104 protein-coding genes, 1 pseudogene and 1 riboswitch (2 of these 106 running past the window's edge) are annotated in these 115,343 nt (G+C 71.8%); of the genes and pseudogenes, 52 read left to right on the forward strand and 53 right to left on the reverse strand.

All coding sequences use genetic code 11. From position 1 onward, the window contains the following. The 3 genes from F4554_RS21225 to F4554_RS21235 all read right to left on the reverse strand — a co-directional run. Positions 1-356: the start of a glycosyltransferase family 2 protein gene (locus F4554_RS21225; protein ID WP_179789193.1), read on the reverse strand. It extends 2,971 nt beyond the left edge of the window; 356 of the gene's 3,327 nt are visible here — the first part of the coding sequence; its start codon is at positions 354-356; its stop codon lies off the left edge, out of view. Positions 357-564: 208 nt separating this feature from the next. Continuing rightward, complete coding sequence (locus tag F4554_RS21230; RefSeq protein ID WP_179789194.1) at positions 565-822, reverse strand: WhiB family transcriptional regulator; 258 nt, start codon at positions 820-822, stop codon at positions 565-567. 417 nt (positions 823-1,239) lie between these two features. Further along, positions 1,240-2,766: a hypothetical protein gene (locus F4554_RS21235; protein WP_179789195.1), complete on the reverse strand. Its 1,527-nt coding sequence runs from the start codon at positions 2,764-2,766 to the stop codon at positions 1,240-1,242. Positions 2,767-2,990: 224 nt separating this feature from the next. On the opposite strand from F4554_RS21235, the gene cofD reads away from it, so the two are divergent. Continuing rightward, positions 2,991-3,968, forward strand: a complete 978-nt coding sequence (cofD, locus tag F4554_RS21240; protein ID WP_179789196.1) for a 2-phospho-L-lactate transferase — start codon at positions 2,991-2,993, stop codon at positions 3,966-3,968. Then, on the forward strand, positions 3,965-5,194 hold the full coding sequence (locus F4554_RS21245; protein WP_337796142.1) for a coenzyme F420-0:L-glutamate ligase: 1,230 nt from the start codon (positions 3,965-3,967) through the stop codon (positions 5,192-5,194). The genes cofD and F4554_RS21245 overlap by 4 nt, the downstream gene beginning before the upstream one ends. Here the strand turns inward: F4554_RS21245 and F4554_RS21250 are convergent. Continuing rightward, positions 5,179-6,105 (reverse strand): DNA-3-methyladenine glycosylase family protein, encoded by a 927-nt coding sequence (locus F4554_RS21250; protein ID WP_179789197.1) that lies wholly within the window; start codon positions 6,103-6,105, stop codon positions 5,179-5,181. The two genes, F4554_RS21245 and F4554_RS21250, sit on opposite strands and share 16 nt — an antisense overlap. Positions 6,106-6,243: 138 nt before the next feature. Between F4554_RS21250 and F4554_RS21255 the strand changes: the two genes are divergently transcribed. Beyond that, entirely contained in the window at positions 6,244-6,954 is a 711-nt protein-coding gene (locus F4554_RS21255; RefSeq protein WP_179789198.1) for a DUF3105 domain-containing protein, read from the forward strand. A gap of 31 nt (positions 6,955-6,985) precedes the next feature. Here the strand turns inward: F4554_RS21255 and F4554_RS21260 are convergent, their stop codons facing one another. Next, complete coding sequence (locus F4554_RS21260) at positions 6,986-8,107, reverse strand: mannose-1-phosphate guanylyltransferase (RefSeq protein ID WP_179789199.1); 1,122 nt, start codon at positions 8,105-8,107, stop codon at positions 6,986-6,988. 169 nt (positions 8,108-8,276) lie between these two features. Between F4554_RS21260 and F4554_RS21265 the strand changes: the two genes are divergently transcribed. Beyond that, entirely contained in the window at positions 8,277-9,050 is a 774-nt protein-coding gene (locus F4554_RS21265; protein ID WP_179789200.1) for a TIGR03089 family protein, read from the forward strand. A gap of 70 nt (positions 9,051-9,120) precedes the next feature. On the opposite strand, the gene F4554_RS21270 is transcribed toward F4554_RS21265, so the two are convergent. The 3 genes from F4554_RS21270 to F4554_RS21280 form a co-directional block, all read right to left on the reverse strand. Further along, positions 9,121-11,136 carry an acetoacetate--CoA ligase gene (locus tag F4554_RS21270; RefSeq protein ID WP_179789201.1) on the reverse strand — a complete coding sequence of 672 codons (2,016 nt, stop codon included), beginning with the start codon at positions 11,134-11,136 and terminating at the stop codon, positions 9,121-9,123. A gap of 7 nt (positions 11,137-11,143) precedes the next feature. Next, positions 11,144-12,181, reverse strand: coding sequence for a UDP-glucose 4-epimerase GalE (galE, locus tag F4554_RS21275; protein WP_179789202.1), 1,038 nt, complete (start codon positions 12,179-12,181; stop codon positions 11,144-11,146). Between the two features lie 260 nt (positions 12,182-12,441). Next, positions 12,442-12,825 (reverse strand): hypothetical protein, encoded by a 384-nt coding sequence (locus F4554_RS21280; RefSeq protein ID WP_179789203.1) that lies wholly within the window; start codon positions 12,823-12,825, stop codon positions 12,442-12,444. 496 nt (positions 12,826-13,321) lie between these two features. On the opposite strand from F4554_RS21280, the gene F4554_RS21285 reads away from it, so the two are divergent. The 7 genes from F4554_RS21285 to F4554_RS21315 all read left to right on the forward strand — a co-directional run bounded on the left by F4554_RS21285 (position 13,322) and on the right by F4554_RS21315 (position 20,614). After that, positions 13,322-15,268 (forward strand): DUF5941 domain-containing protein, encoded by a 1,947-nt coding sequence (locus F4554_RS21285; RefSeq protein ID WP_179789204.1) that lies wholly within the window; start codon positions 13,322-13,324, stop codon positions 15,266-15,268. Then, the gene (locus F4554_RS21290; protein ID WP_179789205.1) at positions 15,265-16,104 is read left to right on the forward strand and encodes a phosphocholine cytidylyltransferase family protein; all 840 of its coding nucleotides are present in this window, start codon (positions 15,265-15,267) and stop codon (positions 16,102-16,104) included. Before F4554_RS21285 ends, F4554_RS21290 begins: the two co-directional genes overlap by 4 nt. 17 nt (positions 16,105-16,121) lie before the next feature. After that, the gene (locus tag F4554_RS21295; protein ID WP_202889403.1) at positions 16,122-17,186 is read left to right on the forward strand and encodes an iron-containing alcohol dehydrogenase family protein; all 1,065 of its coding nucleotides are present in this window, start codon (positions 16,122-16,124) and stop codon (positions 17,184-17,186) included. Between the two features lie 16 nt (positions 17,187-17,202). After that, the gene (locus tag F4554_RS21300; protein WP_179789207.1) at positions 17,203-17,970 is read left to right on the forward strand and encodes a CDP-alcohol phosphatidyltransferase family protein; all 768 of its coding nucleotides are present in this window, start codon (positions 17,203-17,205) and stop codon (positions 17,968-17,970) included. Continuing rightward, positions 17,967-18,854, forward strand: coding sequence for a glycosyltransferase family 2 protein (locus tag F4554_RS21305; RefSeq protein WP_337796143.1), 888 nt, complete (start codon positions 17,967-17,969; stop codon positions 18,852-18,854). The genes F4554_RS21300 and F4554_RS21305 overlap by 4 nt, the downstream gene beginning before the upstream one ends. Before the next feature lie 79 nt (positions 18,855-18,933). Next, positions 18,934-19,800: an ABC transporter permease gene (locus F4554_RS21310; protein WP_337796144.1), complete on the forward strand. Its 867-nt coding sequence runs from the start codon at positions 18,934-18,936 to the stop codon at positions 19,798-19,800. Next, complete coding sequence (locus tag F4554_RS21315; protein WP_337796145.1) at positions 19,793-20,614, forward strand: ABC transporter ATP-binding protein; 822 nt, start codon at positions 19,793-19,795, stop codon at positions 20,612-20,614. The genes F4554_RS21310 and F4554_RS21315 overlap by 8 nt, the downstream gene beginning before the upstream one ends. Before the next feature lie 84 nt (positions 20,615-20,698). Here F4554_RS21315 and F4554_RS21320 read toward each other — a convergent pair whose 3' ends face one another. Next, on the reverse strand, positions 20,699-21,745 hold the full coding sequence (locus F4554_RS21320; protein WP_337796146.1) for a glycosyltransferase family 2 protein: 1,047 nt from the start codon (positions 21,743-21,745) through the stop codon (positions 20,699-20,701). A 179-nt stretch (positions 21,746-21,924) separates the two neighbouring features. Next, a complete protein-coding gene (locus tag F4554_RS21325; RefSeq protein WP_179789209.1) occupies positions 21,925-23,334 on the reverse strand; it encodes an LCP family protein in 1,410 nt (469 codons plus the stop codon). A 375-nt stretch (positions 23,335-23,709) separates the two neighbouring features. On the opposite strand from F4554_RS21325, the gene F4554_RS21330 reads away from it, so the two are divergent. Next, positions 23,710-25,113 (forward strand): LCP family protein, encoded by a 1,404-nt coding sequence (locus tag F4554_RS21330; RefSeq protein WP_238341374.1) that lies wholly within the window; start codon positions 23,710-23,712, stop codon positions 25,111-25,113. Between the two features lie 197 nt (positions 25,114-25,310). Further along, the gene (locus F4554_RS21335) at positions 25,311-25,601 is read left to right on the forward strand and encodes a hypothetical protein (protein WP_179789210.1); all 291 of its coding nucleotides are present in this window, start codon (positions 25,311-25,313) and stop codon (positions 25,599-25,601) included. 17 nt (positions 25,602-25,618) lie between these two features. Here F4554_RS21335 and F4554_RS21340 read toward each other — a convergent pair whose 3' ends face one another. Next, positions 25,619-26,770, reverse strand: a complete 1,152-nt coding sequence (locus tag F4554_RS21340; protein WP_337796147.1) for an acyl-CoA dehydrogenase family protein — start codon at positions 26,768-26,770, stop codon at positions 25,619-25,621. Positions 26,771-27,105: 335 nt separating this feature from the next. Between F4554_RS21340 and F4554_RS21345 the strand changes: the two genes are divergently transcribed. The 4 genes from F4554_RS21345 to F4554_RS21360 all read left to right on the forward strand — a co-directional run bounded on the left by F4554_RS21345 (position 27,106) and on the right by F4554_RS21360 (position 29,740). Further along, complete coding sequence (locus F4554_RS21345; protein ID WP_179789212.1) at positions 27,106-28,422, forward strand: nucleotide sugar dehydrogenase; 1,317 nt, start codon at positions 27,106-27,108, stop codon at positions 28,420-28,422. Positions 28,423-28,535: 113 nt separating this feature from the next. Beyond that, the gene (locus F4554_RS21350; protein ID WP_337796148.1) at positions 28,536-28,970 is read left to right on the forward strand and encodes a CoA-binding protein; all 435 of its coding nucleotides are present in this window, start codon (positions 28,536-28,538) and stop codon (positions 28,968-28,970) included. Continuing rightward, the gene (locus tag F4554_RS21355; RefSeq protein ID WP_179789214.1) at positions 28,967-29,392 is read left to right on the forward strand and encodes a TIGR03667 family PPOX class F420-dependent oxidoreductase; all 426 of its coding nucleotides are present in this window, start codon (positions 28,967-28,969) and stop codon (positions 29,390-29,392) included. Before F4554_RS21350 ends, F4554_RS21355 begins: the two co-directional genes overlap by 4 nt. Positions 29,393-29,395: 3 nt before the next feature. After that, positions 29,396-29,740, forward strand: a complete 345-nt coding sequence (locus F4554_RS21360; protein WP_179789215.1) for a hypothetical protein — start codon at positions 29,396-29,398, stop codon at positions 29,738-29,740. A gap of 53 nt (positions 29,741-29,793) precedes the next feature. Here F4554_RS21360 and F4554_RS21365 read toward each other — a convergent pair whose 3' ends face one another. From F4554_RS21365 to F4554_RS21380, 4 genes are all read right to left on the reverse strand, one after another. Further along, the gene (locus F4554_RS21365; protein WP_179789216.1) at positions 29,794-30,984 is read right to left on the reverse strand and encodes a mandelate racemase/muconate lactonizing enzyme family protein; all 1,191 of its coding nucleotides are present in this window, start codon (positions 30,982-30,984) and stop codon (positions 29,794-29,796) included. Continuing rightward, entirely contained in the window at positions 30,981-32,978 is a 1,998-nt protein-coding gene (locus F4554_RS21370; protein WP_179789217.1) for an alpha-galactosidase, read from the reverse strand. Before F4554_RS21370 ends, F4554_RS21365 begins: the two co-directional genes overlap by 4 nt. Before the next feature lie 61 nt (positions 32,979-33,039). After that, on the reverse strand, positions 33,040-33,615 hold the full coding sequence (purE, locus tag F4554_RS21375; RefSeq protein ID WP_179789218.1) for a 5-(carboxyamino)imidazole ribonucleotide mutase: 576 nt from the start codon (positions 33,613-33,615) through the stop codon (positions 33,040-33,042). Then, positions 33,608-34,732 carry a 5-(carboxyamino)imidazole ribonucleotide synthase gene (locus tag F4554_RS21380; RefSeq protein ID WP_202890094.1) on the reverse strand — a complete coding sequence of 375 codons (1,125 nt, stop codon included), beginning with the start codon at positions 34,730-34,732 and terminating at the stop codon, positions 33,608-33,610. Before F4554_RS21380 ends, purE begins: the two co-directional genes overlap by 8 nt. Positions 34,733-34,882: 150 nt before the next feature. Between F4554_RS21380 and F4554_RS21385 the strand changes: the two genes are divergently transcribed. Continuing rightward, positions 34,883-35,383: a GtrA family protein gene (locus F4554_RS21385; protein ID WP_179789219.1), complete on the forward strand. Its 501-nt coding sequence runs from the start codon at positions 34,883-34,885 to the stop codon at positions 35,381-35,383. On the opposite strand, the gene F4554_RS21390 is transcribed toward F4554_RS21385, so the two are convergent. From F4554_RS21390 to F4554_RS21400, 3 genes are all read right to left on the reverse strand, one after another. Beyond that, complete coding sequence (locus F4554_RS21390) at positions 35,302-36,405, reverse strand: HAMP domain-containing sensor histidine kinase (RefSeq protein ID WP_179789220.1); 1,104 nt, start codon at positions 36,403-36,405, stop codon at positions 35,302-35,304. The genes F4554_RS21385 and F4554_RS21390 overlap by 82 nt on opposite strands. Before the next feature lie 29 nt (positions 36,406-36,434). Next, positions 36,435-37,256, reverse strand: coding sequence for a response regulator transcription factor (locus F4554_RS21395; protein ID WP_179789221.1), 822 nt, complete (start codon positions 37,254-37,256; stop codon positions 36,435-36,437). A gap of 307 nt (positions 37,257-37,563) precedes the next feature. After that, positions 37,564-37,791, reverse strand: a complete 228-nt coding sequence (locus F4554_RS21400) for a hypothetical protein (protein ID WP_179789222.1) — start codon at positions 37,789-37,791, stop codon at positions 37,564-37,566. Position 37,792: 1 nt separating this feature from the next. On the opposite strand from F4554_RS21400, the gene F4554_RS21405 reads away from it, so the two are divergent. Further along, the gene (locus F4554_RS21405; RefSeq protein WP_179789223.1) at positions 37,793-38,218 is read left to right on the forward strand and encodes a COG4315 family predicted lipoprotein; all 426 of its coding nucleotides are present in this window, start codon (positions 37,793-37,795) and stop codon (positions 38,216-38,218) included. 29 nt (positions 38,219-38,247) lie between these two features. On the opposite strand, the gene F4554_RS21410 is transcribed toward F4554_RS21405, so the two are convergent. The 7 genes from F4554_RS21410 to F4554_RS21440 all read right to left on the reverse strand — a co-directional run bounded on the left by F4554_RS21410 (position 38,248) and on the right by F4554_RS21440 (position 46,947). Next, positions 38,248-39,183, reverse strand: a complete 936-nt coding sequence (locus F4554_RS21410; RefSeq protein ID WP_179789224.1) for a hydroxymethylglutaryl-CoA lyase — start codon at positions 39,181-39,183, stop codon at positions 38,248-38,250. A gap of 84 nt (positions 39,184-39,267) precedes the next feature. Then, on the reverse strand, positions 39,268-40,437 hold the full coding sequence (locus F4554_RS21415) for an HD domain-containing protein (protein WP_179789225.1): 1,170 nt from the start codon (positions 40,435-40,437) through the stop codon (positions 39,268-39,270). Positions 40,438-40,464: 27 nt separating this feature from the next. Next, entirely contained in the window at positions 40,465-41,262 is a 798-nt protein-coding gene (locus tag F4554_RS21420; protein ID WP_179789226.1) for an enoyl-CoA hydratase/isomerase family protein, read from the reverse strand. A 74-nt stretch (positions 41,263-41,336) separates the two neighbouring features. Beyond that, a complete protein-coding gene (locus F4554_RS21425) occupies positions 41,337-41,906 on the reverse strand; it encodes a PH domain-containing protein (protein ID WP_179789227.1) in 570 nt (189 codons plus the stop codon). A gap of 141 nt (positions 41,907-42,047) precedes the next feature. Further along, entirely contained in the window at positions 42,048-42,878 is an 831-nt protein-coding gene (locus F4554_RS21430) for a biotin--[acetyl-CoA-carboxylase] ligase (protein WP_179789228.1), read from the reverse strand. Between the two features lie 51 nt (positions 42,879-42,929). Next, positions 42,930-44,213 (reverse strand): alpha-L-fucosidase, encoded by a 1,284-nt coding sequence (locus F4554_RS21435; RefSeq protein ID WP_179789229.1) that lies wholly within the window; start codon positions 44,211-44,213, stop codon positions 42,930-42,932. A 127-nt stretch (positions 44,214-44,340) separates the two neighbouring features. Continuing rightward, complete coding sequence (locus F4554_RS21440; protein ID WP_238341375.1) at positions 44,341-46,947, reverse strand: phosphoenolpyruvate carboxylase; 2,607 nt, start codon at positions 46,945-46,947, stop codon at positions 44,341-44,343. 335 nt (positions 46,948-47,282) lie between these two features. On the opposite strand from F4554_RS21440, the gene F4554_RS21445 reads away from it, so the two are divergent. From F4554_RS21445 to F4554_RS21455, 3 genes are all read left to right on the forward strand, one after another. Further along, entirely contained in the window at positions 47,283-48,929 is a 1,647-nt protein-coding gene (locus F4554_RS21445; RefSeq protein WP_179789231.1) for an acyl-CoA carboxylase subunit beta, read from the forward strand. Positions 48,930-49,006: 77 nt separating this feature from the next. Continuing rightward, the gene (locus F4554_RS21450; protein ID WP_238341376.1) at positions 49,007-49,300 is read left to right on the forward strand and encodes an acyl-CoA carboxylase subunit epsilon; all 294 of its coding nucleotides are present in this window, start codon (positions 49,007-49,009) and stop codon (positions 49,298-49,300) included. A gap of 118 nt (positions 49,301-49,418) precedes the next feature. Then, on the forward strand, positions 49,419-51,104 hold the full coding sequence (locus F4554_RS21455) for a DUF885 domain-containing protein (protein ID WP_179789232.1): 1,686 nt from the start codon (positions 49,419-49,421) through the stop codon (positions 51,102-51,104). A gap of 106 nt (positions 51,105-51,210) precedes the next feature. Here the strand turns inward: F4554_RS21455 and F4554_RS21460 are convergent, their stop codons facing one another. Next, entirely contained in the window at positions 51,211-51,639 is a 429-nt protein-coding gene (locus F4554_RS21460; protein WP_179789233.1) for a hypothetical protein, read from the reverse strand. A gap of 243 nt (positions 51,640-51,882) precedes the next feature. Between F4554_RS21460 and F4554_RS21465 the strand changes: the two genes are divergently transcribed. Genes F4554_RS21465 through F4554_RS21475 form a run of 3 tightly spaced genes read left to right on the forward strand, consistent with a single transcriptional unit; the run spans position 51,883 to position 53,360 of the window. Beyond that, positions 51,883-52,197: a type VII secretion target gene (locus F4554_RS21465; protein ID WP_179789234.1), complete on the forward strand. Its 315-nt coding sequence runs from the start codon at positions 51,883-51,885 to the stop codon at positions 52,195-52,197. A gap of 9 nt (positions 52,198-52,206) precedes the next feature. After that, entirely contained in the window at positions 52,207-52,977 is a 771-nt protein-coding gene (locus F4554_RS21470; protein WP_179789235.1) for a hypothetical protein, read from the forward strand. An 11-nt stretch (positions 52,978-52,988) separates the two neighbouring features. Then, positions 52,989-53,360, forward strand: a complete 372-nt coding sequence (locus F4554_RS21475) for a hypothetical protein (protein ID WP_179789236.1) — start codon at positions 52,989-52,991, stop codon at positions 53,358-53,360. Between the two features lie 20 nt (positions 53,361-53,380). Here F4554_RS21475 and dgoD read toward each other — a convergent pair whose 3' ends face one another. Continuing rightward, positions 53,381-54,526, reverse strand: a complete 1,146-nt coding sequence (gene dgoD, locus F4554_RS21480; RefSeq protein ID WP_179789237.1) for a galactonate dehydratase — start codon at positions 54,524-54,526, stop codon at positions 53,381-53,383. Positions 54,527-54,709: 183 nt separating this feature from the next. Beyond that, positions 54,710-54,941, forward strand: a riboswitch (cobalamin riboswitch). Between the two features lie 125 nt (positions 54,942-55,066). Between dgoD and metE the strand changes: the two genes are divergently transcribed. Together metE and F4554_RS21490 are read left to right on the forward strand one after the other, a co-directional pair. Then, the gene (gene metE / locus F4554_RS21485; RefSeq protein ID WP_179789238.1) at positions 55,067-57,346 is read left to right on the forward strand and encodes a 5-methyltetrahydropteroyltriglutamate--homocysteine S-methyltransferase; all 2,280 of its coding nucleotides are present in this window, start codon (positions 55,067-55,069) and stop codon (positions 57,344-57,346) included. An 87-nt stretch (positions 57,347-57,433) separates the two neighbouring features. After that, entirely contained in the window at positions 57,434-58,303 is an 870-nt protein-coding gene (locus F4554_RS21490; protein ID WP_179789239.1) for a helix-turn-helix domain-containing protein, read from the forward strand. 15 nt (positions 58,304-58,318) lie between these two features. On the opposite strand, the gene F4554_RS21495 is transcribed toward F4554_RS21490, so the two are convergent. After that, the gene (locus F4554_RS21495; protein WP_202889406.1) at positions 58,319-59,659 is read right to left on the reverse strand and encodes an ADP-ribosylglycohydrolase family protein; all 1,341 of its coding nucleotides are present in this window, start codon (positions 59,657-59,659) and stop codon (positions 58,319-58,321) included. 102 nt (positions 59,660-59,761) lie between these two features. Between F4554_RS21495 and F4554_RS21500 the strand changes: the two genes are divergently transcribed. Then, on the forward strand, positions 59,762-60,430 hold the full coding sequence (locus tag F4554_RS21500) for a Maf family protein (RefSeq protein WP_179789240.1): 669 nt from the start codon (positions 59,762-59,764) through the stop codon (positions 60,428-60,430). A 106-nt stretch (positions 60,431-60,536) separates the two neighbouring features. Here the strand turns inward: F4554_RS21500 and F4554_RS21505 are convergent, their stop codons facing one another. From F4554_RS21505 to F4554_RS21525, 5 genes are all read right to left on the reverse strand, one after another. Next, entirely contained in the window at positions 60,537-61,289 is a 753-nt protein-coding gene (locus tag F4554_RS21505) for an SDR family NAD(P)-dependent oxidoreductase (protein WP_179789241.1), read from the reverse strand. Positions 61,290-61,319: 30 nt separating this feature from the next. After that, on the reverse strand, positions 61,320-62,180 hold the full coding sequence (locus tag F4554_RS21510; protein WP_179789242.1) for a fumarylacetoacetate hydrolase family protein: 861 nt from the start codon (positions 62,178-62,180) through the stop codon (positions 61,320-61,322). Positions 62,181-62,345: 165 nt separating this feature from the next. Beyond that, a complete protein-coding gene (locus F4554_RS21515) occupies positions 62,346-63,158 on the reverse strand; it encodes a sugar phosphate isomerase/epimerase family protein (RefSeq protein ID WP_179789243.1) in 813 nt (270 codons plus the stop codon). Between the two features lie 231 nt (positions 63,159-63,389). Beyond that, positions 63,390-64,991, reverse strand: a complete 1,602-nt coding sequence (locus F4554_RS21520) for an acyl-CoA carboxylase subunit beta (protein WP_337796150.1) — start codon at positions 64,989-64,991, stop codon at positions 63,390-63,392. Positions 64,992-65,091: 100 nt separating this feature from the next. Continuing rightward, positions 65,092-66,258, reverse strand: a complete 1,167-nt coding sequence (locus F4554_RS21525) for an acyl-CoA dehydrogenase family protein (RefSeq protein ID WP_179789244.1) — start codon at positions 66,256-66,258, stop codon at positions 65,092-65,094. An 81-nt stretch (positions 66,259-66,339) separates the two neighbouring features. Between F4554_RS21525 and F4554_RS21530 the strand changes: the two genes are divergently transcribed. From F4554_RS21530 to F4554_RS21555, 6 genes are all read left to right on the forward strand, one after another. Continuing rightward, positions 66,340-66,735 carry a MerR family transcriptional regulator gene (locus tag F4554_RS21530; protein WP_179789245.1) on the forward strand — a complete coding sequence of 132 codons (396 nt, stop codon included), beginning with the start codon at positions 66,340-66,342 and terminating at the stop codon, positions 66,733-66,735. A gap of 483 nt (positions 66,736-67,218) precedes the next feature. After that, a complete protein-coding gene (locus F4554_RS21535) occupies positions 67,219-69,399 on the forward strand; it encodes a heavy metal translocating P-type ATPase (protein ID WP_179789246.1) in 2,181 nt (726 codons plus the stop codon). Between the two features lie 70 nt (positions 69,400-69,469). Beyond that, positions 69,470-70,177 (forward strand): class I SAM-dependent methyltransferase, encoded by a 708-nt coding sequence (locus F4554_RS21540; RefSeq protein ID WP_337796151.1) that lies wholly within the window; start codon positions 69,470-69,472, stop codon positions 70,175-70,177. Positions 70,178-70,310: 133 nt separating this feature from the next. Continuing rightward, positions 70,311-72,074, forward strand: coding sequence for an acetyl/propionyl/methylcrotonyl-CoA carboxylase subunit alpha (locus F4554_RS21545; RefSeq protein WP_337796152.1), 1,764 nt, complete (start codon positions 70,311-70,313; stop codon positions 72,072-72,074). A gap of 133 nt (positions 72,075-72,207) precedes the next feature. Further along, complete coding sequence (locus F4554_RS21550) at positions 72,208-73,062, forward strand: hypothetical protein (RefSeq protein ID WP_179789248.1); 855 nt, start codon at positions 72,208-72,210, stop codon at positions 73,060-73,062. Positions 73,063-73,181: 119 nt separating this feature from the next. Beyond that, positions 73,182-73,619 (forward strand): SPW repeat protein, encoded by a 438-nt coding sequence (locus tag F4554_RS21555; RefSeq protein ID WP_179789249.1) that lies wholly within the window; start codon positions 73,182-73,184, stop codon positions 73,617-73,619. Positions 73,620-73,810: 191 nt separating this feature from the next. Here the strand turns inward: F4554_RS21555 and F4554_RS21560 are convergent, their stop codons facing one another. Next, positions 73,811-75,238, reverse strand: coding sequence for an NAD(P)H-quinone dehydrogenase (locus F4554_RS21560; protein ID WP_179789250.1), 1,428 nt, complete (start codon positions 75,236-75,238; stop codon positions 73,811-73,813). Between the two features lie 52 nt (positions 75,239-75,290). On the opposite strand from F4554_RS21560, the gene F4554_RS21565 reads away from it, so the two are divergent. Next, on the forward strand, positions 75,291-75,743 hold the full coding sequence (locus tag F4554_RS21565; RefSeq protein WP_179789251.1) for a gamma-glutamylcyclotransferase: 453 nt from the start codon (positions 75,291-75,293) through the stop codon (positions 75,741-75,743). Positions 75,744-75,767: 24 nt separating this feature from the next. After that, positions 75,768-76,601, forward strand: a complete 834-nt coding sequence (locus tag F4554_RS21570) for a purine-nucleoside phosphorylase (protein ID WP_179789252.1) — start codon at positions 75,768-75,770, stop codon at positions 76,599-76,601. Between the two features lie 9 nt (positions 76,602-76,610). Here the strand turns inward: F4554_RS21570 and F4554_RS21575 are convergent, their stop codons facing one another. After that, positions 76,611-77,630, reverse strand: a complete 1,020-nt coding sequence (locus F4554_RS21575) for an aldo/keto reductase (RefSeq protein ID WP_179789253.1) — start codon at positions 77,628-77,630, stop codon at positions 76,611-76,613. Between the two features lie 195 nt (positions 77,631-77,825). Between F4554_RS21575 and F4554_RS21580 the strand changes: the two genes are divergently transcribed. Both F4554_RS21580 and F4554_RS21585 read left to right on the forward strand, forming a co-directional pair. Continuing rightward, positions 77,826-78,782, forward strand: a complete 957-nt coding sequence (locus tag F4554_RS21580; protein ID WP_179789254.1) for a LysR family transcriptional regulator — start codon at positions 77,826-77,828, stop codon at positions 78,780-78,782. A 92-nt stretch (positions 78,783-78,874) separates the two neighbouring features. After that, a complete protein-coding gene (locus tag F4554_RS21585) occupies positions 78,875-80,542 on the forward strand; it encodes a phospho-sugar mutase (protein ID WP_179789255.1) in 1,668 nt (555 codons plus the stop codon). 46 nt (positions 80,543-80,588) lie between these two features. Here the strand turns inward: F4554_RS21585 and F4554_RS21590 are convergent, their stop codons facing one another. Next, positions 80,589-81,197: a hypothetical protein gene (locus tag F4554_RS21590; protein WP_179789256.1), complete on the reverse strand. Its 609-nt coding sequence runs from the start codon at positions 81,195-81,197 to the stop codon at positions 80,589-80,591. Positions 81,198-81,368: 171 nt separating this feature from the next. Between F4554_RS21590 and deoC the strand changes: the two genes are divergently transcribed. The 5 genes from deoC (at position 81,369) to F4554_RS21615 (ending at position 86,296) form a co-directional block, all read left to right on the forward strand. Continuing rightward, entirely contained in the window at positions 81,369-82,379 is a 1,011-nt protein-coding gene (gene deoC, locus F4554_RS21595; protein ID WP_425546717.1) for a deoxyribose-phosphate aldolase, read from the forward strand. 8 nt (positions 82,380-82,387) lie between these two features. Beyond that, positions 82,388-83,872: an aldehyde dehydrogenase family protein gene (locus F4554_RS21600; protein WP_179789257.1), complete on the forward strand. Its 1,485-nt coding sequence runs from the start codon at positions 82,388-82,390 to the stop codon at positions 83,870-83,872. Beyond that, positions 83,869-84,753: an aldehyde dehydrogenase family protein gene (locus tag F4554_RS21605; RefSeq protein ID WP_179789258.1), complete on the forward strand. Its 885-nt coding sequence runs from the start codon at positions 83,869-83,871 to the stop codon at positions 84,751-84,753. The genes F4554_RS21600 and F4554_RS21605 overlap by 4 nt, the downstream gene beginning before the upstream one ends. A gap of 3 nt (positions 84,754-84,756) precedes the next feature. Then, a complete protein-coding gene (locus tag F4554_RS21610) occupies positions 84,757-86,004 on the forward strand; it encodes a hypothetical protein (RefSeq protein WP_179789259.1) in 1,248 nt (415 codons plus the stop codon). A gap of 106 nt (positions 86,005-86,110) precedes the next feature. Next, positions 86,111-86,296 carry a PspC domain-containing protein gene (locus F4554_RS21615; protein WP_179789260.1) on the forward strand — a complete coding sequence of 62 codons (186 nt, stop codon included), beginning with the start codon at positions 86,111-86,113 and terminating at the stop codon, positions 86,294-86,296. Positions 86,297-86,330: 34 nt separating this feature from the next. On the opposite strand, the gene F4554_RS21620 is transcribed toward F4554_RS21615, so the two are convergent. The 11 genes from F4554_RS21620 to F4554_RS21670 form a co-directional block, all read right to left on the reverse strand. After that, positions 86,331-86,726 carry a hypothetical protein gene (locus F4554_RS21620; protein ID WP_179789261.1) on the reverse strand — a complete coding sequence of 132 codons (396 nt, stop codon included), beginning with the start codon at positions 86,724-86,726 and terminating at the stop codon, positions 86,331-86,333. 93 nt (positions 86,727-86,819) lie between these two features. Continuing rightward, the gene (locus F4554_RS21625) at positions 86,820-87,932 is read right to left on the reverse strand and encodes an adenosine deaminase (protein WP_179789262.1); all 1,113 of its coding nucleotides are present in this window, start codon (positions 87,930-87,932) and stop codon (positions 86,820-86,822) included. Positions 87,933-88,112: 180 nt separating this feature from the next. After that, positions 88,113-89,402, reverse strand: a complete 1,290-nt coding sequence (locus tag F4554_RS21630) for a thymidine phosphorylase (protein ID WP_179789263.1) — start codon at positions 89,400-89,402, stop codon at positions 88,113-88,115. Next, the gene (locus F4554_RS21635) at positions 89,399-89,848 is read right to left on the reverse strand and encodes a cytidine deaminase (protein WP_337796153.1); all 450 of its coding nucleotides are present in this window, start codon (positions 89,846-89,848) and stop codon (positions 89,399-89,401) included. Before F4554_RS21635 ends, F4554_RS21630 begins: the two co-directional genes overlap by 4 nt. Positions 89,849-89,979: 131 nt before the next feature. Continuing rightward, entirely contained in the window at positions 89,980-91,260 is a 1,281-nt protein-coding gene (locus F4554_RS21640) for an ABC transporter permease (protein ID WP_179789264.1), read from the reverse strand. Between the two features lie 19 nt (positions 91,261-91,279). Beyond that, positions 91,280-92,419 carry an ABC transporter permease subunit gene (locus F4554_RS21645; protein WP_179789265.1) on the reverse strand — a complete coding sequence of 380 codons (1,140 nt, stop codon included), beginning with the start codon at positions 92,417-92,419 and terminating at the stop codon, positions 91,280-91,282. Beyond that, positions 92,416-93,978: an ABC transporter ATP-binding protein gene (locus tag F4554_RS21650; RefSeq protein WP_179789266.1), complete on the reverse strand. Its 1,563-nt coding sequence runs from the start codon at positions 93,976-93,978 to the stop codon at positions 92,416-92,418. The genes F4554_RS21645 and F4554_RS21650 overlap by 4 nt, the downstream gene beginning before the upstream one ends. A gap of 95 nt (positions 93,979-94,073) precedes the next feature. Then, positions 94,074-95,204: a BMP family ABC transporter substrate-binding protein gene (locus tag F4554_RS21655; RefSeq protein ID WP_179789267.1), complete on the reverse strand. Its 1,131-nt coding sequence runs from the start codon at positions 95,202-95,204 to the stop codon at positions 94,074-94,076. Positions 95,205-95,540: 336 nt separating this feature from the next. Then, positions 95,541-96,755 (reverse strand): amidohydrolase, encoded by a 1,215-nt coding sequence (locus tag F4554_RS21660; protein WP_179789268.1) that lies wholly within the window; start codon positions 96,753-96,755, stop codon positions 95,541-95,543. A gap of 198 nt (positions 96,756-96,953) precedes the next feature. Continuing rightward, positions 96,954-98,573, reverse strand: coding sequence for an acyl-CoA mutase large subunit family protein (locus F4554_RS21665; protein ID WP_179789269.1), 1,620 nt, complete (start codon positions 98,571-98,573; stop codon positions 96,954-96,956). Next, the gene (locus tag F4554_RS21670) at positions 98,570-99,634 is read right to left on the reverse strand and encodes an XRE family transcriptional regulator (RefSeq protein ID WP_179789270.1); all 1,065 of its coding nucleotides are present in this window, start codon (positions 99,632-99,634) and stop codon (positions 98,570-98,572) included. Before F4554_RS21670 ends, F4554_RS21665 begins: the two co-directional genes overlap by 4 nt. Positions 99,635-99,975: 341 nt before the next feature. Here F4554_RS21670 and F4554_RS21675 point away from each other — a divergent pair, with 341 nt between their 5' ends. From F4554_RS21675 to F4554_RS21685, 3 genes are all read left to right on the forward strand, one after another. Then, positions 99,976-100,284, forward strand: coding sequence for a hypothetical protein (locus tag F4554_RS21675; protein ID WP_179789271.1), 309 nt, complete (start codon positions 99,976-99,978; stop codon positions 100,282-100,284). Positions 100,285-100,335: 51 nt separating this feature from the next. Further along, positions 100,336-100,602 (forward strand): SCO4848 family membrane protein, encoded by a 267-nt coding sequence (locus F4554_RS21680; RefSeq protein WP_179789272.1) that lies wholly within the window; start codon positions 100,336-100,338, stop codon positions 100,600-100,602. A gap of 106 nt (positions 100,603-100,708) precedes the next feature. Then, complete coding sequence (locus F4554_RS21685) at positions 100,709-102,097, forward strand: D-alanyl-D-alanine carboxypeptidase family protein (RefSeq protein WP_179789273.1); 1,389 nt, start codon at positions 100,709-100,711, stop codon at positions 102,095-102,097. Here F4554_RS21685 and F4554_RS21690 read toward each other — a convergent pair. From F4554_RS21690 to F4554_RS21705, 4 genes and pseudogenes are all read right to left on the reverse strand, one after another. Beyond that, entirely contained in the window at positions 102,076-103,215 is a 1,140-nt protein-coding gene (locus F4554_RS21690) for a YihY/virulence factor BrkB family protein (RefSeq protein WP_179789274.1), read from the reverse strand. The genes F4554_RS21685 and F4554_RS21690 overlap by 22 nt on opposite strands. A 197-nt stretch (positions 103,216-103,412) precedes the next feature. Further along, complete coding sequence (locus F4554_RS21695) at positions 103,413-103,982, reverse strand: 2'-5' RNA ligase family protein (RefSeq protein ID WP_179789275.1); 570 nt, start codon at positions 103,980-103,982, stop codon at positions 103,413-103,415. Positions 103,983-103,994: 12 nt separating this feature from the next. Then, positions 103,995-105,002: a tryptophan--tRNA ligase gene (gene trpS, locus F4554_RS21700; protein ID WP_179789276.1), complete on the reverse strand. Its 1,008-nt coding sequence runs from the start codon at positions 105,000-105,002 to the stop codon at positions 103,995-103,997. 261 nt (positions 105,003-105,263) lie between these two features. Continuing rightward, positions 105,264-106,616, reverse strand: a pseudogene (locus F4554_RS21705) (hemolysin family protein); the annotation flags it as partial. Positions 106,617-106,974: 358 nt separating this feature from the next. On the opposite strand from F4554_RS21705, the gene galT reads away from it, so the two are divergent. The 6 genes from galT to F4554_RS21735 all read left to right on the forward strand — a co-directional run bounded on the left by galT (position 106,975) and on the right by F4554_RS21735 (position 113,504). Next, positions 106,975-108,126 (forward strand): galactose-1-phosphate uridylyltransferase, encoded by a 1,152-nt coding sequence (galT, locus tag F4554_RS21710; RefSeq protein ID WP_179789278.1) that lies wholly within the window; start codon positions 106,975-106,977, stop codon positions 108,124-108,126. Further along, positions 108,123-109,079 (forward strand): UDP-glucose 4-epimerase GalE, encoded by a 957-nt coding sequence (galE, locus tag F4554_RS21715; RefSeq protein ID WP_179789279.1) that lies wholly within the window; start codon positions 108,123-108,125, stop codon positions 109,077-109,079. Before galT ends, galE (F4554_RS21715) begins: the two co-directional genes overlap by 4 nt. A gap of 57 nt (positions 109,080-109,136) precedes the next feature. Further along, positions 109,137-110,282 (forward strand): galactokinase, encoded by a 1,146-nt coding sequence (galK, locus tag F4554_RS21720; RefSeq protein ID WP_179789280.1) that lies wholly within the window; start codon positions 109,137-109,139, stop codon positions 110,280-110,282. An 11-nt stretch (positions 110,283-110,293) separates the two neighbouring features. Next, positions 110,294-111,298: a formylglycine-generating enzyme family protein gene (locus F4554_RS21725; RefSeq protein ID WP_179789281.1), complete on the forward strand. Its 1,005-nt coding sequence runs from the start codon at positions 110,294-110,296 to the stop codon at positions 111,296-111,298. Positions 111,299-111,360: 62 nt separating this feature from the next. After that, complete coding sequence (locus tag F4554_RS21730; RefSeq protein ID WP_179789282.1) at positions 111,361-112,251, forward strand: alkaline phosphatase family protein; 891 nt, start codon at positions 111,361-111,363, stop codon at positions 112,249-112,251. A 161-nt stretch (positions 112,252-112,412) separates the two neighbouring features. Beyond that, entirely contained in the window at positions 112,413-113,504 is a 1,092-nt protein-coding gene (locus F4554_RS21735; RefSeq protein WP_179789283.1) for a mandelate racemase/muconate lactonizing enzyme family protein, read from the forward strand. 198 nt (positions 113,505-113,702) lie between these two features. Here F4554_RS21735 and F4554_RS21740 read toward each other — a convergent pair whose 3' ends face one another. Next, positions 113,703-114,923: an NADP-dependent isocitrate dehydrogenase gene (locus F4554_RS21740; RefSeq protein WP_179789284.1), complete on the reverse strand. Its 1,221-nt coding sequence runs from the start codon at positions 114,921-114,923 to the stop codon at positions 113,703-113,705. A 72-nt stretch (positions 114,924-114,995) separates the two neighbouring features. Beyond that, positions 114,996-115,343, reverse strand: partial view of a malate dehydrogenase gene (locus F4554_RS21745; RefSeq protein ID WP_179789285.1) — the final stretch only. It continues 621 nt past the right edge of the window; 348 of the gene's 969 nt are visible here — the last part of the coding sequence; the start codon falls outside the window, past its right edge; the stop codon is at positions 114,996-114,998.

Here is a 115,343-nt window from a genome sequence, read left to right on the forward strand (position 1 = left end):
TCGGCCTGGCGCAGCAGCGCCTCCAGTGCCCCTGGGTCAGGTGCGCAGTCGTCGTGCAGCAGCCACAGCCACTCGCCCGGCAAGGCCGGAGGAAGTGCCCGAACGGCGCGCTCGACGGCGGCACCGAAGCCGGTGCGTGCGGGGGCATCGATCACCGGGCCGCCGAGCTTGCCGACCAGCAGCTCGCGGGAGTCGTCCAGGCTGCCGGTGTCGACGGCCACGACGCGGTCCGGCGGGCGGGTCTGTGCCTGGATCCCCGCGATCAGCTCATGCAGCCACGGCGCGCCGTTGTGGGACACGACGACGGCGGTGACGGTCGGGCGCGACGACGCCTCGGCTCCTGAACGCTCGCTCATGCGGAAAGCGGAACCTCACAGGTGGGGGGCTCGGTGCAAGCCCACACACTACGCGACGCTTCCGACGAACGGCCGCAGGCTGGGACAGGCCGGGCAACCGCCTCCGAGCGGGCGCCTCGGATCCGTGTGTCCTCAGGCAGGGTTCCGAAGGCGCGGGACCGCGGGCACGTGGGCCCGCGGTCCCGGCCGGACGGCCTGTGGCTGTCGCTCAGACCGCGCGTTTCTTCATCCGACGGCGCTCCCGCTCGGAGAGGCCGCCCCAGATACCGAAGCGTTCATCGTGCTCCAGTGCGTAGGTCAGGCACGCAGATCTGACCTCGCACACCATGCACACCCGCTTGGCTTCGCGGGTGGATCCACCTTTTTCCGGAAAGAACGCCTCCGGGTCGGTCTGCGCGCACAGCGCGCGTTCCTGCCAGCTGAGTTCTTCCTCGGCGCCGCCGTGCAGCAGGCTGGGCTCTGCCACGGTCCTCGCCTCCTCGACCCACGTCCCCGTGAGAAACAATCCCCGTTGCCGACCAGTTACTCGGGTTACTCGCAGCGCAGACCGGGTCGACGTCGCCGTCCGTCCTCGCACCAAAACTCCGAGCAGTGCTTCCGTGTCACACCGTTCTGGTACTTCCCCGGAACGGCGGGAATGACACAGCTGAAATTACATGCCGGAAATCCCGCTACGTCAACTTGAGGTCTGCTATAAGCGGACATAGCCACCCGGAGCAGGGCGCAAACCTCAACCGGGCAAGGCGTTCGGAGCCGTGGAGGGGAGAAAATCCCAACCACACAAGGGATCCGGATCGCCGACAACGCGATCGGGCCCGGCCAGAAGCTGGGTTCTGGCCGGGCCCGATCGTCTCGCCCGCGGTGGCGCCTCGCGGTTCACGCCTCAGCGTGGCGGCTGCGACCACCAGTTCTGCTGTTCCTCGCGTGCCCGGCCCTGGTCGCCGCGGCCGTGGTCACCGCGGTCCTGGCCCGGCTGCTCCGCGGCGGGCTCCGGCTCACCGTCGGGTCCGTCGAGGTTTCCCAGCCGGACGACCCGGGTGTGGTCGTCGTCCTCGTCGTCCACCTCGGCCGGCCGGGCAGCCTGCTCGGCCGGCCGGCTCTCCGCCGCGTCCGGCTCGGGGTAGGCGCGGCCGAAGAACTGCGTGCTGTCCGGATCGCGCCGGCCAGCGCCGCCCACGGGTCGGTCGTAGTCGGGCCGGCCCTGCTCGTGCTGCTGGTCGCGGGCGTCGTGCTGCTCCCCAGCCGCGTTCGCCCCGGAGTCGCGGCCGGCGTCCGGACCGAACGACGAGTAGGAGTCGTACTGCTGCCCGGCGTCACCCTGGCCGTACTCCTGCCGGCCGTACTCGCCCTGGCCGTACTGCCCCTGCTGCTGGTCGTAACCCTGCTGGTCGTACTGGTGGTCCTGCTGACCGTAGGGGTTCCGCTGGTCGTACTGGCCCTGGTCGTACTGACCGTACTGCCCCTGGTCGGGCTGGGCGTACTGAGCGGGCTGACCGTACTGCCCCTGGTCGTGCCGGCCGTACTGCTGCTGGTCGTACTGCTGCTGGTCGTAACCCTGCTGGCCGTAATCGCCGTACTGACCCTGCTGGTCGTAACCCTGCTGACCCTGCTGACCCTGCTGGCCGTACTGGTCGTAACCCTGCTGGCCGTACTGGCCCTGGTCATATCCCTGCTGGGCGTACTGGCCCTGGTCGTAACCCTGCTGGGCGTACTGGCCCTGGTCATAACCCTGCTGGCCGTACTGGCCCTGGTCGTAACCCTGCTGGGGGTACTGGCCGTACTGGTCGTAACCCTGCTGGGCGTACTGACCCTGCTGCTGCTCGTCACGCTGGTCGTAACCGCCGTGCTGCCCGCCGCCGAACCGGCCGAGGAGGGCACCGGACTTGACCTGCGCGCGCTTGTCCTTCCGGCTCTCCCGCTTGCCGCCGCCCAGGCCGCCGGTCAGGCTGCTCACCGGCTGCGGCAGCGCCTTCAGCGTGGTGAAGACGAAGAAAAGGGCGCCGCCGGCGATCGCGAGGTAGGCGAGCTGCTGCACCGCGGTGGCCAGCTTGCCGTCGATGCCGAAGGCACCCACGCCGTTGGGCAGGCGAACGTCGGCGGCCATGCCGCCGAGCCAGGTCACCAGCCCGAGCAGGGTCAGGATCGTCAGCACCGCCAGCGCGACCAGGGTGATGACGCGCGCCTTCGGCGTGGGCTCGCCGAGGTGGGTCACGAGGACCACCGCGAGCACGAGGAGGGCCACGAGCACCGGCTGTACGAACCGGCCCTGGTAGGCGAAGGCAGTCAGCGCGAAGCCGGAGCCGCTGTCGATGCCGAGTCGCGACACCGCCACCAGTCCGACCAGGATGCCGGCGCCCAGCAGCACCCACGCGAACAGCTCACGCTGCGGCTTGGTCGTCTCGGTAACCACGTGGTACCCCCAAATCTGGGTGTGAAGTCGGGCTGCAGCCTCCCACACGATGGCCCGCCGTGGGGACCCACGTGGTGGGCCCATGGTCGATCCGTTGGGCGGCTGGTCGCAGCGTGCCCCCCGGCGACCGGCACCACTATGGCGCAATTCGGCAGATCCGTCCCCACCGGCCTGTGGACAGACGCGGCGACGACCCGGCCAGACGCAGGGGGCACACTGGTGGCGTGCGGATCACGGTTCTCGCCGGCGGGATCGGCGCCGCGCGCTTCCTGCGCGGCCTGCTCGCCCACTCCCCCGACGCCGAAGTCACGGTCATCGGCAACACCGGTGACGACCTCACCCTCTACGGCCTGCGCGTCTCGCCCGACCTGGACACGGTCATGTACACCCTGGGCGGCGGCAACGACGACGCCCGGGGCTGGGGCCGCGCGGACGAGTCCTGGAACGCCCTGGAGGAGATTCGGGCGTACGACTCGGTGCCGTCGTGGTTCGGGCTCGGTGACCGCGACATCGGGACCCACCTTGTCCGTACGGCGATGCTGGCCGAGGGCCGGACCCTCTCCGAGGCGACCGCCGCGCTCACCGCCCGCTGGCGGCTGCCGGTACGCCTGATCCCGATGACCGACGACCGGGTGGAGACCCATGTCGTCGTGGAGGACCCGGACTCCCCCGACGGCCGGCGCCGGCTGCACTTCCAGGAGTACTGGGTACGTCACCACGCGTCGCTGCCCGTGGTCACCGTCGACGTCGAGGGGGTCCGCGACGCCACCCCCGCCCCCGGCGTACTCGAGGCGATCGCCGGCGCCGACCTGCTCCTGCTGCCCCCGTCCAACCCGGTGGTGAGCGTCGGGCCGATCCTCGCGGTGCCCGGTGTCCGCGAGGCCGTCCGCTCCGCCTCCGCGCCGGTGGTCGGGCTGTCCCCGATCGTGGGCGGCGCGCCGGTACGCGGGATGGCGGACAAGCTTCTCCCGTCCATCGGGGTCGACACCTCCGCGGCCGGCGTCGCGCTGCACTTCGGCGCCCGCGCCGGCGGCGGGCTGCTGGACGGCTGGCTGGTCGACGAACGCGACGCCGGGTCGGTGGACCGGATCCGGGAGGCGGGCATCGCCGCGCGCGCCGTGCCGTTGATGATGACCGACGTCGCGGCCACCGCAGCGATGGCCGACGTCGCCCTGCGACTCGCCGAGGAGGTTCGCCGGTGAGCGACGACCCGCGTACCGGCTCGATCCTCGTCTCCCCCGTCCTCGGGATGCCCGAGGTCGGGGAAGGTGACGATCTCGCCGCCCTGGTGGCCGAGCACGTCACCGACGTCCGCGACGGCGACCTGCTGGTGGTGTCCAGCAAGATCGTCAGCAAGTCCGAGGGGCGCGTGGTCGCCGGCGACGACCGGTTCGCCGCGATCCGCTCCGAGACCGTGCGGGTGGTCGCCGAACGCGGGCCCACCCAGATCGTCCAGACCCGACACGGGTTCGTGATGGCCGCCGCCGGCGTGGACGCGTCCAACGTCGAGCCCGGCCGGCTGCTGCTGCTCCCGGTGGACTCCGACGACTCGGCGCGCCGGCTGCGGCGCGGGCTGACCGAGCGCCTCGGCGTACGCATCGGCGTCGTGATCACGGACACCTTCGGCCGGCCGTGGCGGCTCGGCCAGACCGACCTCGCCATCGGTGCTGCCGGCGTACGCGTGGTCGACGAGCACCGCGGCCGGGTCGACGCGTACGGCAACGAACTCGTCGTCACCGCCCCCGCGCACGCGGACGAGATCGCCGGCGCGGCCGAACTCGTCAAGGGAAAGAGCGCGCAGGTCCCGGTGGCGGTCGTGCGCGGACTCGCCGCTCTCGTCACCGACGAGGACGGGCCGGGCGTGCGCGCGCTGGTCCGGTCCGCCGAGGACGACATGTTCCGGCTCGGTGCACGGGAGGCCAGGCGGGAGGCACTCCGGCTACCGGTCGAGACCGGTCCGCTCGCCGACGTGGCGGTGGACGCCGACCAGGTGGGCCGGGCACTGGCCGGGCTCTCCGGGCCGGCCGGTACGACGAGCGGGCCGAGCCAGCCGTCCCAACCGACCGAGCCGGGAACCCACGGGCGCTGGGGTGCGGTCGAGGTGACCGAGGCACGAGTTCTCAAGCCGATCCTGGACGCGCTCGGCCTGCCCTCCTCCGTGCCTGTCCTCGTCGTCGTCCACGTCCGCGCCGACGGCGAGGCGGGGCGCACCGACGCGCTGCTCGGGGCCGGTGGACTGCGCGAACGGCTGGTGCGTTCCTGCGTGGTCGAGGGGCTCGCCTGCCAGTGGGTGCCCGCCGAGGTCGCCGCGGACGTGGTACGTCAGGCGCTCCCGCCGGACGCCGAACCCGTCGGGGCGCTGGCGATCGGCGCCGCCCAGAACACAGCCCAGACCACCGCCCAGAGAACTGCTCAGAACGCCCGGTAGTCGCGCGGGGAGAACCGCGGGCCGCGCCGCGGCGCGGTGATCCCGGCGAGTTCGATCAGCCGGGTGACGCGGTACCGGTGACCTCGCCAGCGTTCCAGCACCGCCAGCATGGTCTCGTCGTCGTAGCGTTGGCCGGCCAGCGCCCAGCCGACCGACTTGGCGACGTGGAAGTCGCCCACCGACACCGCGTCGGCGTTCCCGTGCGCCCGCTGCATCACCTCGGCCGCGGTCCACACCCCGACGCCGGGAACGCTGCGCAGCCGGCGTTCGACCTCGGCGAAGTCCAGCCCGACCGTCCGCTCCAGCGCGGTGGCCAGCCGGGCACAGCGGACGAGGGTCTGTGCCCGCTGAGGGCCGACCCCCGCGCGGTGCCACTCCCACGACGGCAGGCCGGCGAGCGTGCGGGCGTCCGGCTGCACCCACAGCGGGAACGGTGCCGGGCCGGGCGCGCGCTCACCGAACCGCCACACGAGTTCACGCCACGACCGCCACGCCTCGGTGGAGGTGACCTTCTGCTCCAGGATCGCGGGTGTCAGGGACTCCATCACCAGGTCGGTACGGCACACCCGCCACCCGGCGAACCGGCGGTGCAGGCGTTCCAGCAGCGCGAGGCCGGGTTCGAACCCGGCCGGGTCGTCCTCCGCGCCCACCAGCCCGGGCAGGTGGTCGAGGACCCAGTCCGCGCCGGGACCCCACGCACGTCCCTCGATCGCGCCGTCGGCGGGCCGGGCCCAGATAGCGACGGTGGCCACGCCGTCGGGGGTTCGGGTGCCGCGCCAGATCGCGCCGTCCGGGCCGGTGCGGTGCACGGGGTCGCCGCCACCGCGCCGCAGGCCGCGCAAGGTCAAGACCGGGTCGACCGGAGTCTCGGTCACCACTGTGCGGGTGCGTTCGACGGTCGGCGCGGACATGGGTCCAGTCTGCTGGACCCCCGGCCTCGACGGCGTACCGGCCGCACCGGAACGTCCGGTCCGTTTCTCGACGATCTTTCGTACACTCCCAGGACGATTGGAGCGCCACGCGACCAGGCGCACGAGTGAGGGACGGCCGTGGCGAAGAAGAAGCAGGACACGACGAGACGGCGGCAGATCGAGCAGGCGCGTCAGGAACACGAGCGCGCCGAGCGCCGCAGGAGGCTCACCCTCGTCGCGGTCTGCGTGCTGGTCGGCCTGGTCGTCGCCGGGGCCGCGGCCTGGATACCCGTCGGCAACTGGATGCACCGCCGGGACGCCGAGCGGTTTCCAGCGCTCGGGGTCCCCGCCGCGCAGGCCGGGCTGAGTGCCGTCGAGAACGACAGCGCCGCCGGCATCAACGACCACCGGCCGACCGGCGAGGTGATCGCCTACCGCACGATTCCTCCGTCCGCCGGACCGCACTGGGCGCAGCCGGCGAGCTTCTCGCGGAAGTTCTACGACACGAAGGACCGCCCCGACATCGAGACGCTCGTGCACAACCTCGAACACGGCTACACGGTCGTGTGGTACGACGACACGATCACGCACGACTCCGCGCAGCTGGCCGCCCTGCGCACCATCGCCAAGGGGTACGAGTCCAACGAGTTCGACAACGCCAAGAAGCTCATCGTCGCCCCGTGGAAGAAGGGCGAGGGCGCGTTTCCCGCCGGCAAGCACGTCGCCCTCACCCACTGGTCGACGGCCGCGGGACGACGTCAGTACGCGGCGAAGGTGAGTGGGCAGGCGATCGCGCGGTTCATGAAGAAGTTCCCCGCTACCGACTCTCCCGAGCCCCAGGGTCCCTGAGCAGCTGAGCCGCCGTCAGGCCTGTCGGCGGTCAGGCGTACCGGTCGCCGTGGGTCTGGCGGACCCGGGCCACGAGGTCCTTCACCCGCTCGGCGTCGTTCTTCGGGCACACCATCGTGACGTCCGGGGTGTGCACGACGATCGTGTCGCGCAGCCCGACCGTCGCCACCAGGTGCTCGGGGTCGTCGCTGACCACGATGTTGCCCTCGGAGTCGACCAGCACCGTGACGGCGTTGCTGGCGTTGTGCGCCGGGTCGTTGGCGAGGGTGCGCGCCAGGGCCGGCCAGGCGCCGACGTCGATCCAGTCGACCGCCATCGGGACCACCACGACGCGGGCGTCGTCCTCGCCCCGCGCCGCCGGCTCCATCACGGCGTAGTCGATGCTGATCTTGGGCAGCTCGGCGTAGGCCTTCTCCGCCACGGTCGTCCGCTCGGCGGTGTCCCACGCCTTGGCGATCCGGGTCACGCCGTCGTAGGCGCCCGGAAGGTGCCGGTGGAGCTGGGTGAGCAGGGTGTCGGCCCGCCACACGAACATGCCGGAGTTCCACAGGTGACGCCCGCCGGCGACATAGGCCTGCGCGGTCGCCGCGTCCGGTTTCTCGGTGAACGCCGAGACGCCGAACACCGCGGGCCCGCCGCCCGGACCGGCTCTGTTGGGCGCGTCCGGCAGCGGCTCCGCGCGTTCGATGTAACCGAGGCCGGTGTGTGCCGACGTGGGCGGGACGCCGAACGTCGCCAGCATCTGAGGGTGCGCCTCGACGGTGTCGAACGCGGTGCCCAGCGCCTCGCGGAACGACTCCACGGGTTCGATCACGTGGTCGGCCGTGACGAAGGCGGCCACCGCCTCCGGGTCACGCTCGACGATCACCGCGCATGCCAGGCCGATCGCGTTGGCGGTGTCGCGGGCGACCGGCTCACCGAGGAAGTTCTCCTCCGGAAGCTCCGGCAGGTGCTCCATGATCACCTGCTGGTGCGTGGTGCCGGCGCAGACGAAGATCCGCTCGTCGGGGACGAATCCCTCCAGCCGCTCGTAGGCGAGCCGGAGCAGGCTCTTGCCGCCCCGGACGCTCAGCAGTTGCTTCGGGAAGCTTGCGCGCGAGAGCGGCCACAACCTTGTGCCCGCGCCCCCCGCGTTGATGACCGCGTACCGCATGACCGCGAGCCTACGGGACACACATGCCCACCGTGGCGGATCACGCCGCCCGGCGTGGCGGATTGGTCGCGAAGCGTGGCGGCGCATGATCCGTGGACTCCGCGATCGTCCGGCCCGGGCCGCCCAGTGGATCAGGCAGGACCCGCGCGGCATGCCCTAGGCTCGGCGGGTGGCGACCCCGAACACTCCCGCACGCGTGCTGGCCGCGGCCCTGGCGGCCGACCCGGCGACGCCGTTCCTCACCTTCTACGACGACGCCACCGGCGAACGCGTCGAGCTGTCGCTCGCGACGCTGGACAACTGGGTCGCCAAGACCGCGAACCTCCTTCAGGACGGCCTGGGCACCGATCCGGGCGCCCGGGTGGCGATCATGCTGCCACCGCACTGGCAGAGCGCGGTGTGGATGCTCGCCGCGTGGTCGGCCGGGCTCACCGTCACGGTGGACGAGGGAGCCGCCGATGAAGCCGACGTCGTGGTCACCGGCCCGGACCGGCTGGCCGAGGTGGCCGGCGGATCCGCCGCCGGTGCCCGCGACACGGTGGCGCTCGCGCTGCGCCCGCTGGGCGGGCCGTTCACCGAGCCACTGCCCGCAGGGGTGCTGGACTACGGCGCGGAGGTGCCGGGGTACGCCGACCAGTTCACGGCGTACGTCCCGGTCGATCCGCACGCACCCGCCCTGGTCACGCCCGACGCCACCCTCACCGGCGAGGAACTCGTCGCGGCCGCCGGCCGGCGCGCGGAGGAGATCGGCCTGGAGCCGGGCGGGCGACTGCTCACCGACGCCAACCCCGCCGATCCGTACGGCTGCCTGGACGCGCTGCTGGCCCCGCTGACCCAGCGGGGCTCGGTGATCCTGGTCCGCAACCCCGACCTCGCGCAGGTCGACCGGCGCTGCGAGGTGGAGAAGGTCACCGTCACCCGGCTCCGCGCGGCCGGTCGGTGACGAGCCCACGTCGGTGACCGCGCTCGCGTAAGTGACCAGCTCGCGTAAGTGACCGGCCGGCTTCGGTGACCTACTCGGGGGCTCGGTGGCGGTTCCGGGCGTACGCCTCGAACGCCGCGAGCGCACCCGGGTCGGACAACGCACCCGTGCTGGCGGCCTCCTCCACCGGCCGGCCCTCCAGGATCCGCTTGACCGGCACCTCCAGCTTCTTGCCGGACAGCGTCCGCGGGATCGCGCGCACCGCGACGATCTCGTCCGGCACGTGCCGGGGCGACAGCTGGCGGCGCAGGTCGGCGGCCAACCGGCGGCGCAGGTCCTCGTCCAGCTCGGTCCCCTCGGCGAGGACGACGAACAGCAGGAGTTCCTCGCCCGCGTCCGCGCCGGTGCCGCCGGGCCGGACGTTCTCCAGGTGGACGACCAGGCTGTCGGCGATCTCGGGGAACCCGTCGACCACGGAGTAGAACTCCGCGGTGCCCATGCGTACCCCACCGCGCTTCAGCGTCGCGTCGGAGCGGCCGGTGATCACGCAGGTGCCGCGCGGCGTGATCTCCACCCAGTCGCCGTGCCGCCACACGCCGGGGAAGTCGGCGAAGTACGCGGCGCGGTAGCGGGAGCCGTCCCGGTCACCCCAGAAGCCCACCGGCATGGACGGCATCGGCTGCTCCAGCACCAGCTCGCCGAGCCGGCCGACGACCGGGTGGCCGGCCGGGTCGTAGGCCGCGACGGCCGCGCCCAGGCACGCGCAGGACAGCTCTCCCGCGTAGACCGGAAGCAGCGGCGAGCCGCCCACGAACCCCGTGCACAGGTCTGTACCACCGGAGAACGACTGCAGCAGCAGGTCGGGGTTGACGTTCTCGTACACCCACCCGAAACCCTCGGGCGGCAGCGGCGCACCCGTCGACCCCAGGCCGCGGATCCGGGACAGGTCGGCCACCTCGGCCGGCCGCAGCCCCGCCCGGCGGCAGCTCATCAGGAACGGCGCGCTCGTCCCGAAGAACGTCACGCCGCACTCGTCGGCCAGCCGCCACAGGTGGCCGAGGTCGGGCTGGGCGGGGTTGCCGTCGACCAGGACGACGGTGGCGCCGACGAGCAGGCCGGACACCAGGACGTTCCACATCATCCAGCCGGTGGTGGAGAACCAGAAGAACCGGTCGCCCGGTCCGAGGTCGAAGTGCAGGGCGAGGGTCTTCAGGTGTTCGAGCAGGATGCCGCCGTGCCCGTGCACGATCGGCTTGGGCAGCCCGGTGGTGCCCGAGGAGTACAGCAGGTAGAGCGGATGGTCGAACGCCACCGGCTCGAACTCCGGCTCACCCGGATCGGGTCCGGCCAGCAGGTCCGCCCAGGCGGACGCCTCGGGTACCCGCCGCGCGGCGTCCTCGGAAAGGTAGGGCACCACGACCACGTGCTCCAGCGAGGGCAGCGCCGCGCGGATGGCGGCCAGCTCGTCGGTCCGGTCGATGTCCTTGGCGCCGTAGCGGTAGCCGTCCACCGCCACCAGCACCTTCGGCTCGATCTGGCTCCACCGGTCGACCACGCTGCGGGTGCCGAACTCCGGAGCGCAGGAGGAGAACACCGCGCCCAGGCTCGCGGTGGCCAGCAGCAGGACGAGGGTCTCCGGGATGTTCGGGAGGTACGCCGCCACCCGGTCGCCGGGTCCGACGCCGAGCCGTACGAGCCCGGCCCTCGACCGGGCCACCTCCGCCCGCAGCTGCGCCGCGGTGAGCTCGACCGGCTCCCGGGTCTGCGACCGCGCCACCACCACCGGCCCCTCGGCGGGGAGGTTCGCCAGCATCTGCTCGGCGTAGTTGATCCGGGCACCGGGGAACCACCGCGCACCGGGCATGGCGTCGTCGGTGAGGACGGTGTCGCCGCGCCGACCGCGCACCTGGAAGTAGTCCCAGACGCTGGCCCAGAACGCCGGCAGGTCGTCCACCGTCCACCGCCACAGGGACGCGTAGTCGGCGAACCGCAGCGAGCGTTCGCGTTCGAGCCACCGCAGGTAGTCGCCGATCCTGGTCCGGTCGAGGACGTCGGCCGGCGGCCTCCACAGGACCCGCCCCTGCTCGCTCCTTCCGGCCTCACTCATCCCGGCCTCACTCATCCCGGGTCCCCGGTGACGCACCCCCGGCCGGCGCGGTCCCGTCGTCGCGGCGGGCCTCCGGATGGTGGAAGAGCCACCCCTCCCAGGCCGCCGTGACCGTGGACCGCATGTCGTGTTCGGCCGACCAGCCGAGCACCTCGCGGATCCGGTCGGCACCGGCGATCGACACCGCCGGGTCGCCGGGCCGGCGGGCGAGCACCTCGGGCTTGAGGTCGGTGTAGCCGGACACGTCGAGGATGGTCTCCACGATCTCGCGGGTGGACGACCCCTGCCCGGTGCCGACGTTGAGGACCTCGCGCGCCTCGCGGCCGGCGGTGAGGTGCCGGGCCGCGGCGACGTGCGCCGAGGCGATGTCGCCGACGTGGATGTAGTCGCGGATGGTGGTGCCGTCCGGAGTCTGGTAGTCGTCGCCGAAGATCTTCGGCGGCAGGCCTGCGGTCAGGCGTTCGAACACCATCGGGATGAGGTTGAACGCGCCGGTGTCCGCGAGTTCGGGGGCGGCGGCGCCGGCGGCGTTGAAGTAGCGCAGGCTGACGTGCCGCAGTCCGGTGCTCCGGGCCACGTCGGCGATCAGCCACTCCCCCACGAGCTTGGTCTCGCCGTACGGAGAAACCGGCCGGCAGGTCGCGTCCTCGGTCAGGACGTCGGTGTCCTGGTCGCCGTAGGTCGAGGCGCTGGAGGAGAAGACCAGGGCATCCACGCCGACGTCGGTCATCGCCCGCAGCAGCGACTCGAGCCCGCCGACGTTCTCGCGGTAGTAGAGCAGCGGGTTGTCGACGGACTCACCCGGTTGCTTCTTGGCGGCGACGTGCACGACGCCGCTGATCTCGTACTCCCGCAACAACTTGGCGACCAGGCTGGTCGCCTGCACCGAACCCCGGACGAGCGGAACGTCGTCGAGGTCGGCGATCCGGGCGGGCACCCCGGTGGACAGATCGTCGAGCACCACGATCTGTTCTCCCGCGGCGTGAAGTGCGTGGACGACGTGCGCGCCGATGAAGCCGGCGCCTCCGGTGACGAGCCAGGTCATGGCTGCACCCTAGTGGGCGCGCCACGGCGCAGTGCACGATCCGGAACCGCCCGGAGCCACCCCTTCGCCCCCCACAGGCGACCCGGACGATCCCGTCGTCCTCGGGTGATGCGGCTTTCGTGAAACGGTTCAGGGTCAGGTCAGGTGAGTTCAGGTGATGCGGCCTGTCGTGCAGGCTTGCTTGGTGCGGCCTCGTTGGCGTGGTCCTGCTTGGTGCGGCCTCGTTGGCGCGGTCCGGACGAGCCCTGGTTCGCAGGGGGTCAGGCGGGGTGGTCCCAGACGATGCGGCGGCCGGCCCCGACGCCGCTCACCCGAGGCGGCCCGGGCGCACGGTGTCTGCCGCCGCGTTCGCGCTGGTGACGCCACAGGCGTCCGAACGGCGACAACCAGGAACTGGCCCAGGCGGCCTCGGCACAGGTCCACTCCTGGGCGCAGTAGAGGCAACGCGGTCCGTCCACCCGGCGGGAACCCACCAGGCGGAGCTTCGTCCATGTCTGGTCGGGTTGGTGCAGCAACAGCAGGTACCTGGCCTGGGCGTCGAGGAGTTCCTTCGACCATTCCACCCATCCGTAGCCGGGTACGAAAACCGGTGCCTCGCTCCGTTGCGCGGACACCGCCGTCGACGCCACGAATGACGTCGCCATCGACATCGACCTCCCTCTTCTGCTCCTTCGCAGCGGGTCTGCGTGGACCCGCTGCGTGTCGATGGATCGTGGAGGCGGCCCGCCCGGCCCGGGCAACCACCTGCCATCTCGGTTCGTGCTGGAGATCGTACGGACTGTCACGTCTCGGTGACAGCAACTCTGCAGATTTTCTGTGCAAATTTTCCCTCTCATGATCGCTTTCCAATGAACGGCGGACCGGCGGTCGAGAGGGCGCACCGACCTGCGGGAACGATCTGCGCGCCCCACCCGTACGCACGGCAACAACCGGTGACCGGCAGCGTGGCGGTGCCGCGGGAGCGGGTGGTGGGTGGTGCGCGATCCCGCCGGGACGGCTACCGTCAGGGCGCCGCGCCCCACGGCGGGAGCGGCGGGCCGGAGCCGGGCGCACCTGCCGACCAGTGGGCCGCCAGTGCTCCAGCCCCGCGCGCCCGCGTGCACCCACGGGCACGCTGCCGGCCGACGCACACGCTCTAGGATGAGCCGACTCCACCAGACAGGGGTGATCCCGCTGCCGACCGCGTTCCTCGTCGGACCCGTCGTCTCCGCCGGACCGGGGCCCCTACCCGTCGCCCGCCAGCTGCGTGCGCTGGGTTACGACGTGGTCGAGGTGGACGCGCTCGCGCATCTGCCGGCAGCGGTCGCCTCGGCGCCACCCGGACGGGTCGCCCTCGTCGACGGCCGGTTCGTGGGCCACCTGCACGCACTGCGACGAGCCGTGTGCGACTCGCGGCCGGAAGCGATCGCCGGGCCCGGAACCCTCGCCGTGGCACCCTCGGCCCGGCCCCACCTGCTCGACGCCCTGACCGCCGTCACCGCGGCGACCGCCCCCACGGCGACGGCGGCACCGCGTACCGACTCCCCGTCCGTGAAGTCCCCGAGGCTCTCGAAGTCCTCGCCCCCGGACGAGTCGGCCGTGGACATCGAGTCGGCCGTGGACATCGGCCGGGTCGCCGACGCGCTCTCCGAAAGCGTCACCGTGGCCAGGACCGACCCGGCCCCGCTGGTGGCCGGCATCGCCGAGTCCCCGCAGGAGCGGGCGGCGCTGGAGGCCCGGGCCCGCGCTGTCGACGAGGAGGCGTACCGGCTGAAGAGCGCGGTCAAGGCCGAGGACACCGCGTTCACCACGTTCTTCGTCCGCAGCTACTCCGGGTACGCCGCCCGGTGGTTCGCCCGGCTCGGGCTCGGGCCCAACCACGTCACGATCCTGTCGCTGATCGTCGCCCTCGGCGCCGCGGCGACGGTCGCCACCGGCACCCGGTCCGGCTACGTGCTGGGCGCACTGCTGTTCCACGCGGCGTTCTCGCTGGACTGCATCGACGGCGATCTTGCCCGCTACACCGTCTCGTTCAGCAAGCTCGGCGCCCGGATGGACCTCACTTTCGACCGGGTGAAGGAGTACGCCCTGTTCGCCGGGCTGGCGTTCGGGGCCACCCGCGACGGCGACCCACACATCTGGTGGCTGGCCGCGGCCGCGATGGCGTTCCAGACCGTCCGGCACCAGATGCACGCGGCGTACGAGGAGGTCAGCGCGGGACCCGCCGAGGACGCGCCGGCGCTGGCCGACCAGGTGCAGGCGCGCATCGGCGGAAGCCGGTGGAAGGTCTGGCTGCGCCGCGCGATCGTCCTTCCCCAGGGCGAGCGGTCGGCGCTGATCTGCCTGCTGGTCGCGTTCACCAACCCGCGGGTGGTGTTCGTGGTGCTGCTCGCGGTGGGCGTGATCGCCGCGGCGTACGCCTTCCTCGGCCGGATCCTGCGCAGCCTGCGGCGGGTCCGCCGGCCCTGGTCGAAGTCGGCCGGGCTGTCCCTGGGCGCGCTGGTCGACGTCGGGCCGGTCGGCTGGATCGTGCACTCCTCCCTGCCCGGTCGCTCACTGCCAGCACCCCTGACCGCGCTCGTCGCCCTGTTGGCGCTGGTGTTCTCCCTGGCGGTGATCCCGGCGGTCGGCGTGGGCTGGGTGCTGCTCGGCGTACTGTGGTACGTCCTGATCGTGGGGTTCGCCAGCCGGCAGCCGCTCAACGGCTGGGCCGACTGGGTGCTTCCGCCGACGTTCCGCGCCGCGGAGTACTCCCTGGCCATCGTCCTCACCGCCGCGCTCGCCCCGGCCGCGCTGCCGGCGGCGTTCGGCTACGTCGCGGCGTGCGCCTTCCACCACTACGACACCATCTACCGCCTGAGCGAGGACGGCACGCATCCCCGCCGCTGGCTCACCATCGCCACCGGCGGGCACGACGGCCGGATGCTGGTCCTCGCGCTGCTCGCCCTGGGCGGGGCGACGGTGTTCAGTGTGGGGCTGACCGTCCTCGCGATCGCGCTCGCGGTGGTGTTCGTCGCCGAGAGCGTCACCGCCACGGCGGCGCGGATCCGAGACCGTGACGCGACCGGGGTCCCGGCCGCCCGAGCCACCGCTGGAGCCACCCGATGATCGGCCTGGTCCTCGCCGCCGGCACCGGCCGGCGACTGCGTCCGTACACCGACACCCTTCCCAAGGCCCTGGTGCCGCTGGCGGGTGAGCACCGGCCGGAGGCCGGCTACCCGCTCACTCCGCTGGACACGATCCTCGCCAACTTCGCCCGCGTCGGGGTGACCGACGTGGCGGTGGTGGTCGGCTACGCCGCGCAGGCCGTCCACGAGCGCCGGGAGCATCTCGAACGCACCCACGGCGTGACGCTGGACCTCATCCACAACGACCGGGCCACCACCTGGAACAACTGCTACTCCCTGTGGTGCGCGCGCCACCTCTTCCCGCAGGGCTGCCTGCTCGCCAACGGGGACACGGTGCACCCGGTCCAGGTCGAACACGCCCTGCTCGCGGCGGCGAGCTCGGTCGGGAGCGGAGCTACCGGTGGCGCCCCCGACCTGCTGCTCGCCCTGGACACGGTGAAGCCGCTGGCCGAGGAGGAGATGAAGGTGATCTGGTCGCCCGACCGCGGCGTCACCCGGATCACCAAGGAACTCGACCCGGCATCGGCGACCGGCGAGTACATCGGGGTGAGCCTGATCGGGCCGGGCGCGGCCGAGCCGCTCACCGCCGCGCTCGAGGAGACGTGGCGCAAGGACCCGACCCTCTACTACGAGGACGGCTACCAGGCGGCCGTCGACGCGGGCTTCCGGGTCGACGTCGCCCCGATCGGCGACCTGCCGTGGGTCGAGATCGACGACCACGCCGACCTGGCCCGGTCGGCGGGGGTGCTCGCGGCCATCGCCGAAACCACCGTCGACACCATCGACACCACGGCCGAGCCCGGGCTGGAGCGGTAGTGCCCCTGCTCGCCCGGATGATCCCCACGCCGGTCGTCGTCGACGTACGCCGGGGCGCCATCGCCGACCTCGCCGGTCTGCTCGCCGACCAGCGCATCTCGGCGGCGGGCCGGGTGGCCATCGCCGTCGGCCCGCGCTCGGGTGAGGCGCTGGCCGCCCAGGTCCGCCCGTACCTCAGCGAGGCCGAGTTCTTCCCCGTCGCCGACGGCACCGTCGACGCCGCGCTGGACCTCGCCTCCCGGGTCCGCGGCGGGTCCTACGACGCGATCGTCGGGATCGGCGGCGGCAAGGTGCTGGACGCCACGAAGTTCGCCGCGACCCGGGTCGGCCTGCCCATGGTCGCGGTGGCGACCAACCTCGCCCACGACGGCATCGGCTCGCCGGTCAGCATCCTGGACAACGACGCCGGGCGCGGCTCCTACGGCGTGGCCGCGCCGCTGGCGGTGGTGGTGGACCTGGACGTCGTACGCCGGGCACCGGCGCGCTCGGTCCGGGCCGGGATCGGCGAGGTGGCCTCCAACCTGTCCGCGATCGCCGACTGGGAGCTCGCCCAGGAGGTGCACGGCGAGCCGCTGGACGGGCTGGCGGTGGCGCTGGCCCGTACGTCCGCCGAGGCGGTCCTGCACCACCCCGGCACGCTGACCGACGACGACTTCCTCCGCGTCCTGGCCGAGGGCCTGGTGCTGTCCGGCGTGGCGATGGTGGTCGCGGGGTCCACCCGGCCCTGCAGCGGGGCCTGCCACGAGATCTCCCACGCCATCGACCTGCTCTTTCCGGACCGCTCGGGCGCGCACGGTGAGCAGGTCGGCGTCGGCGCGGCCTTCGCGTCCACCCTGTGGGACGATCCCGACGGCCGGGCCCGGGGCGAGCTGATCACCCGGTGCCTGGTGCGGCACGGCCTGCCGGTCGACCCGGCCGGGCTGGGCTTCACCTGGGAGGAGTTCACCGCGGCGGTGGCCCGGGCGCCGGAGACCCGCCCAGGTAGGTTCACCATCCTGGAACACCGCGACCTCGACCAAGCAGGGGTGGCGGCCGCCGTGCGGGAGTTCGCCCGGCAACTGCGCGAAAGCCGCGAAGGTTGAGGAGAGCGACGTACCCATGACCAGCCTGCCGACGATCGCCGAGCTGCGCGCCAAGGCGCAACCGCCGGGCCTGCTCGAACGCCGCAGCGGCGAGCACTGGGCCGGCCGGCTCTACATGCGCCGGATCTCGCTGTACGCCACCCGCGGGTTCCTCGCCACCGACCTGTCCCCCAACCAGCTCACCGGCCTGATGATCGTGGCCGGCATCGCGGCCGGCTTCGCGCTGCTGATCCCCGGCCTGGCGGGCGCGATCCTCGCGGCATTGCTGGTGCAGCTGTACCTCCTGCTCGACTGCAGCGACGGCGAGGTCGCCCGCTACACCGGGCGCACCAGCACCACTGGCGTCTACCTCGACCGGGTGGGCCACTACATGTGCGAGGCGGCGCTCCTCGTCGGGCTGGGCTTCCGGGCGGCGCAGGTGCACCCCACCGGGTACGCCGTACTCGGCCTGGTGGCTGCCCTCGGCGCGGTCCTGATCAAGGCCGAGACCGACCTCGTCGACATCGCCCGCGCCCGCAGGGGCCAGGAGACGGTGACCGAGGAGGCCGTGGAGCCACGCGGGTCGGCGCTGGCCAAGGCCCGGCGGGTGGCCCTCGTCCTCAAGTTCTACCGGCTGATCCTGGCCATCGAGCTGTCCCTGGTGATCGTGGTGGCCGCGATCGTCGACGTCGTGCTCGGCAACCTCCTCGCCACCCATGTGCTCACGGTGGCGGTCGCGGTGATCGCGGGCGTCCAGGTGGTGCTGCACCTGGTGAGCATCCTGGTGTCCCGGCGGCTCGCGTGAGTGACACACCACCGAGCGGCACGCCACTGCGGGTCGCGGCCGTCTTCCTCACCATGGGCGACCGTCCGGCCGAACTCGACCGGGCGATCCGCAGCGTCACCGACCAGCTCGGCGATCCGGTGGAGATCGTGGTGGTCGCCAACGGCGTGCCCGCCCCGGACGTTCCGGACGGGGTCAGGGTCGTGACGTTGCCGACCAACGCGGGCATTCCGGGCGGCCGCAACGCCGGCCTGGCCGCGGCGAATGCCGACGTCGTGATGTTCGTCGACGACGACGGGTGGCTGCCCCGGCCGACCACGGCCGAGCGGGTGCGCGAACTCTTCGCCGAGGATCCCCGGCTGGGCATCGTGTCGTTCCGCATCGCCGACCCCGATTCCGGGCTGACTCAACGCCGGCACGTGCCGCGGGTGCGCGTCGGCGACCCGAACGAGTCCTCCGAGGTCACGACGTTCCTGGGTGGCGCCGCGGCAATCCGGCAGGCGGTCTTCGACGACGTGGGAACGTTCCCGGCGGCGTTCTTCTACGCCCACGAGGAGACCGACCTCGCCTGGCGGGCGCTGGACGCCGGCTGGCGGATCCGCTACGACGCCGACTGTGTTCTTGCTCACCCCACGACGTCACCGACCCGCCACCCGACGTACTTCCGGCTGAACGCCCGCAACCGCGTCTGGCTGGCCAAGCGCAACCTCCCCAAACCGGTCGCGGTCGCCTATCTGGGCACCTGGGTGGCACTGACCCTGGCTCGGACGCGTACCATCTCGGGGCTGAGCGCCTGGTCGACCGGCTTGCTGGAAGGCCTCCGCACCCCGTGCGGCCGGCGCAAACCGATCGCCTGGCGCACCGTGTGGCGCATGACCCGCCTGGGAAGGCCTCCACTGGTATGACGATCTGGCAGAACCCGGCCGACCGCCGGGCATGTCGTACTCTCGACGGCATGCGTTCGGTGCATTCCGGGAGGCATCGGTGACCACCACCACGACCCCCGCCTCTCCGTCCGAACTCGCGGCCCAGTACGGCCTGGCGCCGAGTTCGGCCCGCCCGCCGCTGGGTGACTACATCCGGCAGCTGTGGCAGCGGCGGCACTTCATCACCTCCTTCGCGACCTCGCGGACCGTGACGATGTACTCCGGCGCCCGTCTCGGGCAGCTCTGGCAGGTCCTCACGCCGCTGATGAACGCCGCGGTCTACTACCTGATCTTCGGCGTGCTGTTCAACACCAAGCACAACATCGACAACTTCACCGCGTTCCTGGTGACCGGCGTCTTCGTGATGTCGTACTGCACTCGCTCGGTCACGTCCGGGGCCCGGGCGATCTCCGGCAACCTCGCCATGATCCGGGCGCTGCACTTCCCGCGGGCGACGCTGCCGTTCTCCTCCACGATCGTCGAGCTGCAGCAGATGCTGGTGTCGATGGTCGTGCTGTGCCTGATCGTGCTGGCCACCGGCGAGCCGCTCACCTGGTCGTGGCTGCTGGTCGTTCCCGCGCTGGCGCTGCAGACGATGTTCAACGTCGGGCTGAGCCTGGCCATGGCCCGGATCGGTGCCACGATCCCCGACATCAGCCAGCTGCTGCCGTTCATCACGCGCGTCTGGCTCTATTTCTCCGGCGTGTTCTTCCTGATCCCACAGCGGGTGCACAACCCGCACATGAAAGAGATCATGATGGCCAACCCGGCGTCGGTCTACATCGAGCTGGTCCGGGACGCGTTCATCGAACGGCACGACGCACCGCACCACGCCTGGCAGCTCGCCGTCGCCTGGGCGGTCGTCGGGTTCGTGGTCGGGTTCTGGTATTTCTGGGGAGCCGAGGAGAAGTACGGCCGTGGCTGAGCACCTGACCGGCGACATGACGGACGCACACGGCCGGCCCGTGCGCCGCGAGCCCACCTCGCGGGACGCGGCGCCGACCGTGATCGTCGACGACCTGCACATCACCTACCGCGTCTACGGCGCGACCGCGGGCAAGGGCAACGCCCCCGCGGCGTTCAAGCGGATCCTCAACCGTGAGAACTCCCCGGCGCTGCGCGAGGTGAAGGCCATCCGCGGGGTGACGTTCACCGTGCGCCGCGGTGAGTCCGTCGGGCTGATCGGACGCAACGGTTCCGGCAAGAGCACCCTGCTCCGCGCCATCGCAGGGCTGCTGCCGCCGACGAAGGGCGCGGTCTTCACCGACGGGCAGCCCACGCTGCTCGGCGTCAACGCTGCCCTGATGACCGGCCTGAGCGGTGAGCGCAACGTCATCCTGGGCTGCCTGGCCATGGGCCTCACGCCCGAGCAGGCGAGAGAGCGCTACGACGACATCGTGGAGTTCGCGGGCATCGGCGAGTTCATCGACCTGCCGATGCAGACGTACTCCTCGGGCATGCAGCAGCGGCTGCGGTTCGCGATCGCGGCGGTGAAGAGCCACGATGTGCTGATGATCGACGAGGCGCTGGCCACCGGTGACGCGGAGTTCCGCAAGCGCAGCGAGGACCGCATCCGCGAGCTGCGCGACGAGGCCGGGTCGGTGTTCCTGGTCAGCCACAGCCTGGACGTCGTGACCGACACCTGCACCCGGGTCATCTGGCTGGACAAGGGCCAGATCAAGATGGACGGCGACGCGGAGACGGTGGTCAAGGCTTACAGCTCGGCCACCAGCCGCTGACCCCGGCGGCCCCGGACCAGACCCCGAGCCGGGATACCGCCTTCGTACCCTCTCGGATCCCCTCGAACGGCCCCTCGGAACGCCTCAGGTCCTCGCCGGTTCCGGTGTACGCCGGCCGAGCGAACGCGGGCTGACCAGGAAGCCGGCCCCCCACGTCATGTGCATCGTGGCCACCACCACGGGCAGCCACAGCCGCCCGCGCAGGGACATCCCCCGCCCCTCCACCAGGGTCGCGGCGACCACGAGGAGCAGGTAGCCGACGGGGAGTACGAAGCCGAGCAGCAGCCACGGCAGGCCGGCGAGCAGACCGACCAGGCCGAGCACGAGCCCCAGCGCGCAGCCGAGGACGGCCAGCGGCGGGGCGAGGTAGCGCAGGCTGAACGTACCGGGGTGCGTACGCCCGATCGCGCGGCGCCACTTGCCGGTGAGGTAGAACTGCCGCACCAGGTCGGACAGCCTGGACCGCGGATGGTAGGTCACCCGCAGCTCGGGGCTGAACCACACCGTCCCGCCGGCCTGCCGGATCCGGTGGTTGAGCTCCCAGTCCTGGGCCCGGACGAAGGTGTCGTCGAAGCCGCCGAGCCGCTCGAGGGTCTCCCGGCGGAAGACGCCGAGGTAGACCGACTCGACCGGGCCGGCCTGGCCGCCGACGTGGAAGCGGGCGCCGCCGAGCCCGATCGGGCTGACGTACGCCCGGGCCGCCGCCTCCTCGAAGCCGGGCTCGCCCTCGGCCGCCATCACCCCGCCCACGTTGTCCGCCCCGGTCTCGGCGAGGAGTTCGACCGCCCGCCGGATGTAGCCAGGCGACAGGATGCCGTGCCCGTCGACGCGTACGACGATCTCGTAGGTCGTCTCCCTGATCGCGGCGTTCAGCCCGCTCGGCGTGACGCCGGCGGGATTCTGCACCAGCCGGACGCGGGAGTCGCCGGCGACGATCTCCTCCGCGATCTGCTGGGTGCGGTCGCGGGACGGGGCGATGGCGATCACCAGCTCCAGCCGGCCGTCGTAGTCCTGGGCCAGGACCTGCGCCACCGCGGTCCGCAGGTGGCGCTCCTCGTTGTAGACCGGCATCACCACCGAGACGCCCGGCCAGGCGGTGTCGGCGGGTACGGGCTGGGGTGTTCCCGTCACGGCGGCCCTTTCGAAACGAAGACGGTGGAGACGGTGCGGACGGTGGGGATGGTGAGGTGGCCGCCCAGCCCGAAGCTCCGAGGCGGACTGGCGGGGGACCAACTTACCGAGCCGCCGAGCCGCCGCCGTCCTGGGGCGGCACGCCCCACGCGGCCCGCTCTCCCGTGGTCACGCCTCGCTCAGCCCGCGGAACAGACCTCGCCGAGCTCGTGCACCGCCTGCCGGCTCTCGCCGCTCGACCCGCCGCCGGAGCCGGAGCTACGGGAGCCACTAGTACCGCCGGAGTCGCCGCCCGAGCCCGAACCCGACGCCTGGTCCGTCCTGGGCCTGCCCGCGGCCTTCGCCGTCGGGCTCGCGCTGAGCGTCTGCCTGGACGCTTCGATCGCGGCGTCCACGTTCTTCCTGATCACCGAGAAGTCCGGGCGCGCGGTCCTGATCAGCGGCGGCACGAACTGCACCGACACGATCTTCTGCCGCTTCGCCTTCAGCGCGAGGTCGACCATGGTGCCCAGCTCGCTGGCCGGAATGTCGGTGGAGACGATCTGCTCGCCCGCCTCGGCGATCTTCTGGAACTTCAGCAGCACGGTGGCGGGGTCGAGCTGGTGCAGCATGGCGGCCATCACACAGCGCTGCCGGGCCATCCGGTCGTAGTCGCTGGTGGTCGCCCGCGATCGGGAGTACCACAACGCGTGGTAGCCATCCAGTCGCTGGTCACCCGCCTTGATGACGCCGCGTACGGCGCCGTCCCGGCCGGTGATCGGTACGTCCGCCCTGACGTTCACCCGTACGCCGCCGACGGCGTCGACCAGTTGCTCGAACCCGCCCATGTCGATCAGCGCGTAGTAGTTGACCCGCAGCCCGGTCAGCTGCCGGATCGCGTCCTCTGTGGCGGTGATTCCGGGGTTCGCGTCGCCGGGGAACAGCTGCTTGTGGTCGGTGGCCCAGGTGTAGACGGCGTTCAGCAGGCACTCGTCACCGCAGTCGAAGCCGTTCGGGAACTGCTTGTGCATCACCGAGCCGGGCGGGAACGGCACCCGCTGGAGGTTGCGGGGGAAGCTGAACATCGCGGCCCGTCCGGTCCGCTCGTCGATCGACACCAGCGTCATGCTGTCCGGGCGCAGGCCCACCCGGTCCTTGCCGGCGTCGGCCCCGAGCAGCAGGAGGTTGTACCGCCCGGCGGTCGGGTCGGTCGTCGTGGTGCCCGCGAAGATCCGGGAGATGGAGTCGCGAGCCACCCCGATGTAGTGGGCGGAGGTGAGCACCAGGCTCACCGCGAGTACGGACGCCGCCACCATCGTGACGGTCGAGGTCAGCCGCTGCTTCTGCCGCATCCGGAGCGGCCGTCCGAGCCGCCACGCGTCCACGAACAGCGCCAGCCAGCCGACGGCCACGACGAGCAGCACGATCTGGCCGAAGCGGAGCACGCCGGGGTCGGAGATCAGGGACACCAGGATCCGCGGGGAGACCAGCCCGACCAGGGCCAGGAGTACGGCGACGGAGAGTACGGCCGCCGCCACCCGCAGCGCGAACTTCCCGACCACGCGGTTGCCCGCCACCAACTGCGCCGATCCGGGCGCGCCCAGCGTCATCAGCAGCAGGCAGACCGCCCGCCGGAACCATCGGCTGCTCTCGGCGCTTCGCTGCGGGTCCTCGCGCCGCGGCCGGCCGGAGGATGCGGGGCGTGGCCCGGCGGAGACACCGGACGAGGCGGTGCCGCGGGGGGACGCAGGGGTACCAGAGTGCGCGATCGTACGGGAGGACGCGGGGGTACGGGTGGAAGGACGTCGCCGCCCCGCACCTTGCTGCTGGCCGCGGACATCCCCCGAGCGCGGCCCACACCGCTGGTCCCACCCCGTCATGGCGGCATACCAGCACATCGCGTGGCGTGATCATCACCGCCACGCCGAACCGGACGGCATTCGACTGGATGTGCCGGATCCAGGCCGAACGGGTACGGTGCCTCCATGCCGAACGGCGGCCGCTCGCAACGACCTCGTCAACCCGACGACGAAGGTCGCGACTCCCCACAGTACGGCTGGCTCTACCAAGGAGCCGGCCGGGAGCGATCCGCGCGCGAAAACCGCTCCCGGGCCCGCCGGGGCGAGGCGCCGCCGCCGGAGTCCACCCAGGCGATGCCCACCCGTTCCGGTCCCGACCGCGGCCGGGGGCAGCGCCCCCAGTACCCACCGCCCGGCTCACAGCGCGGCGGTGGCCGCGGCGAGTACGCCGGGTATTCCAACGACTACGGCAACGACTACGGGGACGAGTACTCCGACCCGAGGGACGACCGCGGCCGTTCGAACCCGCGGGACCCGTCCGGGCGTTCCCGCGGCGGAGGCCGCGCCGCCCCGCCGGCCAGGGGTCCGGGTGGCCGGCTGCTCCCCGAACCCAGGCAACGACGCCGCCGGTCGGGTTTCCGGCTGCGGCGGATTCTGCTCCTCGTGCTCGTCGCCTGGCTGATCGTCCTGATCGGCGTACCCATCATCGCCTGGAGCCGGGTCACCAAGGTGCCGTACGAGCCGGCCGGCGAACGCCCCGTGAGCAGTGCGGGCACCAACTTCCTGCTGGTCGGCTCCGACAGCCGGCAGGGCCTCACCGCCGAGCAGCGCAACGCCCTGGGCACCGGGCGCGCGGCCGGTCAGCGCACGGACACGATCATGATCCTGCACGTGCCGAGCCTCGGCGGGTCGCCGACGCTGGTGTCGCTGCCCCGCGACTCCTACGTTCCGGTCCCCGGGCACGGCCGGAACAAGATCAACGCCGCCTTCTCCATCGGCGGTCCCAAGCTCCTCACCGCGACTGTGGAGAACGCCACCGGCCTGCGGATGGACAACTACGTCGAGATCGGCTTCGGCGGCTTCGTCGGCGTGGTCGAGGGACTCGGCGGGGTCAACATGTGCCTGCCCAAGGCGATCAAGGACGAGAAGGCGCACATCGACCTGCCGTCCGGCTGCCAGGATCTGAACGGCCCGAACGCGCTGGGCTACGTCCGTGCCCGCTACTTCGACCCGAAGGGCGACCTCGGCCGGGTGGAGCGGCAGCGGCAGTTCCTGTCCGCGGTGGTGAAGAAGACCGCGAGCCCCGGCACGATCATCAACCCGGTTCGCTACACCCGGGTCGGGCTGTCGGCGGGCGACGCGCTGACCGTCGGCGAGGGCACGACAGTGGTCGACATGGCGCGGTTCGGGCTGGCGATGCGGTCGCTGTCGTCCGGCAGCGGCACGACACTCACCGTGCCGGTCTCCACCACCTCGCTGAGCACGCCGGTCGGCAGCGCGGTCCGCTGGGACCGCCAGCGGGCGCTCAACCTCTTCCACGCACTGCGCGACGGCGGACCGATCCCGCCCAGCCTGATCCCCCACAACTGACCGTCCCGGCGGCTGACCGTCCTGGCGGCTGACCGTTCCGGCGGCGGGATCCGTGAGGTCCCTGCAGGCCCTCGCCTCGTCCCCCGCAGGTCCGTCGTGGACCCTCGCCTGGTCCGCTCTCCCGCCGACATGCTCGGGAACCTCGCTCCGGAATATCCCGGAGCGGGCTCACCCAAGCCGCTCGTGGAGGACGTCCCATGGCCCCGCGGACACCTCAGTTGTCCCCGCGTTCCCTCATCCGTTCGGTCACCCTCGCCAGTGAGTACGGCTCGGAGTGGGTCGAGGTCCTGGCCCGGGAGATCGAACGCAACCACCGGCCCGACCGGTCCCGGCTCGCCGTTCGCTGGGTCTGGCGGGTGCTGCCGGTCCCGCACCTGCGGCAGGCGCGGTGCGTCGTATGCGCCGAACGCTGGATCTGCCCGGACGTCGTCTGGGCGGAGGGGCTGATGTCCTCCGGCCGCCGCGCCCTCGACCGGCTCGACCGCTGACCAGCTGAGCCGGAGGGCTACTTCAGCACCTGGCGGGCGAGGACCACCCGCTGGATCTGGTTGGTGCCCTCGTAGATCTGGGTGATCTTCGCGTCGCGCATCATCCGCTCGACCGGGTAGTCCTGCACGTAGCCGTAGCCACCGAGCAGTTGGACCGCGTCGGTGGTGACCTCCATGGCCATGTCGGAGGCGAAGCACTTGGCGGCGGCGCCGAAGAACGTCAGGTCCGGGTCGGAGCGCTCCGAGCGCGCGGCGGCGGCGTAGGTCAGCTGCCGGGCGGCCTCCAGCTTCGTCGCCATGTCGGCGAGCATGAACTGCACACCCTGGAAGTCCGCGACCGCCTGCCCGAACTGCCGGCGCTCCTTGACGTAGCCGACCGCGTAGTCGAGCGCTCCCTGCGCGATCCCCACGGCCTGCGCGGCGATCGTCACCCGGGTGTGGTCCAGCGTGCGCAGGGCCAGCTTGAACCCCTCCCCCTCGACACCGACGAGCCGGCTCGCCGGCAGGCGTACGTCGTCGAGATAGACCTCACACGTGGGCGAGCCCTTGATCCCGAGCTTCTTCTCCGGTGTGCCGAAGGTCACCCCGGGGTCGGTCTTCTCCACCACGAACGCGGAGATGCCGCGGGCGCCGCGGTCGGGGTCGGTGCTGGCGAACACGGTGTAGTAGTCGGACACGCCCGCGTTGGTGATCCAGCGCTTGACGCCGTTCAGCCGCCAGCCGTCCCCGTCGCGGACCGCGCGGGTGCGCATCGCCGCCGCATCGCTGCCGGCCTCGGGTTCGGACAGGCAGTACGAGAACATCGCCTCGCCCGCGGCGACCGGGGTGAGGTAGCGCTTGTTCAGTTCCTCCGACCCGGCGAGGAGCAGCGGCATCGTCCCGAGCTTGTTCACCGCCGGGATCAGCGAACTCGACGCGCAGGCCCGGGCCACCTCCTCGATCACGATGGCGGTGGCCAGCGCGTCGGCGCCGACGCCGCCGAAGGTCTCCGGGATGTGCGGTGCGTGGAAGTCCGCGGCCCGCAGCGCGTCGTAGGCCGCCTCGGGGAAGGTCGCGTTCCGGTCCACGTCGGCCGCGTGCGGTGCCACCTTGTCGCGGCAGAGATCCCGGCAGGCGGCGCGGACGGCCTTGTGCTCGTCGGTGGGGGCGAAGAGCGGGACGTCGTTCACGGGTACCTCCTCGGCGGTCACCGGGCGGGGCTCTGGCGGCGTTCGGCGATCCGCGTGCGCGCGATTCCACATTCTTGCCGACGGCGACACTACTGCCAGGTAACTTACGCCCGGCGGCCGGGGACTACCAGCGGGCGCCCCAGGGTCAGACCGCTGTGCGACGACTTCGTTACCAATCGCAGCCGACGATGGGGCGGGGTACGGTAGCCTGCCGGTCGCGGGTTCGTGGTCGCCGACACCGGCAACCGCCGGACCCGGCCAACACCGGCCGCAACACCGGCCATCATCCCGGCATCGACCATCGCCGGGAAGTCCGCACGCTGGAGGCTCGACTCGTGTCCTATCGCATCACCGTTCTCGGTACCGGCTACCTCGGCGCCACCCACGCCGCCTGCATGGCCGAGCTGGGCTACGAAGTCCTCGGCGTCGACCTCGAGCCGGCGAAGGTGGCCTCGCTCAACGAAGGGCACGTGCCGTTCTTCGAGCCGGAGCTGGAGCCGCTGCTGCGCAAGCACGTCGAGTCCGGCCGGCTGCGGTTCACCACCTCCTACGAGGAGGCGGCGGAGTTCGGCGACGTGCACTTCCTGTGCGTGGGTACGCCGCAGCGTGACGGCGAGTACGCCGCCGACATGTCCTACGTCGACTCGGCCGTCGAGAGCCTGGTGCCGCTGCTGACCCGGCCCGCACTGATCGTCGGCAAGTCCACCGTCCCGGTGGGCACCGCGAGCCGGCTGTCCGACCGGATCGCCGAGCTGGCGCCGCCGGTTTCCGTCGAGCTGGCCTGGAGCCCGGAGTTCACTCGCGAGGGCCTGGCCGTCGAGGACACCCTGCGCCCCAACCGCCTGGTGTTCGGCGTCCGGTCCGAGTACGCGGAGAAGCTGCTGCGGGAGGTGTTCGCACCGGTCATCGACGCTGGGTCCCCGGTCGTCGTCTGCGACTACGCCACCGCAGAGCTGGTCAAGGTCGGCGCCAACTCCTTCCTGGCCACCAAGATCTCCTACATCAACGCCATGGCCGAGCTGTGCGACACCACCGGTGCCGACGTGACGCTGCTCGCCGACGCGCTCGGCCACGACGACCGGATCGGGCGGCAGTTCCTCAACGCCGGCCTCGGCTACGGCGGCGGCTGTCTGCCCAAGGACCTGCGCGCCTTCATGGCCCGGGCCGGTGAGCTCGGCGCGGAGGAGGCACTGACCTTCCTGCGTGAGGTGGACGCGATCAACATGCGCCGCCGGCAGAAGGTCGTCGACGTGACCGCCGACGTGCTCGGCAACCAGTGGATCGGCAAGCGGGTCGCGGTGCTCGGTGCGGCGTTCAAGCCCAACACCGACGACATCCGCGACTCCCCCGCGCTCAACGTCGCCGGCCGGATCCACCTGCACGGTGCCGCGGTCAGCGTCTACGACCCGAAGGCGATGCACAACGCCCGCCGGTCGTTCCCGACCCTGCGCTACGCCGAGTCGGTGATGGACGCCTGCCAGGGCGCACACGTCGTCCTGCACCTGACCGCCTGGCAGGAGTTCCGGGAGCTCGACCCGGCCGTGCTGGCGAAGACGGTCGCCACCCCCAACGTGATCGACGGGCAGAACTGCCTGGACCGCCCGACCTGGCGCCGCGCCGGGTGGAGGTACCGCGGTCTCGGCCGCTCCTGACCGGGAGTTCACGTCCGGAGGATCACCTGACCTCCGGACGGGCGGTGTTCACCGGGGAAGCCGTTCGGGCAGGTCGCGTGCCGTAGCGGCCGCGACCGGGCATGATCGGATGCGTGACCCGACCCTGGACCGATCCGCAGATCATCGACGAGATCCTCACCGAGTGTGAGACCTGGGCCGTCGTCGGCCTGTCCACCAACGCAGAACGCGCCGCCTTCCGCGTCGCCCAGACCCTGCAGAAGCACGGCAAGCGCATCGTCCCGGTGCATCCGCGCGCGGAGACGGTGCACGGCGAACAGGGCTACGCCAAGCTCGCCGACATTCCGTTCCCGGTCGACTGCGTCGAGGTGTTCGTACGATCCGAGCTCGCCGGCCCGGTCGCCGACGAGGCGATCGCGATCGGCGCCAAGGCGGTGTGGTTCCAGCTCGGCATCCTCGACGAGGATGCCTACAACCGCGCCACCGCGACGGGAACGGTCATGGTGATGGACCGCTGCGCGGCGGTCGAGCTTTCCCGTCGCGACGGGAAGAACGGGAGATCCTCATGACGGTGGTCGACACCTCCACGGAGTTCGGAGCGCACGTCGCCGAGCGACTCGAACGGGACGAGCTGATCTGGCTCACCACGGTGAGTGCCGACGGCACGCCCGTTCCGACCCTGGTGTGGTTCCTGTGGACCAACGGAGAGTTCCTCATCCACAGCCAGCCGGACAAGCCGAAGCTGCGGCACATCGCCCGCAACCCCCGGGTCGGCCTGCACCTGGACAGCAACGCCGCGGGCAACGACGTCGTGGTGCTGACCGGCGAGGCTCGGGCCCCGGCGGAGCCGACGACCGAGGAGGAGGCGGACCGCTACTTTCGCAAGTACGCCAAGGGCATCGAGGCGATCGGCATGACCCCGGAGTCGCTCGCGCGGGAGTTCTCCGTGCCGATCCGGGTCACTCCACAGCGACTTCGGGGATGGGTGTGAGTCATGGCAAACGACTACTCGTACGAGATCGCACTGCACGCCGGTGACGCGTGGCGGATCACCGACACCGGTGACCTCGCCCAGATCCCCGACCGCGACCCGAAGGAGACCGCCCGCGGCCTGCTGCAGGACTGGGTCCTCGACCACCCCCGCGACCTGGTGGGCGGTCAGCGGCTGGAGGTCTTCGGCGACGACCCCGGCACCTATCCGCCCGAGCGCCAGACGGGTGCACGGGTGTGGGTCTTCCGCGGCCGCCGGGTGGCACACGAGCAGCTACCGACCGCGGCCGCCTACCTCGTGACCGAACTCGAGGATCTGGGCGAGACCGAACTCGACATCAGGATCTGAGCCAGGGCCGCGACGACGACAACGCAGCCGACCGCGATGCGGGGAGTCACGAGTCAGGCGGTGAGGTCCGGCGTCCGGTAGAGCGTCGTGCCGTCGACGGTGATCTCCACGTCGCGCAGATACGGCCGCAGGTCGTCCGGGCTGACCTCCAGGCCGAGCCCGGGGCCGTCCGGCAGGTGCAACTGCCCTTCGGCGTCGGGCACCATCGGCGTCGTCGTGGCGGCCCGGGCCAGTGGCGACGCCTCGACCGGAAACTCGCACAGCAGGTGGTCGGGGAGCCCGGCGTACGGCTGCAGTGACGCCGACAGCGCCAGCGGCGAGGTGAAGGTGTGGTTGACGAACGTCACCCCGGCCTCCACGGCGTAGGCCGCGACCTCGCGGGCGGGGCCGATGCCGCCGATCCGGCCGGTGTCGATCTGGACGAACCCGATCCCGCCGTAGTCGATCAGATGCTGGGCGAGGTGCGGGTGGTGCGCGCCCTCCCCGCCCGCGAGCCGCACGCCGCGGCATCGCCGGGCGAGTTCGGCGTACGCCCGCAGCGCGCCGGTCTCGAACGGCTCCTCCAGCCAGGTGACGTCGCACTCCTCCAGCGCGGGCAGCCGAGCGGCGGCGGCCTCGACGTCCTCTCCCCACACCGTGCCGGCGTCCACCAGCAGGTGCCGGTCGGGGCCGAGGCCGGCGCGGGCGGCGCGTACCTGCTCGGCGTCCGCGGCCACCTCGCCGCGCCCGTAGGGTCCCCAGCCGAACTTCGCCGCCCGGAAACCGTCCGCGCGTACCTTCGCCGCCTTGGCCTCGGTCTGCGCCGGGGTGTCGCCGAACAGCGCCGAGGCGTACGCCGTCTTCGGGTACGCCCGCGGGTAGCCGAGCAGGGTGTGGACGGGCACCTCCAGCCGCCGCCCGAGCAGGTCCCACAGCGCGATCTCGATGCCGGACAGCACGTGCGCGGCCTGCAGCAGGTCGAGGCTGTTGGCGCGGACGTCCCGGCTGATCCGGGCGATGTCGGCCGGGTCGGCCAGCCGCTGCCCGAGCACGGAGGCGGCGACCGGCTTGCACGCGCTGTGCGACATCGGGCAGACCAGGCCGGCAATGGTCGGCAGCGGCGCAGCCTCGCACTCACCCCAGCCGGTGTGGTCGCCGGCGCGCACCCGGACCAGCAGCATGTCCTGGCTGCCGTCGCCGATGTCCTCGATCCGCGGCATCGAAAGGTAGAAGAAGTCGATCGCCTCGACCACCGGAGGCGTCATCGGCTGCCGTCCCCCTCGGCCGGGACCCGGCGCAGGACGACCACGGCCGACCCCTCCTCGGGCAGCGACACGGTCCAGCCGGACGCCAGCAGGTCCGCGCCCGTACGCCGGTCGGCGCTGTCGGCGCTGTCGGTGGTGCCCGCGTTGGCGCCGACGCCGGCCGGAGCGGTCCACTCCACGGCGTACTCCGCTTCCGGGTCCAGTGCCAGTGGCCGGATGAGGCGCGTCGGCTCCCCGCCGGACAGCCGGAACAGCAGCAGCAGGTGGTCGCCGGAGCCCTCACCGGGCGCACTCGCGGCCACCTCGCCGGTCAGGTCGCCGGTCACGTCGGCGGGCCCGTCGGGGGGCACGGGCAGGGTGTACTGGAACCCGGCCCACCGCTGCCCGCCGCCGAAGCGTTGCGGTTGCCCGGTGAGCCGGCGCAGCTCCCCACAGGCGACGAACGGCGCTACCGTCTCGCGGTACTCCCCGTGCAGCGCCCGCAGCCGCTCGCGCACGGGCTCGGGCACCTCGGGCAGTTTCCAGGACAGGCCGTACCCACCGACCATGGCGATCCGGCGGTAGTAGTCGAGCTGGTCGCCGGTCAGCGCGGGGTCGGCCGGCTCGAAGTTCTGGTGCGGGTGGTCGGACTTCCACCACTGCGACCAGCCCCAGTGCAGCATCCGGGACGGGTGCAGCATGGTGGACCCGCCCCACAGCAGCTGCAGGCCGTGCTCGGGCCAGTCCGGGTCGCTCAGGAACGTCAGGTGGGTCTGGCGGGCCAGTCCGAGGTCGATGCGCAGGCCGCCGGAGGAGCAGTTCTCCAGGACCACCTCGGGGTGCCCGGCCCGCACCCGCTCCAGCACCGCGTAGTAGCCGGTGTAGTGCTCGAACAGGCCGTCGCCGTCGCCGTGGCCGTGGTCGGTGCGGTCGCAGCCGAGGCCAGGGTCGAGGTTGAAGTCGAACTTGATCCAGTCGGCGCCGTGTTCTGCGACCAGCCGGTTGAGAGTGTCGTACGCCCAGTCCTGCGCGGCGGGACTGCCGAGACAGACGTACCCCAGCGGATTCCCCTCGCGCCGGGCCACCAGCTCCGGACGCTCCTTCGCCAGCGAAGCCTTCGGGCCGAGCGCCTCGATCTCACACCACAACCCGAACCGCATGCCCTTGCCGTGCACGTGGTCGGCGAGCGCCCGTAGACCGGACGGGAACCGCCGGGCGTTGACCAGGTGCCAGTCGCCGCGGTAGTCCTCCCAGTGGGTGTCAGGGTCGGACGGCCCGAACCACCCGGCGTCCAGCGTGGCGATGTCGAACCCGAGTTCGGCGGCCACGTCGACGTTGGCGCGGAAGACGTCCTCGTCGATGCTGTGGTCCTCATAGCTCCACCAGTGGTTCCACTCCAGCGGCAGCGACTCGGCGAACTCGTTGCGTGGGTACCACTGCACCCGGCCCACCTCGGCGAGCTGGACCGAGGCGTCGTCGAGGTCGGCGCCGGTGGCCACGACCACCCGGGGGCCGCGCACGCTCTGCCCGGGCGCGAGCGTCTTGGCGAAGCCGGTGTCGTGCAGCCCGCCGGTGATCCGCACGCCGCCGTCGGCTCCCTCGTCGAACCGCAGGACCCAGTTGCCCGACCAGGCGACGCTCACCACGACCACCCCGTCCGGGGCGTGCAGCGCACACCAGGGGTGGGTGGTGGCCGAGGAGCGCCCCGCCACGGACTCGAGCACCCGCGGAGTGCGCAACGGCTCGTTGACAGGGCTGAACTCCTGGCCCCAGCCGCTGGTGTAGTAGCTCAGCACGTATCCGCCCGCGGACGGCTCGGGCAGGTCGAGCGTCACCGAGTCCAGCCGGTCGACCACGACGTCGCGGTCGCCGCCGTTGGTGACCTCCACCCAGGCCTCGGTCACGCCGGTGCCCTCGTGGTGCAGCGTGTGAGCACGGACCCGCAGCCCCTCGGCCGGCCCGTCGGTGCGGACGCCCTCGCCGAGCGTCACGGGGGTCAGCGAACTCAGCGACATGTGGGACTCCTCCGGCGGGGGTGCAGGGGGCGGTCGGTCTGTCGGTTGGCCTGGCGGTCGGTCAGCGGAAGCCGACGGTGCGGCCGCGCCGGGACTTCAGCGCCGCGCCCTTGGCCCGTGCCTGGTCGGCGAGGTCGACCTGGAACGCCTTCATCTGCTCCAGCAGGTCCGGGTCGGCGGCGGCCAGGATCCGGACGGCGAGCAACCCGGCGTTGCGGGCGTTGCCCACCGCGACCGTGGCCACCGGCACCCCGCCGGGCATCTGCACGATCGACAGCAGGGAGTCCAGCCCGTCCAGGTGCTTCAACGCGACCGGTACGCCGATCACCGGCAGCGGCGTCACGCTGGCCAGCATCCCCGGCAGGTGCGCCGCACCGCCGGCACCGGCGATCAGCACCCGCAGACCTCGGTCGGCGGCCCGCTCGCCGTAGTCGATCATCTCCCGCGCCATCCGGTGCGCGGAGACCACGTCGACCTCGTACGCGACGCCGAACTCCTCCAGCGCCTTGGTGGCCGCCTCCATCGTGGGCCAGTCGGAGTCCGAGCCCATGACGACCCCGACCACGGGTCCTCCCTCGGCCGGGCCCGGCCGGCCGGCCGCAGCGGCTGCGGCGGCCGCGGGCGTTCCCTCACTCATCGATGTCTCCCGTGAGATAGGCGGCCGCGTGCCGGGCACGGGCGCGTACGTCGTCCAGGTCGTCCCCGAAGGTCGTCACGTGGCCGATCTTGCGGCCCGGACGTACCTCCTTGCCGTACAGATGCACACGCAGTGCGGGGTCGCGGGCCTGGCAGTGCAGCAGGCCCCGGTGCATGTCGGGGTAGTCGCCGCCCAGGATGTTGACCATCACGGTCCAGGGGGCCCGGGCCTGCGGGGAGCCGAGCGGCAGGTCGAGCACGGCGCGCAGGTGGTTCTCGAACTGGCTGGTGACCGCGCCCTCGATGCTCCAGTGGCCGGTGTTGTGCGGGCGCATGGCCAGCTCGTTGACGAGGATGCGGCCGTCGCGGGTCTCGAACAGCTCCACCGCGAGCAGGCCCACCACGTCCAGCTCGCCCGCGATCCGCAGCGCGATCCCCTGGGCGCGTACGGCGAGCTCCTCCGACAGGCCCGGCGCGGGCGCGATCACCTCGTGGCAGATGCCGTCGCGCTGCACCGACTCGACCACGGGGTAGGCGATCGCCTGCCCGGACGGGGACCGCGCGACGAGCGCGGACAGCTCCCGGGCGTAGTCGACGCGTTCCTCGGCGAGAACGGGGATGCCGGCGTCGAAGACGCCCGTCTCCTCCGCGGCGCGCAGGTCCTCGACCATCCATACGCCCTTGCCGTCGTACCCGCCGCGGGTCGTCTTCAGCACCAGCGGCCAGCCGCCGAGCTCATCGGCGGTGTCCGCGAGGTCCGACAGCCCCTTGAGCGCGGCGTGGCGGGGACAGGGCACGCCGAGCGCGGTCAGGCGTTCGCGCATCGCGCCCTTGTCCTGCGCGTAGAGCAACGCGTGCGGTCCCGGGCGTACCGCCACCCCGGCGTCCACCAGCTGGTGCAGGTGGTCGGTGGGTACATGCTCGTGGTCGAAGGTCACCGCGTCGCAGCCGGCCGCGAAGTCCCGAAGGGTACGCAGGTCGCGATAGTCGCCGACCGTGACGTGCCGGGCAACCTGGGCGGCGGACACCTCCGGGCCCTCCGCGAGCACCCGGAACGTCACCCCCAGCGCGATCCCGGCCTGGTGCGTCATCCGGGCCAGCTGGCCGCCGCCGATCATCCCTACGGTCGGGACACCCACGAGGTTGGACACGTCCGCGAGGCTACCGGGCGGCACCGGGCGTGCCCGGACCGGGCGGGCGGTGTGGATGCCGGTAGGCTCCCCCGGTCCGTGCAAGCTTCCGTACCCGTCCCGTCCACGCGAGGTCTCGTGAAACCCCTCGACGCGTTCCAGTCCCGGGTTCGCCGACTCGCCGACGAGCTGGCGAAGTTCGGCGCGGTCGGCGCGGTCGCGTTCGTCGTCGACCTGGGCGGGTTCAACCTGCTGCGCTACGGCCTGGACCACCACGGCCCGCTGGAGCACAAGCCGCTGACCGCCCGGACGATCTCGGTGGTCCTCGCCACCCTGGTGGCGTACTTCGGCAACCGGCACTGGACCTGGAAGGACCGTCCGCGCCGGGCCGTGCACCACGAGTACGCGTTGTTCTTCCTGCTGAACTTCGCCGCGCTCGTGGTCAACCTGGCGATTCTCGGAGTCGCCAACTACGTGCTCGGCCTGCACGACCCGCTGTCCAACCTGGTCGCCAACCTGGTGGGAATCGGCCTCGGCACGCTGATGAGGTTCTGGTCCTACCGCCGCTTCGTCTTCCGCGCACCGGTCGAGGTGAGCGCGGACGGCGAGCCCGACCCGCGGCTGTCCTCGCCGGTCTGAGCGCCGGTCCGCCTGCCGGTCTGGGTGCCGGTCTGGTCCGAGCCGCCGCGCGGCAGGAAGACCGCGAACACCGCGGGGCTGCGGGAGATCATCTCCAGTCGCCCGCCGCCGGCCTCGGCGAGGTCGCGGGCCAGGGCGAGACCGAGGCCGGTCCCGCTGCGGCCGCTGACCGCCCGTTCGAAGACCCGTTGACCAAGCTGCGCGGGTACGCCGGGCCCGGCGTCGGACACCTCGACCACCACCGAGCCGCTGGGCGGAAGGCCGGTGGTGCGGCGCAGGACCACGACCGTGCCGCCGCCGTGGTGCAGGGCGTTCTCCAGCAACGTCGCCAGCACGTGTCCGAGCGTCCCGGGCGTGGCGTTCACCGTCAGGCCCGGCTCGCCGGTCACGTCTATCCGCCGGCCGACCCGGTCGAACGCCGGCCGCCACTCCGCCACCTGCTGGCGTACGACATGGTCGACGTCGACCAGCGTCCGCTGCGCGACGTGGGTGTCCCTGCTCTGTGACAGCAGCCGGTCGACCACGTGGGACAGGCGTTCGACCTGCCCGAGCGCGATGCCGGCTTCCTCGCGGACCACCTCGGGGTCCTTGGTGGCGAGGATCTCCTCCAGCCGCATCGACAGCGCGGTCAGCGGCGAGCGCAGCTGGTGGGAGGCGTCCTGGGACAGCTGGCGTTCGGCGGCCAGCAGGTCGGTGATCCGGATGGCGCTCTTCTCCAGCGCGCCGGCCACCCGGTCGAGTTCGGGCAGGCCGTACCGATGGCGGTGCGGACGCGGGTCACCAGAGCCCAGGCGTTCGGCCGCGGCGGCGAGCTCTTCCAGCGAACGCGAGATGCCGCGCGCCTGCCAGACCCCGATGCCGATCGCGACCAGCACGGCGATCGCCCCGAAGGCGACCAGGGTCAGACGTTCGGTCCAGCCGGCACCGAAGTAGTGGCCCCTGAACGCGGCGATCGGCAACGCGAACAACGTCGCCGTGACCACGGCGATAACCACCGTGGTGACGACCAACCGGCGACGCATCCGACCTGCCCCCTGCCCTGCTCAGCCGCTCAGCCACGCTCGAAGCGGAAGCCGACGCCGCGCACCGTGGTGATGAACTTCGGGTCCGACGCGTCGTCGCCCAGCTTCCTGCGCAGCCAGGAGATGTGCATGTCCAGTGTCTTGGTCGACGACCACCAGGTGGTCTCCCAGACCTCGCGCATCAGCTGGTCCCGGGTCACCACCCGGCCCGTCTCGCGGACCAGGACGCGCAGCAGGTCGAACTCCTTGGCGGTCAGGTGGAGTTCCTCACCCGCGAGCCAGGCACGGCGGGACTCGGCGTCGATGCGTACGCCGGCGCCCTCCTCCGCGGGTCCGTCCGACCAGCCCTCCGGCTTGCCCCGCCGCAGCAGTGCGCGCACGCGCGCGAGCAGCTCGGCCAGCCGGAACGGCTTGGTCACGTAGTCGTCGGCGCCGGCGTCCAGGCCGACCACCGTGTCCACCTCGTCGGCACGGGCGGTGAGCACGAGAACGGGGACGCGGTTGCCGTCGACCCGCAGCCGCCGGCAGACCTCCAGGCCGTCGACGTCGGGCAGGCCGAGGTCGAGGACCACGAGGTCGAACGAGCCGCCCGACAGGATCGCCAGCGCCGGCTCGCCCGCCGCGGTGACCTCCACGTCGTACCCCTCCCGGCGCAGTGCCCGGGCCAGCGGGTCGGAGATCGCCGGATCGTCCTCGGCGAGCAGGATCTGGTGCCCGTGCCGGCCGGTCTGGTCGTTCACCAGGGTGCCGCTCACGCCGGGGAGCTCGTTGTCGGCGCAGGACTCACCCGGTGGCCGGTTGAGGGTGCGCCGCCCACTCTGCTCGCCCACCACAGACGCGCTTCGTGTCATGGGGCCGATCGTACGACCGTGACCACGGCGGGTCGCCGCTCACCCGCCAGCGGACGGCGGCCGACCGTGGTCCGCCCGGGGTCCGACCGGGGTCCGACCGGGCCTGTTCCGGGTGGAGCGTTCCGAGTAGGGCGTTCTCGAGTACGCCGTCGGGTCCGGGAGGGATGTCCGATCTGCCCGGTAGTTCCCCCGGGCAAGGGTCGTGCCCCGGCCGTTCGGACGGTCCCTCCCGGACCTGCCCGTGTGCCCGGTTAGCGGGCAGAGGTGCCTGGGTAGGTCGTCACCGGCGCGACCTGGCGGGCCCCGCCTACGGAGCGCCCGGGTGGCAGGGGGTCTGCGTGATGGGGTCGACGCCTCTCACCGCGCGTGGCCGCTCCCGGTCCGTGCCGGCCTGGGGAAAGGCCGCCGCGACGACCGCGGCGGCGATGGTGACGCTGACCGCCTCGGCGCTCGTCGGCGGGTGCCAGGGTTCCTCGCCCTCGCCGGACAACTCCTCGTCCTCACCGGCCGCCACTCCCGTGCCCACGATCGGCACGATGGAAGCGGACGGGGTGGGCGCGTCCGGCGTCAGTGACGTGGTGGTGGGACCCGGCCGCCGCCCGCTCTACCGGAACTCCGTGGACACCGCCGCCAGGATCCGCTGCGTCGATGCGTGTGCCCGCGCCTGGCCGCCGGTGCTCGTTCCCGCGGGGGTGACCGTCCCCGCCAAGGTGGCCGGGGTGAACGGCACGTTCGGCGTGGTCCTCCGGCCTGACCGGACCCGGCAGCTCGCGCTGGACGGCAGGCCGCTCTACCGCTACAACGCCGACCGGGTGGACGGGTCGGTCGGCGGCAACGGGTCGCAGGTCGACTTCGGCGGCCGGAAGTACACCTGGTGGGTGGTCACCACGCTCGGCACGGTGGCCTCGCAGACGCCGACACCGACGAGCACGCCGGGGACCTCTCAGTACCAGGGGTACTGAGAGGTCCCCGGCGGGCGTACTTCTCGGCTCTACCGCGCGGGCCGGAGGTTCGCCGGCGTGGGGACGGTACGACTGCGCGGACCCGCCCGCAGCACCTGCGAGGGCACCTGGTGGCCGACCAGCCGCTCCGCGGTCGCGGCGACGTCCAGCAGCAGGTCGAGATCGACGCCGGTCTCCACGCCCATGTCCGCCAGCATGTGCACGACCTCCTCGGTGGCGATGTTGCCGCTCGCCCCCGGCGCGTACGGGCAGCCGCCCAGGCCGCCGACACTGGCGTCGAAGTCGGTCACGCCGAGCCGCAGCGCGGTCAGCAGGTTGGCCAGGCCGGTGCCGCGGGTGTTGTGGAAGTGCAGGGCGAGCGACGTGTCCGGGAACGCCTCCCGGGTGCGGCCCACGAGATCCTCGACCCGGGTGGGCGTGGCCATGCCGGTGGTGTCGCCGTACGCCAGGGAGTCCGCTCCCGCCGCGAGCGCCGCGCGGGCCACGCCGACGGTCTGCCCGACCGGGATGTCCCCTTCGTACGGACAACCCCACGATGTCGCGACGATGACCTGGCACCGGGCGCCCTGGCCGTGGGCGTACTCGACCAGCGGACCGAGCTCGGCGAGCGACTCCGCGGTGGTGCGGTTGAGGTTCGCGCGGTTGTGGGTGTCGGAGGCGGAGACCACCACCTCCAGTTCGGTGAAGCCGGCCTCGACCGCCCGCCGGGCACCGACCAGGTTGGGCACCAGCGCGGAGTAGGTGACGTGGGGGCTCTTCGCCGCGGCCGCCCACACCTTCGCCGCGTCACCCATCTGCGGAATGGCCTTCGGGTGGACGAAACTGACCGCCTCGATCCGGCTCAGGCCGGTCTTCGACAGCGCGTCGAGGAGCTCGATCTTTCCCGCGGTGGGTACGGGGGGTTCGTTCTGCAGCCCGTCGCGCGGACCGACCTCCCGCAACCAGACCCGGCTCGGCACCTGCATCGTGGCCACCTCCCCCACCAGTGTGGCGCACGGGCGCGAAGCCGCTGCTGCGGATCGTGTCTCCGCCGGCGGTCACCGGTCGGCTCAGGCCTCCGGCGCCGACTCGGGGATGACCGAGGCCGCCTCGTCGGAGTCGGCTGCGCCTTCCGCCTCGCCCGAGTTCGCCTCGCCCGAGTTCGTCCCGCCCGGCTCCGCCTCACCGCGGCTCTGCCGGGGCACCCCCACGGACCTGGGCGGCCGGTCGGCGTCCGAGGTGGGGTCCGACGCGGCGTTCGGAGTGGTCTCGGCGCTGGGCGTGGGTACGGGGCCGGCCACCACCCACGTGGGTCCGGGTCCGTTCGCGCGGTCCAGCAGCGCCAGCGCGTAGGCGTATCGCCGGCGCACGGCCTCCTGGGCGGACTCGTCGAGGCGGGCCAGCCGCGCGGCGCTGAGGTTGTGCCGGATGTCGGCGCGCTTGACCAGAATGGCGGGCGGTGTCTCCACCAGCCGGTCGAGGTGATCCTCGTACGACTCCCCCGGTCGGCGGGTGAGCGCGTCCACCATGTCCACCACGTCCGAGGGGACACCCAGGTCGATCAGCTGGGCCAGGCTGAGCTCGGTGTCCTCCACGCAGTCGTGCAGGAGCGCCGCGAGCTGCTGTTCGGGCGTACCGCCGCCGTCGCGGGTGAGCCGGGCCACCGCGCGGGTGTGCTCCACCGCGGGCCGGCCGGAGGGGTCGAACCGGTCGTGGTGCACCACCGCGACCAACTGCTGCGCCGCGCCGAGGTGGTCCACCGGCTGGCGGAGATAGGCGAACGCGTGCTGCCAGGAGGAGAACAACTCGTCGAAGACCGGCTCGGTGGCCACCGCCAGCGGGATGAACCGCTCACAGGTCTCGTGGTAGATCTCCCGCTGGGACTCCACCGTCGGGTAGGTGTGCAGCCGCTGCACCAGGGCGTACCTCCCGGCCAGCCGCACCATCGGGGAATCCACGAGTCCGGCGACCCGCGTACCGAAGCGTTCCTCGATGTGCTCCATCGTGCAGGGATAGTCCTCGGACAGGTGGTGCAGAAGCCCGGCGGTGAGCAGGCCGAGTTCGGTGACACCGAACTCCCGGACCAGCAGCTCCGCCACCTCGTAGCGAGTGGCGCGGCCGCCCCAGTGGTCGGCGAACCGGACGGCTCGCCGAAGGTGCGGCGTGGTTCCGGTCGGGAGGTAGCGCGACAGAACGCGGGACGCCTCCGCCCAGGTATCCCAGCCCCGATAGACCTTCATGCCATCCCCATTCCCCCGGTGCCCCTCTCATTCCCCAGGCCAGACCGGCGGACGCTTCTCGTTGAACGCCGCGATGCCCTCCTTCCGGTCCGGTGAGAACGCGGTGGCCCGCCAGGCGGCGTCCTCGATCGCCAGCCCGGCGGCGAGGTCGGCGTCGGCGCCGAGGCGCAGGGCCTGCTTCGCCTGCCGGACACCGACGGGTGAGTTGGCGGCGATCTGGGTGGCGAGGTCCACAGCCGTCTGCCGCGCCCGGCCCGGAGCCACCAGCCGGTCCACCACGCCGAGCCGGTCCGCCTCGGCCGCCTCGACCCGGCGGCCGGTGAGGATCAGGTCGCCCGCCCGGGACCGGCCGACCCGGCGCGCCAGCAGCTGGGTACCCCCGCCGCCGGGGACCAGGCCGACCGAGACCTCCGGCAGCCCGAACACCGCGGTCTCGTCGGCGACGATCAGGTCGCAGGACAGGGCCAGCTCGAAGCCGCCGCCCAGGGCGTACCGGTGCACCGCGGCGATCACCGGCATCGGCAGGTCGAGGATGCTCCCGAACAGCCGGCGGATCACCGGCCGCTGGCGCCACAGATCCTGGTCGTCGAACGTGTTGCGCTCCTTGAGGTCGGCACCCACGCAGAACGCCTTCTCGCAGGCGCTGGAGAGTACGACCGCACGGACCCGCTGGTCGGCCGCGAGCGACGTGGCGGCCCGGATGATCGCCTCGGCCTGGGCGGTGGACACGGCGTTCAGCGCCTCGGGGCGATCGAGGGACAACTCGGCCACGTGGCCCGCGTCGTCGACCCGGCGGACCTGGACACCCTTGGACGTCGCAGACATGCCGGCAAGCCTAGGGTCTGTCCTGGGGCGCGAGCCCGGGATTCTTCCGCGGTGCGAGGCCCGGGCCGGGCCGGTCAGTACGGCTCGTAGTCGGTGCGGGTCCTGGGTCCGTCATAACGCGAGCGCTGCCGGCGGGTGGGGGTCTCGTCATCGTCGTCCTCGCGGGCGAAGACGAGTTCGGACAGCGTCCGCTGGACCGTTTCCACGTTCGGCACGTCGGGCAGGGTGACCCGGCCCTGTTCCCCCGCCGACCACACGATGAGGGTGCCGCAGCCGAGGATCCGGTCGGTGAGGCCGCGTTCGCTGGCCACGTCGTTGATCCGGGTGAGCGGGATGTCGCGGCCGCTCCGGGTGACGACGCCGGTACGGGTGATCAGCCGCCGGTCGGTGACGGCGTAGGTGGAGGACATCCAGTTGAGGGCCGGCCAGACGGCGTAGACGAGTACGCCCACCACGGCCGCGGCGACGATGAACAACTGGACCCACCTCTGGTAGGCACCCGAGGGCACCAGCGAGATCAGCACCAGGGCCGCGCCGAGAGTGAGGAAGAACAACACGACCGGCCCGATCATGATCTTCCAGTGCGTACGCATGCTGAGGTAGACCTGCTCGCCGTCGCCCAGCATCTTCGACGGGATGCCCATCACCGCTCCTCACTCACCGACCTGCCGGACGTAACCGGGCCTGCCGGCCGTCCAGCCGGTCGGAATCACCGGACTCGGGCCAGGACCCACCGGATCGCACCGATTGGTTCCTGACCTCCGATCATGCCCGACCGATACCGGTCAGCGCACGTGCACCACGTCACCGGCACCGAGCGCGTGGTCACCGTCGGTGGTACGCACCACGAGCCGGCCCCCCTCGTCCACGTCCACGGCCCGTCCCTCGAGCCAGCGGTCGGGTGCGAGCTGGACCCGCACGTCCCGGCCCACCGTCGCACACCGGGCGCGGTAGGCGGCCCGGAGTCCGCCCGAGAAGTCGTCACCGGTGCCGCCGCCCGCCCGCCATGCCGCGTAGAGCGCTTCCAGCACCCGGACCACCGCGACCAGCAGGGTGGCCCGGTCGGTGGTGGCCGCTCCCGCGAGGCGCAGCGAGGTGGCGTGGGGGCCGGGAAGCTCGGCGGCGGTCGTGCTGGCGTTCAGCCCGACACCGACCACCGCGGCCGGGCCGGTGGAAGTCTCCACGCGTTCGAGCAGGATGCCGCACAGCTTGCGGTCGTCCAGGAGTACGTCGTTGGGCCACTTCAACCGGGACCGGACGTCGGCCACCGACTCCACCGCCTCGACCACGGCGCATCCGGTGAGCAGCGGCAGCCACGGCCAGTGCTGGGCCGGCACCTCGGCCGGGCGCAGCAGCAGCGAGAACATCAGCCCGGACCGGGGCGGCGAGGTCCACTCACGAAGGAGCCGGCCGCGGCCCGCGCTCTGGTAGTCGGTGGCGACCAGCGTCCCCTCGGGCGCGCCGGCGACGGCGAGCGCCCGGACGTCGGCGTTGGTGGACCCGGTCTCGGCGACCACCCGCAGGTCGGTGACCAGCCGGCCGGGATGCACGAGCGTCGACCGCAGACCGGCCGCCGCGAGGGGCGGCCGGTCCAGGTCGACGTACGGGGACGACATCCCGCCAGCCTAGGCGGCCGGGCGAGGCGGGATGAGGGGACCCGCGCCCGCCTACTTGAGGAAGATCTCCACCACGGGGACGAGCTGGTCGGGCCGCTGCACCGGAAGCTCCAGCGTCACCGTCCCGTGCGGCACGCCCTTCACGCCGATGTTGGAGTCGACTTCCTCCCCGGCGTACTCCCGGAACTTCACCTCCGACGCGTCGTGCAGCAGCTGGGCGTACTTGATCCGGCCGCCGAGCCCGGGCAGGTGTGCGTGCCGGAACGGCCAGCCGAACAGGTGGAGGTAGAGCCGGTCACCGCGCTGGGTGTAGCGGCCGTCCGCCGGCGGGGTGAACTCGGACGGTCCGGCGCCGTAGATCGACCGGCCGTGCCGGCGGGTCCAGCGGCCGATCTCCGACAGCGTCGCGAGGGCCCGCTCGTCGAACTCGCCGCGCCCGGTGGGCCCGACGTTCAGCAGCAGGTTGCCGTCCTTGGACACCGAGTCGACCAGCATCCGCACCAGCAGGTCGGGCGACTTCCAGTCCAGGTTGTCCCGGTCGTAACCCCAGCTGCCGTTGAGAGTCTGGCAGGCCTCCCACGGGACCTCGCGGCCGTCGATGGTGGGCGGGGTGTGCGGCTGGAACTGCTCCGGCGTGGTGAAGTCGCCGGGGAAGTCGAGCCGGTTGTTGATCAGGATGTCCGGCTGCAGGCCGCGCACCAGCTTGACCAGCGCCTCGGAGTCCCAGTCGTCGTGGCCCTTCCCGGGCAGGTCGTACGCCGACATGCCGGGGTAGGAGAAGTCGAACCACATCACGTCGATGTCGCCGTAGCGGGTGAGGAGTTCCTCGACCTGGCCGTGGAGGTAGCGACGGTACTTCTCGATGTCGCGCCTGCCCGCCTGCGAGGCGCGGAAGTCGGCGTCGTCGACACGGGGGTGCAGCGCGTCCACGGGGTACTCGGGGTGGTGCCAGTCGATCAGCGAGTGGTAGAAGCCGACCCCGAGGTCCTCGGCGCGGAACGCGTCCACGAACGGCCGCACCAGGTCACGGGCGGCGGGGGTGTTGGTCGCCTTGTAGTCGGTGAGGCCGGAGTCCCACAGGGAGAAGCCCTCGTGGTGCTTGGTGGTGAGGACGGTGTACTTCATCCCGGCCTCGGCGGCCGCCTTCGCCCACACCCGTGGGTCGTAGAGGTCGGGGTCGAAGTGCTCGAAGTACGGCTGGTACTGCTCGTCGGTGAGCTTCTCGCGCTTCTTCACCCACTCGTGCCGCGCGGGCAGGGCGTAGAGACCCCAGTGCACGAAGAGCCCGAACCGGCGGGCCCGGAGCTTGTCAACTGATGCTTGCGGTGCCGGCATGGCGCAGCCTTCCTGCGACGACGGGCGGGCGGTCGATAGGTCTGATGTCTACCAACCCACCCGCCGGCCGAACAAGCACTCGCCCTGACCGAAACCTGGCACGCTCGCTGCGTGCCCGGTCAGTGACTCAGCCGGTGTTCTGCAGGCCGGCCGCCACGCCGTTCACGGTGAGCAGCACCAGGCGGCGCAGTCGCTCGGTCTCGCCCTCGGAGAGTTTCTGCGTACGCAGGGCCCGGAACGCCCGCAACTGCAGGTAGGACAACGCGTCCACGTAGGGATTGCGCAGCTCCACCGCGCGGCCGAGCACCCGGCGGTTCTCCAGCAGGCGTTCGTGTCCGGCGACCTTCAGCACCCACTCGGTCGTACGGGCGTGTTCGGCCAGCACCTGCTCGGCGAGGTCGGGCCGGTCACCGAGCTCGAGGTAGCCGCGGGCGATCCGGGCGTCGGTCTTGGCCAGCGACATCTCGACGTTGTCCAGCGTCACCGCGAACAACGGCCACTGCGCGTACGCCTCCCGCAGCGCGTCCAGGTCACCGACGGCCTCCAGCCCGGCACCCACGCCGTACCACCCGGTGAGGTTGACCCGGGCCTGCGTCCACGCGAACACCCACGGGATCGCCCGCAGGTCCTCAAGCGACGACAGCGCGAGCCCTCGGCGGGCGGGCCGGGAACCGATCGGGAGCTGGCCGAGCTCCTCCACCGGCGTGACCCGGGCGAACCACTCGGCGAACCCGTCGCTGCGGACCAGCCGGTGGTAGGTCGCGCGGGCCGCGTCGTCCATCGTCGCGGCCAGGCCGGCGAACTTCTCCGCGGCGTTGGCGGTGCGCTTCTCCACCGCGGGGGTGGAGGCGAGCAATGTGGCCGCCGCGACCTGCTCGATGTGCCGGCGGGCGATGATCGGGTCGCCGTACCGGGCGAAGATGACCTCGCCCTGCTCGGTGAGCTTGAACCGGCCGCTGACCGAGCCGGGTGCCTGCGCCAGCACCGCGCGGTTGGCCGGGCCGCCGCCGCGGCCGAGCGCGCCGCCGCGGCCGTGGAAGAGGGTGAGCCTGATCGAGTTGCGTTCGGCCCAGGCGGCCAGCGCGGCCTGCGCCTCGTACAACGCGAGCGTCGCCGACAGCGGGCCGGCGTCCTTGGCGGAGTCGGAATAGCCGAGCATCACCTCGAAGCGGCGGTCGGTCTCGGCCAGCCGGCGCTGGATCGGCTCCAGCTCCAGTGCCTGGTCGAGGATGCCGATCGAGGCGCGCAGGTCGTCCTCGGTCTCGAAGAGGGGTACGACGTCGAGGGCGAGCGGCCGCCCGTCCAGCGCATACTTCGCGAGCTCCGGCACCGCGGCGAGGTCGTCGACGGACTGGGTGAACGACACGACGTAGCGGCGGCACGCGTCCGCGCCGAAGCGCTGCTGGATCTGCGCCATCACCCGGAAGACCGCGAGCACCTCCTCGGTCTCCGGCGACACGTCGCCGCCGGCGCGCAGCTCCGCGAGGGCCCGCGCGTGCACCTTGGAGTGCTGGCGTACCTCCAGCTCGGCCAGGTGGAAGCCGAACGTCTCCACCTGCCAGATCAGGTGCTGGAGCTCGCCGTACGCCTGCCGCGGCGCGCCGGCCGCGGCGAGGGAGGACTGGACGGTACGCAGCTCCCGCAGCAGCTCACCGGCGTCCGCGTAGGCGAAGTCGGCGTCGCGCTGCCGGGTCGCGGCGAGCTTGCGCGCGGCCAGCAGCAGCACCTGCCGGTGCGGCTCGCCCGGCGAGCGGGTGGCGACGTCCTCGGCCAGGTCGGGGAAGGCCGCGCGGGCGTCGGCGAGGATGCGGCGCACCCCCGGGGCCGGCGGCGTGGTCTCGGCGTCCGCGGTCAGCGCGCGGCCGAGCCGCTCGCAGACGCGTTCCAGGGCGCGGAGGACGTGGTCGGCCTGGATGGCCATCGCCTTCTGGGTGAACGCCGCGGTGACGAACGGGTTGCCGTCCCGGTCCCCGCCGATCCACGAACCCAGCCGGACGAACGCCGGCACCCGCGGCGGCTGCGTACCCGCGTTGCTGCCCGCGATCTGGTCGTCGAGCTGGCGGTACACCTGCGGGAGCACCTGGAACAGCGTGTCGTCGAAGACCGTCATCGCCGTACGGACCTCGTCCAGCGGGCCGGGCTTGGTCACCCGGATCTGGGACGTACGCCAGAGGACGTCGATCTCCTCCAGCAGGCGGCGTTCGTTCTCGGCCAGCTCGCCCGCGCCGAGCCGGGAGTCGTCGCGCTGGGCGAGCAGCGTGGAGATGCGGCGGATCGTCGAGGACACCGCACGCCGGCGCGCCTCGGTCGGGTGCGCGGTGAGGACCGGGCGGAACTCCAGCCCGGACAGCAGGCCCACGGCCTCCTCCTCGCCGTACTGCGCGGTCACCTCGGCCACGGCGGCCGCGACGGAGTCGCGGACCGGCGCGTCGCCGGTGTCGTACTCACGCAGCGCGCGGACCCGCTGGAACTCCTCGGCCAGGTTGGTGAGGTGGAAGTAACAGGTGAACGCCCGGGCGACATTGTCGGCCCGCTCGATGTCCCAGGAGGAGACCAGCTCCTCGCACGCCGCCGCGGCCTGGTCGGCGCGCTCGTGGTCGTCGTCGTGGACGGCGATGGTCAGCTCGCGGAGCTTCTCGACGTCGTCCAGGAGGTCCTGCCCGCCGAACTCCTTGAGCACGGTGCCGAGCAGCTCCCCCAGCAGGCGGACGTCCGCACGAAGCGGGGCCGGCATCTCGAAACGAGCATGGACACGGGAAGCCTGGGACGTGGGCATATTGGCAAGCGTAGTCCGCGTCCGTGTGAACCCCTCGGCGCGCCGGTACGACCGCGGCAAGGCTCGGTTTTCGGCTGCCCCTGCGGGTGTCGTTCCGCATCCGGGTGGTATCCGAGGGTAGGTGCCTGCCTGGCCGAACCTGTCACGGCGTGCCCGGAAGCTGGCCGGTCCTGACACGTCGGCTGGTTGTGCAGGGGTATTCGGGGTTTCGCCGCGAGCCGGAGCACGGACCGGGCGAGAACGGCGGAGTAGAGTCTCGGCCGCACCGAAACAGCTGGGGTTGGGGAGGATCGATGGCAGCCGGGCAACCGGACAGTGCCCGCGAGCAGGGCGTGGAGGACAGCGACCCGGCGGACGCCGACCGCGACGGCGCGATCGACATCCACTCGACCGCGGGCAAGCTCGCCGACCTCGAACGCCGGCTCGGCCAGGCCGTGCACGCGGGCTCGGAGCGGGCGATCGAACGCCAGCACGCGCGCGGCAAGCTCACCGCCCGGGAGCGGATCGAGCTGCTGCTGGACGAGGGGTCCTTCGTCGAGCTCGACGAGTTCGCCCGGCACCGGTCCACCAACTTCGGCCTCGGCGGCAACCGACCCTACGGCGACGGTGTGGTGAGCGGCTTCGGCACGATCGCCGGCCGCCAGGTGTGCGTTTTCAGCCAGGACTTCACCGTCTTCGGTGGCAGCCTCGGCGAGGTGTACGGCGAGAAGATCGTCAAGGTGATGGACCTCGCCCTCAAGACCGGTTGCCCGATCGTCGGGATCAACGAGGGCAGCGGCGCCCGCATCCAGGAGGGCGTGGCCTCCCTCGGGCTGTACGGCGAGATCTTCCGCCGCAACACCCTCGCCTCCGGGGTGATCCCGCAGATCTCCATGATCATGGGCACCTGCGCGGGCGGGCACGTCTACTCCCCGGCGCTCACCGACGTGACGGTGATGGTCGACCAGACCTCGCACATGTTCATCACCGGCCCCGGCGTGATCAAGACCGTCACCGGTGAGGACGTGTCGTTCGAGGACCTCGGCGGGGCGCTCACCCACAACACCAAGAGCGGCAACGCGCACTACCTCGCCACCGACGAGAGGGACGCCGCCGACTGGGTCAAGGCGCTGTTGTCGTACCTCCCGCAGAACAACCTGGAGGAACCGCCGGTCTACGACGAGGAACCGGCCGTCGAGGTGACCGACGCCGACCGCGAGCTGGACACGCTGATCCCAGACTCGGCCAACCAGCCCTACGACATGCACACGGTCGTCGAGCACGTCCTCGACGACGGCGAGTTCCTGGAGCTGCACCCGATGTTCGCGCCCAACGTCGTCTGCGGCTTCGGCCGGGTCGACGGGCGAAGCGTCGGCGTGGTGGGCAACCAGCCGTTGCAGTTCGCGGGCTGCCTGGACATCGACGCGTCGGAGAAGGCGGCGCGGTTCGTGCGTACGTGCGACTCGTTCAACATCCCGATCCTCACCTTCGTCGACGTGCCCGGCTTCCTTCCAGGCACCGACCAGGAGTGGAACGGCATCATCCGCCGGGGAGCGAAGCTCATCTACGCCTACGCCGAGGCGACCGTGCCGCTGGTCACCGTCATCACCCGCAAGGCCTACGGCGGTGCGTACGACGTGATGGGGTCCAAGCACCTCGGCGCGGACGTCAACCTCGCCTGGCCGACCGCGCAGATCGCGGTGATGGGTGCACAGGGAGCGGTGGAGATCCTCTACCGCAAGGAGCTGGCCAAGGCCGAGGATCCCGACGCCCAGCGGGCGAAGTTCGTACAGGAGTACGAGGACACCCTCGCCAATCCGTACATCGCGGCCGAGCGCGGCTACGTCGACGCGGTGATCCACCCGCACGAGACCAGGGTGGAGATCATCCGGGCGCTGCGCCTGCTGCGGAACAAGCGGGAGACCATGCCGCCGCGCAAGCACGGAAACATCCCGCTGTAAAGACGCCGTTGACATCCGACCGACATCCCGACCGACGTCCCGGCGAAATCCACGAGCAGGCGGAGGAGGACCACGCGATGACTGGTGAATCGAGCGGTACGCCGGACCCCGCGGCGGCCTCGATGGACTCCTCGGGGCTGCCGGAGCCGGTGCTGCGGGTGGTGAAGGGCAACCCCACGCCGGCGGAGTTCGCCGCCCTGGTGGCGGTGGTGACGGCCAAGCAGCGGGCGGCGGCCGCGGCTGCCGAGGACGACCACCGGCGGGGACGGGGAGGCGCGAAGTCCGGCTGGGCGGCGTACTGGCGCCGGACCTCCCACCAGCCGCTGCGGCCCGGTCCGGGGGCCTGGCGGGCCAGCGCCCTCCCCCGCTAGCCACGTTCCAAGCCGGGCGACGCCGAACGCCTGCGCCCGTCGAGCCGTCGAACCGTCGAGCAGACCGCGGCGCAATTCCCGGGCGTACGACACGGAGCGTCCCCTAAGCTCTCGCCTCATGGGGCGCACTGACGAGATCGCTGACAGGTACGTCGACGACTACGCCGCCGCCGACCCGGTAGGCGCGACGTTCGCGGGCATCGCGGGCTATGACGACCAGCTCACCGACTACTCCCCCGACGGCTTCGACCGGCGGGCCGACCTGGCCCGCGCGGCCGTCCGCGAACTGCAGGCGACCGAGCCGCAGGACGAGCGGGAGACGGTCGCCCGAGCGGCCATGCTCGAGCGCCTCGGTCTCGAACTCGAGCGCCACGACGCCGGTGTCACCACCAGCGACCTCAACGTCGTGGCCAGCCCGCTGCAGGACGTCCGCGGCGCCTTCGACCTGATGCCCACCGACAGCGAGGCGGCGTGGGCCACGGTGGCGGCCAGGTTGGCGAGGATTCCCGACGCGCTCGGCGGCTTCCGGCTTTCGCTCGCCGAGGCCGCCGCGGACGGCCGGGTCGCGGCCCGCCGCCAGATCGACGCCTGTGCCGACCAGTGCCGGTCCTGGCTGCCGCCCGAGGACGACTTCTTCGGCTCGCTGGTCGCGCAAGCCGGCGTTGACAGCGATGGAGGCGTCGCCGTCGGGTCCGCCCTGCGGGCCGATCTCGCCCGTGGCGCGGAGGTGGCCCGGCAGTCGGTGGCCGACTTCGAACGCTTCCTGCGCACCGAGCTCGCTCCGAAGGGACGCACGACCGACGGAGTCGGCGAGGCGCAGTACGCACTCGCCTCCCGCTACTTCCTGGGCGCCGCCGTCGACCTCGCCGAGACCTACGCGTGGGGCTGGGAGGAGCTGACCCGGATCGAGACGGACATGCGTGGCGTCGCCGATCGGATCGTCCCCGGCGGCTCCGTCGCGGACGCCGTGAGCGCGCTGGACACGGACCCCCAGCGCCGGATCGCCGACAAGGACGCCTTCCGCGAGTGGATGCAGGAACTCGCCGACCGGACCCTCGCCGAACTCGCGGGGGTCCACTTCGACATCCCGGAGGAGATCCGCCGCATCGAGTGCCGCATCGCGCCCACCAGTGACGGCAGCATCTACTACACCGCGCCCAGCGAGGACCTTGCCCGCCCGGGCCGGATGTGGTGGTCGGTGCCGAAGGGCGTCACGTCGTTCGCCACCTGGAAGGAGGTGACCACCGTCTTCCACGAGGGCGTACCCGGCCACCACCTGCAGGTCGCGCAGACCGTCGTACGCAAGGACCTCCTCAACCGCTGGCAGCGCCTGCTGTGCTGGGTTTCCGGGCACGGTGAGGGCTGGGCGTTGTACGCCGAACGACTGATGGACGACCTCGGCTACCTCGACGAACCCGGCGCGAAGCTCGGCATGCTGGACGCGCAGGCGTTGCGGGCGGCGCGGGTGGTGGTCGACCTCGGGTTGCACCTCGGCTACCCGATCCCGCCGAACGCCTTCGGCTGGCGGGTCGGCGAACGCTGGACTCCCGAGCTGGCGCTGGAGTTCATGCTGGCCCACACCCGGGTCGACGAGGACTTCCTGCGCTTCGAGGTGAACCGCTACCTCGGCTGGCCGGCGCAGGCCCCGTCGTACAAGGTGGGCGAACGGATCTGGCTCGCCGCCCGCGAGGACGCCAGGGCACGCAAGGGGTCGGCGTTCGACCTGAAGGAGTTCCACCGCGCGGCGCTCGACCTCGGTGCGCTCGGTCTCGACCCGCTGCGGGACGCCCTCGCCCGCCTGTGACCCTCGCGGGCTCGCCCGCCTCGGCCGGCGGCCAGGCCACCAGGTTCCTTCACACTTCGGTCGAAGTGCCGGTCGGCTTCGGTTCGATCGGCTGAACGTGCACCGCTCACCAACCGGTGTCGTTCCTCACCGCCAAGGCCAGAACGCCGAACTCGAGAATCACAGCCAGCACGGCGAACAACGGATACCAGCGGTACTTCCACTGCGCGGCGAACCAGCCCTTCCAGGTGAAGTAGCAGGCGGCGCCTCCTAGCACGAGCATGACCGCTACACCCCAGTCATCCCGTTCCAGACCGCGTCGCAACCTGAACCACCCTGCGATTACCGCCAGCAGAAACGCGAAGACGGCTGGATACATCACGAGGAAGCGAAGGTCGTCGACGGAGCGGTACCCGAGTCCCCGCCGAAACTCTGCTCGGCGGGGAGACCGAATCACACCGCTCTCCCGCTCGACCCGTTCGAGTTCCTCGATACTCCTTCGCATTCGGCCGTATCGATAAAATCTGGCCATCGTCAACAGGAACTTGTCAAGCACCCGGTCAATGGTTCGAAGGACCGCCATGTGCTGACTGCCCTCCTCGCGGTCGTCCTGTCGGGGTCCGGAGCCTATCGGACGGGACAACGCCACCGCGCCGGTTCATCCACAGGGTGCTGAACAACTGTCCACAGGCAGTCGTTCGGCGTAGTTGTCCACAGGAACAAACCGAGGAACGACGCAGAGTTCGACACCTTCCTAGGCTTCCTGACGTCAGATTCGTCGAGCGGAAAGTACCGTGCCATGAGCCTCACCGTTGTCCCTGATGACCTCGATGACTTCGCCCGGCTACTTCGGAGGGCAGGTGACGACGCGGAGGCGATCCACGCGCACGCCCGCCGATACGGCGCGATTTCGCTGTCGTCCAGAGGATTGATAGCGCTGGTAAAAGACTGCCACCAGGAGTTCTATCACCCACTGTGCAACCAACTCGGCGAGCTCGCCCGCCTCTTCGAAAACGCGGAGAAGCAGGTCCGGCTCGCGGCATCACGCTACCGATCAACCGACCTCGAGGCGGCGCAGCGACTCGATGGCGCGCTGCCTCCGACCCGACGCTGAGGCGTGACCATGAACACGGACAACACGTATGCGGACAGCGGGTTCGCCGACGTGGTGGACCCCCAGGAAAACCTCGTCCACCCGAGCGGCATCAACGGCTATCCCAGGACTCTCCTCGACTCGATCGACGAGGTGCTGGCCCTGACCAGCCCTTCTGCCTGGATCCTCGAACTCGTCTACGGAACGATCGGGACGGATCCCTTCCAGGAGGTGGCGGCGCGGCTGGCAGGAGACTGGAAATGCTTCGCCGACTGCGTCGACCTGTGGCGCATGCTCGGTGACGCCTACGGAGCCGTCGCTACCAACCTGCGCCGTGGAAACTCTCTCCTCGACGCGACCTGGGACGGCAACGCGGCCGACGCCGCGTTCGACTACTTCCGTGAACTCACGACTTACCTGGACTCGCTCGATCGTGCACTCAAGGCCGGCTCCGAAGCGTACGAGCGTCTCGCCCTCCTGGTGTGGTACGGCTCCAAAGGACTCGGTGAACTGCTCCAGACACTCATCGACTTCGCGCTCTGCGCAGCGACAGCTGTTGCCGCCGGAGCCGCTACGGCCACCACGGGAGTCGGCCCGGTCGTCGCGGCGGCAGTTGCAGCAGCGGCGCTCACCAAGGTTGGACAGACGTGGATTCTCATCACGAAGATGTTGACCAGGATGGAGGTCGGCATCTTCGGAATCTGCGGAAGCGTTGCCCAGCTCTGTTACGCCATCAAGCATCTTCCGCGGCCACCCACCAACGCTGGGCTTTCCACGGCGCCGCCGACTGGTGACTGGTGACTGGAGTGCACATGGTCACGAATTCTGACGCTGGATCGCGTCGAGGGTCGGAGTCGGATTACGAGAAGGACTTCGATGAGCTCCGGGGGCTCGCCGACGATCCTGGTCGTGATCGTCTCATCCGCCGGTCGCTGGACGTACTCGCCGCGGACAGCACCCGCCCCGTGCTGCGCGACTTTGCCGAAGACGTTCGCCATGGGCGGATGAGCCTGGCCGAGGCCGCTTCCTCCTCCGCCTACGCGGAGGAGTTCACCACCCACGTGCGCGGCTTCCTCGACTGGTACTCCCAGCTGTCCGACGACGAGCGAGCGGCGCGGGCCGCCGCGGGCGAGGCCTACCTGGCCTCGCTCACAGAGGAGGACGACCTCGAGGAAGCCTCATGAACGCTTGGAGAGGGACCGGCTCACCACTCGGCGAGCGAGCCGTCGTCGCGCCGGAACGTCGGAGTACGCCACCGGTGGCCCACCTCCGCGGCCCGCGCGACCTCCTTCTCGTCCACCTCGATGCCGAGCCCGGGCTTGGTCGGCCGGGTGACATAACCGTCGGCGAACCCGAAGACCGACGTGTCCACGAGGTAGTCGAGCAGGTCCGAGCCCTCGTTGTAGTGGATGCCGAGGCTCTGCTCCTGGATCAGCGCGTTGGGGCTGGCGAAGTCGACCTGGAGCGAGGCCGCCAGGGCGATCGGGCCGAGCGGGCAGTGCGGCGCGAGCGCGACGTCGTACACCTCCGCCTGAGCGGCGATCCGGCGCACCTCGGAGATCCCGCCCGCGTGGGAGAGGTCCGGCTGCGCGATCGCGATGCCGGCGCTCAGCACGTCCTTGAAGTCCCAGCGGGAGTACAACCGTTCTCCGGTGGCGATCGGAATCGACGTGGAGGAACAGATCTGGCCGATCTGGTCGGTCAGCTCCGGGACGAGCGGCTCCTCGACGAAGAACGGCAGGTAGGGCTCGAGGAGCGGCAGGGTCCGCCGGGCCATGGCGACCGTGAAGCGGCCGTGGAAGTCGATGGCGATGTCGAAGTCGGGCCCGCACGCCTCCCGGATGGCCGCCACCCGGTCGACCAGGGCGAGACACTGCGCGGCGGTGTCCACCCGGCGCATCTCCCCGCCGCCGTTCATCTTGATCGCCGTGAAGCCCTGGTTCTGCATGTTCTTCGCGGCGTCGGCCACCACGTCCGGCCGGTCACCGCCGATCCAGCCGTAGACCCGCATCCGGTCGCGGACGTGACCGCCGAGCAGCTGGTACACCGGCACACCGTGCACCTTGCCGGCGATGTCCCACAGCGCCTGGTCGATCCCGGCGACCGCGCTGGAGAGCACCGGCCCGCCGCGGTAGAAGTTGCCCTTGCTGAGCACCTGCCAGTGCTCCTCGATGCGCAGCGGGTCCTGGCCGACGAGGTAGTCGGCCGCCTCGTCCACCGCCGCCGCGACGGTGTGCGCGCGGCCCTCGACGATCGGCTCGCCCCAGCCCGTCACGCCCTCGTCGGTGTCGATTCGCAGGAAGCACCACCGTGGCGCCACGAGATAGGTCGTCAGGCCGGTGATCTTCACCCGCGGACTCCTTCCACGCATTCGTCGACGCGACCGAGCACCGTCCGCACGGGGACCGGCACCGGCGTCGCGTACATCCGCGACGACGCTACCGGAGACCCGGCCGCCGCGGGCCATGCCCGGCCCGCCGCGACCGGACCCGGCCCACCGGCGCGGTGCGCGGCCCTTCGGACCGAAGGGGCTAAGGTCGGCGGTGCGGTTGGTTCACCGGTTCGCTCGCTCGGGCCGGTGAGGCAAGAGGGAACCCGGTGCAAATCCGGGACTGCCCCGCAGCGGTGAGTGGGAACGACAGCCGTGAGATCGCACTGGGCGGCATCATCAGCCACCTGGGAAGCGACGGCCAGTAGGAAACACCGGAGACGTACTGCCGGTGGCGCCCACGAGTCCGAAGACCTGCCATCCGTCCGTGGGCCACCCGGCCCGCGGTGGTCCGTGGCCTCGTGGGAAGGCGTTCGGACGACCGGTGGCTTCCGCTGTCGTCGTTCGACCTGGTCCTCCCCTCGTCCGCCCCGGGCTCCGAGTTCCCGAGGGAAGGACTCCATGGAAACCGTGCGTACGACCGTCCTCGGCTACCCCCGGATCGGGGCGCGCCGTGAGCTCAAGCGGGCCACCGAGGACTACTGGGCCGGCCGGATCGACGCCGCGGCACTGCACCAGGCCGCCGCCGCGCTGCGCCGCGACACGTGGGAAACCCTGCGCGACGCGGGCGTCGATCTCGTTCCGTCGCACACGTTCTCGTTCTACGACCACGTACTCGACCACGCCGAACTGTTCGGCGCCGTCCCGCGCCGGTTCGCCGGGCTGGACGGGCTCGACCGGTACTTCGCGATGGCCCGCGGCACCGAGGGCACAGCGCCGCTGGAGATGACGAAGTGGTTCGACACCAACTACCACTACCTCGTCCCCGAGCTCGGGCCGGACACCACGTTCCGCACCGCCGGTGCGCGGTCCCGGCCGGTCACGGAGTACGAAGAGGCAGCCGCGCTCGGTGTCACCACCCGGCCCGTCCTGCTCGGCCCGCTGAGCTTCCTTCTCCTGGCGAAACCCGCGGTTGACGCACCGAAGGACTTCCGCCCGCTCGACCTGCTCGGCCCGCTGCTGGACGCCTACGTCGGGCTCCTTGACGGGCTGGCCGACGCGGGCGTGGAGTGGGTGCAGTTGGACGAGCCCGTCCTCGCCGCCGACCGCAACTCCGCCGAACTGTCCGCGCTGAGGACGGTGTACGACCGCCTGGGATCGCTTGCACACCGGCCGAAACTGATGGTGGCGACGTACTTCGGCCCGATCGGCCCGGCCCTGCCCGTCCTGGCGGGCACACGGGTGGACGGGCTCGCGCTCGACCTCGTGGCCGGAGCCGCCGACGCGGACCGGATCGCGGCGGCCGGGCTCGGCGATCGCACCGTGGTGGCCGGTCTGGTCGACGGCCGCAACGTCTGGCGGACCGACCTGGCCCGCGCAATGTCGGTCGCGGCGTCCCTGCTCGGCTCCGTCGGGGACCTGGTGGTCGGCACCTCCTGCTCGTTGCTGCACGTTCCGCTCGACCTCACCCTGGAACCCGATCTGCCCGACGGACTGCGCGACCGGCTCGCCTTCGCCCGGCAGAAGGTCGACGAGGTGGTCCTGCTCGGCCGGGCCCTGCGCGAGGGACACCAGGCGGTCCAACGCGAACTCGCCGCGGCGTCGGCCGCCACCGGCACCGCCGAGGACACGGTGGACGGGCGGGTCCGGGCCCGGCTGGCCAGCCTGGGCACCGGCACATCCCGGCGCGACTACGCCGAACGCGCCCGGCTGCAGGCCGGCGCGCTGCCGCCGTTGCCGACGACGACGATCGGCTCGTTCCCGCAGACCGCCCGGATCCGCCGGGCTCGGGCCGACCTGCGCGCCGGCCGGATCGACCAGGCCGCCTACGACACGCGGATGCGGGGCGAGATCGACGAGATCATCGCGCTGCAGGAGGACATCGGACTGGACGTGCTCGTGCACGGCGAGCCCGAACGCAACGACATGGTGCAGTACTTCGCCGAACGGCTGTCCGGGTTCGCCGGCACGTCCCACGGCTGGGTGCAGTCCTACGGCACCCGCTACGTCCGGCCGCCGATCCTGTACGCCGACGTGGCCCGGCCGCGGCCGATGACGGTGGAGTGGACGACGTACGCCCAGTCCCGGACCGGCAAGCCTGTCAAGGGGATGTTGACAGGACCGGTCACCATGCTGGCCTGGTCCTTCGTTCGTGACGACCAGCAACTGGCCGAGACGGCCCGGCAGGTGGCGCTCGCGCTGCGCGACGAGATCCGCGACCTGGAGGCGGCCGGCATCCGCTACATCCAGGTCGACGAACCCGCCCTGCGTGAGCTGCTCCCACTGCGGGCTGCGGACCAGCCTGCCTACGTCGACTGGGCGGTCGGCGCGTTCCGGCTGGCGACCTCCGGCGTCGCCGAGCGGACGCAGATCCACTCGCACATGTGCTACTCGGAGTTCGGCGAGATCGTCGACACCATCGACGCCCTGGACGCGGACGTCACCAGCGTGGAGGCGGCGCGGTCGCGGATGGAACTCGTCACCGACCTGGCCAAGGCCGGCTACCGGCGCGGCATCGGCCCGGGGGTGTACGACATCCACAGCCCGCGGGTGCCCACCGTGGCCGAGATCGAGGAGGCACTCCGGCTGGCGCTGGAGGCGGTGCCGCCCGACCGGCTGTGGGTCAACCCCGACTGTGGCCTGAAGACCCGCACCTACGCCGAGGTCGAGCCGGCGCTTCGGAACCTGGTCGAGGCCACCCGCCGGGTCCGCGCCAGTTTGCCCGCCCGCCGACCTGCCTGAGTCCGGTCGTGTCGGCGCCGCTCACCGCGAGGGGCGCTGGCACGGGCCGCGACCTCTCCGGCCGGGCGACGGCCTACCCTGCTGCACGTGGCGCAGCTTGTCCTGCGGACCGGCCCGGAGATCGCCGAGTACCCGCCGAGGACGACGTTCGGTCCCCGGACCCTCGTCGACTTCGAGTTCGTCTGGCTGCTGCGGGGCAGCGCCCACTGGCAGTGCGGCGACCACCGGCTCGACCTGCACCCGGGCACCCTGCTCCTGGCAAGGCCCGGCATGCGCGACCACTTCCGCTGGGACGCAGAACGCCCCTCCGCACACGCGTACGCACATTTCGGCGTCGCGGACGCGGGCAGCCTGGGCGACCCCGACCGCTGGCCGCTCACCAGATCGCTGTCACCGGCGGACCCCATGGCGGCGCTGTGTGAGTACGCGCTGTGGCTCGCGGCCGGCGCCCCGAACCCCGACCTCACCCGGACCGCGGAGGTCCTGGGCTGGCTGCTCGACCTGTTCGTCCGCGGACCGGTACCCGACGACGTGGCGGCCGACGCCGGGCTGTCGCCACACCTGCGCCGGCTGGCCGACTCGGTGGCCGCCGCCTGGCGCAACGACGGCACCCGCCCGCTCTCGCTCGGCGAGCTCGCCGCGGCCGCGGGTGTATCGCCCGGACACCTGAGCCGACTGTTCCGGGCGGAGTACTCCGTGGGCCCGGTCGCCGCGATGGAACTCGTCCGCCTCGCCCGGGCCGCCACTCTCCTCCAGCGCAGCAACCTCACCGTCGCCGCGGTCGCGAACGCGTGCGGCTTCAGCAGTCCGTTCCACTTCTCCCGGCGCTTCCGCGCGGTCTACGACGTACCTCCCCGCACCTACCGGAGCGCCCACGCCACCGACGACCCGCACGAGCCACTCACCCGCGCCGGCGTGCTCCGGCTCGCCCGACGGCTCCTCGCCGACCACACCTGACCCGCCCGAGGGCATTCACACGAGCGCGGGGTGACGGACGGCGTAGGTACGAGCCAGCGTGAACGTGCGCTCGGCGACGTCGCGGATGCTGCTCCGGTCGAAGCCGTACAGCGCGCTGCGCAGCACGTCGCCGAACGGCGAGGTCCAGTGCCGCGGGATCCCGCCCCGCCCGGCGAACGCCCCGGCGGCCGACCCGACCGTCGCGCCGTTGGAGTCGGTGTCCAGACCTGCCTGGACGGCCAGCCCGATCGCCGTGCCGTAGTCGTCGTCGGCGTAGAGCAGGGCGAGCGCACAGGCCGCGGCGTTGTTGATGGTGTGGATCCAGTGGTAGTGGCCGTAGCGTTCCCGCAACTCCGCGACCGCGTCGTGCCAGTCGGCGTGCTGGTCGCGTGCCTCCACGGCCCACCGAAGCGCCTCGGCCAGGCGGGAACGCCGCGGCACGTGCCGGATCGACTCCTCCACCGCCTCGCACAAGGATCCGGCGGTGAACGCCGCGGCCACCAGCGCCGCCGCCCACATCTCGCCGTAGATGCCGTTGGCCACGTGCGACAGCGCGGCGTCCGCGAACGCGAGCACCGCCGCGTCGCGCGGCCTGCCCGCACAGACGTACCCGAACACGTCGCCACGGATCTGCGCACCGATCCACTCGCGGAAAGGGTTGTCCACCACCGCCGACCGGCCGGGTTCGACGCCGCACACCAGGTTGCGGTAGGTGACGCGTTCGGCGGTGTAGGTGAGGTGGTACGGCAACCGCTGCAGCCACTCCTCCGCGACGTCGGCGGTGGTGAAGTCGAACCCCTTGCTCTCCAGCAGGTGCAGGCCGAGCAGGGTGTAGTCGAGGTCGTCGTCGCGCGGGGCGTAGCGGATCCGGCCCTTGGTGGTCTCCGTCCACGACGGATGCAGCACGTAGCCTTCCGGCATCGGCTGGAGCCGGCTCACGTAGTCGCGGACCGGATAGTTGCCGGTGAACTCTAGGTAGGAACGCAGCCGCTCCGGCGTCCAGAACTCACCGTCCTCCACGGGCTTGCCCAGGCAGTTGCCCGCGCACCGCCCCAGCCAGGCGGCCTGGATTCGGTCCCGGAGTTCGGCCGCGCCGATCGGCCGGAACGGTGTGGTGGTGGTGGACGGAAGCTCGTCGAGGATCTCGGGGAGAGTGGACGGCTCGAGGTAGGGCCAGTCCGGCCTTTCGGGCACGGTGGCCAACTGGTCGAGCAGCAGCCGGGCGAGGTCGGGAGTCACCTCACGCGCCGGGCCGGACAGCTGTGCGGTCACCGCTGACACGTCGTGACCGGACTCGCTCCGCTGGGCGAGTTCGCGGTCGAGAACAGTCGGCAGGCTGGCGTACTCGATTGCCACGGGCTCTCCTCACAGGTCCGTCACGGCCCCCAGGGGTGCCGATGCGGCCTGTCGCGCATCCGGCGAGCCCACTCGGGCGGGGCGCCTTCGTAGAATGCGCCGATGACCGCAAGCTCGTACAGCAAGATCCGGCTGGTTCTGGCGTCGGCCTCCCCGGCTCGGCTCGCGACGCTGCGAGCCGCCGGGATCGAACCTGACGTGATCGTGTCCGGCGTGGACGAAACGGTGGACACCGGCGCGACCGACACCGCCGGGCACGCGCTCGTCCTCGCCCGCCGCAAGGCCGAGGCCGTGGCCGCCGACCTCGGCCGGGCCGGTGAAAGCCGCTCCGACGGCCAGGCCGGCCTGGTGGCCACTCCGACGGTGGTTCTGGGCTGCGACTCCGTCCTGGAGTTCGACGGCGAGACGCTCGGCAAGCCCCGGACCGCCGCTGAGGCCCGGCGCCGCTGGCTGCGCATGCGCGGCCGAAGCGGCGTCCTTCACACCGGCCACTGTGTGATCTCCCCCGAAAGCGGGCGGATCGCCCAGGGCACCGCCTCCACGACGGTGTGGTTCGCCGACGTCACCGACGAGGAGATCGAGGCGTACGTCGCGACCGGCGAGCCGCTGGCGGTGGCCGGTGCGTTCACCGTCGACGGGCTCGGCGGCGCCTTCGTCGAGCGGGTGGAGGGCGACCACCACAACGTTGTGGGCGTCTCCCTGCCGTTGCTGCGCAGGCTGCTGCGCGAACTCGACGTCGCCTGGCCCGAACTCTGGAACCGTTCCCACTGACTCCATCGACGCCGGCCCCGCGTCAACCCCGGCTTGCGTGCGGCGGGCGCACCGCCGCACGCGGCCGAGGGGCGCAGGACCGGGCCGTCGTCAGGCCTTTCCTTCCTCAGGACTTCGGGCGCAACCTGAGGTTCTGCATGCCGCCGTCGACACACAACTCGACGGCGGTGCTGGCAGCGGCGCCCGGCGAGGCGAGGTAGACGATCCCCTGCGCCACCTCCTCGGCCGACACCAGCCGGCCCATCGGCTGCCGGGCCTCCAGCGCCTTGCGCTCGGCCTCGGGGTCCTCGGCCTTGTCCAGCAGCCGGCCGACCCACGGGGTGTCCGCGGTGCCAGGGTGGACGCAGTTGACCCGGATGCCGTCCTCGAGATGGTCGGCGGCCATCGCGAACGTCAGCGCCCGCACCGCCCCCTTGGACGCGCTGTAGAGCGCTCGTTGCGGGATACCCGCGGTGGCCGCGACCGAACAGGTGTTGACGATCACCGCCGACGGCGACTGCCGCAGGTGCGGGAGCGCCGCGCGACTGACCCGGGCGATGCCCACCACGTTGACGTCGAACACCCGGTGCCACTCGGCGTCGTCGTTGTCGGCGACGGTGCCCTGCGCGCCGATCCCGGCGTTGTTGACCAGGACGTCGAGCCTGCCGAACCGGCGTACGACCTCCGCGATCGCCGCGGTGACCGACGCGTCGTCGGTGACGTCGCAGGCCACACCGACCAACGGTGCGGGTACGTCGTCGGGCTTGAGGTCCAGGCAGGCGACCTGGGCACCCTGCCGGGCCAGCCGGCCTGCCGCGGCCAGCCCTATGCCGGAGGCGCCACCGGTGACCGCTGCGACCAACCCGTCGAACTCACCCATCGATCTACTCCCCTCGTTCGTACTCACGCCTCAGGCGTCGACCAGTCGCTGCCGCTGCTTGCCCAGTCCGTCGATCTCGAGCTCCATCACGTCACCGGAGCCGAGGTAGGGGAAGCGCCCGGACAGCGCGACGCCCTGCGGCGTGCCGGTGTTGACCAGGTCGCCCGGGTCGAGGACGAGGTACTGCGACAGGTGCCAGACGAGGTAGGCCACGTCGAACACCATGTCGGCGGTGCTGGAGTCCTGCCGGACCTCGCCGTTGACCGACGAACCGAGCCGCAGCTTCTGCGGGTCGACCTCGTCCGCGGGCACCAGCCACGGCCCGAGCGGGTTGAACGTCTCCGCACACTTGCCCTTGGACCACTGGCCGCCGGACTGCTCGATCTGGAAGGCGCGCTCGGACACGTCGTTGGAGACGACGTAGCCGGCCACGTGCTCCAGTGCGACCTCCGGAGACTCGAGGTAGCGCGCGGTCTTGCCGATCACCACGCCCAGCTCGACCTCCCAGTCGGTCCGGGTCGCACCGCGCGGGACCACCACGTCGTCGTAGGGGCCGACGACGGTGTTGGGGTGCTTGAAGAAAAGGATGGGCGTCTTCGGCGGCGGGTCACCGGACTCGGCGGCGTGCGCGGCGTAGTTCTGGCCGATGCACAACACCGCTCCCGGACGGGCGATCGGCGGGCCGACCCGCAGCCCGCTGCCGTCGGCCGGGTCGTCGATCGGCGACAGCCGGTCGGAGGCCACCGCCTCGCGGGCGGTGGCGATGCCGCCACCGGCGAGGAACGCCCCGTCGATGTCGTTGGTCACCGGGGACAGGTCGAGGAGCCGGCCGTCGTCCGTACGGACCGCGGGCCGCTCGGCGCCGGGGGCGCCAAGTCGCAACAACTGCACGTACGTGCCTCCTTGTCGCGGCGTCCTGGCAGACGTCGCACGTGGTGACGGCACCACTTCCGGCGACTCACCGGTTGGTCGCCGCCGGAAGCGGTGCCGTCGCGAACATCGGGACCCGGCGACCAGGACGTGTGTCGGAACACGCCCTGACGCCGGCGGGGAGGGTCAGCTCCAGCTGGACAGGCCGCGCTCGATCAGCCACTCCGCACCCGTGCGGGAGACGTCGAACGGGTCGCCGGGCGCCTCGTCGAGCTCGATGACGTGGTAGCCGACGTTGGTGCCGGCGGCGATCGCGGCGGGGTTGTCGACCGAACCCTGGCCGACGGCCGTCTGCAGCTGGCCGCGCACACCCGGGCCGTCCTTGACGTGCAGGGTGAAGACGCGGTCGACGTAGGAGGAGATGACCTGCGCGGGGTTCTGCCCGGCGGTGTGCGCCCAGTAGACGTCCACCTCCAGGAACACCCGCGGGTCGAGGTGGCCGACGAGGATGTCGTAAGCCGGGGTGCCGTCCTCGACGGGCTCCCACTCGAAGTCGTGGTTGTGGTAGCCGACCTTGACTCCGCGCGCGGCGGCCCGCTCGGCGGCGGCGTTCAGGCCCTCCGCCAGCAGCTTCACGCCGTCGGCCTTGGCCAGCACGTCGTTGCCCATGCCGCCGCCCACACCGGCGACCGCGCCGGGCACCGCTGCGACCAGCCGGTCGGTGCCGAGGATCTCCAGCTCGTCGTAGACACCGTCGGCCTCGTCGCCGGCGGAGACCGAGCCGTGCACGGCGACGACCTTCAGGCCGTTTGCGTCCAGCTGGGATCGGAACTCCCGCGCGTCGGCCAGCCGCTCCTCCAGCGGTCGCTGGGGGTTTCCGATGCCGAACGGCTCGACGGCCCGGAAGCCCTGCTCCGCGGCCCTGGCCAGGGCGGCACCGCGATCGGCGGCCATCGCGTCGCGCACGGTGTACAACTGCAGGGCGAGGGGTGTCGCCATAACTTCACGCTCCGTTGTGGATTGGGCGGTGGTCTGGACGCCAGGGTTGAGACAGTCCGGCCCCATCCTGCCGCAGCGGCCCCGGGGCTCGTCCAGCGTCCCAGTGCCTGAGACATGGCGTCCGCGAGAGGCCGCCCAGGTCAGCGGGCATGTCACCGCTCAGCTCGGCACGCGCGGATTTGGGCGACCGTCCGGGATCGGACACCGCCGTCACATCGGCCGGCGCCGACGTCACATCGGCGGGACGCCGCGCCGCTTGTCCGGCGTACGCCGGTCCTTGGTCTGGGCCGCGGCCAGCCGCGCCACGATCTCCGCGCGCAGGTCGGCGGGCTCCACGATGGCGTCGATCACCAGGTCCGCGGCCAGCCGGAGAATGTCGATGTCGTGTTCGTACTCCGACCGCAGCCGCTCGACGTAGGCGGCCCGCTCCTGCGGATCCTCGATCTGGGCGATGCGGTTGTAGTAGACCGCGTTGATCGCCGCCTCCGGACCCATCACCGCGATCTTCGCCGTGGGCAGCGCGATGCACGCGTCCGGGGAGAAGCCGGGCCCGCACATGGCGTACAGCCCTGCTCCGTAGGCCTTTCGTACGATCACCGACACAGTGGGCACGGTCGCGTCGGCCACCGCCGTGATCATCTTCGCGCCGGCCCGGATGATGCCCTGGCGCTCGACCTCGCTGCCGATCATGAAGCCGGGAACGTCGGCGAGATAGACCAGCGGGACGTTGAACGCGTCGCACAGCCAGATGAACCTCGCCGCCTTGTCCGCGCTGTCCACGAACAGCACACCGCCGCGCACGGCCGGGTTGTTGGCGACGATGCCGACGACCTGTCCCTCCAGGCAGCCGAACCCGACGACGAGTTCCGCGGCGTAGAGCGGCTTCACCTCGAAGAAGCTGTCGGCGTCCAAGAGCGCGTCCAGCAGGACGTGCATGTCGTATCCAGCGCTGTCCTGCGCGGGCACCAGGTCGGCGGTGAAGGGCCGGGCCGGCGGGCGGGCGTCGAACTCCGGCGGCTGGTCGCGCCAGGTCGCCGGCAGGTAGGAGAAGTACTCCCTGGCGAGCTCGATCGCCTCCTCGTCGTCGGCGGCGAGCAGGTCGCCGCACCCGGAGACGGTGGTGTGCATCCGCGCGCCGCCCATCTCCGACAGCGACACCTTCTCCCCCACCACCATCTCCGCCATCCGCGGCGAACCGAGGTACATCGACGCGTTGGACTCCACCATGATCACCAGGTCGCAGAACGACGGGATGTACGCACCGCCGGCCGCCGACGGCCCGAACAGGCAGCAGATCTGGGCGACCTTGCCCGACAGTGCGACCTGGTTGGCGAAGATCCGGCCCGCGCCGCGGCGACCGGGGAACAGCTCCACCTGGTCGGTGATGCGCGCGCCCGCGGAGTCGACCAGCCAGAAGATCGGCAGCTCGTCGCGCAGGGCGACCTCGGTGACGCGCACGATCTTCTCGACCGTCCGCGCGCCCCACGAACCGGCCTTCACCGTGGGGTCGTTGGCGACCACCAGCACCGGCCGGCCGTCGACCAGGCCGCGCCCGGTCACCACGCCGTCGGCGGGCAGGCCGTCGGCCAGGGCGTTGGCCAGCTGGCCGTCCTCGACGAACGTGCCCTCGTCGACGAGCTGCGCGATCCGCTCGCGGACGTAGAGCTTGTTCTGGTCGGCGAGCTTGGCCGAACCCTTCTCGGTGGGCCGCAGAGTGGCTTCGCGGGCGGCGGCCAGCTCCTGCGCGCCGTTCGTGCGTACGGGCTCACCCGTCGTCCGGACGGGCTCACCCGGCCGGGCGGGACCGCCTGGTCCTAGGGGCTGATCACTCACGCCAACTCCCCGTTCTGCCGACTTCCGCAGCCATCACCGGCAGGCTAGGCCATCTCCCGCAGGTGCTGCACGACCTGCCGAACCCACGCCAGGACATGTTTCAGGCCACCGGAAGTCCGAGCGAGCGGGCGATCACCATGCGCTGGATCTCGCTGGTCCCCTCGCCGATCTCCAGGATCTTCGCGTCGCGGTAGAAGCGGGCCACCGGATACTCCTCCATGAACCCGTAGCCGCCGAACACCTGGGTGGCGGTCCGCGTCGCGGTCACCGCGGCCTCGCTGGCGAACAGCTTGGCCATCGCCGCCGCCTGCTTGAGCTCCGCGGCCGGTCGCCCGGCGTCCTTCATCGCCGCCGCCTTGTACGTCAGCAGCCTGCTGGCCTCCACCGCCACCCGCAGGTCGGCGAGCTGGAACGACAACCCCTGGTTGACACCGATCGGACGGCCGAACGCGATCCGCGTCTTCGCGTACTCCGTGGCCTCGTCAAGGCAGCCTTGCGCCAGCCCGGTGGCCAGTGCGGCGATGGCGATCCGGCCCTCGTCCAGCGTCGCCAGGAACTGCCGGAAACCGGAGCCGCGCTCGCCCAGCAGGTGGTCGGCCGGGACGCGGCAGTTGTCGAACGACAGCGGGTGGGTGTCGGAGGCGTGCCAGCCGAGCTTGCGGTAGGCGGGCTCGACGGTGAAGCCGGGCGTGCCGGCGGGGACGATGATCGCGGAGATCTCCGGACTGCCGTCGCCGTCCTGGCCGGTGCGGGAGGTCACCGTCACCAGCGACGTGATGGGCGTCCCGGAGTTGGTGATGAACTGCTTGCCGCCGTCGATGACCCAGGTGTCCTCGTCGAGGCGGGCGCGGGTGCGGGTGGCCCCGGCGTCCGAACCCGCCTCCGCCTCGGTCAGGCCGAAGCCGGCGAGCGCCTGGCCGGTGGCGAGGTCGGGCAGCCATCGGGTCTTCTGCTCGTCGGTGCCCCACGCCAGGATCGGGCCGATGCCGAGCCCGACCGCGGCCTCCAGGGTGAGCCCGAGCGACTGGTCGACCCGGCCGATCTCCTCGATCGCGACGCACAGGCTGGTGAAGTCGCCACCGCTTCCGCCGTAGTCCTCGGGCACCACCAGCCCGAAGAGCCCGAGCTTGCCCATCGCGGCGACCGCCTCGACGGGGAAATGGTGCGCTTCGTCCCAACGGGCGGAGTGCGGGGCGATCTCGGCCCGGGCGAAGTCCGCGACCACCTCGCGGAACGTCTCGTGCTCGGGAGAGAGCTCGAAGGTCATGGTGGGCTCCCAGGAGCTCGCAGGTTTACGCTTACGTAAACGTAAGCCGATGCCGCCGATCCGCGCAAGGGGACGAAGGACATGCCAGAAGCAGCCGCCCCGACCTGGACGATCACGCAGCTCGCCGAGGAGTACGACGTGACGCTGCGGACGATCCGGTTCTACGAGGACAAGGGGTTCCTGGCGCCGGAGCGCCGGGGCAGTCAGCGGGTCTTCCACGCGCGCGACCGGGTGCGGCTGGGGCTGGTGCTGCGGGGCCGGCGGCTGGGGTTCTCGCTGCGCGAGATCGAGACGATCATCGGAATGTACGACGCGGAGCCGGGTGAGCAGGGCCAGTTGCGCTACCTGCTGGAGCAGATCGGCTCGCGTCGCCGGGAGTTGGAGGAGCGCCGCCGCGACATCGACACCACCCTCGCGGAACTCGCCGAGGTGGAGGGGCGCTGCCGTGAGGATCTGGAGCGGCTCGGCGCCGAGTGAGCGAAGTGGTCGGCGAGGAACGAGCCGCCCGCGCAGCGAACGAGAAGCCGAACGCGACCCTCGGACCAGAGCGGCTCGGCGCCGAGTGAGCGAAGTGGTCGGCGAGGAACGAGCCGCCCGCGCAGCGAACGAGAAGCCGAACGCGACCCTCGGACCAGAGCGGCTCGGCGCCGAGTGAGCGAAGTGGTCGGCGAGGAACGAGCCGCCCGCGCAGCGAACGAGAAGCCGAACGCGACCATCAGACCAGAGCGGCTCGGCGCCGAGTGAGCGAAGTGGTCGGCGAGGAACGAGCCGCCCGCGCAGCGAACGAGAAGCCGAACGCGACCCTCGGACCAGAGCGGCTCGGCGCCGAGTGAGCGAAGTGGTCGGCGAGGAACGAGCCGCCCGCGCAGCGAACGAGAAGCCGAACGCGACCCTCGGACCAGAGCGGCTCGGCGCCGAGTAGGGCTTGCGCATATACCGTAGGGGGGTATGGTGTGCGGCATGAACGAGGTGAGATCCGTGAACGCCCCGCACCCGGAGAACGCACAGCCCGAGCGGGCCGGACACGAGGAACATGCCGCCCAGGCCGCAAGTGCCACACATGCTGCACACGCCGCACATGGCGGGCATGACGACCACATGGGACATGGCGGGCACGACAAGCACGCCGGCCACGACCCGGAGATGTTCCGGCGGAAGTTCTGGCTGAGCCTGCTGCTGACGCTGCCGGTCGTGGCGACCAGCGAGATGGTCATGCGGTGGTTCGGCTACTCGCTGGACTTCCCGGGCATCGCCTGGGTCGGACCCGTCCTCGGCACGGCCGTCTTCCTCTACGGCGGCCGGCCGTTCCTGGCGGGCGCCGTCGCCGAGCTTCGAGACCGGGCTCCCGGGATGATGCTGCTGATCTCGCTCGCGGTCGTCGTCGCCTACGGCGCGTCCGCGGCCAGCAGCCTCGGGTGGTTCGACCTGGAGTTCTGGTGGGAGCTGGCCGCGCTGATCACCATCATGCTGCTGGGCCACTGGCAGGAGATGAAGGCGATCGGCCAGGCCCAGGGCGCCCTTGCGGCGTTGGCGAAACTGCTGCCCGACGACGCCGAACGCGTCACCGCGGACGGCACCGAGCGGGTGCCGGTCGACGCGCTGACGGTCGGCGACGTCGTACTCGTCCGACCGGGCGCACGGGTGCCCGCGGACGGCCGCGTGGTCGACGGAGGCGCCGAGGTCGACGAGTCGATGATCACCGGGGAGTCCCGCCCGGTTCCGCGTACGGTCGGAGACCGCGTGGTCGCCGGCACCGTGGCGACCGACTCCGCCGTCCGGGTGGAGATCCAGGCGGTCGGCAAGGACACCGCGCTGGCCGGGATCGCCCGCCTGGTCGCCCAGGCGCAGGCTTCCGGTGGCCGGGCGCAGGCACTGGCCGACCGGTTCGCCGCGCTGTTGTTCTACGTTGCGCTCGCGGCGGGCGTCGTCACGTTCGCCGTCTGGTGGCTGCTCGGCGATCTCGACAACTCGGTGGTGCGCACCGTCACCGTCCTGGTGATCGCCTGCCCGCACGCGCTCGGCCTGGCCATCCCGTTGGTGATCGCGTTGTCCACGGCGCTGGCCGCCCGCTCCGGCATCCTCGTCAAGGACAGGTTGGCACTGGAACGGATGCGTACCGTCGACGCGGTTCTGTTCGACAAGACCGGAACGCTGACCAAGGGCCGGCACAAGGTCGTCGCGGTGGCCACGACATCCACCAGCACAGCCGGCGAGGCCCCACTGACGGAGGACCGGCTGCTCGCCCTGGCCGCGGCGGTGGAGGCCGACAGCGAACACCCGCTGGCCCGCGCGGTCGTCAACGCCGCGAAGGAACGCACCACCCCGGCGACGGCGAGCGGCTTCCGTTCACTGACCGGCCGCGGGGTGCAAGCCAAGGTTGACGGTACGTCGTACGCCGTCGGTGGGCCGGCGCTGCTGCGGGAGTTCGGTACGTCGGTACCGGACGACCTGCGCGACACGGTCGCCGGCTGGGAGGCGCGCGGCGCCGCCGTTCTCCACCTGGTGCGGGCAGACGAGAACGGACGTACGGACGCGGGCGCGCAGGTGCTCGGCTCCCTGGCACTGGAGGACGAGGTGCGGCCGGAGGCGCGGGAGGCGATCGCGCACCTGCGCCAGCTCGGCGTCACCACCATCGCCATGGTGACCGGCGACGCCCGTCCGGTCGCCGAGGCGGTCGCTGCTGACCTCGGGTTCCTTCCCGGCAAGGACGAGGTGTTCGCCGAGGTGCTCCCGGACGACAAGCAGCGCGCCGTTGCCCGGCTGCAGGAACGCGGGCTGACCGTCGCCATGGTGGGTGACGGGGTCAACGACGCACCCGCACTCGCCCGGGCCGACGTCGGCATCGCGATCGGCGCCGGCACCGACGTGGCGATCGAGTCCGCCGGTGTGGTGCTGGCCGCCTCCGACCCGCGGGCGGTGGCCGGCGTGGTCCGGCTGTCCCGCGCGTCGTACCGAAAGATGCTGCAGAACCTCGGCTGGGCAGCCGGCTACAACGTCGTCGCGATCCCGCTGGCCGCGGGTGCGCTGGCCTGGGCCGGTGTCACCCTCAGCCCCGCCGTCGGCGCGGTGCTGATGTCGGTCTCCACGATCGTGGTGGCGCTGAATGCCCAACTGCTCCGCCGGGTCCGGCTCACGCCGTAACGCCTGGGCCGGCGGCCGGCATAGACCGCACGCCGAGTCGCCGCGAGCCGAACGCCGCTACGATCGTCCGGTGAACGAGACGTCAATCTCGAACTTCGAGACGATCGAGGCGGCGTTCGGCGCGGCCGCCGGCACCTACGACAGTGCTCGGCGCCGGCTGGTGCCCTGCTTCGACGACTTCTACGGCACCGCGTTGCGGTTCGCCACCCTGGACCTGCCGGAGGCTCCGCGGGTCCTGGACCTCGGCGCGGGCACCGGGTTGTTCTCCGCGCTGGTCGCCGGAGTGCGGCCGCGCGCCGAGCTGACCCTGGTCGACTCCGCCGCGCCCATGCTGGCCGAGGCCGCGAGTGCACTGTCCGCGCGCGGAGTCGCCCACGAGATCCGCCGGCAGGACCTCGCCGAGCCGCTCCCCCACGGCCAGTACGACGCGGTGATCTCCGCGCTGGCCATCCACCATCTCGACGACGACGGCAAGCGCGATCTCTACCGCCGCATCCTCGGCGTACTCACGCCCGGCGGTGTCTTCGTCAACGCCGAGCAGGTCGCCGGGCCCACGTCCCGGCTGGACGAGCTGTACGACAGCTGGTGGGAGGAGGACGCACGCGCCCGCGGGTCCGACGACGCCGAACTCGCCGCCGCCCGGGCGCGGATGGCCTTCGACCGGCCGGCCACCGCGGCGGACCAGGTGGGCTGGCTGCGCGAGGCGGGCTTCGCCGACGCGGCCTGCCCGTTCGCCCAGCTGCGGTTCGCGGTCCTCGTCGGCTGGTCACCCTCCTGATCGCCCGGCCGTCGCTCCGGCCGCGGGCCCAGGACGTGTCCTAGACTCCGGGAAAGTTGTGGGGTCGCGCGGGCATGGGGCGACGGCGGCGAACGCCGCGTCGGGCCGCGACCCGCGGAGGGAGGACCACAGGGTGTCGACCATCAGCAAGGTGCTCATCGCCAACCGTGGCGAGATCGCCGTCCGGATCGCGCGGGCGTGCCGGGACGCGGGTGTGGCCAGCGTCGCCGTGTACGCCGACCCCGACCGGGACGCGCTGCACGTCCGCGTCGCCGACGAGGCGTACGCACTGGACGGCGCGACCCCGGCGGACAGCTACCTCGCGATCGACAAGCTGGTCGACGTCGCCCGGCGCGCCGGTGCCGACGCGGTGCACCCCGGCTACGGCTTCCTCGCCGAGAACGCCGGGTTCGCCACCGCGGTCGCCGACGCCGGCCTCACCTGGATCGGTCCCCCGCCGGCCGCGATCGACGCCCTCGGCGACAAGGTCAAGGCCCGCCACATCGCGCAGAAGGTCGGCGCTCCGCTGGTTCCCGGCACCGCCGACCCGGTGGCCGACGCCGACGAGGTGCTGGCCTTCGCCCGCGAGCACGGCCTGCCGGTGGCGATCAAGGCGGCGTACGGCGGCGGTGGCCGGGGCCTGAAGGTCGCTCGTACGGCAGAGGAGATTCCCGAGCTGTTCGACTCGGCCGTGCGCGAGGCGGTCTCGGCGTTCGGGCGCGGCGAGTGCTTCGTGGAGCGCTACCTCGACCGGCCGCGGCACGTGGAGACGCAGTGCCTCGCCGACACCCACGGCAACGCCGTGGTGGTGTCCACCCGCGACTGCTCGCTGCAGCGCCGCCACCAGAAGCTGGTCGAGGAGGCGCCGGCGCCGTTCCTGTCCGCCGCGCAACTGGACACGCTCTACTCCGCCAGCAAGGCGATCCTGCGCGAGGCCGGTTACGTCGGCGCCGGCACGTGTGAGTTCCTGGTCGGCCAGGACGGCACGATCAGCTTCCTCGAGGTCAACACCCGGCTGCAGGTCGAGCACCCGGTGTCGGAGGAGGTCACCGGCCTCGACCTGGTGCGCGAGCAGCTGCGGATCGCCGCGGGTGAGCCGCTGGGCTACGACGACCCGGCAGTACGCGGGCACTCCATCGAGTTCCGGATCAACGCCGAGGACGCCGGCCGCAACTTCCTGCCCGCACCCGGCACGCTGACCCGCTGGCACCCGCCGTCCGGTCCCGGCGTACGCCTGGACGAGGGCTACGACCAGGGCGAGACGGTGCCGGGGGCGTTCGACTCGCTGATCGCCAAGCTGGTCGTCACCGGTCGCGACCGCGAACACGCGCTGGCCCGTTCCCGCCGGGCGCTCGCGGAGTTCGTCGCCGACGGCATGCCCACCGTGCTGCCGTTCCACCGCGCGGTGCTGGAGTCGCCGGCGTTCACCGCGCCCGACGGTGAGTTCGCGGTGCACACCCGCTGGATCGAGACCGAGTTCGACAACACCATCGCTCCCTACGACGGCCCCACCGAGGCCGCCGAGGCACCCGAGCGCGAGCGGATCACCGTCGAGGTGGACGGCAAGCGGCTCGAGGTCGTGCTCCCGGCCGGGCTCGGCGCCACCGGCGGGGCTCCAGCCGGCGGCACCCGCAAGCCGCCCCGCCGGGGTGGCGGCGCCAGGGCCGGCGCCAGTGCCTCCGGTGACACCCTCACCTCGCCCATGCAGGGGACGCTGGTGAAGGTCGCCGTCGAGGAGGGCCAGGCGGTCCAGGCCGGCGACCTGATCGTCGTCCTGGAGGCGATGAAGATGGAGCAACCGGTCAACGCGCACAAGGCGGGCACGGTGGCGGGGCTGTCCGCGCAGGTCGGCGCCACGGTGACGGCCGGCGCCACGCTCTGCGAGATCAAGGACTGACCGCGGTCGCGGCGTGCGCCGCACCCAGCCTCGCCGCACGTCGGGCGCGATCGGGATCGAACGGACGGACCGGGAACGCACACGCCCGCCCGGACGTCTCCTACGCTGAGGGCAACCTAAGAAAGGGCACCCCGTGGAGATCCTGATCCTGCTCGTCGTCGTGATCGGAGTCGTCGCGTTCGTCTCCAACCGGCGCGCACAGACCCGGCGCCGGGAGGTCGAGGCGGCCGAGCTGGCCAAGGTGAGGTCCTTCGCCGAGGAGGACGTCACGAAGTTCGGCGAGGAGCTGCAGCGGCTGGACACCGACGTCGCCGGGCGCGAGCTCGACGAGGCAACCCGCCAGGACTACGAACGCGCGCTGGACCAGTACGACGTCGCGAAGAAGGCCGTCGACACCGCGGCCAGGCCCGAGGACATCAAGCAGATCACCACGATCCTGGAGGACGGCAAGTACGCCGTCGCCTGCGTGCGGGCCCGGATCAACCGCGAGCCGCTTCCGCAGCGGCGCCCGCCGTGCTTCTTCAACCCCCAGCACGGCCCGTCCTTCGAGGACGTGGAGTGGGCTCCGGCAGGCGGCGCCTATCGCACCGTCCCGGTGTGTGCCGCCGACGCGGAGCGGGTGAAGGCGGGCGCCGAGCCCGACATCCGCAAGGTGAGTGTCGACGGCCAGCGCGTTCCCTACTGGCAGGCCGGCCCGGCCTACGCGCCGTGGATGCAGGGTTACTTCGCCGGCTTCGCGACGTCCGGCCTGCTGCCGGCGTTCCTCATGGGCTCGATGATGGGCGGCATGTGGGGCGGCTACGGCGACGGTGGCTTCGGTGACGGTGGCTTCGGTGACGGCGATGGCGACTTCGGTGGCGACGGCGGCGACGGCGGGGATGCCGGCGACGGTGGCGATGGCGGCGATGGCGGCGGCGGCGGAGACTTCGGTGGTGACGGGGGCGACTTCGGCGGCGGCGACTTCGGCGGTGGCGACTTCGGTTTCTGAGTTCCGGACAAATCGACGGCCCTTTCGGGCCGTTCAACAATCCCCCTCCTCGCGTTACGCTCGGCGAGAGAGGGGGATTTGTTTCTCCCTTCGATTTCCTCGACGGGAGGTAACGGAAAATGTCGTCCCAGCGGCTCCCTATTGAGGAGCACCCCGATATAACCGAACTCCAGGGACGTTACGAAAGAATTGGCCAGAAGCCCGCCGTCCAGATGGGCGCCGGCGGGATCGTGCTGGCCGGGCTGTTCGTCGCGCTGTCGCCGTGGATCGCGGGATTCGCCATGTCCACGCCGCTCGCGGTCAACAACCTGGTCGTCGGGCTCACCACGGTCGCGCTCGCACTCGGCTTCGCCGCGTCGTTCCGCTCGACCCACGGACTGAGCTGGGTGGTGCCGCTGCTGGGTGCGTGGACGATCGTCGCACCCTGGGTGATCTACAACGCCGATCACAGCCTTCGGGTCATCCTGTGCAACGTCATCGGCGGCGCCGTGCTGTTCTTGTTGGGCATGGCTGTACTCGGCTCGGGAATGATGCGCCGCAAGAACGAACGCACCTGACCGACAAAGATCGTCACGTCGGAAATGGCGACGCCGACAGTGACAAATGACCAGTAATCGATGTCAGTTTGATCCGTCGGACTGGAGAAAACACCAGAAGATCGATTTCGAAAGAAAAGCGATCTCGTTTCGTTGCGGCCGCGGCGTCGGCGCGCCGACTCGACAGTCGGTGCGTGGTCCCCGCGGCCGCGTCAGCTGTCCTTACGCGGAGCCTGTTGCCCGCGCACGTGCAGCCGGCGAGCCGCCTCGGCGATCGAGCCGCTCAGCGACGGATACACCGTGAACGCGTGTGCCAGCTGGTCGACGGTGAGCCGGCAGGACACCGCCACCGACACCGGGTGGATGAGTTCGCTGGCGTGCGGTGCGACGACCACGCCACCCACGACGATCCCCGTGCCCGGGCGGCACATCAGCTTGATGAACCCGTCGTGGATGCCCTGCATCTTCGCCCGCGGGTTGCGGGTCAGCGGCAGCTTGATCCCGACCGCCTGGACCCGTCCGCTGTCGAGGTCCTGCTGTGACCAGCCGACGGTGGCGATCTCCGGTGCGGTGAAGACGGTCGCCGCGACCTCCTCCAGGTCCAGCGGCGAGACGGCGTCACCGAGCGCGTGGGCCATCGCGATCCGGCCCTGCATGGCCGCCACCGAGGCGAGCATCAGCACGCCGGTGCAGTCCCCCGCCGCGTAGACGCCCCGCGCGGTGGTCCGGGACACCTTGTCCACCTCGATGAACCCGCGCTCGTCGGTGGTCACCCCTGCCGTGTCCAGCCCGAGGTCGGCGGTGTTGGCGATCGAGCCCACGGCGAGCAGGCAGTGCGTACCCTCCACGACCCGCCCGTCGGTCAGCGTCACCACCACGCCGTCGCCGCGCCGCTCCACCCGCTCCGCGCGCGAACGCGACAGCACGGTCATCCCCCGGCGGGTGAAGACGTCCTCGATGACATTGGCCGCGTCGGCGTCCTCGGTGGGCAGCACCCGGTCACGGCTGGACACGAGCACCACGTCGCTGCCGAGAGCGTTGTAGGCACCGGCGAACTCCGCACCGGTGACACCCGAGCCGACCACGATCAGCCGCCCGGGCAGCTCGTCGAGTTCGTACACCTGGTCCCAGGTCAGGATGCGCTCGCCGTCGGGTTCGGCGTCGGGCAGGATCCGCGGCCGGGCGCCGGTGGAGAGGAGTACGACGTCGGCCGCGAGCTCCTCCGTACCTCCGTCGGCAAGGGTGGCCACCACCCGGTCCGGGCCGGCCATCCGGCCGGATCCGCGCACCACCCGTACGCCCTCGCGCTGCAGACTGCGCCCGACGTCCTCGGACTGGTTGTGGGCCAGGGCCTTCACCCGGGCGTTGACCTTGGCGATGTCGGTGGCGATGTCGGTGCTCACATCGCCCGGATCGGGTGCGGACCGGCCGATCCGGACACCGAGCTCGCCGGACTCGCGGACCTGGTTGATCACCTCCGCGGTCGCCACCAGCGTCTTGCTGGGCACGCAGTCGGTGAGCACGGCCGAGCCGCCCAGGCCGTCCCGGTCGACGACGCACACTTCGGCTCCGAGCTGGGCAGCGACCAGGGCGGCTTCGTAGCCGCCGGGACCGCCTCCGATGATCACGACACGAGTCACGGGGCCCTATTCTCCCCCACGCCGTTTCGCGCGCCGGGTACCCTCGGCATCCGTGACCCTGTACGCCGCCTACGCGTCCAACCTCAGCCCCCGGGACATGGCCGATCGCTGTCCGCATTCTCCTCTTCGCGGCACCGGCTGGATGACCGGCTGGCGGCTGACGTTCGGCGGGGAGGACCACGGCTGGGAGGGCGCGCTGCCCACCGTGGTGGAGGACCCCGTCTCGGAGGTCTTCGTGGCGTTGTACGACCTCGCGCCCGCGGACGAGGACCGGCTGGACGACTGGGAGGGCGCCTCCCTCGGGCTCTACCGCAAGGTGCGCGTATGGGTGCAAACCCTCGACGGCGGCGCGTCCGCGACCAGCTACGTGCTCGACGCGTTCGAGGGCGGCCTGCCGTCGGCCCGCTACCTCGGCATCCTCGCCGAGGCCGCCGACCTCGCAGGCGCGCCGTCCGACTACACCGCGGCGCTTCGCCGCCGGCCCTGCCGCGGCATCGGCCACTGACCCGATGGCCTAGGGTCCCCTGTCGTGAACGACGTACTCCCCGACCCGCACACCGACCCCCACGCCGCCGCCCGCGACGCCGCGGCCCGGCTGGCCGAGCTCACCGGCACCGCGCACCACGACGTGGCCGTCGTGCTGGGCTCGGGGTGGCGCCCGGCGGTCGACCTGATCGGCGAGACCGCGAGCGAGATCGCGTTCACCGACCTGCCCGGTTTCGCCCCACCCGGTGTCGAGGGCCACGCGGGGACGCTGCGCAGCGTGCGGATCGGTGACGGTGACCTGCGGGCGCTGGTGTTCCTCGGCCGCACACACCTGTACGAGGGGCACGGCGTGGACGCGGTCGCCCACGGGGTGCGGACCGCGGTGGCCGCCGGGTGCCGGTACGTCGTTCTCACCAACGGCTGCGGCGGCCTGCGCCCGGAGTGGATCCCCGGCACGCCGGTGCTGATCAGCGACCACCTGAACCTCACCGGCAGGTCGCCGCTGTCGGGTGCGAACTTCGTCGACCTCACCGATCTCTACTCCGCCCGGCTGCGGGCGCTGTGCCGGGAGGTCGAGCCCACGCTGGACGAGGGCGTGTACGCCCAACTGCCCGGCCCGCACTACGAGACGCCGGCCGAGATCCGCTACCTGCGCACGATCGGCGCCGACCTCGTCGGGATGTCGACCACCCTGGAGGCGATCGCTGCCCGCGAGGCCGGCGCCGAGGTGCTCGGCCTGTCCCTCGTCACCAACCTGGCGGCGGGGATGACCGGCGCTCCGCTGGACCACGCCGAGGTGCTGGCGGCGGGACGGGCGGCGGCCACCCGGATGGGCGGCCTGCTCGCCTCCGTCCTCACTCGCCTCCAGGCGGACTAGCTCGCGGGCTCAGGCCTTCCGGTCCCGCTGGTTGGCGCCCGCGACGCCGTACGGGTAGTCGTCCACGATCGGCTCGCTGGCCTCGGTGAGCAGCGCGGTCTCCTCCTCCGACAGGTGCAGGCCGGCCGCGCCGAGGTTGTCGTCGAGCTGCTCGATCGTCCGGGCGCCGAGGATGACCGAGGTCACCGCGGGGCGGTCGGCCAGCCAGGCCAGCGCGACCTGTGCCATCGAGATGCCGCGGCTGTCGGCGACCTTGCGTACGGCGTCGATCACCCGCCAGGTGCGCTCGTCGGCGTTGCGCTTGGCGTACGCCTCCATGCCACGGTCGGGGTTCTCACCGAGGCGGGTGGAGCCGGTCGGGGTGGAGTCGCGCTGGTACTTGCCGGTGAGCCAGCCGCCGGCCAGCGGCGACCACGGCAGGATCCCGATGCCCTCGTTGCGGCAGACGTCGGTCAGCTCCAGCTCGATGCTGCGCTGCAGGAGGTTGTACTGCGGCTGCAGCGTGACGATCGGTGCCAGGCCCTTGACCTGCGTGAGCAGGGAGGCCTTCTGGAGCTGCCAGCCGAGGAAGTTGGACACCCCGACGTAGTGGATCTTGCCGGCGCGTACGGCGTCGTCGAAGAACCGCAGCGCCTCCTCGATCGGCGTCAGCGGGTCCCACGCGTGCGCCTGGTAGAGGTCGATCGTCTCCACGCCGAGCCGGCGCAGGCTCGCGTCCAGCGCGCGGGTGAGGCTGAGCCGGGACAGCCCGAGCTCGTTGCCGCTGCCGCCGCGGCTGAAGCGGCCCTTGGTGGCGAGCACGATCCGCTCCCTGGCACCGGGCCGGGCGGCCAGCCAGCGCCCGATGATCTCCTCCGAGACGCCGCCGGAGTAGACGTTGGCGGTGTCGACCAGTGTGCCGCCGACCTCGACGAACCGGTCGAGCTGGGCGTGCGAGACGGACTCCTCGCTCTCGCTGCCGAACGTCATCGTGCCGAGACACAGGGTGGAGACGAGCGTGCCGGTCGGGCCGAGCGTGCGGTATTCCATGGTGGGACCTCCTCAGATCGCTGCACCGCCCACCATGCCGAGCAGCGATTAAGCTGTCCAACAGCAGAAACCGATCTCGTCGATCAGTCGTGACGATGAGTCGCCGCCGAGCCGTCGACGAGTTGCCGGCCGGTCGGCGACGAGTTCTGCGAAGCGTTCTTCGAGAAGGTCCCCCTTGACCCCGGGCAGGTGTGTATGGAGATCCGTCAGCTGGAGTACTTCGTGACGGTCGCCGAGGAGCGCCACTTCACCCGCGCCGCCCAGCGCCTGCACGTCGCGCAGTCCGGCCTGTCGGCCTCCATTCGTACGCTCGAACGCGAGCTCGGTGCCGAGCTGTTCATCCGCAGCACCCGCAACGTCGATCTCACCGACGCCGGGCGGGCACTGCTGGTCGAGGCCCGGCACACCCTCAACGACCTCGCCGCCGCGCGGGAGGCGGTGGCCGCCGTGCAGGGCCTGCTGAGCGGTCGCCTCGTCGTCGGGACGCTGCAGTGTCTCGGCGCGCTGAGCGTCCCCGACCTGCTGGCCCGCTTCCACCAGGAGCATCCCGGCGTGGAGATCCGCCTGCGCCAGGGCGGCAGCCACGAACTGCTGGCGCAGGTGCGCGCCGGCGACATGGACGTCGCGATCGTGTCCGTGCCGCCCGCGGGTGAGTCGGCCGGCGTCGTGCTCACTCCCCTGTCCAGCGAGCCGATGGTGCTCGCCTGCGGGCCGAAGCACCACCTCGCCGAGCGGGAGCAGGTCGGCCTGGCCGATCTCAAAGACGAGTCGTTCGTCGACTTCCACCCCGGCTGGATCACCCGCGACGTCACCGACCACGCCCTGGCCGGTGCCCGGATCGAACGCCGGGTCGCGCTGGAGGTCAACGACGTCCACTCGCTGCTGGACTTCGTGGGCGCCGGTCTGGGTATCGCCCTCGTCCCGCACAGCTTCACCGGCAAGCAGACCCGGGCCCGGTTCGTCCCGCTCCAGGCGCCGGTGCCGGTGTGGCAGACCGCGGTCGCGGTGGCGGCCGGGCGCCGGTGCAGCGCCGCCGCGCAGGCGCTGCTGCGCGACCCGACCCTGCGCTGGCCGGCCCAGGGCGGGACCGGTGCGCGCTCCGGCGGGCCGGGCCGGCTCGGCGAGCCCGGCGTGACCGCCCGCACGGCCTGACTGCACGCACGGCGTAACCGCCGGCGAACCCATCGGATAGCTTGGGCGCTCCGGCGGCCCACCCCTTGCGTCGCCGGGCGCGAGGAGGATGTGTGCGCACCACCGGAACCGGTTCCGACCTGCTCGAACAGGCCCGCGCCTGGCTGGCGGAGGATCCCGATCCGCAGACCCGCGCCGAGCTGTCGGAGCTGATCGCGGCGGCCGGGGACGGGGACGACGGGCGCCGGTCCGCGGCGGTCGCCGATCTGGCCGACCGGTTCGCCGGACCCCTGACGTTCGGTACGGCCGGCCTGCGCGGGGCGCTGGGCGCCGGGCCCAACCGGATGAACCGCACGGTGGTGATCCGGGCCGCCGCCGGGCTGGCAAGCTACCTCCGGACCGAGGGCGACGCCGGTGGCGCGGTGGTGATCGGGTACGACGCCCGCCGTAACTCCGACGTCTTCGCCGCCGACACCGCGGCCGTCCTCGCCGGCGCCGGGCTACGCCCGCTGGTCCTTCCCGAGCCGCTGCCCACCCCGGTGCTGGCGTTCGCGATCAGGCACCTCGGGTGCGTGGCCGGGGTGATGGTCACCGCATCCCACAACCCGCCCCAGGACAACGGCTACAAGGTCTACCTCGGCGACGGCTCGCAGATCGTCCCGCCCGCCGACACCGGCATCGCCGCCGCCATCGCGTCGGTCGGCCCGCCGGCCGAGGTTCCGCGCGGGCAGGACTGGGAGACGCTCGGCCCGGAGATCGTCGAGGCCTACCTCGACCGGGCGGCCGGCCTGCTGGGGCCGGGCCCCCGCGACGTCGCGATCGCGTACACGCCGCTGCACGGCGTCGGCGGAGCGGTGGTGCGCGCGGCCCTGGCCCGGGCCGGTTTCGCCGAACCGGAGGTCGTCGCCGCACAGGCCGAGCCGGACCCGGCGTTCCCGACCGTGGCGTTCCCCAACCCCGAGGAGCCGGGGGCGATGGACCTCGCGTTCGAGCTGGCCGGGCGGACCGGCGCCGACGTGGTGCTCGCCAACGACCCCGACGCCGACCGGTGCGCGGTCGGCGTACCCACCCCGGACGGCGTCCGAAGGCTCACCGGCGACGAGGTTGGCGCCCTGCTCGCCGTCCACCTGCTCGACTCCGGAGCCCGGGGCACGCTGGCCACGACGATCGTCTCCTCGTCACTGCTGGGGGTGGTCGCCGCGCGCCGTGGCGAGCCGTACGCGGAGACGCTCACCGGCTTCAAGTGGATCGGCCGGGTGCCCGGGCTCGCGTTCGGCTACGAGGAGGCGCTCGGCTACTGCGTCGACCCGGTGGCGGTGGCCGACAAGGACGGCATCACCGCGCTGCTGCGCATCGCCGAACTCGTCGCTGCGCAGAAGCGGGCCGGGCGTACTCTCCTGGACCTGCTGGACGACATCGCCCGTGACTACGGCCTGCACGTGACCGCCCAGCACTCGGTCCGGGTGCGCGACCTCACCCAGATCGACGCGACGCTGCACCGGCTGCACACTCACCCGCCGCAGGTGCTCGGCGGTCGCGCGGTGGAGCGGGTGGACGACCTGTCCGAGCCGGCCGACAGCCTGCCGGGCACGCCCGGTGTGCGGTACGTCCTGGCCGGCGGCGCGCGGGTGGTGATCCGGCCGAGCGGGACCGAGCCGAAGCTGAAGTGCTACCTCGAGGTCGTCGTCGCCGAGCCCGGCGCGGACCTGACCGCTGCCCGGGCCGACGCCGACGCCGGGATCGAGGCGCTGCTCGCCGACCTCGCCACCCTGGTCGGCTGAGGGTCGGCCGAGGGTCGGCTGGGGGCCGGCCGACGGCGTCCCCCGCTCAGCTCGCGAGCTTGGCGACCACCGCGAGGACGACGCCTGCGCCGACCACCGCGAACTCCGGCCACCGCCACTGGCGTTCGACCTCGTTCGTGCCCCGGGACGCGTCGGCGTACTTGTTGGCCAGCATCTCCAGCCGGCGGATGGCGTAGTTGGCCGGCGACAGGCCGGACAGGGCCGAGACGTCCGGCTGACCGGGGCTCTCACCGCCGGTCGGCCTCCCGGCCATGGCGGCCTCCACCGCGTCGCGCCTGGACTTGCGCATCGCCCGCCGGTCCGCCCCGGTCACCCCGATCGCGGACGAACGGTAGACGCGGTCCCCGACCGGGAGGGTGAGCACCGGCGCGACGTCGACCGACTCGACCAGGTGCCAGGGGATCCGGATGTCGCTGAGGATGTTGCGCAGCACCAGCTCGCGTTCGAACGCGACCACCGCCGGCCGGCACAGACTGAGCCAGACCAGCGCGCAGACCGCGACCACGACGCCGGCCGTGCTCAGCCCGGACAGCGTGCGCCACTCCACGACGATGTCGACCAGGATCAGTACGCCGATCGCCAGCGTGACGTAGCCGAGCACCCGCCCACCGATCGGGGCGAAGCGTTCGATCACTTTGCGCGACCCATCGGTATCCCTACGCGTCAACCCGGCCACCGGCGTTCCTCCTGACATCGTGATCCATCAGATTGTGCCTGGCCCGGCCCGGCGGCGGTAGCAAGCCTCCGCCGCACGCCCCGCCCTACGCCCCCGGGCACGGCCTCTCCCACGCCCTACACTGGCCCGGTGACGACCACCGCAGCCTCCGCGAAGCCTTCGGCCACGACCAACGGGTCGGGGTCCGAAGGCGGCGCGATCTCGCCCGGCCAGGTCGCCGAGATCACCGCCTCCGACGCGAGCCTGCGCCGCTTCCTCGCCGGCCTGCCCGGCGTCGACCAGGTGGGTGCGGAGGCCCGCGCGGCCACCCTGGCCACCCGGTCGATCAAGACCACGGCGAAGGCCTGGGCCCTCGACCTCGCCGTCACCATGATCGACCTCACCACCCTGGAGGGCCAGGACACTCCGGGCAAGGTCCGCGCCCTGTGCGCCAAGGCCCGTCGGCCGGACCCGGCCGACCCCGAGTGCCCGGCGGTGGCCGCGATCTGCGTCTACCCCGACCTCGTGCCGGTCGCCAAGGACGCGTTGACGGGCAGTTCGGTCAAGGTCGCGAGCGTGGCCACGGCGTTCCCGTCCGGCCGTTCCAGTCTCGAGGTCAAGCTGCGCGACACCGCCGACGCGGTGGCCGCCGGAGCCGACGAAGTGGACATGGTGATCGACCGCGGCGCGTTCCTCGCCGGCCGGTACGCCGAGGTGTTCGAGGAGATCGCCGCCGTCAAGCAGGCCAGCGGACCCGCCCACCTGAAGGTGATCCTGGAGACCGGCGAGCTCGCGACGTACGACAACGTGCGCCGGGCGTCCTGGCTGGCCATGCTCGCCGGCGGTGACTTCATCAAGACCAGCACCGGCAAGGTCAGCCCCGCCGCCACCCTGCCGGTGACGCTGGTGATGCTGGAGGCGGTGCGCGACTTCCGGGCCGCGACCGGCCGCCAGGTCGGAGTGAAGCCGGCCGGGGGCATCCGCACCAGCAAGGACGCCATCCGCTATCTCGTGCTGGTCAACGAGACCGCCGGTGAGGACTGGCTCGACCCCGACTGGTTCCGGCTGGGCGCCTCCAGCCTGCTCAACGACCTGCTCATGCAGCGGTCGAAGCTGCGTACCGGCCACTACGCCGGACCCGACTACTTCACGCTCGACTAGGAGAGCCGTTGTCCGCAGGCAAGTTCGAGTACGCCCCGGCGCCGGAGTCGCGGTCCGTCGTCGACCTCAGGTCGTCGTACGGCCTGTTCGTCGGCGGCGAGTTCGTGCCCACCGTCGACGGCCGGATGTTCAAGACGGTCAGCCCGGCCACCGAGGAGGTGCTGGCCGAGGTCACCGAGGCGGGTGCGGAGGACGTCGACCGTGCGGTCCGCGCCGCCCGCACCGCCTACGACTCGGTGTGGGGCCCGATGTCGGGCCGGGACCGCGGAAAGTTCCTGTTCCGGATCGCCCGGCTGATCCAGGAGCGCGCCCGCGAGCTCGCCGTGCTGGAGTCGCTGGACAACGGCAAGCCGATCCGGGAGTCGCGAGACGTCGACATCCCACTGGTGGCCGCGCACTTCTTCTACTACGCCGGCTGGGCCGACAAGCTGGAGTACGCCGGCTTCGGTGCCGATCCCCGTCCTGTCGGCGTCGCCGGCCAGGTCATTCCGTGGAACTTCCCACTGCTCATGCTGGCGTGGAAGATCGCCCCCGCGCTTGCCTGCGGCAACACCGTCGTCCTCAAGCCGGCCGAGACGACGCCGCTGACCGCGCTGCTGTTCGCCGAGATCTGCCAGCAGGCCGACCTGCCGCCGGGTGTGGTCAACATCGTCACCGGCGCGGGCGCGACCGGCCAGGCGATCGTGGAGCACGAGGGCGTGGACAAGGTGGCGTTCACCGGCTCTACCGAGGTGGGCAAGGCGATCGCCCGTTCGGTCGCCGGCACGCCGAAGAAGGTCACCCTCGAGCTCGGCGGCAAGGCCGCCAACGTCGTGTTCGACGACGCACCGCTCGACCAGGCCGTCGAGGGCATCGTCAACGGCATCTTCTTCAACCAGGGCCACGTCTGCTGCGCGGGCTCGCGGCTGCTGGTGCAGGAGAACGTCTACGACGAGGTGCTCGACCGGCTCAAGCGCCGGATGGCCACGCTGCGCGTCGGGGACCCGCTGGACAAGAACACCGACGTCGGCGCGATCAACTCCGCCGAGCAGCTGCGCCGGATCGCCACCCTCAGCGAGGTGGGCGAGGCCGAGGGAGCCGAACGCTGGTCGGCGCCGTGCGAGCTGCCCGACCGGGGCTACTGGTTCGCGCCCACGATCTTCACCGGCGTCACCCAGGCCCACCGCATCGCCCGGGAGGAGATCTTCGGACCGGTGTTGTCGATCCTCACCTTCCGCACCCCTGCCGAGGCGGTCGAGAAGGCCAACAACACGCCGTACGGCCTGTCCGCCGGGGTGTGGACGGAGAAGGGCTCGCGCATCCTGTGGATGGCCGACCGGCTGCGGGCCGGGGTGGTGTGGGCCAACACCTTCAACCGGTTCGACCCGACCTCGCCGTTCGGCGGCTACAAGGAGTCCGGCCACGGCCGTGAGGGCGGCCGGCACGGCCTCGCCGCCTACCTGCAGGCCGGCCACCCGAAGGCCGGCCACCCGAAGGAGGCGGCGCGGGCATGAGCACTACCCGACCCAGCGAGCGCCTCGCCGTTCGCAAGACCTACAAGCTGTACGTCGGCGGGGCCTTCCCGCGCAGCGAGTCCGGGCGGAGCTACGTCGTGCACGACGCCAAGGGACAGTTCCTCGCCAACGCCGCACTCGCGTCCCGCAAGGACGCCCGCGACGCGGTGGTCGCCGCGCGGAAGGCGTTCGGTGGCTGGTCGGCTCGCACCGCGTACAACCGCGGCCAGATCCTCTACCGCGTGGCGGAGGTGATGGAGGGCCGCCGGGCACAGTTCGTGGACGAGGTGGCGGCCGGCGAGGGACTGCACCGGGCCGAGGCCGAGGCCGCCGTGGACGAGAGCATCGACCGCTGGGTGTGGTACGCCGGATGGGCGGACAAGGTGGCCCAGGTGCTCGGCTCCACCAACCCGGTCGCGGGCCCCTACTTCGACTTCTCCGTACCCGAGCCGACCGGCGTCGTCGCCGTGCTCGCTCCCCAGGAGTCCAGCCTGCTCGGGCTGGTGAGCGTCCTCGCCCCGGTGATCACCACCGGCAACACCTGTGTGGTCCTCGCCAGCGCCGACCGCCCGCTGCCGGCGGTCACCCTGACCGAGGTGCTGGCCACCAGCGACCTGCCCGGCGGAGTGGTCAACCTCCTCACCGGCAGGGTGCCCGAGGTGGCGCCGTGGCTGGCGGCGCACCAGGACGTCAACGCTCTCGACCTCACCGGCGCCGGGGATCGCGAGCTCGCCACCGAGTTCGAACGCGCCGCCGCCGACAACCTCAAGCGCCTGGTCCGCGTACCCGACCACAACCAAGACTGGACCGCCGCGCCCGGCATCGACCGGATGGCGGCGTTCCTGGAGACCAAGACCGTCTGGCACCCGATGGGGATCTGAGGAATGACCACCGAATTCGTCGCCGACCCGCTCGTGCCCCTCGAACTCACGCTCGGCATCGGCAAGCGCTACACGCTCTACCAGCCCGGCTGGTACACCGCCGACGACAGCTCGGCCGGGTTCCTCGGCTCGAACAAGCAGCTGTACGGCTTCACCAGCCTGGAGGACCTGGTCGAGTTCGTCGACTCCGGCGCGGCCAACGACCTCACGCCGAGCGCGCACTTCAAGGGACTGCGGATCTGGACCACCGAGGAATACTCCCGGCGGTTGTGCATCTACGACCTGACCCGGCTGCCGGAGATCGCCGACGGCGAGCTCAGCGCCGACGAGCAGGCCGGCCTGGGCTCGACGCTGGCGTTGATGCTCGACCTGCTCGACTACATGGACGTCGAGACCGGTGCCTCCCAGGCCCTGCACGACGACGAGGACATCAGCAAGCTCGCCTCCGGTGACGAGCTCCTCTCGGTGTTCCGGGCCGCGCACCACCGCCAGCACGTCGTCGAGATCCTGGACGCCAACTGGTCCGAGTGCGTCTCCGAGGTGTCCCGCCGGGTGATCACCCCCAAGCTTCCCGAGGGTCCGGCCGGTCGTGGGCCGGCGGGAACCGGCGGGCCGGGCGCGACGCTGGCCGGCGTACGCGGTGCGGTGAACGGCACGGCACCCTCCGACGGACCGGTTCCGCTGGAGGACGCGGCCCCGGCGCTGACGCTGTGGTTCGGACTCGCCGACGAGGGTTTCTACGCCCTGCGCGGCACCGCGCTGACCGACGGGCACCCCGACTACCTCGGTACGCCCTCGCCCGAGGGCGCCCGGCTGGCGGTGTGGACCGACGTCGACCGGATGCAGGCGGAGGCGGCGCAGGGTTCGACCGGCGAGGTGTCCGGCCTCGACCTCGGCGCCGTGGCCGCCCGCGACGACGTGAGCTTCACCCCGCACGACGACAACATCTTCGACCTGGTCGAGCTCGCCGACTCGGTGGGCCCGGACATGGACGCCGACGCCGCGGACCGCCTGGTCAGCGCCTGGTCGGAGGTGCTGCGGCTGGCCGCCTGGGGCGGCTGGCGTGACGTCACCGAACTCCTCGGGCCCGACTCCCCCACCGGTGCGTTCATGGTGTCCTGTGCGCTCGACCTGGCCCAGGACCGGGCCGGTGCCGCGCAGGCCCTGGCCACCGCCGACACCGAGGCGGCCGCGGCCGGCTGGCGGGCTGTCGTACCCGCCCTCACCGCGCGGCTGGACCAGCGTTCCTGACGCCGCCAATGCAGCGAATGCGGGCCCGCACCGACGTGCGATCGGTGCGGGCTTCGCGCACAATGGCCGAGCACGCGAACTGATCATCACCGGGAGGACGCGTCTCATGGCAGCACTGGAACGCCCACGTCAGGGTCGGATGATCGCCGGGGTCTGCGCGGGCCTGGCCCAGCGCTTCGGACTGTCCCGCGGAGTCGTGCGGGTGGCGTTCGTGCTGTCCTGCGCCCTGCCGGGACCGCAGATCCTCGTCTACCTCGCGCTGTGGATCCTGCTCCCGAACGCCGACGCCTAGCGTCTGTCCTGGAAAAGCCTCGTCACGCCGGGGCTCACCACTGGAGTCCGCGGCGAGCGAGTTCGACCTCGAGCTCCAGCCGCCTGGTGCTGCCCAGCGGTGCGGTCGCGGTTCCGGTCTCCACACCCAGCGCTTCGCAGGCCAGCAACAGCGTCTCGTCGTAGGCGAGTTCGGTGACGTGCAGGTGGAACGCCCGCGCGGAGACCCGGCGGTCGGCGTGCAGGCGGACGCTCTCCCCGGCCAGCCGGTGCAGGTCGCCGGCGAGGCGTTCGATCGGCGGGCGGGTCGGCACCTGGCCCGAGTCCACGGAGTCCCACCAGCGGTCCAGCGGGTCCCGCCGGCCGTCCGCGCCGTTCCACCAGCGTTCGAGGCCCTCCCGCCAGCGGCGCAGCACAGCGCCCAGCGCTGACTGCCCTCGCTCGCCGGCCACGGCACGACCTCCTCAGCAGGCCCGGGTCCGTGCCTTGGGTATGTCCCTCAAGGATGCTCCAACCCTCCCGGGACGCACAGGTGGCGGGCGAGGTCAGAAGGTCCCATGGTGCATCTGGGCAAAGGCCCGCTCGGCGCCGAGCGCGGCGTACCCCGGCTTGATCACGTTGTTGATCAGGGCCAGTCGCTGGTCGAACGGCAGGAACGCGCTCTTCATGGCGTTGAGGGTGAACCACTGCAAATCCGCCAGCTCGTACCCGAACGCGTCGGCAAGTCCGGCGAACTCCCGCGACAGCGACGTACCGCTCATCAGCCGGTTGTCGGTGTTGATCGTGACGCGGAACCGCAACCGGGTCAGCAGCCCGGCCGGGTGCTCGGCCAGCGACGGCGCCGCACCGGTCTGCACGTTGGACGAGGGACACATCTCCAGCGGGATGCGCTTGTCCCGGACGTACGCCGCGAGCCGGCCCAGTCGGACGTCGCCGTCCGCGGTGTGGGTGATGTCGTCGACGATGCGTACGCCGTGCCCCAGTCGGTCCGCCCCGCACCACTGGATCGCCTGCCAGATCGACGGCAGCCCGAAGCCCTCGCCGGCGTGGATCGTGAAGTGCGCGTTCTCCCGCTGGAGGTACTCGAACGCGTCCAGGTGCCGGGTGGGCGGGTAGCCGGCCTCGGCGCCGGCGATGTCGAAGCCGACCACACCCTGGTCGCGGTAGCGCACCGCGAGTTCGGCGATCTCCATCGACCGGGCGGCGTGCCGCATCGCGGTGACGATCTGGCGTACGACGATGGGCCGGCCCGCCTCCGCCGCCCGGCGTTCCCCCTCGGCGAAGCCGGCGCCGACCGCGCGCACCACGTGGTCCAGGTCGAGGTCGCCGGACAGGTGCAGCTCCGGCGCGTACCGCACCTCCGCGTACACGATGCCGTCGGCGGCGAGGTCCTCCACGCACTCGGTGGCCACCCTGGTCAGCGACTCGGCGGTCTGCATGACGGCGACGGTGTGGGCGAAGGTCTCCAGGTAGCGTTCCAGCGAACCCGAGTCGGCCGACTCGCGGAACCACTCGCCGAGCTGCTCGGGCGCGGCCGGAAGCTCGTGCCCGATCTCTCGGGCGAGCTCGGCCACCGTCTGCGGACGGAGCCCGCCGTCCAGGTGGTCGTGCAGCAGCACCTTCGGTGCGCGGACGATCTCCTCGGGAGTGATCTTCATCGTCGGGTGGTCCCCTCCCCGGTTAGCGGCAGTCGCGGCGGCAGTTGTCGCGGCTCGGCCGGTGGTCGTGGCGGCTCGGCCGGTGGTCGTGGCGGCTCGGCCGGTGGTCGTGGCGGCTCGGCCGGTGGTCGTGGCGGCTCGGCCGGTGGTCGTGGCGGCTCGGCCGATGGTTGCGGCGGCTCAGTCGATCCGGCCGAGGATCAGCCTCTGGTCGACGCGGGCGAACCTGGGCGCGATCTCCACCGCACCCTCCAGGGCCTCCACCGCCCGGGCGAACCGCATCGGGTCGTCGGCGTGCAGGGTGAGCAGCGGCTGCCCGGCACGGACCATCGCGCCCGGCTTCGCGTGCATCTCCACTCCGGCACCGGCCGACACCGGATCCTCCTTGCGGGAACGCCCGGCGCCCAGCCGCCATGCGGCGAGACCAACCTGGTAGGCGTCCAGCCGGACGAGTACGCCCTCCGCCGGCGCCGTCACCTCGTGGGTGTGCGCAGCGTGCGGCAGCGGCGCGTCCGGGTCACCGCCCTGCGCGCGGATCATCGACCGCCACACGTCCATCGCCGTGCCGTCCTTGAGGACGTCGCTCGGGTCGGGGCCGCCGACCGCACCGGCGGCGGTGAGCATCTCCCGAGCCAGCGCCACTGTCAGCTCCACCACGTCGTGCGGCCCGCCGCCGGCGAGTACCTCCACCGACTCGCGTACCTCCAGCGCGTTCCCGGCGGTCAGGCCGAGGGGGGTGCTCATGTCGGTGAGCAGCGCGACGGTGCGTACGCCGGCGGACCGGCCGAGCTCGACCATCGTGGCGGCGAGCGTGCGGGCGTCGTCGGCGTTCTTCATGAACGCGCCGGAGCCGACCTTCACGTCCAGGACGAGCGCGCCGGTGCCCTCGGCGATCTTCTTGCTCATGATCGAGCTGGCGATCAGCGGGATCGACTCGACGGTGCCGGTCACGTCGCGCAGGGCGTACAGCTTGCGGTCCGCGGGCGCCAGCGTGTCGGTGGGTGCGCAGACGACCGCGCCGACGTCGCGCAACTGGGACACGATCTCGTCGTACGACAGCGACGCCCGCCAGCCCTTCAGCGACTCCAGCTTGTCCAGCGTGCCGCCGGTGTGGCCCAGCCCGCGACCGGACAGCTGGGGTACGGCGACGCCGCAGGCGGCGACCACCGGCGCCAGCGGCAGGGTGATCTTGTCGCCGACGCCGCCGGTGGAGTGCTTGTCGGCGGTCGGCCGGCCCACGCCGGCGAAGTCCAGCCGCTCACCCGAGGAGATCATCGCCTGGGTCCAGCGGGCGATCTCGGCGGGCTCCATGCCGCGCAGCAGGATCGCCATCAACAGCGCCGACATCTGCTCGTCGGCGACCACCCCGCGGGTGTAGGCGTCCACCACCCAGTCGATCTGCGCGTCCGCGAGCCGGTGGCCGTCCCGCTTGGCGCGGATGACGTCGACGGCGTCGAAGTGTTCGGTCACGGGCGGGCCTCGCTCCCGGTCTGGTACTCGGTCAGGTGGTCCGGCCCGAACGCGTCGGGAAGGACCTCGGTCATCGGCAGCACTCCGCGCGGGGTGTCCACCAGCAGGCGCGGGCCGCCGTGCTCCCACAGCAACTGGCGGCACCGGCCGCAGGGCATCAGCAGGGCACCCTGCCCGTCGCAGCAGGTGAACGCGACCAGCCGGCCTCCGCCGGTGGCGTGCAGGGCCGAGACCAGCCCGCACTCCGCGCACAACGTCATGCCGTACGACGCGTTCTCGACGTTGCAGCCCGCCACCACCCGGCCGTCGTCGGTGAGCGCCGCGGCGCCGACGGGATAGTGGGAGTACGGCACGTACGCCCCGGCCATCACCTTCCGGGCCGCCGCCCGCAGCCCGGCCCAGTCCACCTGCTCGCCGCTCACGTCACCGTCCACGCTCGTACTCACGTCCTCGTCTCCCCCACTCGTCCCGCTCGTGCGCTGGTCGGCGTCCCCAACCCGTGTCCCCCACCGTGCCCTGCGCGTGCCCACCACTCATGCCCGGCTCCGGGCCGCCCGCACACGCGAAGACCCGCAGGCTAGCTCTTGACGTAGGGTTCGCCGTCGGCCTTCGGGGGCCGCACCCGGCCGACCGCCCCGGCCACCGCGACGACCGTCGCGAGGTAGGGCGCCATCACCAGCAGCTCACCCGGAATGGGCGTCTGCAGGATCTGCAGCTGACCCTGCAACTGCTGGGTGAAGCCGAAGAACAACGCCGCCACCGTCGCGCCGAGGGGATTCCACCGGCCCATGATCAGCGCGGCCAGCGCGATGAAGCCCTGGCCCGCGGTCAGGTCCTTGTCGAAGCTGCCGGTGAAGCCGATGGTGAAGAACGCACCGCCGAGGCCGGCGACGATCCCACCGGCCAGCACCGCCTGGTAGCGGACACGGAGTACGTTGATGCCCACCGTGTCGGCGGCGCGCGGGTGCTCGCCCACCGACCGCACCCGCAGTCCCCAGCGGGTCTTGAACAACACCACCGTGACGACCGCCACCGCGACGTACATCGCGTACACCAGCAGGGTCTGGGCGAAGAACGTCTGCCCGATCACCGGGATCGCCGACAGCACCGGGATCGGGACGTTCGGCAGCACGCCGGGGTTGTTGTAGCGCTCGGAGTCCGACTGCACGAACTGGTCGAACAGGAAGCCGGTGATGCCGGACGCGAACACCACCAGCACCACGCCCAGGACCACCTGGTTGACGCGGTAGCGGATGGCGAACACCGCGAGCATCGCCGCGATCAGCACACCGGCCAGGATCGCCGCGAACGCACCGGCCCAGAAGCTGCCGGTGGCCGAGGTCACCACCGCGGCGGCGAACGCCCCGGAGAGGAACTGCCCCTCGATCGCGACGTTGATGACGCCCGCGCGCTCGCACAGCACACCCGCGAGCGCACCCAGGATCAGCGGGGTGGCGAGGTTGAGCGTTCCCTGCAGCTGGTTGGTGAGCGGGAAGGTCTTGCCCGCCGCCGCCCAGCACAGGAACGTCACCACCAGGGCGAGCGCGAAACCCACCCACAACAGCCTGGCCCAGCGGCCGCGTACGCCGCGGAGCAGTTGGGTGAGTGCCAGCACCAGCGCGTACGCCGCCAGCGCGAGCGCCACCGGCAGAGCGGGCAGGGAGATGTCGGGCAGCTGCGCGGCCGCGAACTGGTCGGACAGGCCGAACTTCGCGGTCTTCGGCGCGGTGAACACCGCGAGCAGCACGCCGAGCACGGCGAGCACCAGCGCGAGGATCCCGGTCCGGATCCGCCTGCGGCGCTCCTCCGGGGACTCGACCGCCGCGCTCTTCTCGGGTCGGGTGAGGGTCGTGGTCATCGGGTCAGCTCCTCGTCCCTCACGCGTTCCAGCCCTTGGCGAGCACGGCACCCGTGCCCTCGCCCCGGATCCGGAACACCGCGCGGACCAGTGCCGGCGCGGCGATGAACAACACGATCGTCGCCTGCAGCACGGTGGTCAGCGTGAGCGGCGTCTGGGTCTGCAGCTGCATCTGCAGGCCACCGGCGTTCAGGGCGCCGAACACCAGCCCGGCGACGACCGTGCCGACCGGCGACGCCCGGCCCAGCAGGGCGACGGTGATCGAGTCGAAACCGACCGTGCCGGCGATCCCGTCGGTCAGTGGCGAGTTGGTGCCGAGCACCTGCTGGACGCCGGCCAGGCCGGCCAGCGCACCGGCGCCGAGCATCGCCAGCGTGTACGCCGTACCGACGCTCATGCCGGCCGTCCGGGCGGCGTCGGGGTTGGCACCCACCGCCCGCAGCTGGAAGCCCGTGGTCGACCGGGTGAGCAGCCACCACACCGCGCCCGCGGCCAGCAGCGCGACCAGGAAGCCCAGGTGCAGCCGGGAGCCGGGAATCGCCGGGAACTGCGCGGAGCCGTCCACCACCGGGCTGATCGGGTCGTTGCGGCCCGGGCGCTGGAAGGCGTTCGTGGTCAGCAGCCACTGCAGGAGGTACAGCGCGACGTAGTTGAGCATGATCGTGAGGATCACCTCGTGCGCCCCCGTGCGCGCCTTGAGCACACCGACGATGCCGCCCCACAGCGCCCCGCCGAGCACGCCGGCGACGAGCGCGACGAGCACGTGCAGGCCGGGCGGGAGGTGCAGGGTGAAGCCGACCCAGGCGGCGCACAGCGCGCCGACGATCAGCTGGCCCTGGGCGCCGATGTTGAACAGCCCGGCGCGGAACGCCAGCGAGACGCCGAGACCGCCGCAGATCAGCGGGGTCGCCTGCACCAGCGTCTCGGCGAGTTGCCGCAGGCCGCCGAACGCGCCGGAGAAGAGCGCGCCGTACGCGTCCGACACCGCCGACCACGACGCCGACAGCGCGTCGGGCGGGTAGGAGAAGAAGTACGACCAGGTGGACAGGACCTCGGCGTCGCTGACGACGATCAGCACCGCGCCGACCGCCAGCGCGAGCACGACCGCGGCCGCGCTCACCAGAAGCTCGCGCGCCCAGGCCGGACGGGTGGCGCTCACGAGGCGTCCTCCAGCGTTCCGAGGGCGGTCGGGTTGGCCTCGGCCAGCTGCGCCGCCTCCTCGACCGGGACGCCCGCCATCATGCAGCCCAGCTGGTCCCACGGCGTGTTCGTACCGACGATGCCGACCAACCTGCCGCGGTACATCACCGCGATCCGGTCCGCGAGCGCCACGATCTCCTCCAACTCCGTGGACACGATCACCACCGCCGTGCCCTGGTCGCGCTCGGCCACGATGCGGCGGTGGACGAACTCGATGGACCCCACGTCCAGGCCGCGGGTGGGCTGCGCGGCGATCAGCAGCTCCAGCGGGCGGGACAGCTCCCGGGCCAGGACGACCTTCTGCTGGTTGCCGCCCGACAGCGCGCTCACCGGGGTGTCCACCGACTGTGTGCGGACGTCGAACTCCTCGACCCGGTGATCGGCGTTGTCGCGTACGGCGGCCTGCGACAGCGCTCCCCTGCGCGCGAACGGCGCGCCGCGGAAGAGGTCCAGGATGAGGTTCTCCGCCACCGAGAACGTCCCGACGAACCCGTCGTGGGAGCGGTCCTCGGGGATGTAGCCGATGCCGGCGGCGAGGTGCTGGCGTGGTGTCGTACCGACGAGCTCGCGGCCGCCCAGGCGTACCGACCCGGCGGCCACGTCGACCAGCCCGACCAGTGCCTGTACGAGCTCGGTCTGGCCGTTGCCCTGGACGCCGGCGATGCCGAGGATCTCCCCGCCGTGCACGTCGAACGACACGTCGTCGACGGCGACCAGGCCCTGGCCGTCCACGACGCTCAGGTCCTTCACCGTCAGCTTGGGCTCGGCCGGGGTGGCCGGCGCCTTGTCAACCTGGAGTTGCACGGGTCGGCCGACCATCAGCTCGGCGAGCTCCGCCTCCGAGGCGTCGGGTGCGACCGTGCCGACCACGGACCCGCGGCGGATCACCGTGATCGTGTCGGCGATCGCCCGCACCTCCTTGAGCTTGTGGGTGATGAAGACCACCGTGGTGCCGTTCTCCCGCAGAGCGCGCATCACCTCGATCAGCTCGTCGATCTCCTGCGGGGTGAGCACCGCGGTGGGTTCGTCGAGAATCAGCACCTTGGCCTCGTTGGCCAGCGCCTTGAGGATCTCCACCCGCTGCTGCACACCGACCGGAAGGTCCTCCACGCGGGCGTCGGGGTCCACGGCCAGGCCGTAGCGCTCCGACAGGTCGCGCACCAGCGAGCGGGCCGCCCGCTGGTCGAGCAGGCCGGGGCCGCGGGTGCGTTCGCGACCCAGGACGACGTTCTCGGCGACGGTGAAGACGGGCACCAGCATGAAGTGCTGGTGGACCATCCCGATACCGGCCGCGATCGCCTCACCGGGTGAGCCGAACGACACCGGAGTGTCGTCGACGAGCACCTGGCCCTCGTCGGGACGCAGCAGCCCGAAGAGCATGTTCATCAACGTGCTCTTCCCGGCGCCGTTCTCGCCGAGCAGACAGTGGATCCGCCCGGACTCGAACGTCAGGTCGATGTGGTCGTTGGCGACGAGGGACCCGAACCGTTTGGTGAGCCCGCGGAGTTCGAGCTTCATGCACTACTCCAGCCTGAAGGTGCGCACCCGTGCGGCGGGGAGGGCCGGTGCGGCGCACCAGCCCTCCCCCACGGCTGCCAAGGGTCGCGACGCGGTCACTTCGACTGCGGCTGCGCCTTCGACTTGATCGTGATCTTGCCGTCGATGATGTCCTGCTTCAACTTGCCGACCTCGTCCTTGAGCTCGGACGGGATCTTGCTGTCCCACTGGTGGTAGGGCGAGAGGCCGGTGCCGTCGTTCTTCAGCGTTCCGACGTAGGCGGTGCTGTCGAACTTGTCGTCGGCCGCCGTTGTCACGACGTCCTTCACCGCCACGTCCATGCCCTTGTAGACACTGGTGAGCAGCACGTCGCAGTACTCCGCGGCGCTCTTGCAGCCGTCGGTGTCCACCCAGATCGCGTTGACCTTGCCACCGGAGGCCTTCGCGGCCTGCAGGCCACCCAGACCGGCGGGGCCGGCGACCGGGAAGATGATGTCCGCGCCCTGGCTGATCAGGTTGCTGCCGGTGTTCTTGCCCTGCGCCTTGTTCTCGAAGTCGTTGGTGAACAGGCCCTTCTGGGTCTTCTCGCTCCAGCCGAGAACCTGGACGTTCTTCTTCTTGACCTTGTTGTAGTACTGCACGCCCTCCCAGTAACCGTCCATGAAGATCGTGACGGTGGGGATGGGCAGGCCGCCGAAGGTTCCGACCTTGCCGGTCTTCGTCATGCCGGCGGCGAGGTAGCCGGCGAGGAAGCTGGACTGGGCGGTGTCGAAGAGCAGCGACTTGACGTTCTTCGGCACCTCCTTCAGGCCGGTCTTCTTCAGGTCGGTGGCGGCGATGTCGTAGTCGACGATGCCCCACTTGATGTCGGGGTTGGCCGAGGCCGACTTCGCCGTCTGGTCACCGAGCTTGAAGCCCACGGTCACGATCGCGTTGCACTTCGCGTCGACCATGCCGCCGACGTTCTTCGCGTAGTCGCTGTCGGACTTCGACTCCGCGGTCGAGGTCTTGATGTTCAGTTCCTTCGCGGCGTCCAGGAAGCCCTGGTAGGACGTCTGGTTGAACGACTTGTCGTCGAAACCGCCGGAGTCGGAGACCATGCAGGCGCGGAAGTCCTTCGCCGCCGCGTTGGACTTCGAGCCGTTCCCGCCCGAACCCGAGTTGCTCTCGGTCGGCTTGCTTCCACAGCCGGTGACCACCAGGGCCACCGCGCCAAGGACCGCGAGGCCCTTGAGGTACTTCGTCACAACGCCTCCTCAGCGTGCCCGATCGGGTGGGGTACCCGCGCCCGCGAACGGGCGTCGAGGACGGACGCCGCGCGATGCGCATGGGTGACTATAAGGTGCGCCGACAGCAGGTGAGGAATCGCGGCTTCGGATCCCTGCCATGTGATCCTCCCGTGACCTTGCCCGGAGGCCGGAGCATCTTCCGCCCCGTGGTCGATACGGGCAAATCTGTCTCGTCCGGCACAGGTCGTCCGAGTCGCCTCGAATGCCTGGGTTCATCCGGCGGTTATGAGGCTGTTACACCGGTCGCAAACGCGGGGCGGCCCGGCGGTTCGGGCCGGCGGTTCGGTCCGTGGTTCAGCCGTCGTCGTCCTCGCCCACGAGCAGCGCGGCGCCGACGAGGGTGCGTACGCCAACCGAGATGGCGTGCTCGTCGATGTCGAACGTGCCCTGGTGGATGTCGAACGGGCGGGTGCTGCCGGTCGGGCGAACTCCCAGGCGGGCAAGGGCTCCCCGGGTCCTGGTGAGGTACCACGCGAAGTCCTCACCGCCCAGGCTCTGCTCGGTCGTGCCCACGGCGTCGCGGCCCATCGTGGCCTCCACCGCCCGCTGCAGAAGACCGATCGCGAACGGGTCGTTGACCACGGGGGGTACGCCGCGGTGCACCTCGGCCTGCACGCCCACGCCGTAGGGCGCCACGATCTGGTGCGCGAGCACGGGAACGAGTTCGGCGGCGGACTCCCAGACGTTGACGTTCAGGCAGCGCAGGGTGCCCTCGGCCTCGCCCTCCATGGGGATCGCGTTCGCCGCTGCGCCGGCCTGGATGCGTCCCCACACCAGGGTCAGCCCACCGCGCGGGTCGACCCGCCGGCTCAGGGCCAGCGGAAGCTGACTCACCAACGTGGACAGGGCGTGTACGAGGTCTGCGGACAGGTGCGGCCGGGCAGTGTGCCCGCCGGGGCCGGTCAGGCGTACGTGCACCCGGTCGGCGGCGGAGGTGATCGGGCCGGCCCGCAGGCCGACGGTGCCCACCTCCAGCCGTGGGTCGCAGTGCACGGCGAAGATCTGCTCCACCCCGGCCAGGGCGGCGTCGGTGGCGAGCACGTCCAGCGCACCGCCGGGGATGATCTCCTCAGCGGGCTGGAAGACCAGGCGCACGCGGTTGCCGAGCATCCCGGCCGCGGCGAGTTCGCCGAGCACGAGTCCGGCACCCAGCACGATCGCGGTGTGCGCGTCGTGGCCGCAGGCGTGACACACACCCGGACGGCTGGAGCGGTAGGGAACGGTCTTCTCGTCCACCACCCGCAACGCGTCCAGGTCGGCGCGCAAGGCGGCCTTGACCGGTCCGAGGCCGGGCCCGCCGACGTCGCACAGCAGTCCGGTGCCCACGGGCAGGCGGACGGGGGCGAAGCCGGCCAGCTCCAGGCGGTCGCTGACCACCCGGGTGGTCCGGAACTCCTCGCGGCCGGGTTCGGGATGGGTGTGAAGATCGCGCCGGAATGCGATCAGCTCGTCGGCGTAGGTCTTGGCGAGCCGGTCCACCTCGGCAACGACAGTTGAGTCGAGGGGCACCTTGCGATTGTCCACCCCGCCCGATTTGTCCCGCACGCCACCCTGCTTTCGCCGTTGGTTCCCGGCTCGTCACCCACAGTCTCGCCCCGGTCCCACCCGGACGGACGCCGAAAGCCCAACTGGCACCGGCGTCCACCGACGGCGTCCACCGACGGCGTCCACCGACGGCGTCCACCGACGGCGCCCTCCGACGGCACCTCAGATCGCGTCGGCCGGGGTGTAGACGCCCCAGACCTCCCGCAGCGCGTCACAGACCTCGCCGACGGTCGCCCGGGCGGCCAGCGCCCGCTTCATGGGGTAGAGCACGTTGTCCGAGCCCGAGGCCGCCGAGCGCAACTCCGCAAGGCAGCCTTGCACCTCGTCGTCGTCGCGGTCCGCGCGCAGTCTGGCCAACCGGGCGCGCTGGGCCTCCTCGATGGTGGGGTCGACCCGCAGCGGCTCGTAGCGCTCGTCGTCGGGAACGACGTACCTGTTGACGCCCACCACGACGCGTTCGCCGCCGTCGATGTCGCGGGAGATCTGGTACGCCGCCTGCTCGATCTCGGCCTTCTGGTAGCCCTTCTCGATCGCGGCCACCGCGCCCCCGAGGTCCTCGACGGTCTCCATCAGCGACCGCGCGGCCTCCTCCACCGCGTCGGTCATCGACTCCACGGCGTAGGAGCCGGCGAACGGGTCGACGGTCGCCGTCACGTCGGTCTCGTACGCGAGCACCTGTTGGGTACGCAACGCCAGCCGGGCGGCCTTCTCGCTGGGCAGCGCGATCGCCTCGTCGTAGGCGTTGGTGTGCAGCGACTGCGTGCCCCCCAGCACCGCCGCGAGCCCCTGCACCGCGACCCGGACCAGGTTGACCTCCGGCTGCTGTGCGGTCAGCTGCACCCCCGCGGTCTGGGTGTGGAACCGCAGCATCTGCGACTTCGGGTTGCGCGCACCGAACCGGTCGCGCATCACCTGCGCCCAGATCCTGCGGGCGGCGCGGAACTTCGCCACCTCCTCCAGCAGGGTCGTACGGGCGACGAAGAAGAACGACAGCCGCGGCGCGAACTCGTCCACGTCGAGTCCCGCGTCGATCGCCGCCTGGACGTACTCGATGCCGTCCGCCAGCGTGAACGCGATCTCCTGCGCGGGCGTGGCGCCGGCCTCGGCCATGTGGTAGCCGGAGATGGAGATCGTGTTGAACCGCGCAAGCTCGGCTTGACAGTAGGCGAAGATGTCGGACACCAACCGCAGCGAGGCCTTCGGCGGATAGATGTAGGTGCCGCGGGCGATGTACTCCTTCAGCACGTCGTTCTGGATGGTCCCGCTCAGCCGGGCGGGGTCGACGCCGTGTTCCTCACCGACGAGTTGGTACAGCAGCAGCAACACCGCGGCCGGCGCGTTGATCGTCATCGACGTGGACACCTGGTCCAGCGGGATGCCGTCGAACAGCAGCCGCATGTCGTCGATGGAGTCGATCGCCACCCCGACCTTGCCCACCTCGCCGTGCGCGATCGGCGCGTCGGAGTCGTAACCCATCTGGGTGGGCAGGTCGAAGGCCACCGAGAGGCCGGCGGTGCCCGCCTCGATCAGCTGGTGGTAGCGGCGGTTGGACTCCGCCGCGGTGCCGAAGCCGGCGTACTGCCGCATCGTCCACGGGCGGCCGGTGTACATCGTCGGGTAGACACCCCGGGTGTACGGATAGGAGCCGGGCTCGCCCAACTGGCTCGCGGGCGTCCACCCGGCGAGGTCGTCGGGTCCGTAGACGGGCTTGATCGGCAGGCCGGACTCCCCCACCCGCGCCGGGCGCGAGGGGGAAGCTTTCGACGCAGCGGCATCGGTCATGGGTTCTCGCCTCCGCGACGAGGATATCCACGAGCGGGGTCCGCCCACGCCGACGCGTCGCGGTGGAGCACCTCGACGTCCTCGCGAAGGTCGGTGGGCAGCCAGGCCATCGCGTCCGCGGCGTAGTAGAACCCCTGGCGGCCGGCCCGCGGCGGCGTGCGGGCACGGGTGAGGACGGCCAGGGCGCGGGCCTCGCTCGCGTGCAACCAGACCTCGGTGCCGTCGGTGGTGGCGTAGTCGGCGCCAGCCTGGGCGTAGCGGATCGCGTCGTGCGGACGGCCGATCCAGTACGACACCACCGACTGCAGCCCGCGTGCCCACGCCCGCAGGCCGTTGTGGTCGGCGAGGTCGGCGCACACGAACGCGGCGTAGGCGTGCGCCATCGCGTTCGGCGCGTCCACCCGGTCGTGGGCGAGCTTGGCCAGCATGCCGGACACGAGGGCGGCGGCGAAGTGCAGCCTGCGTACGTGCGCGGGATGTTGCGGGCCGTCCAGCAGGGTGAACAGCAGGTCCTGGGTGGCGGCGAGCGTGCCCAGGATCCGTGGCAGCGGCCGCTGTTGGTAGGCGTGGGTGAGCTGGCGCACCTCGGCGTACACCTGCTCCAGGCTCTCCTCGCCGAGGGCGGTGCGGGCGACCAGCAGGCCGAACCCGCGCGCCCGCCGGGCGGACCGTTCCAGGACGTCCAGGTCGTCGGCGCCCTGCCCGAAGGCGGTTTCGTGGTCGGGCGTGGTTGCCGGCCCGGTCGCAGGCCCGGAAGCCGGCCCGGGTGCCACGGTCGGCCTCGTCGCGACGGTGGGTCCGGTCGGGGCGTACGGCGCGACGAGTTCGGCGGCGGGCCTGCCGAACATCGCCTGCAGCACCCGCCGGGTGACCGGCGTCGTGCCGGTGCGCTGACCGGACGCGAGCCGGCGCAGGTGCCGCGCGGACATGCTCGCGCCGCGTTCCCCGGTCTGGCGGGCCAGCGTCTCGAACGCCTCGGCCACCTCGTCGTAGGTCTGGTCCCGTTGCCGGATCAGGTGTTCCAGCACGGTGCGTGGGGCGGTGTCTCGTCTCCCCGTCATCCACTCCTCCTGGTGGGCAGGCCCCCGTTGGCCGGAACGCTCGCCCCCGAACGCTCCACGAAGTTGTACCGGCAGGCACCGACCGACGGCCGCGCCGAGCGCGCGGGGTCCGGATGAGGTCCGGCACAGGTCCCCCCGGGTGCCATTCGGGTCCGGCACAGGTCCGCCACAGGTCCGCCGTGGGACCTCGCCTGGACACGCCCACCCACCGAATGCTTGAGCCCTGCCCGAGGTCGGTACCTGCAAGCCAGGTGCCGGCGAGGGCATCCCGCCGGACCCGCCCCGCACACGACCACGTCGACGGATCGTCGTCCGCACGATCACAAGGAGGCAAGCAGCCGATGACAGTGCAGGCCCCGCCGTCGGAGGACCGACAGCGCGAAGAGCTGATCGAGTCCGCGCGGATCGCCCTGAAGTCCGCCGGGTACCGGTCCCATCCCCGCGTGGGCATGGCCGGTAAGCAGTACGGCATCGAGATTCCCTACCCCTCGCTGCCGGAGATCTCGGTCGTCCTCCGCTGTGACCGCTGGGACGGCCGGTGGGTCTTCCGCCAGACCGGATGCCGCCCGGTGGCCGACGCCGACGACCTGGAGTACCTCATCGCGTGGGTGAAGGAGCTCGTCGAACCGCCGTTCGGCATCCAACCGTGAGGCCGGCAGCCGCGGGCCGGCCCGTTGAGGTTGCCCGGTCATACTGGGGTGGTGCGTATCACCAGGAAGATCGCCGCCCTGCTGCTCGGCGTGGCCGGCTGGAACGTCGTCACCTACGCCACGTTCATCCGCAATCTGGCGAAGACGGAGGGGCGCCCGACGGGCTTCTACGTCGCCCATACGGTACTGATCATCGTCAACCTCGCCATCGCGGCCGTCCTGGGCCGAATCGGCTGGCAGGCGCTGAAGGCGGAGCGGTCCGGCGCCGGCGAGGCGGGGCCCGGTCAGGACCGCGACGAGGTGTCCGCCGACAGGTGACCCGCCGGGTGGTCCCCCGGGTTGTCCGGCGCGCTTGCCCGCTCCGCTGGTCTCCCCACCGGTGACCACTCTCTTCCCCAGCGGCAGGTACTACCCTGTGCGAACCATGCCCCCAGCCGATCATCCCAGTCCCCGTGAACGGGCCGGCCTGACCGTGGGACGAGTGTGTCCGGCGCGCCCGGCACAGATCGTTGGTCGTGCCGGTTCCGCCACCCGCATCGCCCGGGTGATCTGCGTCCTGGTGCTCGGTGTGGCGACCACCCTCGGCCTGACCGTCGTACCTGCTGGTGCGGCCGTCGGCGGGCCCGGTGCGAAACCGACGCCCAGGACGGACCCACGCGCTCCGGCCCCGCCCGTGCCGGGCCCCACCGCGGCGCCGGTTCCCACCGCCAATCCGTTCACCGGCCCGGTCGGCGGCGCGGCACTCGGGCATCGGGGCGTGGTGGTGGACCGGACGGCCGCATCCGCGCCGCCGAAGGTCGACGTCGCGTCCTACGTCGTGGCCGACCTCGACACCGGCGAGGTCCTCGCGTCCAAGAACGCCCACCTCCGGTTGCCGCCGGCGAGCACGCTCAAGACCCTCACCGCAGTGACCCTGCTGCCCCGGCTGGACAAGCGCGCCCGCTACACCGCCCAGCCCGCCGACACGCGGGTCGAGGGGAGCCGGGTCGGGATCGAGAAGGGCCGCGCCTACACCATCGACCAGTTGTTCTACGGCTTGTTCCTGCCGTCCGGCAACGACGCCGCCAGCGCACTGGGCAACGCCGCCGGGGGCACCAGCACCGCGGTCGAGATGATGAACACCGAGGCCCGCCGGCTCGGCGCGTTCGACACCCACGCGGTCAACACCAGCGGGCTGGACGCGCCCGGTCAGGTGTCGTCCGCCTACGACCTGGCGCTGGTCGCGCGGGAGGGTATGACCCGCGCCGACTTCCGCCGCTACGTCACCACCCTGCGCTACAGCTTCCCCGGCAGGGGCAAGAAGTCGTTCCAGATCCAGAATCTCAACAAACTGCTCGGCCACTATCCCGGCGCGATCGGGGTGAAGAACGGCTACACCACCATGGCGCACAGCACGCTGGTCGGCGCGGCCGAGCAGGACGGCCGCCGGCTGGTGGTGGTGATCATGCGCTCCAAGGCGCCGTACTGGACCCGCGCGGCCGCCTTGCTGGACTGGGGATTCACCGCAGGCGCCAAGGCGAAACCCGTCGGCACCCTGGTCACCGGTGACGACGTGGCCCGGGCCGCGGCCGCCCGGGCGCCCACACCTGCCACCCCGAAGCCCGGGGCCACCAAGCCGGCCAGCCCGGAGGCCAGTCCCAGAACGACACCCACTCTTGCCCCCGGCGCGGCCGGCCCGAACGACCGGGGCATCGCCATCAGCGCGGCGAGGTCCGCCTGGCCGCGGCTGCCGGTCTGGCTGTGGCTGATGCTGTTGGTGTTCCTCGGGCTCGCGGGCCTGCGCGTCTACAGCTACGTACGCTCCCGGCGCTGACGTTCGGCCTTGCGGCGCTGACGTTCGGCTTCCCGGCGCTGCCGCCGGGTGGCCAGCCAGCCGACGGTGAGGCCACCCACGAACGCACCGAACGCCGCCGACAGTCCCCGGGCGATCCGCCGGGCCCGGCTGCCGGCCGGGGGCGGCTCCGCGCCGCCGGCACCGTTCGGCCGACCGCCACGCTGCGGTACGCGCCGCACCCCGCCGGCCTTCTCCGGATGAGTCATCTTCTCCACCGGGACGGCGGTGACCGCCCACGCCGCGCCGAGCACGGTCAGCCGGTCGAAGTAGTTGATCCACACCAGCAGGGCGACCAGGATCGCGAACGCGCCGTAGAGCGGGTTGCCGGTCACCGTGCCGAGCACCAGTCCGGCGAGCTGCTTGAGGACCTCGAACCCGAGGGCGGCCAGGAGTGCGCCGCGCCACAGCTTCTTCGCCGGTACGTCGTGCCGGGGCAGCAGGCGGTAGAGCGTGAAGAACAGCAACGTACTTGCGCCCACGCCCACCACGGCCGCGACCGCCCACAGCAGGACGCCCACGCCGGGAACCTTCGTCAGGTGGGCGACGGTGAGGATGAAGTCGGCGAACGCCGTGACGACCGTACTCACCCCGACCGACACCAGCAGGACGGCGCCGACCGCGACCAGCACGACCAGGTCGAACACCTTGTTGAGCACGAAGTTGCGGCCTTCCTCCGCGACCGCCGCGAACACCGCCTGCAGCGACGTGCGCAGTGCGGAGATCCAGCCCAGCCCGGAGTAGAGCAGCACCGCCAGGCCGACGATGCCCACGCCTGCCTTGTTGCGCGCGATGGCCTGGACGTCGATCTGGTTCTTCCCGGTGCCGATCATCCCTGGCAGCACCGACGACATCGCCGAGGTGACCGCGTCCCCCGCCCCCGGCACGTACTCCACCACGTAGCCGACCCCGGCGAACACCAGCGCGACCAGCGGGAAGAAGGACAGGAAGGCGAAGTACGTCGCCGACGCGGCGAGCTGGCTCCCCAGCACCTTGTTGTAGTGGGCCAGCGCCCGGGCCAGGTGGTCGACCAGCCTCGAGCGCACCCGCGCGCGAGCAACCTTGTAGTTCAGCCGTTGCCGCGCCCGCGAAACGTCCATGCAACGTCCCCTTCCCCGTGCGGCCTGCCGGCACCGCGGGCGAGCTGACCAGGAGCTGCCAGGGGTCTGACCACGAACTGACCGGGAGCCGCGCCGCCCGCGACGGCAAGATCAGTGTGCCCCGGCGGGGACGATCGGACGGGACCTTCGGGTACGCCGCGCCGAATCGGTCACGCGCCCGGCTCTGCCACCTCCGGCTAGCCGGGCTCGCCGGACTTGCCGGGCGGCTCGTCGGGCGGCACTGGGCCGGGCAGCGGACCGCCCAGCGCGAAGTCCCGCTGCGGCCGCCACACCAGGTCGGTCCCGTGCTCGAACAGGCTGAACGTCTGCACGGTGAAGGCACAGGTGTAGCTGTCCAGCGCCTCGTACGCCTTGTCCAGCACGTGTTCGGGCAGGTCGTGGGCGATCGTGACGTGTGGGTGGTAGGGGAACGCGAGCTCGCGCCGCAGCGGTCCGCTGCGCACGCCCTCGGCCAGCAACTCGCAGGAGGAGATGCCCTCCGCGACCGCCACGAACACCACCGGCGACACCGGCCGGAACGTCGCGGTCCCCCGCAGCCGCATCGTGAACGGCTCCGCGGTCTCCGCCACCGCGAGCAGGTGGCGTTCGATGGCGTCCATGGCGTCGTCGTCGACCTGGGTCGGCGGCAGCAACGTCACATGGGTGGGGATCGCGTCGGCGAGCGGGTCACCGAACGCGGCCCGCCAGCGCTGCAGCTCACCGCCGTAGGGTTCGGGGATCGCGACCGCGACACCGATCGTGCGCACGGAAGTCGCCGCCTATCGTTTCGCCACGACGAAACCGAGCCGGTCCTCGACCTCGCGCAGCGTCTCCGCGGCCACCGTCCGGGCGCGCTCGGCTCCACGGGCCAGGATGTTGTCCAGGCTCTCGGGGTCCTCCAGCAGGGCCAGCGTGCGCTCGCGGTAGGGCGTCACGAACTCCACCACGACGTCGGCGACGTCCCGCTTGAGGTCGCCGTACCCCTTGCCGGCGTAGGCGTCCACCAGCTCGGGGACGGGGCGTTCGGTGAGCGCGGACAAGATGGTGAGCAGGTTGGACACCCCGGGCTTGTTCACCCGGTCGAAGGTGATCTCCCGGCCGGAGTCGGTGACCGCGCTGCGGATCCGCTTGGCGGAGGTCTTCGGGTCGTCGAGCAGGTCGATGATGCCGGTCGGCGACGAGGACGACTTGCTCATCTTGGCGGTGGGGTCCTGCAGGTCGTAGATCTTGGCGGTGTCGGCCAGGATGAACGGCTCGGGCACCCGGAACGTCCTGCCGTACCGGCTGTTGAAACGCTGCGCGAGGTCGCGGCTCAGCTCGAGGTGCTGGCGCTGGTCCTCACCGACCGGGACGGCGTCGGTCTGGTAGAGCAGGATGTCGGCGGCCATCAGCACGGGGTAGGTGAACAACCCGACCGTGGCGCCCTCGACGCCCTGCTTCTGCGTCTTGTCCTTGAACTGCGTCATCCGGCTGGCCTCGCCGAACCCCGTCAGGCAGCCGAGAATCCAGGCCAGCTGGGTGTGCTCGGCGACGTGGCTCTGCACGAACAACGTGCAGCGTTCGGGGTCCAGGCCCGCGGCCAGCAGTTGGGCCGCCGAGCGCAGGCTGCGTTCGCGCAGCCGGGCCGGGTCGTGGCCCATCGTGATCGCGTGCAGGTCGACGACGCAGTAGAACGCGTCGTGCTCGTCCTGCATGCCGACCCACTGCCGGACCGCCCCGAGGTAGTTGCCCAGGTGGAAGGAGTCGGCGGTGGGCTGGATGCCCGAGAACACGCGCGGTCGCGACATGCTCTGAATTGTGCCAGCCCCTTCGCCGGGCCCCGACCCGCCGTCCACACCAGGACCGGAGTGGGCGTGCGGCATACTGGATGATCACCGCGAACGGCACGTACGCGTGTTCGCCCCCGTCGTCACCAAGCCCGGTCAGGCCCGCTCGGCCGGCTGGGTGGGCTCGGCAGCGGGCCTGTCGCCGGAGCCGTTGGAGCCACCAGCGCCACCAGAGGCACCGGAACCACCAGAGGCACCGGAACCACGGGATCCGTCGGGACCGGCGGAGCCCCCGGACCTGTCGGAGCCGTCGGAGGACGCCTGGTCGGCTGCCCCCTCGGGTGCGGAGCTCTCCGGCGGCCGGGGCGTGAACCGCAGCCGCGCCACCCGCCGCCCGTCCATCTCGATCACCGTGAACCCGTGACCGTCGAACTCCGCCGACTCACCCTCGGACGGCACGTGTCCGAGCAGGGACACCACGAAGCCGGCCACCGTCTCGTACGGCCCGTCCGGCACGGTGACACCCGTCTCGTCGGCCACGTCGTCCAGGCCGATCCGGCCGTCCAGCTCCACCTCACCGGAGACCAGCCGGCGTGAGGCGGCCTCGGCCGCGGTGTCGTACTCGTCCCGGATGTCGCCGATGAGCTCCTCGACCAGGTCCTCGAGGGTGACGATGCCCGCGGTGCCGCCGTACTCGTCCAGCACGATCGCCAGGTGGTGGCTGGTCGAGCGCATCTCCGACAGGGCGGGCAGGACCCGCTTGGTGCCGGGCAGGAAGAGGACGTCCCGGGCCAGGTCGCCGACCCGGACCGAGCGGTTGGCCACCTCGGGGTTGAGCAGGTCGCGGACGTGGACGAAGCCCACCACGTCGTCGGTGGAACCGCGCACCACGGGGTAGCGCGAGTGCGGGCTCGCGGTGACCTCCTTCACCGTCTTGTAGACCGGCGTGGACGCGTCCAGGAAGTCGGTTTCCGTACGCGGCAACATGACCTCGCGCAGCTGCCGGGTGCCCGCGTCGAACACCTCGTCGACGATGGCCCGCTCCTCCTCGCCGAGCGTCTGGTGCCCCGACACCAGCTCGCGCAACTCCTCGTCGGTCATCTGCTCCCGGCCGATGTTCGGGTCGCCGCCGAGCAGGCGGACCACCACGTTGGTCGACTTGGACAGGAACCAGATGACCGGCCGGGCGAGGGTCGCGATCGAGGCGACCATCGGGGCCAGCGCGGAGGCCACGCCCTCGGCCCGCTGCAGCGCGAGCCGCTTGGCCGCCAGCTCGCCCAGCACGATCGAGACGTACGACACCGCGATCGTGATCAGCACCAGGGCGACCGGTTCGGACGCGCGCGGCGGCACGCCGGCGTTCACCAGCACCGGGGCGAGGTACTTGGACAGGTTGGCGCCGGCGAACGCCGAGGCCAGGAAGCCGGAGAGGGTCACGCCGATCTGCACGGCGGACAGGAACTGGTTGGGGTCGGCGGTGAGCCGGGCGATCACCTCGCCGCGCCGGCCACGCTGGGCGAGGGACTTGACCTGTCCCTCGCGCAACGACACCAGCGCCATCTCGGCCGCGGCGAAGACGCCGCCGATGAGGACGAAGATCAGGGCCAGCCCGATGTTGGCCAGAACGGCGTTCATGGAAGCGTCACCGGGAAGTCAGGAGGTGCCCGGCGGCCGGATGTCGCCTGGTGTGCCTGATGTACGTGATGTGCCCGTTGTGCACGTTATGGCCAGCCGGACCGCTGGTTGTCGCCATGCGCCCAAGAGTAACGACTTCCTTCCGCGACATTCGCCGACCGCTCCGTGCAGCCGGTCCGTGCCCACCCGAGCTGGCTCGGTCGATCACGGAACCGGGGTTCCCGCTAGGGTTCCTCTGACGTGCGCGCCGCCCGATCGGTTGCGCGTACGCCGGACGAAACTCACCGCGGGCGCAGTGGTCGAGACGCCGGTCGGCGACGGCCGCGCGGAGTCGGCGCCGCCCGGAGACGGACGTGACATGAAGAGAACCGCGACCCGGTTGGCCGACGGGCGAGAGCTGATCTACTTCGACGAGTCCGACAGCGCCGTCCGCGACGCCGTGGACCAGCGGGACCTCCCGCCGCGCCCGCCGGCGTCGGAGCTGCGCTACGACCCGCTGGTCGACGAGTGGGTGGCGGTCGCCGCGCACCGGCAGAGCCGCACCTTCCTGCCGCCGGCCGACGAGTGCCCGCTGTGCCCGTCCCGGCCGGGGCATCCCTCGGAGATTCCGGCCGAAAGCTACGACGTGGTGGTCTTCGAGAACCGCTTCCCGTCGTTCTCCGGCGGCTCCGGCGGCTCCGGCGGCCCCGGGGCGGACGGCGCGGCCGACGTCGGCGGCCTGACCGAGGAGGCCGACCTGTTCGCCCGCCGGCCGGGCGTGGGGCGCTGTGAGGTGGTGTGCTTCACCTCCGAGCACGGCGGCGCTTTCGGGTCGCTGTCCCCCACCCGGGTACGCACGGTCATGGAGGCCTGGGCGGACCGGACCGCCGAGCTGTCCTCCCTGCCCGGCGTGGAGCAGGTGTTCTGCTTCGAGAACCGCGGCGAGGACATCGGCGTCACCCTGCACCACCCGCACGGGCAGATCTACGGCTACCCGTTCGTGCCTCCGCGCACCCGGCAGATGCTCACGGCGGCCCGCTCCTACGCCGAACGCACCGGCGGCAACCTGTTCGCCGACGTGCTCGCCGCCGAGCGCGCCGCGCAGGTCCGGGTGGTCGCGCAGACCCGGCACTGGACCGCGTTCGTGCCGGCGGCCGCGCGCTGGCCGGTCGAGGTGCACATCCACCCGCATCGCCGGGTGCCCGACCTGGCGGCGCTGGACGACGCCGAGCGCGCCGAGTTCGGGCCGCTCTACCTCCGGGTGCTCCGTGCGCTGGACCGCTACTTCGCGCCCGAGGGCGGGCCCGACCTGCCCCTTCCGTACATCGCCGCGTGGCACCAGGCGCCGGTGCACACCGACCGCGACCTGGCCGCCCTGCACCTGCAGGTGTTCTCGGTCCGCCGGGCCGCCAACAAGCTGAAGTACCTCGCGGGCTCGGAGTCCGCGATGGGCGTGTGGATCAACGACGTACGCCCCGAGGACGTCGCCGCCCGGCTGCGCACCCTCGTCGACGAAGGAGGACGGGGATGAAGCTCCTGGTCACCGGCGGTGCCGGCTACATCGGCGGGATCGTCGCGACGCTGCTGCTGGAGGCCGGGCACGAGGTGACGGTGCTGGACGACCTGTCCACCGGGCACCGTGACGGCGTGCCGGAGGGCGCGGCCTTCCACCAGGCCGCGATCACCGACGCCGCCGACGTGCTCGACCCGTCCTTCGACGGTGTGCTGCACTTCGCCGCCAGGTCGCTGGTGTCGGAGTCGGTACGCCGGCCCGAGCTGTACTGGCGTACGAACGTCTGCGGCACCCTCGCCCTGCTGGACGCGATGCGGGCGGCCGACGTCCGCCGGATCGTCTTCTCCTCCACCGCCGCCACCTACGGCGCGCCGGACACGACGCCGATCACCGAGGACGTCCCGCCGGTGCCGACCAACCCCTACGGCGCGTCCAAGCTGGCCGTGGACGCGATGCTGACGAGCGAGGCGCAGGCGTACGACCTGGCGGCGGTCAGCCTGCGCTACTTCAACGTCGCCGGTGCCTACGCCGACCACGGTGAGCGGCACGACCCGGAGACCCACCTGATCCCCAACCTGCTCGCGGTGGCCGCCGGTGAGCGCCCGGCAGCGCAGGTGTTCGGCACCGACTACCCCACCCGCGACGGCACCGCCGTCCGTGACTACCTCCACGTGGTCGACCTGGCCGACGCGCACCTGCGCGCGCTGTCCGCGGCCACCCCCGGGCGGCACCTGATCTGCAACCTCGGCACCGGCACCGGCTCGACGGTGCGGGAGGTGCTGGCCGCGGTCCGGGAGGTGACCGGGCACGAGGTGCCGGTCGAGGAGTCGCCGCGCCGCGCGGGCGACCCGCCGTCGCTGGTCGCCTCGCACGACCGGGCCACCGCCGAGCTCGGCTGGAAGCCCCGGCGCGACCTGACCGCGATGGTCGCCGACGCGTGGAGCTACCGGCAGCGGCACGCGGGCAGCTGACCGACCCGGAGCACACGGACCGCACGGACACCACGGAGCAGACGGAGGACGTACGCGATGAACGCGCGCACCACGCTGGACGGTGAGTTCGAGTCGGCGTTCGACGGCTCGGCGGCCGGCATCTGGGCGGCACCCGGGCGGGTCAACCTGATCGGGGAGCACACCGACTACAACGACGGGTACGTCCTTCCGCTGGCGCTGCCCCAGGGCGTGGCGGCCGCCGCCGCGACCCGCTCCGACGGCCTGGTGCGGATGGCGTCCCGGCAGGCCGACGGCCGGGTGGAGGTCCGCCTGGACGCGCTGAAGCCGGGCGCGGTGGACGGCTGGGCCGCCTACGTCGCGGGCATGGTGTGGTCGCTGCGCGAGGCCGGGCACGACGTCGGCGGGCTGGACATCCTGGTCGACGGTGACGTACCCCTCGGCGCCGGCCTGTCCTCCTCCGCCGCGCTGGAGTGCGCGACCGCGATCGCGGTGTCCGACCTGTACGGCCTGAAGATCGACCGGACCACCCTGGCCGGGCTGGCCCAGCGCGCGGAGAACGACTTCGTGGGCATGCCGTGCGGGATCATGGACCAGTCCGCGTCGCTGCTGTGCACCCGCGAACACCTGCTGTTCCTGGACACCCGCACCCTGGGAACCGAGCAGGTGCCGTTCGACCTCGGCGCGCACGGGCTGGCGCTGCTGGTCGTGGACACCCGCGCGCCGCACCGGCTGGTCGACGGGGAGTACGCCGCCCGCCGGCGCACCTGCGAGGAGGCCGCGGCGAAGCTCGGCGTCCGCGCCCTGCGCGACGTCGAGGGCCTGCAGGCCGCGATGGACCAGCTGTCCGACACCGTGGTGGCGCGGCGGGTACGCCACGTCGTCACCGAGAACGCCCGCGTCCTCGCCACGGTGGAGCGGCTGCGCACCGGCAGCCCCCGCGACATCGGCCCGCTGCTCACCGCCTCGCACGAGTCGCTGCGCGACGACTACGAGGTGACCGTGCCCGAGCTGGACAAGGCCGTCGAGGCGGCCCTGGACGCCGGGGCGCTGGGGGCACGGATGACCGGCGGCGGGTTCGGCGGCTGTGTGATCGCGCTGGTCGACGCCGACGCCGCGGACACGGTCGCCGGCCGGGTGACGGAGGCTTTCGCGGCCGCGGGATTCAACGCACCGTCGTCGTTCATGGCCCAGCCCAGCCAGGGTGCCCGGCGGATCCGCTGAACGGAGCGCCGATGTCGAGCTGCTGCAGTCCCTCCGCCGGCCACGAACCTTCCGCCGGCCACGGCCTCTCCACTGGCCACGGTTCCCCCGCCGGCACGGCGTACGAGCTGCCCTTCGAGGTGCCCACCCGCGACCCGCGCGAGGTGGCCCGCGGGATGGTCTCGCTGCCGGCGGGTGAGTTCGCGATGGGCGGCGCCGACGAGGACGCCTTCCCCGACGACGGCGAGGGCCCGGTCCGCCAGGTGCGGGTGTCGGCATTCCGGCTGGACGAGACCGCGGTCACCAACCGCCAGTTCGGCGCGTTCGTCAAGGCCACCGGCTACGTCACCGAGGCCGAGCGCTTCGGCTGGTCGTTCGTCTTCCACCTGTTCGTCGGGCCGGGGCAGCGCGCCCACGTCAAGGACGCCAGCGTGCCGGGCGCCCCGTGGTGGCTGGCGGTGGAGGGCGCGACCTGGCGTACGCCCGAAGGTCCCGGCAGCGACGTCCGGACCCGCCCACAGCACCCGGTGGTGCACGTGTCCTGGCGCGACGCGTTCGCCTACGCCCGCTGGGCCGGCAAGCGGCTGCCGACCGAGGCCGAGTGGGAGTACGCCGCCCGGGGCGGGCTCGCCCGCGCGCGCTACGCCTGGGGCGACGAACTCACCCCACGGGGCCGCTGGCGGTGCAACATCTGGCAGGGCCGCTTCCCGCGGGTGGACACCGCCGAGGACGGCCACACCGGGACCGCGCCGGTGAAGTCGTACGCCCCGAACGGTTTCGGACTGTACGAAGTGGCCGGCAACGTCTGGGAGTGGTGCGCGGACTGGTGGAGCACCAGCTGGCACGCCCAGGAGCGGCCGGAGACGCGGGACGACCCGGCGGGGCCGCCGGGGGGCGACACCCGGGTGATGCGCGGCGGCAGCTACCTGTGCCACGCGTCCTACTGCAACCGCTACCGCGTCGCGGCCCGTACCAGCAACACCCCGGACAGCTCCAGCGGCAACCTCGGTTTCCGCTGCGCGGCGGACCTACCCTGATCCAAGGCCCCGACGCGAAGTCTCTTGCCCTCAGCAGCTCGCCGAGAATCCAGGAGCAGACCATGCCGGACACGCCGAGTCCCTCCGCCAGCTCCTCCGCTCGCCGCGCCGTCGTCTTCGGGATGGACGGCGTCCGCTTCGACGTCCTGCGGCGCGCCCACACGCCACACCTGGACGCCATCGCGGCCGACGGTTTCCTCGCCCCGATCCAGGTGGATCCCAGTGGACCCACCATCTCCGGGCCCGTGTGGGCGACGGTGGCGACCGGCGTCCTCCCACCGGTGCACCGGATCTTCGACAACAACCTCCACGGCAACCGCCTGGCCGCCCATCCGAACTTCCTGACCCGGGTCGAACACGCCCGCCCGGGAGCGCGCACGTTCGCGCTCGCCGACTGGCCGCCGCTGGTGAGTACGGACCACGGCGGCCCGGTCTTCCCCGGCGGCCGGCTGATCCCGCCCGGCGGCACCGAACACCACGGCCTGGCGACCTGGGAGCAGTGCGAGGACGAGCTCGCCGACGACGCGGTCGAGGTGCTCGGCTCCCAGGACGTGCACGCGGCGTTCGTCTACTTCGTCGGGCCGGACGCGGTCGCCCACGAACTCGGCGTCGGCCCGGAGTACGTCCACGCGATCGAGGCCACCGACGCCCGGATGGGCCGGATCCTCGCCGCGATCCGGGCCCGGGCCACGGCCGCGGCCGCGGCCGAGGAGTGGACGGTCGTCGTGGTGACCGACCACGGGCACCGTGACGAGGGTGGTCACGGCGGCGACTCCGCCGAGGAACGGACCGCCTGGATCGCCGCGTCCGGCCCCACGGTCCCGGCCGCACCACCGGAGGGGCTCGCGCACGCCGACATCCACCCGCACGTGCTGACCGCGCTGGGCATCGACCTCGATCCGTCGTGGGGTCTGTCCGGCCGGCCGTTCGACGTCGACGTCCAACCCGCCTGAGTACGCCCGGCGCGAAGCCTGGGCGGTGATTCTTCCACGGAAGAATGCCACGCGGCGGAACAACAGCGGGACGGCGCCGGCCGCCGGTGCCGCCGAGGTCGGCCGTCCGGACCGGGACGAGTGACTTCCGCGTGACCGCCCTCGTCGGCTCGAATGGCCCGATGAGGATCGAGACCATCGAGACGTTCCTGGCCGACCAGATCGCGATCGTCCGCATCCGTACCGACGACGGAGCGGAGGGCATCGGGCAGACGTCACCGTTCCGGCCGGGTCTGTCCGTACGCCTGCTGCACGAAATGGCCGCGCCGCACTTCCTCGGCCAGGACCCGTGGGACCTCGAGGCGCTGGTGGAGCGCTGCCTGCGCAAGGAGTACAAGTTCCCTTCGACGTTCCTGTACCGCGCGCTCTGCGGCATCGACACCGCGCTGTGGGACCTGCTCGGCAAGGTGACCGGCCAGCCGGTGTACAAGCTGCTCGGCGGCCAGGTGCGCGACTTCGTACCGATGTACGCGTCCAGCATGAGCCGGTCGATCACGCCCGAGGCCGAGGCCGAGCGGCTGGCCGCGCTGCGCGAGGAGTACGGCTTCGCCGCCGCCAAGGTCCGGGTCGGCGACGTGATGGGCGCGGACCGGGACGCCTCGCCCGGCCGGACCGAGAAGCTCATCCCCCACATCCGTGCGGCCATGGGCGACGACTTCACCATTCACGCCGACGCCAACAGCGGGTTCTCGGTGTCCCGCGCGATCCGGGTCGGCCGGATCCTGGAGGACAACGGATACGGCCACTTCGAGGAGCCCTGCCCGTATCCCCTGCTGGAGAACACCGCGCAGGTCGCCGCGGCACTCGACATCCCGGTGGCCGGCGGTGAGCAGGACAACTCGCTGGGGCAGTTCCGGCGGATGATCGAGTCGCACGCGGTCGACATCGTGCAGCCCGACATCGGTTACATCGGCGGCGTCGCCCGTGCCCGCCGGGTGGCCCGGATGGCCGAGGACGCGGGGATTCCGTGTACGCCGCACTGCTCGAACACCTCGATGCTGCAGGTGTTCACGCTTCACCTCGCCGCGTCAATGCCGGCTTGTCACCAGTTCCACGAGTGGGGCATCGAGGACACACCGTGGACGCGCGGCGTCTACGAACCCGCACTCCGCTTGGAGAACGGTGGCGTCAAGGTGTCGGACGCGCCGGGCTGGGGCGTGGAGATCACGCCGGAGTTCCTCCGCGACGCGCACCGCGAAGAGTCGAGCAGCTAAGGTTTCGCGACACCTGAGCGAGCGGCACCGCGGTCACTGCTTGTCGATCAGCCCACGCAACCACACGGCGGCGGACTCGATGTCGCCGTACGACAAGACGGCCCACGAGGCGACCCAGGAGACGACGTCGCCCACCCGGCCGGAGCGAACCGGCCCAGGTGGGCGACGAACGTGCGTACGACCTGGCGAAGATGAGCCCTACTGCTTGGCCACCTTGGCCGACAGCGTCTCGGCCAGCGCGGCCAGGAAGTCGTCGGTGCTGAGCCACTCGGTGTCGTCACCGACCAGCAGCGCGAGGTCCTTGGTCATCTTGCCGGCCTCGACGGTCTCCACGCAGGCCTGCTCCAGCGTCTTCGCGAACTCCGTCACCTCCGGCGTGCCGTCCAGCTTGCCGCGGTGGGCCAGGCCCCGGGTCCAGGCGAAGATCGACGCGATCGGGTTCGTCGACGTCTTCTGGCCCTTCTGCCACTGCCGGAAGTGCCGCGTCACCGTGCCGTGCGCCGCCTCGGCCTCGACCGTCCGACCGTCCGGCGTCATCAGCACGCTGGTCATCAGGCCGAGCGAGCCGAAGCCCTGCGCGACGGTGTCGGACTGCACGTCACCGTCGTAGTTCTTGGCCGCCCAGACGAAGCCGCCCTCCCACTTCAGGGCCTGCGCCACCATGTCGTCGATCAGCCGGTGCTCGTAGGTGATGCCGGCCTCTTCGAACTTGCCCTTGAACTCCGTCTCGAAGACCTCGGCGAACAGGTCCTTGAAACGGCCGTCGTAGGCCTTGAGGATGGTGTTCTTCGTGGAGAGGTAGACCGGGTAGCCGCGCTGCAGGCCGTAGTTCAACGAGGCCCGGGCGAAGTCGCGGATGGAGTCGTCGTAGTTGTACATCGCCATCGCGACGCCGCCGCCGGGGTACTCCGCGACCTCGAACTCCATCGGCTGGCTGCCGTCGGTCGGGGTGTAGGTCACGGTGAGCTTGCCCGGACCCGGCACCACGAAGTCGGTGGCCTTGTACTGGTCGCCGTGGGCGTGCCGGCCGATGATGATCGGCTTGGTCCAGCCCGGCACCAGGCGGGGAACGTTGTCGATGATGATCGGCTCGCGGAAGACCACGCCGCCGAGGATGTTGCGGATCGTGCCGTTCGGCGAACGCCACATCTTCTTCAGGCCGAACTCCTCGACCCGCGCCTCGTCCGGGGTGATCGTGGCGCACTTGACGCCCACGCCGTGCTGCTTGATCGCGTTCGCGGCGTCGATCGTCACCTGGTCGTCGGTGGCGTCGCGGTGCTCGATGCCGAGGTCGTAGTAGTCGAGCTGGAGGTCGACATAGGGCAGCAACAGCTGCTCCTTGATGTCCTTCCAGATGACCCGGGTCATCTCGTCGCCGTCAAGCTCGACGATCGGGTTCTTCACGCTGATCTTTGACAAAGGGGGCTCCTCCGGCCAGGACGTGGATCGGGGTGGGGGCAACCCCGCCGGCCACCCACGTCAAGGGTGGGGTTAGAGGTTCTGGACGTCGGACTGCTTGCTGCGGACGGCTTCCGCCGCCTCCTTCAGCGCGGCCAGCTCGCTGTCGGTGAGATCGGTCTCGACGACCTTGCGTACGCCGGTCCTGCCGAGCTCGGCGAGGACGCCGAGGTAGACGCCGTCGATGCCGTACTCACCGTCGACCCACGCGCACACTGGCATGACAGCTCCGGAGTCCTCCGCGATCGCCTTGGCCATCCGGGCCGCCGCGGCCGAGGGTGCGAAGTAGGCCGAGCCGGTCTTGAGCAGGCCGACGACCTCCGCCCCGCCGTTGCGGGTGCGCTTCACGAGCGCCTCGATGTCCTCGGCGGACAGCAGCTC

Origin of the sequence: Actinopolymorpha rutila, assembly GCF_013407855.1 — a bacterium.
In the GTDB taxonomy this organism is placed as follows: domain Bacteria; phylum Actinomycetota; class Actinomycetes; order Propionibacteriales; family Actinopolymorphaceae; genus Actinopolymorpha; species Actinopolymorpha rutila.

Coding starts and splice junctions, on each gene's coding strand:
- F4554_RS21250 (WP_179789197.1), bottom strand. CDS start 6,105: ATGTCCGCGCCGACCGTCGAACGCACCCGCACAGTGGTGACCGAGACT.
- F4554_RS21260 (WP_179789199.1), bottom strand. CDS start 8,107: ATGCGGTACGCGGTCATCAACGCGGGGGGCGCGGGCACAAGGTTGTGG.
- F4554_RS21270 (WP_179789201.1), bottom strand. CDS start 11,136: ATGAGTGAGGCCGGAAGGAGCGAGCAGGGGCGGGTCCTGTGGAGGCCG.
- galE (WP_179789202.1), bottom strand. CDS start 12,181: ATGACCTGGCTCGTCACCGGAGGCGCCGGCTTCATCGGCGCGCACGTC.
- F4554_RS21280 (WP_179789203.1), bottom strand. CDS start 12,825: ATGGCGACGTCATTCGTGGCGTCGACGGCGGTGTCCGCGCAACGGAGC.
- F4554_RS21285 (WP_179789204.1), top strand. CDS start 13,322: ATGAGCCGACTCCACCAGACAGGGGTGATCCCGCTGCCGACCGCGTTC.
- F4554_RS21290 (WP_179789205.1), top strand. CDS start 15,265: ATGATCGGCCTGGTCCTCGCCGCCGGCACCGGCCGGCGACTGCGTCCG.
- F4554_RS21295 (WP_202889403.1), top strand. CDS start 16,122: ATGATCCCCACGCCGGTCGTCGTCGACGTACGCCGGGGCGCCATCGCC.
- F4554_RS21300 (WP_179789207.1), top strand. CDS start 17,203: ATGACCAGCCTGCCGACGATCGCCGAGCTGCGCGCCAAGGCGCAACCG.
- F4554_RS21325 (WP_179789209.1), bottom strand. CDS start 23,334: ATGACGCTGGGCGCGCCCGGATCGGCGCAGTTGGTGGCGGGCAACCGC.
- F4554_RS21330 (WP_238341374.1), top strand. CDS start 23,710: ATGCCGAACGGCGGCCGCTCGCAACGACCTCGTCAACCCGACGACGAA.
- F4554_RS21335 (WP_179789210.1), top strand. CDS start 25,311: ATGGCCCCGCGGACACCTCAGTTGTCCCCGCGTTCCCTCATCCGTTCG.
- F4554_RS21355 (WP_179789214.1), top strand. CDS start 28,967: ATGACGGTGGTCGACACCTCCACGGAGTTCGGAGCGCACGTCGCCGAG.
- F4554_RS21360 (WP_179789215.1), top strand. CDS start 29,396: ATGGCAAACGACTACTCGTACGAGATCGCACTGCACGCCGGTGACGCG.
- F4554_RS21365 (WP_179789216.1), bottom strand. CDS start 30,984: ATGACGCCTCCGGTGGTCGAGGCGATCGACTTCTTCTACCTTTCGATG.
- F4554_RS21370 (WP_179789217.1), bottom strand. CDS start 32,978: ATGTCGCTGAGTTCGCTGACCCCCGTGACGCTCGGCGAGGGCGTCCGC.
- purE (WP_179789218.1), bottom strand. CDS start 33,615: ATGAGTGAGGGAACGCCCGCGGCCGCCGCAGCCGCTGCGGCCGGCCGG.
- F4554_RS21380 (WP_202890094.1), bottom strand. CDS start 34,732: ATGATCGGCGGCGGCCAGCTGGCCCGGATGACGCACCAGGCCGGGATC.
- F4554_RS21390 (WP_179789220.1), bottom strand. CDS start 36,405: ATGCGTCGCCGGTTGGTCGTCACCACGGTGGTTATCGCCGTGGTCACG.
- F4554_RS21395 (WP_179789221.1), bottom strand. CDS start 37,256: ATGACACGAAGCGCGTCTGTGGTGGGCGAGCAGAGTGGGCGGCGCACC.
- F4554_RS21405 (WP_179789223.1), top strand. CDS start 37,793: ATGGAAGCGGACGGGGTGGGCGCGTCCGGCGTCAGTGACGTGGTGGTG.
- F4554_RS21410 (WP_179789224.1), bottom strand. CDS start 39,183: ATGCAGGTGCCGAGCCGGGTCTGGTTGCGGGAGGTCGGTCCGCGCGAC.
- F4554_RS21415 (WP_179789225.1), bottom strand. CDS start 40,437: ATGAAGGTCTATCGGGGCTGGGATACCTGGGCGGAGGCGTCCCGCGTT.
- F4554_RS21420 (WP_179789226.1), bottom strand. CDS start 41,262: ATGTCTGCGACGTCCAAGGGTGTCCAGGTCCGCCGGGTCGACGACGCG.
- F4554_RS21425 (WP_179789227.1), bottom strand. CDS start 41,906: ATGGGCATCCCGTCGAAGATGCTGGGCGACGGCGAGCAGGTCTACCTC.
- F4554_RS21430 (WP_179789228.1), bottom strand. CDS start 42,878: ATGTCGTCCCCGTACGTCGACCTGGACCGGCCGCCCCTCGCGGCGGCC.
- F4554_RS21435 (WP_179789229.1), bottom strand. CDS start 44,213: ATGCCGGCACCGCAAGCATCAGTTGACAAGCTCCGGGCCCGCCGGTTC.
- F4554_RS21440 (WP_238341375.1), bottom strand. CDS start 46,947: ATGCCGGCCCCGCTTCGTGCGGACGTCCGCCTGCTGGGGGAGCTGCTC.
- F4554_RS21445 (WP_179789231.1), top strand. CDS start 47,283: ATGGCAGCCGGGCAACCGGACAGTGCCCGCGAGCAGGGCGTGGAGGAC.
- F4554_RS21450 (WP_238341376.1), top strand. CDS start 49,007: ATGACTGGTGAATCGAGCGGTACGCCGGACCCCGCGGCGGCCTCGATG.
- F4554_RS21455 (WP_179789232.1), top strand. CDS start 49,419: ATGGGGCGCACTGACGAGATCGCTGACAGGTACGTCGACGACTACGCC.
- F4554_RS21465 (WP_179789234.1), top strand. CDS start 51,883: ATGAGCCTCACCGTTGTCCCTGATGACCTCGATGACTTCGCCCGGCTA.
- F4554_RS21470 (WP_179789235.1), top strand. CDS start 52,207: ATGAACACGGACAACACGTATGCGGACAGCGGGTTCGCCGACGTGGTG.
- F4554_RS21475 (WP_179789236.1), top strand. CDS start 52,989: ATGGTCACGAATTCTGACGCTGGATCGCGTCGAGGGTCGGAGTCGGAT.
- metE (WP_179789238.1), top strand. CDS start 55,067: ATGGAAACCGTGCGTACGACCGTCCTCGGCTACCCCCGGATCGGGGCG.
- F4554_RS21500 (WP_179789240.1), top strand. CDS start 59,762: ATGACCGCAAGCTCGTACAGCAAGATCCGGCTGGTTCTGGCGTCGGCC.
- F4554_RS21505 (WP_179789241.1), bottom strand. CDS start 61,289: ATGGGTGAGTTCGACGGGTTGGTCGCAGCGGTCACCGGTGGCGCCTCC.
- F4554_RS21515 (WP_179789243.1), bottom strand. CDS start 63,158: ATGGCGACACCCCTCGCCCTGCAGTTGTACACCGTGCGCGACGCGATG.
- F4554_RS21525 (WP_179789244.1), bottom strand. CDS start 66,258: ATGACCTTCGAGCTCTCTCCCGAGCACGAGACGTTCCGCGAGGTGGTC.
- F4554_RS21530 (WP_179789245.1), top strand. CDS start 66,340: ATGCCAGAAGCAGCCGCCCCGACCTGGACGATCACGCAGCTCGCCGAG.
- F4554_RS21535 (WP_179789246.1), top strand. CDS start 67,219: ATGAACGAGGTGAGATCCGTGAACGCCCCGCACCCGGAGAACGCACAG.
- F4554_RS21555 (WP_179789249.1), top strand. CDS start 73,182: ATGTCGTCCCAGCGGCTCCCTATTGAGGAGCACCCCGATATAACCGAA.
- F4554_RS21575 (WP_179789253.1), bottom strand. CDS start 77,630: ATGGAATACCGCACGCTCGGCCCGACCGGCACGCTCGTCTCCACCCTG.
- F4554_RS21580 (WP_179789254.1), top strand. CDS start 77,826: ATGGAGATCCGTCAGCTGGAGTACTTCGTGACGGTCGCCGAGGAGCGC.
- F4554_RS21605 (WP_179789258.1), top strand. CDS start 83,869: ATGAGCACTACCCGACCCAGCGAGCGCCTCGCCGTTCGCAAGACCTAC.
- F4554_RS21610 (WP_179789259.1), top strand. CDS start 84,757: ATGACCACCGAATTCGTCGCCGACCCGCTCGTGCCCCTCGAACTCACG.
- F4554_RS21615 (WP_179789260.1), top strand. CDS start 86,111: ATGGCAGCACTGGAACGCCCACGTCAGGGTCGGATGATCGCCGGGGTC.
- F4554_RS21625 (WP_179789262.1), bottom strand. CDS start 87,932: ATGAAGATCACTCCCGAGGAGATCGTCCGCGCACCGAAGGTGCTGCTG.
- F4554_RS21640 (WP_179789264.1), bottom strand. CDS start 91,260: ATGACCACGACCCTCACCCGACCCGAGAAGAGCGCGGCGGTCGAGTCC.
- F4554_RS21650 (WP_179789266.1), bottom strand. CDS start 93,978: ATGAAGCTCGAACTCCGCGGGCTCACCAAACGGTTCGGGTCCCTCGTC.
- F4554_RS21665 (WP_179789269.1), bottom strand. CDS start 98,573: ATGACCGATGCCGCTGCGTCGAAAGCTTCCCCCTCGCGCCCGGCGCGG.
- F4554_RS21670 (WP_179789270.1), bottom strand. CDS start 99,634: ATGACGGGGAGACGAGACACCGCCCCACGCACCGTGCTGGAACACCTG.
- F4554_RS21675 (WP_179789271.1), top strand. CDS start 99,976: ATGACAGTGCAGGCCCCGCCGTCGGAGGACCGACAGCGCGAAGAGCTG.
- F4554_RS21685 (WP_179789273.1), top strand. CDS start 100,709: ATGCCCCCAGCCGATCATCCCAGTCCCCGTGAACGGGCCGGCCTGACC.
- F4554_RS21690 (WP_179789274.1), bottom strand. CDS start 103,215: ATGGACGTTTCGCGGGCGCGGCAACGGCTGAACTACAAGGTTGCTCGC.
- trpS (WP_179789276.1), bottom strand. CDS start 105,002: ATGTCGCGACCGCGCGTGTTCTCGGGCATCCAGCCCACCGCCGACTCC.
- galT (WP_179789278.1), top strand. CDS start 106,975: ATGAAGAGAACCGCGACCCGGTTGGCCGACGGGCGAGAGCTGATCTAC.
- galE (WP_179789279.1), top strand. CDS start 108,123: ATGAAGCTCCTGGTCACCGGCGGTGCCGGCTACATCGGCGGGATCGTC.
- galK (WP_179789280.1), top strand. CDS start 109,137: ATGAACGCGCGCACCACGCTGGACGGTGAGTTCGAGTCGGCGTTCGAC.
- F4554_RS21725 (WP_179789281.1), top strand. CDS start 110,294: ATGTCGAGCTGCTGCAGTCCCTCCGCCGGCCACGAACCTTCCGCCGGC.
- F4554_RS21730 (WP_179789282.1), top strand. CDS start 111,361: ATGCCGGACACGCCGAGTCCCTCCGCCAGCTCCTCCGCTCGCCGCGCC.
- F4554_RS21735 (WP_179789283.1), top strand. CDS start 112,413: ATGAGGATCGAGACCATCGAGACGTTCCTGGCCGACCAGATCGCGATC.